The sequence below is a fragment of the Actinomycetota bacterium genome, from assembly GCA_030776625.1.
Taxonomy (GTDB): domain Bacteria; phylum Actinomycetota; class CADDZG01; order CADDZG01; family WHSQ01; genus MB1-2.
This window is the reverse complement of record JALYHL010000002.1, coordinates 248,979-364,321: the sequence shown is the minus strand read 5'-3', so window position 1 is coordinate 364,321 and position 115,343 is coordinate 248,979. Positions and strand designations below refer to the sequence as shown.

The 115,343-nt window shown below is 65.2% G+C and carries 95 protein-coding genes, 5 tRNA genes, 1 other RNA gene, 1 pseudogene and 1 riboswitch (1 of these 103 only partly in view); of the genes and pseudogenes, 41 read left to right on the top strand and 61 right to left on the bottom strand.

What is annotated here, in order from left to right; genetic code table 11:
* Positions 1 to 2,170, bottom strand: partial view of a hypothetical protein gene (locus M3N53_05915; GenBank protein ID MDP9067867.1) — the 5' portion only. 1,370 nt of this gene lie to the left of the window's left edge; only the first 2,170 of its 3,540 coding nucleotides appear in the window; it begins with the start codon at positions 2,168 to 2,170; its stop codon lies off the left edge, out of view.
* Positions 2,171 to 2,623: 453 nt separating this feature from the next.
* Here M3N53_05915 and sigH point away from each other — a divergent pair, with 453 nt between their 5' ends.
* The gene (sigH, locus tag M3N53_05910; protein ID MDP9067866.1) at positions 2,624 to 3,271 is read left to right on the top strand and encodes an RNA polymerase sporulation sigma factor SigH; all 648 of its coding nucleotides are present in this window, start codon (positions 2,624 to 2,626) and stop codon (positions 3,269 to 3,271) included.
* Between the two features lie 72 nt (positions 3,272 to 3,343).
* Here the strand turns inward: sigH and M3N53_05905 are convergent, their stop codons facing one another.
* From M3N53_05905 to M3N53_05810, 20 genes and pseudogenes are all read right to left on the bottom strand, one after another.
* Complete coding sequence (locus M3N53_05905) at positions 3,344 to 3,481, bottom strand: hypothetical protein (GenBank protein ID MDP9067865.1); 138 nt, start codon at positions 3,479 to 3,481, stop codon at positions 3,344 to 3,346.
* Positions 3,482 to 3,673: 192 nt separating this feature from the next.
* Positions 3,674 to 7,210, bottom strand: a complete 3,537-nt coding sequence (locus M3N53_05900; protein ID MDP9067864.1) for a S8 family serine peptidase — start codon at positions 7,208 to 7,210, stop codon at positions 3,674 to 3,676.
* 458 nt (positions 7,211 to 7,668) lie between these two features.
* Positions 7,669 to 9,873: a hypothetical protein gene (locus M3N53_05895; protein MDP9067863.1), complete on the bottom strand. Its 2,205-nt coding sequence runs from the start codon at positions 9,871 to 9,873 to the stop codon at positions 7,669 to 7,671.
* Positions 9,874 to 9,993: 120 nt separating this feature from the next.
* Complete coding sequence (locus tag M3N53_05890) at positions 9,994 to 10,272, bottom strand: WhiB family transcriptional regulator (GenBank protein MDP9067862.1); 279 nt, start codon at positions 10,270 to 10,272, stop codon at positions 9,994 to 9,996.
* Between the two features lie 217 nt (positions 10,273 to 10,489).
* Positions 10,490 to 10,723, bottom strand: a complete 234-nt coding sequence (locus M3N53_05885; GenBank protein MDP9067861.1) for a hypothetical protein — start codon at positions 10,721 to 10,723, stop codon at positions 10,490 to 10,492.
* A gap of 16 nt (positions 10,724 to 10,739) precedes the next feature.
* Positions 10,740 to 10,828: pseudogene (locus tag M3N53_05880) on the bottom strand (hypothetical protein).
* A complete protein-coding gene (locus M3N53_05875) occupies positions 10,809 to 11,567 on the bottom strand; it encodes a hypothetical protein (GenBank protein MDP9067860.1) in 759 nt (252 codons plus the stop codon). Before M3N53_05875 ends, M3N53_05880 begins: the two are co-directional and overlap by 20 nt.
* 34 nt (positions 11,568 to 11,601) lie before the next feature.
* Positions 11,602 to 13,107, bottom strand: coding sequence for a CRTAC1 family protein (locus tag M3N53_05870; protein ID MDP9067859.1), 1,506 nt, complete (start codon positions 13,105 to 13,107; stop codon positions 11,602 to 11,604).
* Positions 13,097 to 14,752 carry an alkaline phosphatase family protein gene (locus M3N53_05865; GenBank protein MDP9067858.1) on the bottom strand — a complete coding sequence of 552 codons (1,656 nt, stop codon included), beginning with the start codon at positions 14,750 to 14,752 and terminating at the stop codon, positions 13,097 to 13,099. Before M3N53_05865 ends, M3N53_05870 begins: the two co-directional genes overlap by 11 nt.
* A 9-nt stretch (positions 14,753 to 14,761) precedes the next feature.
* Positions 14,762 to 16,351 carry an Ig-like domain-containing protein gene (locus M3N53_05860; GenBank protein MDP9067857.1) on the bottom strand — a complete coding sequence of 530 codons (1,590 nt, stop codon included), beginning with the start codon at positions 16,349 to 16,351 and terminating at the stop codon, positions 14,762 to 14,764.
* A 58-nt stretch (positions 16,352 to 16,409) separates the two neighbouring features.
* Positions 16,410 to 17,756, bottom strand: a complete 1,347-nt coding sequence (locus tag M3N53_05855; GenBank protein MDP9067856.1) for a sulfatase — start codon at positions 17,754 to 17,756, stop codon at positions 16,410 to 16,412.
* Positions 17,756 to 19,411 carry an alkaline phosphatase family protein gene (locus M3N53_05850; protein MDP9067855.1) on the bottom strand — a complete coding sequence of 552 codons (1,656 nt, stop codon included), beginning with the start codon at positions 19,409 to 19,411 and terminating at the stop codon, positions 17,756 to 17,758. Before M3N53_05850 ends, M3N53_05855 begins: the two co-directional genes overlap by 1 nt.
* A 34-nt stretch (positions 19,412 to 19,445) precedes the next feature.
* Entirely contained in the window at positions 19,446 to 19,853 is a 408-nt protein-coding gene (locus M3N53_05845; protein ID MDP9067854.1) for a hypothetical protein, read from the bottom strand.
* 97 nt (positions 19,854 to 19,950) lie between these two features.
* Positions 19,951 to 21,801 (bottom strand): Ig-like domain-containing protein, encoded by a 1,851-nt coding sequence (locus M3N53_05840; GenBank protein ID MDP9067853.1) that lies wholly within the window; start codon positions 21,799 to 21,801, stop codon positions 19,951 to 19,953.
* Positions 21,802 to 22,022: 221 nt separating this feature from the next.
* On the bottom strand, positions 22,023 to 23,585 hold the full coding sequence (locus M3N53_05835) for a sigma-70 family RNA polymerase sigma factor (GenBank protein MDP9067852.1): 1,563 nt from the start codon (positions 23,583 to 23,585) through the stop codon (positions 22,023 to 22,025).
* Between the two features lie 328 nt (positions 23,586 to 23,913).
* Entirely contained in the window at positions 23,914 to 25,650 is a 1,737-nt protein-coding gene (locus tag M3N53_05830; GenBank protein MDP9067851.1) for an O-antigen ligase family protein, read from the bottom strand.
* A 221-nt stretch (positions 25,651 to 25,871) separates the two neighbouring features.
* Positions 25,872 to 27,005: a glycosyltransferase gene (locus tag M3N53_05825; protein ID MDP9067850.1), complete on the bottom strand. Its 1,134-nt coding sequence runs from the start codon at positions 27,003 to 27,005 to the stop codon at positions 25,872 to 25,874.
* 3 nt (positions 27,006 to 27,008) lie between these two features.
* Positions 27,009 to 27,842, bottom strand: a complete 834-nt coding sequence (locus M3N53_05820; GenBank protein ID MDP9067849.1) for a class I SAM-dependent methyltransferase — start codon at positions 27,840 to 27,842, stop codon at positions 27,009 to 27,011.
* Positions 27,823 to 29,733, bottom strand: a complete 1,911-nt coding sequence (gene asnB / locus M3N53_05815; protein ID MDP9067848.1) for an asparagine synthase (glutamine-hydrolyzing) — start codon at positions 29,731 to 29,733, stop codon at positions 27,823 to 27,825. The genes M3N53_05820 and asnB (M3N53_05815) overlap by 20 nt, the downstream gene beginning before the upstream one ends.
* A gap of 75 nt (positions 29,734 to 29,808) precedes the next feature.
* Positions 29,809 to 30,900, bottom strand: coding sequence for a glycosyltransferase (locus M3N53_05810; GenBank protein MDP9067847.1), 1,092 nt, complete (start codon positions 30,898 to 30,900; stop codon positions 29,809 to 29,811).
* 192 nt (positions 30,901 to 31,092) lie between these two features.
* Here M3N53_05810 and M3N53_05805 point away from each other — a divergent pair, with 192 nt between their 5' ends.
* On the top strand, positions 31,093 to 32,208 hold the full coding sequence (locus M3N53_05805) for a DegT/DnrJ/EryC1/StrS family aminotransferase (protein MDP9067846.1): 1,116 nt from the start codon (positions 31,093 to 31,095) through the stop codon (positions 32,206 to 32,208).
* Positions 32,205 to 32,972, top strand: coding sequence for a hypothetical protein (locus M3N53_05800; GenBank protein MDP9067845.1), 768 nt, complete (start codon positions 32,205 to 32,207; stop codon positions 32,970 to 32,972). Before M3N53_05805 ends, M3N53_05800 begins: the two co-directional genes overlap by 4 nt.
* Positions 32,973 to 32,993: 21 nt before the next feature.
* On the opposite strand, the gene M3N53_05795 is transcribed toward M3N53_05800, so the two are convergent.
* The 6 genes from M3N53_05795 to M3N53_05770 are packed head-to-tail and all read right to left on the bottom strand — an operon-like array spanning position 32,994 to position 38,343.
* On the bottom strand, positions 32,994 to 33,740 hold the full coding sequence (locus M3N53_05795) for a cephalosporin hydroxylase family protein (GenBank protein ID MDP9067844.1): 747 nt from the start codon (positions 33,738 to 33,740) through the stop codon (positions 32,994 to 32,996).
* Positions 33,741 to 33,791: 51 nt separating this feature from the next.
* Positions 33,792 to 34,322 carry a dTDP-4-dehydrorhamnose 3,5-epimerase gene (rfbC, locus tag M3N53_05790; GenBank protein ID MDP9067843.1) on the bottom strand — a complete coding sequence of 177 codons (531 nt, stop codon included), beginning with the start codon at positions 34,320 to 34,322 and terminating at the stop codon, positions 33,792 to 33,794.
* Positions 34,319 to 35,557: a class I SAM-dependent methyltransferase gene (locus tag M3N53_05785; GenBank protein MDP9067842.1), complete on the bottom strand. Its 1,239-nt coding sequence runs from the start codon at positions 35,555 to 35,557 to the stop codon at positions 34,319 to 34,321. The genes rfbC and M3N53_05785 overlap by 4 nt, the downstream gene beginning before the upstream one ends.
* Positions 35,547 to 36,644, bottom strand: a complete 1,098-nt coding sequence (rfbG, locus tag M3N53_05780; GenBank protein MDP9067841.1) for a CDP-glucose 4,6-dehydratase — start codon at positions 36,642 to 36,644, stop codon at positions 35,547 to 35,549. Before rfbG ends, M3N53_05785 begins: the two co-directional genes overlap by 11 nt.
* Positions 36,605 to 37,378: a glucose-1-phosphate cytidylyltransferase gene (gene rfbF / locus M3N53_05775; GenBank protein MDP9067840.1), complete on the bottom strand. Its 774-nt coding sequence runs from the start codon at positions 37,376 to 37,378 to the stop codon at positions 36,605 to 36,607. Before rfbF ends, rfbG begins: the two co-directional genes overlap by 40 nt.
* On the bottom strand, positions 37,375 to 38,343 hold the full coding sequence (locus M3N53_05770) for a GDP-mannose 4,6-dehydratase (protein MDP9067839.1): 969 nt from the start codon (positions 38,341 to 38,343) through the stop codon (positions 37,375 to 37,377). The genes rfbF and M3N53_05770 overlap by 4 nt, the downstream gene beginning before the upstream one ends.
* A gap of 200 nt (positions 38,344 to 38,543) precedes the next feature.
* Between M3N53_05770 and M3N53_05765 the strand changes: the two genes are divergently transcribed.
* Complete coding sequence (locus M3N53_05765; GenBank protein MDP9067838.1) at positions 38,544 to 40,007, top strand: hypothetical protein; 1,464 nt, start codon at positions 38,544 to 38,546, stop codon at positions 40,005 to 40,007.
* A 4-nt stretch (positions 40,008 to 40,011) separates the two neighbouring features.
* Positions 40,012 to 41,118, top strand: coding sequence for an undecaprenyl/decaprenyl-phosphate alpha-N-acetylglucosaminyl 1-phosphate transferase (locus M3N53_05760; GenBank protein MDP9067837.1), 1,107 nt, complete (start codon positions 40,012 to 40,014; stop codon positions 41,116 to 41,118).
* Positions 41,119 to 41,139: 21 nt separating this feature from the next.
* Here M3N53_05760 and M3N53_05755 read toward each other — a convergent pair whose 3' ends face one another.
* Entirely contained in the window at positions 41,140 to 42,003 is an 864-nt protein-coding gene (locus M3N53_05755) for an NAD(P)-dependent oxidoreductase (GenBank protein MDP9067836.1), read from the bottom strand.
* A gap of 172 nt (positions 42,004 to 42,175) precedes the next feature.
* On the opposite strand from M3N53_05755, the gene M3N53_05750 reads away from it, so the two are divergent.
* From M3N53_05750 to asnB (M3N53_05715), 8 genes are all read left to right on the top strand, one after another.
* Positions 42,176 to 43,456, top strand: a complete 1,281-nt coding sequence (locus M3N53_05750; GenBank protein ID MDP9067835.1) for a glycosyltransferase family 4 protein — start codon at positions 42,176 to 42,178, stop codon at positions 43,454 to 43,456.
* 59 nt (positions 43,457 to 43,515) lie between these two features.
* Positions 43,516 to 44,343, top strand: coding sequence for a glycosyltransferase (locus M3N53_05745; protein MDP9067834.1), 828 nt, complete (start codon positions 43,516 to 43,518; stop codon positions 44,341 to 44,343).
* Positions 44,344 to 44,441: 98 nt separating this feature from the next.
* On the top strand, positions 44,442 to 45,446 hold the full coding sequence (locus M3N53_05740) for a Gfo/Idh/MocA family oxidoreductase (GenBank protein ID MDP9067833.1): 1,005 nt from the start codon (positions 44,442 to 44,444) through the stop codon (positions 45,444 to 45,446).
* A 50-nt stretch (positions 45,447 to 45,496) separates the two neighbouring features.
* Entirely contained in the window at positions 45,497 to 46,054 is a 558-nt protein-coding gene (locus M3N53_05735) for an N-acetyltransferase (protein MDP9067832.1), read from the top strand.
* Positions 46,047 to 47,174, top strand: a complete 1,128-nt coding sequence (locus M3N53_05730; GenBank protein ID MDP9067831.1) for a DegT/DnrJ/EryC1/StrS family aminotransferase — start codon at positions 46,047 to 46,049, stop codon at positions 47,172 to 47,174. Before M3N53_05735 ends, M3N53_05730 begins: the two co-directional genes overlap by 8 nt.
* Positions 47,175 to 47,343: 169 nt before the next feature.
* The gene (locus M3N53_05725) at positions 47,344 to 48,339 is read left to right on the top strand and encodes an NAD-dependent epimerase/dehydratase family protein (protein MDP9067830.1); all 996 of its coding nucleotides are present in this window, start codon (positions 47,344 to 47,346) and stop codon (positions 48,337 to 48,339) included.
* Complete coding sequence (locus tag M3N53_05720; GenBank protein ID MDP9067829.1) at positions 48,332 to 49,483, top strand: DegT/DnrJ/EryC1/StrS family aminotransferase; 1,152 nt, start codon at positions 48,332 to 48,334, stop codon at positions 49,481 to 49,483. The genes M3N53_05725 and M3N53_05720 overlap by 8 nt, the downstream gene beginning before the upstream one ends.
* A gap of 3 nt (positions 49,484 to 49,486) precedes the next feature.
* The gene (gene asnB, locus M3N53_05715) at positions 49,487 to 51,448 is read left to right on the top strand and encodes an asparagine synthase (glutamine-hydrolyzing) (GenBank protein ID MDP9067828.1); all 1,962 of its coding nucleotides are present in this window, start codon (positions 49,487 to 49,489) and stop codon (positions 51,446 to 51,448) included.
* On the opposite strand, the gene M3N53_05710 is transcribed toward asnB (M3N53_05715), so the two are convergent.
* Positions 51,437 to 52,216: a hypothetical protein gene (locus M3N53_05710; protein MDP9067827.1), complete on the bottom strand. Its 780-nt coding sequence runs from the start codon at positions 52,214 to 52,216 to the stop codon at positions 51,437 to 51,439. The two genes, asnB (M3N53_05715) and M3N53_05710, sit on opposite strands and share 12 nt — an antisense overlap.
* A gap of 21 nt (positions 52,217 to 52,237) precedes the next feature.
* On the opposite strand from M3N53_05710, the gene M3N53_05705 reads away from it, so the two are divergent.
* From M3N53_05705 to M3N53_05675, 7 genes are all read left to right on the top strand, one after another.
* The gene (locus M3N53_05705; protein MDP9067826.1) at positions 52,238 to 53,263 is read left to right on the top strand and encodes a DegT/DnrJ/EryC1/StrS family aminotransferase; all 1,026 of its coding nucleotides are present in this window, start codon (positions 52,238 to 52,240) and stop codon (positions 53,261 to 53,263) included.
* A gap of 17 nt (positions 53,264 to 53,280) precedes the next feature.
* Entirely contained in the window at positions 53,281 to 54,183 is a 903-nt protein-coding gene (locus M3N53_05700; protein ID MDP9067825.1) for a hypothetical protein, read from the top strand.
* A gap of 52 nt (positions 54,184 to 54,235) precedes the next feature.
* Positions 54,236 to 56,344, top strand: a complete 2,109-nt coding sequence (locus M3N53_05695) for a hypothetical protein (GenBank protein ID MDP9067824.1) — start codon at positions 54,236 to 54,238, stop codon at positions 56,342 to 56,344.
* 327 nt (positions 56,345 to 56,671) lie between these two features.
* A complete protein-coding gene (locus tag M3N53_05690; GenBank protein MDP9067823.1) occupies positions 56,672 to 57,580 on the top strand; it encodes an ATP-grasp domain-containing protein in 909 nt (302 codons plus the stop codon).
* 13 nt (positions 57,581 to 57,593) lie between these two features.
* Complete coding sequence (locus M3N53_05685) at positions 57,594 to 58,700, top strand: hypothetical protein (GenBank protein ID MDP9067822.1); 1,107 nt, start codon at positions 57,594 to 57,596, stop codon at positions 58,698 to 58,700.
* Positions 58,691 to 59,263, top strand: a complete 573-nt coding sequence (locus M3N53_05680) for an acyltransferase (protein ID MDP9067821.1) — start codon at positions 58,691 to 58,693, stop codon at positions 59,261 to 59,263. The genes M3N53_05685 and M3N53_05680 overlap by 10 nt, the downstream gene beginning before the upstream one ends.
* A gap of 133 nt (positions 59,264 to 59,396) precedes the next feature.
* Positions 59,397 to 60,578 carry a glycosyltransferase gene (locus tag M3N53_05675; protein MDP9067820.1) on the top strand — a complete coding sequence of 394 codons (1,182 nt, stop codon included), beginning with the start codon at positions 59,397 to 59,399 and terminating at the stop codon, positions 60,576 to 60,578.
* Here the strand turns inward: M3N53_05675 and M3N53_05670 are convergent.
* Positions 60,571 to 62,409 carry an ABC transporter ATP-binding protein/permease gene (locus tag M3N53_05670; protein ID MDP9067819.1) on the bottom strand — a complete coding sequence of 613 codons (1,839 nt, stop codon included), beginning with the start codon at positions 62,407 to 62,409 and terminating at the stop codon, positions 60,571 to 60,573. The two genes, M3N53_05675 and M3N53_05670, sit on opposite strands and share 8 nt — an antisense overlap.
* A gap of 71 nt (positions 62,410 to 62,480) precedes the next feature.
* Between M3N53_05670 and M3N53_05665 the strand changes: the two genes are divergently transcribed.
* The 4 genes from M3N53_05665 (at position 62,481) to M3N53_05650 (ending at position 67,483) form a co-directional block, all read left to right on the top strand.
* Positions 62,481 to 63,533, top strand: a complete 1,053-nt coding sequence (locus M3N53_05665; protein MDP9067818.1) for an alpha-hydroxy-acid oxidizing protein — start codon at positions 62,481 to 62,483, stop codon at positions 63,531 to 63,533.
* A gap of 120 nt (positions 63,534 to 63,653) precedes the next feature.
* Complete coding sequence (locus tag M3N53_05660; protein ID MDP9067817.1) at positions 63,654 to 65,834, top strand: S8 family serine peptidase; 2,181 nt, start codon at positions 63,654 to 63,656, stop codon at positions 65,832 to 65,834.
* An 85-nt stretch (positions 65,835 to 65,919) separates the two neighbouring features.
* Positions 65,920 to 66,867, top strand: coding sequence for a M15 family metallopeptidase (locus M3N53_05655; GenBank protein MDP9067816.1), 948 nt, complete (start codon positions 65,920 to 65,922; stop codon positions 66,865 to 66,867).
* Positions 66,868 to 66,922: 55 nt separating this feature from the next.
* Complete coding sequence (locus tag M3N53_05650) at positions 66,923 to 67,483, top strand: hypothetical protein (protein MDP9067815.1); 561 nt, start codon at positions 66,923 to 66,925, stop codon at positions 67,481 to 67,483.
* Here M3N53_05650 and M3N53_05645 read toward each other — a convergent pair.
* Positions 67,480 to 67,737, bottom strand: a complete 258-nt coding sequence (locus M3N53_05645; protein MDP9067814.1) for a hypothetical protein — start codon at positions 67,735 to 67,737, stop codon at positions 67,480 to 67,482. The genes M3N53_05650 and M3N53_05645 overlap by 4 nt on opposite strands.
* A 44-nt stretch (positions 67,738 to 67,781) precedes the next feature.
* Between M3N53_05645 and M3N53_05640 the strand changes: the two genes are divergently transcribed.
* The 3 genes from M3N53_05640 to M3N53_05630 all read left to right on the top strand — a co-directional run bounded on the left by M3N53_05640 (position 67,782) and on the right by M3N53_05630 (position 71,562).
* Complete coding sequence (locus M3N53_05640) at positions 67,782 to 68,450, top strand: response regulator transcription factor (GenBank protein ID MDP9067813.1); 669 nt, start codon at positions 67,782 to 67,784, stop codon at positions 68,448 to 68,450.
* Positions 68,451 to 68,454: 4 nt separating this feature from the next.
* Positions 68,455 to 69,819, top strand: a complete 1,365-nt coding sequence (selA, locus tag M3N53_05635; protein ID MDP9067812.1) for an L-seryl-tRNA(Sec) selenium transferase — start codon at positions 68,455 to 68,457, stop codon at positions 69,817 to 69,819.
* A 63-nt stretch (positions 69,820 to 69,882) separates the two neighbouring features.
* A complete protein-coding gene (locus M3N53_05630; protein ID MDP9067811.1) occupies positions 69,883 to 71,562 on the top strand; it encodes a hypothetical protein in 1,680 nt (559 codons plus the stop codon).
* 8 nt (positions 71,563 to 71,570) lie between these two features.
* Here the strand turns inward: M3N53_05630 and M3N53_05625 are convergent, their stop codons facing one another.
* Together M3N53_05625 and M3N53_05620 are read right to left on the bottom strand one after the other, a co-directional pair.
* Entirely contained in the window at positions 71,571 to 73,853 is a 2,283-nt protein-coding gene (locus M3N53_05625) for a winged helix-turn-helix domain-containing protein (protein MDP9067810.1), read from the bottom strand.
* A gap of 2 nt (positions 73,854 to 73,855) precedes the next feature.
* Complete coding sequence (locus M3N53_05620) at positions 73,856 to 74,878, bottom strand: hypothetical protein (GenBank protein ID MDP9067809.1); 1,023 nt, start codon at positions 74,876 to 74,878, stop codon at positions 73,856 to 73,858.
* 135 nt (positions 74,879 to 75,013) lie between these two features.
* On the opposite strand from M3N53_05620, the gene M3N53_05615 reads away from it, so the two are divergent.
* Positions 75,014 to 75,562: a hypothetical protein gene (locus tag M3N53_05615; protein ID MDP9067808.1), complete on the top strand. Its 549-nt coding sequence runs from the start codon at positions 75,014 to 75,016 to the stop codon at positions 75,560 to 75,562.
* 216 nt (positions 75,563 to 75,778) lie between these two features.
* Complete coding sequence (locus M3N53_05610; protein MDP9067807.1) at positions 75,779 to 76,495, top strand: hypothetical protein; 717 nt, start codon at positions 75,779 to 75,781, stop codon at positions 76,493 to 76,495.
* 267 nt (positions 76,496 to 76,762) lie between these two features.
* Here M3N53_05610 and M3N53_05605 read toward each other — a convergent pair whose 3' ends face one another.
* The 5 genes from M3N53_05605 to M3N53_05585 all read right to left on the bottom strand — a co-directional run bounded on the left by M3N53_05605 (position 76,763) and on the right by M3N53_05585 (position 81,318).
* The gene (locus M3N53_05605; GenBank protein MDP9067806.1) at positions 76,763 to 77,572 is read right to left on the bottom strand and encodes a hypothetical protein; all 810 of its coding nucleotides are present in this window, start codon (positions 77,570 to 77,572) and stop codon (positions 76,763 to 76,765) included.
* A 14-nt stretch (positions 77,573 to 77,586) separates the two neighbouring features.
* A riboswitch (cyclic di-GMP riboswitch) is annotated at positions 77,587 to 77,667 on the bottom strand.
* A 68-nt stretch (positions 77,668 to 77,735) separates the two neighbouring features.
* Complete coding sequence (locus M3N53_05600; GenBank protein ID MDP9067805.1) at positions 77,736 to 77,894, bottom strand: hypothetical protein; 159 nt, start codon at positions 77,892 to 77,894, stop codon at positions 77,736 to 77,738.
* A 164-nt stretch (positions 77,895 to 78,058) separates the two neighbouring features.
* Positions 78,059 to 78,931, bottom strand: coding sequence for a ferritin-like domain-containing protein (locus M3N53_05595; protein ID MDP9067804.1), 873 nt, complete (start codon positions 78,929 to 78,931; stop codon positions 78,059 to 78,061).
* 176 nt (positions 78,932 to 79,107) lie between these two features.
* Positions 79,108 to 80,379 carry a hypothetical protein gene (locus M3N53_05590; GenBank protein ID MDP9067803.1) on the bottom strand — a complete coding sequence of 424 codons (1,272 nt, stop codon included), beginning with the start codon at positions 80,377 to 80,379 and terminating at the stop codon, positions 79,108 to 79,110.
* Between the two features lie 288 nt (positions 80,380 to 80,667).
* The gene (locus M3N53_05585) at positions 80,668 to 81,318 is read right to left on the bottom strand and encodes an HAD family hydrolase (GenBank protein ID MDP9067802.1); all 651 of its coding nucleotides are present in this window, start codon (positions 81,316 to 81,318) and stop codon (positions 80,668 to 80,670) included.
* On the opposite strand from M3N53_05585, the gene selB reads away from it, so the two are divergent.
* Positions 81,311 to 83,266, top strand: coding sequence for a selenocysteine-specific translation elongation factor (gene selB, locus M3N53_05580; protein ID MDP9067801.1), 1,956 nt, complete (start codon positions 81,311 to 81,313; stop codon positions 83,264 to 83,266). The genes M3N53_05585 and selB overlap by 8 nt on opposite strands.
* 55 nt (positions 83,267 to 83,321) lie before the next feature.
* Here the strand turns inward: selB and M3N53_05575 are convergent, their stop codons facing one another.
* Positions 83,322 to 84,506: a glutamate--cysteine ligase gene (locus M3N53_05575; GenBank protein ID MDP9067800.1), complete on the bottom strand. Its 1,185-nt coding sequence runs from the start codon at positions 84,504 to 84,506 to the stop codon at positions 83,322 to 83,324.
* Between the two features lie 270 nt (positions 84,507 to 84,776).
* Between M3N53_05575 and M3N53_05570 the strand changes: the two genes are divergently transcribed.
* Together M3N53_05570 and M3N53_05565 are read left to right on the top strand one after the other, a co-directional pair.
* Positions 84,777 to 86,567, top strand: a complete 1,791-nt coding sequence (locus tag M3N53_05570) for a CocE/NonD family hydrolase (protein MDP9067799.1) — start codon at positions 84,777 to 84,779, stop codon at positions 86,565 to 86,567.
* A 19-nt stretch (positions 86,568 to 86,586) separates the two neighbouring features.
* Complete coding sequence (locus tag M3N53_05565; GenBank protein MDP9067798.1) at positions 86,587 to 87,114, top strand: hypothetical protein; 528 nt, start codon at positions 86,587 to 86,589, stop codon at positions 87,112 to 87,114.
* 148 nt (positions 87,115 to 87,262) lie between these two features.
* Here M3N53_05565 and M3N53_05560 read toward each other — a convergent pair whose 3' ends face one another.
* The 3 genes from M3N53_05560 to M3N53_05550 form a co-directional block, all read right to left on the bottom strand.
* On the bottom strand, positions 87,263 to 88,039 hold the full coding sequence (locus M3N53_05560) for a slipin family protein (GenBank protein MDP9067797.1): 777 nt from the start codon (positions 88,037 to 88,039) through the stop codon (positions 87,263 to 87,265).
* A gap of 9 nt (positions 88,040 to 88,048) precedes the next feature.
* Positions 88,049 to 89,398, bottom strand: coding sequence for a nodulation protein NfeD (locus M3N53_05555; GenBank protein ID MDP9067796.1), 1,350 nt, complete (start codon positions 89,396 to 89,398; stop codon positions 88,049 to 88,051).
* A 129-nt stretch (positions 89,399 to 89,527) separates the two neighbouring features.
* Positions 89,528 to 90,172: a hypothetical protein gene (locus M3N53_05550; GenBank protein ID MDP9067795.1), complete on the bottom strand. Its 645-nt coding sequence runs from the start codon at positions 90,170 to 90,172 to the stop codon at positions 89,528 to 89,530.
* Between the two features lie 135 nt (positions 90,173 to 90,307).
* Between M3N53_05550 and M3N53_05545 the strand changes: the two genes are divergently transcribed.
* From M3N53_05545 to M3N53_05530, 4 genes are read left to right on the top strand one after another with little or no spacing between them, the layout of a single operon-like run.
* Positions 90,308 to 91,303: an ArsA family ATPase gene (locus M3N53_05545; GenBank protein MDP9067794.1), complete on the top strand. Its 996-nt coding sequence runs from the start codon at positions 90,308 to 90,310 to the stop codon at positions 91,301 to 91,303.
* A complete protein-coding gene (locus tag M3N53_05540) occupies positions 91,300 to 92,445 on the top strand; it encodes an AAA family ATPase (GenBank protein ID MDP9067793.1) in 1,146 nt (381 codons plus the stop codon). Before M3N53_05545 ends, M3N53_05540 begins: the two co-directional genes overlap by 4 nt.
* A gap of 10 nt (positions 92,446 to 92,455) precedes the next feature.
* Positions 92,456 to 92,959 (top strand): succinate dehydrogenase, cytochrome b556 subunit, encoded by a 504-nt coding sequence (gene sdhC / locus M3N53_05535; protein MDP9067792.1) that lies wholly within the window; start codon positions 92,456 to 92,458, stop codon positions 92,957 to 92,959.
* Between the two features lie 11 nt (positions 92,960 to 92,970).
* Entirely contained in the window at positions 92,971 to 93,852 is an 882-nt protein-coding gene (locus M3N53_05530) for a hypothetical protein (protein ID MDP9067791.1), read from the top strand.
* A gap of 64 nt (positions 93,853 to 93,916) precedes the next feature.
* Here the strand turns inward: M3N53_05530 and M3N53_05525 are convergent, their stop codons facing one another.
* A complete protein-coding gene (locus tag M3N53_05525) occupies positions 93,917 to 94,228 on the bottom strand; it encodes a WhiB family transcriptional regulator (GenBank protein ID MDP9067790.1) in 312 nt (103 codons plus the stop codon).
* 238 nt (positions 94,229 to 94,466) lie between these two features.
* Between M3N53_05525 and M3N53_05520 the strand changes: the two genes are divergently transcribed.
* Complete coding sequence (locus tag M3N53_05520; GenBank protein ID MDP9067789.1) at positions 94,467 to 95,348, top strand: copper resistance protein CopC; 882 nt, start codon at positions 94,467 to 94,469, stop codon at positions 95,346 to 95,348.
* Here M3N53_05520 and M3N53_05515 read toward each other — a convergent pair.
* The 3 genes from M3N53_05515 to M3N53_05505 all read right to left on the bottom strand — a co-directional run bounded on the left by M3N53_05515 (position 95,326) and on the right by M3N53_05505 (position 98,454).
* A complete protein-coding gene (locus tag M3N53_05515) occupies positions 95,326 to 96,378 on the bottom strand; it encodes a CopD family protein (protein MDP9067788.1) in 1,053 nt (350 codons plus the stop codon). The genes M3N53_05520 and M3N53_05515 overlap by 23 nt on opposite strands.
* A gap of 148 nt (positions 96,379 to 96,526) precedes the next feature.
* Positions 96,527 to 96,889, bottom strand: a complete 363-nt coding sequence (locus M3N53_05510; protein MDP9067787.1) for an STAS domain-containing protein — start codon at positions 96,887 to 96,889, stop codon at positions 96,527 to 96,529.
* Positions 96,871 to 98,454, bottom strand: coding sequence for a SpoIIE family protein phosphatase (locus M3N53_05505; GenBank protein ID MDP9067786.1), 1,584 nt, complete (start codon positions 98,452 to 98,454; stop codon positions 96,871 to 96,873). The genes M3N53_05510 and M3N53_05505 overlap by 19 nt, the downstream gene beginning before the upstream one ends.
* 22 nt (positions 98,455 to 98,476) lie before the next feature.
* Here M3N53_05505 and M3N53_05500 point away from each other — a divergent pair, with 22 nt between their 5' ends.
* Both M3N53_05500 and M3N53_05495 read left to right on the top strand, forming a co-directional pair.
* Positions 98,477 to 99,352 carry a metallophosphoesterase gene (locus tag M3N53_05500; protein MDP9067785.1) on the top strand — a complete coding sequence of 292 codons (876 nt, stop codon included), beginning with the start codon at positions 98,477 to 98,479 and terminating at the stop codon, positions 99,350 to 99,352.
* 13 nt (positions 99,353 to 99,365) lie between these two features.
* Positions 99,366 to 99,442 (top strand) — tRNA-Pro (locus M3N53_05495).
* A 57-nt stretch (positions 99,443 to 99,499) separates the two neighbouring features.
* Here the strand turns inward: M3N53_05495 and M3N53_05490 are convergent.
* Both M3N53_05490 and M3N53_05485 read right to left on the bottom strand, forming a co-directional pair.
* Positions 99,500 to 102,484 (bottom strand): M36 family metallopeptidase, encoded by a 2,985-nt coding sequence (locus M3N53_05490; GenBank protein ID MDP9067784.1) that lies wholly within the window; start codon positions 102,482 to 102,484, stop codon positions 99,500 to 99,502.
* 224 nt (positions 102,485 to 102,708) lie between these two features.
* On the bottom strand, positions 102,709 to 103,185 hold the full coding sequence (locus tag M3N53_05485) for a hypothetical protein (protein ID MDP9067783.1): 477 nt from the start codon (positions 103,183 to 103,185) through the stop codon (positions 102,709 to 102,711).
* A 140-nt stretch (positions 103,186 to 103,325) separates the two neighbouring features.
* Between M3N53_05485 and M3N53_05480 the strand changes: the two genes are divergently transcribed.
* Entirely contained in the window at positions 103,326 to 104,270 is a 945-nt protein-coding gene (locus tag M3N53_05480; protein ID MDP9067782.1) for an NAD(P)/FAD-dependent oxidoreductase, read from the top strand.
* A gap of 4 nt (positions 104,271 to 104,274) precedes the next feature.
* On the opposite strand, the gene M3N53_05475 is transcribed toward M3N53_05480, so the two are convergent.
* From M3N53_05475 to M3N53_05435, 9 genes are all read right to left on the bottom strand, one after another.
* Positions 104,275 to 105,303, bottom strand: a complete 1,029-nt coding sequence (locus M3N53_05475) for an aspartate-semialdehyde dehydrogenase (GenBank protein ID MDP9067781.1) — start codon at positions 105,301 to 105,303, stop codon at positions 104,275 to 104,277.
* Positions 105,300 to 106,583 (bottom strand): aspartate kinase, encoded by a 1,284-nt coding sequence (locus M3N53_05470; GenBank protein MDP9067780.1) that lies wholly within the window; start codon positions 106,581 to 106,583, stop codon positions 105,300 to 105,302. The genes M3N53_05475 and M3N53_05470 overlap by 4 nt, the downstream gene beginning before the upstream one ends.
* A gap of 49 nt (positions 106,584 to 106,632) precedes the next feature.
* Positions 106,633 to 108,141, bottom strand: a complete 1,509-nt coding sequence (locus M3N53_05465; GenBank protein ID MDP9067779.1) for an HD domain-containing protein — start codon at positions 108,139 to 108,141, stop codon at positions 106,633 to 106,635.
* 120 nt (positions 108,142 to 108,261) lie between these two features.
* The gene (gene recR, locus M3N53_05460) at positions 108,262 to 108,888 is read right to left on the bottom strand and encodes a recombination mediator RecR (protein ID MDP9067778.1); all 627 of its coding nucleotides are present in this window, start codon (positions 108,886 to 108,888) and stop codon (positions 108,262 to 108,264) included.
* 11 nt (positions 108,889 to 108,899) lie between these two features.
* Positions 108,900 to 109,232, bottom strand: a complete 333-nt coding sequence (locus tag M3N53_05455) for a YbaB/EbfC family nucleoid-associated protein (GenBank protein ID MDP9067777.1) — start codon at positions 109,230 to 109,232, stop codon at positions 108,900 to 108,902.
* Positions 109,229 to 111,070, bottom strand: coding sequence for a DNA polymerase III subunit gamma/tau (gene dnaX, locus M3N53_05450; protein MDP9067776.1), 1,842 nt, complete (start codon positions 111,068 to 111,070; stop codon positions 109,229 to 109,231). Before dnaX ends, M3N53_05455 begins: the two co-directional genes overlap by 4 nt.
* A gap of 73 nt (positions 111,071 to 111,143) precedes the next feature.
* An RNA gene (gene ffs / locus M3N53_05445) (signal recognition particle sRNA large type) lies at positions 111,144 to 111,410 on the bottom strand.
* Positions 111,411 to 111,429: 19 nt separating this feature from the next.
* Positions 111,430 to 111,517: transfer RNA gene (locus M3N53_05440), tRNA-Ser, on the bottom strand.
* Between the two features lie 76 nt (positions 111,518 to 111,593).
* Positions 111,594 to 111,681 (bottom strand) — tRNA-Ser (locus M3N53_05435).
* Positions 111,682 to 111,905: 224 nt separating this feature from the next.
* Here M3N53_05435 and ggt point away from each other — a divergent pair.
* Positions 111,906 to 113,681 carry a gamma-glutamyltransferase gene (gene ggt, locus M3N53_05430; GenBank protein MDP9067775.1) on the top strand — a complete coding sequence of 592 codons (1,776 nt, stop codon included), beginning with the start codon at positions 111,906 to 111,908 and terminating at the stop codon, positions 113,679 to 113,681.
* A gap of 72 nt (positions 113,682 to 113,753) precedes the next feature.
* Here the strand turns inward: ggt and tadA are convergent, their stop codons facing one another.
* From tadA to M3N53_05410, 4 genes are all read right to left on the bottom strand, one after another.
* Positions 113,754 to 114,203, bottom strand: a complete 450-nt coding sequence (gene tadA / locus M3N53_05425; GenBank protein ID MDP9067774.1) for a tRNA adenosine(34) deaminase TadA — start codon at positions 114,201 to 114,203, stop codon at positions 113,754 to 113,756.
* Positions 114,203 to 114,886, bottom strand: coding sequence for a PGPGW domain-containing protein (locus M3N53_05420; GenBank protein ID MDP9067773.1), 684 nt, complete (start codon positions 114,884 to 114,886; stop codon positions 114,203 to 114,205). Before M3N53_05420 ends, tadA begins: the two co-directional genes overlap by 1 nt.
* Positions 114,887 to 114,923: 37 nt before the next feature.
* A tRNA-Arg gene (locus tag M3N53_05415) sits at positions 114,924 to 114,997 on the bottom strand.
* 44 nt (positions 114,998 to 115,041) lie between these two features.
* Positions 115,042 to 115,133, bottom strand: a tRNA-Ser gene (locus tag M3N53_05410).
* Positions 115,134 to 115,343: the final 210 nt, after the last annotated feature.

Genomic DNA, 115,343 nt, shown 5'->3' with positions numbered 1-115,343 from the left:
TGACGACGTGATACCGACTATCCGCGTCTTGCTTGTTGGAGACGGTGTCACCGCTACCGCCGTAGCCGGACGGGTTGACGAACCGCACCTCTGCGTCTCCCGCGGACGACGCCCAGCTCTTAGTAGCTGCGGCAGAGGTCTCGTCGTCTCCCTGCACGTCATCGTCGAAGTCGGTCTCTCCGTCGATCCAGGCCTCGAGCGTGGTATCCCCAGGCACAGGCGACGTGATCCCGATGACGAAGTTGCCCTTGTCGTCGGTCTCACCTTCGGTGTGCTGCGTGCGAGGTGCAGCGCCCTTGTGCGAAGCCTCACCGGCGTCCTCAGGCTCGTGGCGATCCTCGTCCGCCGCGTCACGGTCGTCGGGCGCTCGCCGCGGAGTGGTCTCCACCGTGTCACAGAAGTCGAGCTCGTCGGTCGGACCGGTCGCGTGGACGTCGATGTTGATCCCGGGGATGACCGCGTTGCCGGCGCGGGCGCGCAGCACGTACTGGTTGCAGGTCCCCGCCGGAGCGGTGTCGCTCACCGGGTCGAACGTGAGACGAGGCTCCTTCGGATACCACTGCGCGCGGTAGGTATCGGTCGGCTCGCCCGCCTCCAGTTCGTCGGTGTCGGTGCCCCGCACCTCGGCCTCCTGGGTGATGCCCTCGTCGTCGATCCAGGCAGTCATGGTGCTGAAGCCTGGGTTCGGCGAGAAGATGTGGAAGAGGAACTCGCCGAAACTGCCGCTGCCACCACCCAGGCCCGTCCCGGAGCCGCTCTCGCGGTGCTTGATGTCGGCCTGCCCGGGGCGATTGTGGTCGCCCTCCTGGCCCTCGGTACTGGTCTCGGACCCACCCTCTTCGGGGCGCTCGCAGTCGTATCCCGCCTCGGAAGAGTGCTTGCTTGGGTCTGGGGTCTTGTAGTTGTCGCTCTCGTCGCCAGAGAGGAAGAAGACCGCGACTGAGTCCTCGTCGCCGAATCGAACCTGGTCGTCCGGCCCCTCGAGATGCACGTCGACGTTCGCCCCCTGCACCGGCCGGTCCAGCGGATCCGTCACCTTCGCGACGAACGCCAAACAGTCGGCGCCGGCGACCTCACGGCCCTGGTTCTCGTTGACGATGTCGTTGCGATTGACGTCGAAGCGCGGGAACGACTGGAGGTCGATCTTCATCAGCGCAGGGTCCTGGACGTAGGGAACCACCCTGTGCGCGTCCTGAGATTCCTCTTTACGAGCGGAAGTGAAGGGCGCGTTGCTCGTGTTCTGGTTCTCGATCGCGACCCCCGATATAGCGGTCACTTGAGACGGTAGGTCTTTCCCGGCAAGCGGACATGTCAGCCGGAACGGGCCTCTGCTGCGGCTGTTGCCGCTAGTCAGAGCGCACTGCTTCCACTCGGCTTCCGCGCCCGGAGGCGTGGTCGTGTAGTACAAGGCGACGCTGAAGTTGTTTCTGCTCGTGCTGCCATCGATCACGGTTCGCCACGTGCCACCCTTCGGCTTGTAGAACCCAAGTGGGCCACCGCTCGTAGGCCACGTGAGCTCGATCGTCTCGGCGGCCGGCTGTGTGTCCCCAGTGGGGGGGTCGCCGCCCTCGCGGTGACGCACCAACACCGACTCGGTGTCGGCGGCGCTCTCCTCGAAGCCTGCGCCTACCTGCTCGAACACCCGCACCGTCAGATCCGCTGACCCCTCGGGAACGGATTCTGGGATGTCCCAGTAGAACTCCCAGGCGTCGGTGGTGTTCGGCACCCGCTCGAGCTGGCCGATCGTGATCTCCTGAAGGGGGAGGCCGACGGTGGTCGGCGTGAGGTAGGCCTCGAGCACCGCGTTCGGACCGGCATCCCGGGTCAGGGCAACGATGTGGTACTGCTCGTCGACGCCGTCGCTCTTGTCGCTGATCTCGGGGACGTTGTCGTCGGGCCGGGGAAAGACGTCGTAGCCCGAGGTGGGGTTGATGATCTCGACGCCGGGCCCCGTCGGCTCGGGCTCCGTCGTTGGCTCCCCTGTAGGTGTCTCGGTGGGGGTCTCCGTCGGCTGGGCCAGCACCTTGACGCTGCCCATCCCGAAGGACGAGCCGCTGAAGCTCACCACTACGAGGAGCATCGCCACTACCAGGGCAAGCACCACCCGGGCCGCGATGCGCGGATCCCACACCTGGGCGTGACCGCTCTTGTTACCGGAGTGACGTTTCACTGGCACCTCCTGAAGGCACTGCGAGAAAAGGGTTGCGTTTGGATCGGTCGTGGAAATCTCCGCCCAAAGTATGGCTGAGGGGTCATCCGGCGTCACTACTCTCCGTAATGACCGTCTCACCCATATAAACGTAGGGTTAGGCGCCAAAGTTCCCAAACCTCCAGGAAAAGAGGCCCCCGGGGGCCGGTTTCGGCGCTGACCACCCGACGATGATCGCCCCGCTGGTGGTCTGCCGGACCTCCCGAGCTCGCGCGTGGGCGCCATACGGACGCCGATGTTGCAGCCCTCGCAAGAGACTGACCGTGGTCCGGTCGATCCCCCTCGCCTGGGTTGCCTGGGAATAAGTGCCAGAAGGCACTGGTCGACAGCAGGGTTGTAGGCGCGAGCGCGGGGAACGATTCGTGAGGCGACGTTCACGCACAATCGCTTCACGATCGACGCGAGGGGGAGCAGATGGCCACGACGTTCGAGGCGCGGCCCGGCAGTGATCTCGAGGACCGCGATCTTGTTCGCCACGCGCGTGAGGGTGACCAGAGATGTCTCGAGGTGCTACTGACTCGTCACCGCCCGCTAGTGCGTGCGGTAGCGCGGAGATACTTCCTGCGAGGCCACGACACCGACGACGTGATACAGGAAGGGACGATCGGCCTCTACAGAGCGGTCCGTGACTTCGATCCCGACCAGGAAACACCATTCCGCGCGTTCGCCGAATTGTGTATCTCGCGCCAGATCGTCACGGCCGTCAAGGGCGCGAACCGTTTCAAGCACACACCGCTCAACGCTTCCATCTCCATAGATCGCCCGACACGCACGAGTGAGGAGAGTCCACAGATAACGCTCGCCGACCGGCTCGCGGCGCATGTGTTCGACCCCGCGCTCTTGGTGATCGCCGCGGATGAGATCAAGGCTCTCAGGGACACGTTGCGTCGCGGCCTCACGAAACTCGAGAGTGACGTGCTGCATCTGTTCATGCACGGGAAGTCCTACGAGGAGATCGCGGCGAAGCTCGGAGCCGAGATCAAGCACGTGGACAATGCGCTGCAGCGGATCCGGATGAAGGTCCGCCGACACCTGCATCACCGCAAGGAACCGACGGCGTAACGCCCGTCCCACTCGACATGAAAGAGGGGCGGCTCTCGCCGCCCCTCTGAAGTCATGCCTCTACCTTGTTGCTCAGCTACCGCCCGGGTCGGCCGGCTGGACCCACTCGTGAACCGACGCGTTCGTCGGCTCGGCGATGAGCGTGCGGTTGCCGATGAGCGCCTCGGCGCGTCCTCGGTTCGCCTGCATCTTGGTGAACTCTGCGAACACGATGATGTCGACGATGTTCTGCCCATTGGCCGGGTCGTCCGGGGCTGGCTCGCACCGGCCCTCAGTCGCTTCCTTGCTAAGGGATAGCCGAATCCCTCCCCCATTCGGGTAAACGTCACAAAGAATTCGCCTCGTAGCCTCCTGTGGTTCCTCCGAGACGATCTTCCAGGACTCCCTGGAGCAGAACGTGGCTTACGTACTCACCGCAGAGGACGACGGTCGATACAGCGTGTCTCCCCCGAACGAGGCCTCGTAGTCGTGGTGGCCGTTGCGGAACCGTGGCGGAAGTGATTGCCGAGCTACGCCCGATGCGTCCGTGGTCACAGAACCTAGTGAGTGGCCATCCACGAAAAACTCGATCGTCCTGCCCTCGATGCCGGCTCCGGAGTCCGCATCCGTGAGACGAGCTTCGAGTGATCTCTCGGACGGTGTGCCGACGATCGAGAGCTCGAGGCCGGTGTCTTCCTTCTCGATCACGAACCCCGTCATGTTGGCAGACGACGCATATTCGCCCTCGGTCCCATCGAACCTAGCGATCAGGTCGTATGCACCAGGATCGTCCGTCAGCACGAGCGACGCGGTCGCGACGCCAGAGGCGTCGGTCGTCGCGGTCAAGAGCCTCGTCGCATTCGAACCCACGAGCTCGAATGTGATCGTCTTCCCGCCGACACCCGCGCCCGAGTCATCCATCAGCTGCGCCGCGAACGTGGCCTCGTCGGAATACTGTCCCGACTGCGCCGAGTCGGCGGTGAATGCCAGAGTGGTTGGGGTCGACGGCTGAGTAGGCGTCGGTCGTGGAACGACCGTCACCTTGTCGACCGCGCCCACGGCATCGACTCGGCCTGAGCCGAAGACCGGATCGTGTCCGGGGACGCCGAGGTCGTCCGCGGTCGCCACGATCGCTTCGACAACGTCCTGTCGGTTGAACGGGGAACGCTCGGCCGCCAGCCGGTCGTAAACGAGAGCAGCGACGCCAGAGACGTGCGCCGCGGCGAGCGAAGCGCCGTTCCGCGCGATGTAACCGCGCCGAGGCATGCATGGGCCCGATGCGCCCATGAGGTTGGTCGTCAGGATGTTCTCCTGGTAGTTGGTGCAGAAGAACAGCTGCTGGCCCCCGGGCGCCACTACCGAGGGACCTTCCTGCTTGATCGGCAGGTTCGTCGTCCAGGACTTCTCGTTGCGGACGTCGATCGACCCGACGCAGATGACGGCGGCGCGTCCGCCGGGCTCGTTGCAGTAGGCCTGCCAGAACTCGCCGGAAGGCGACACGAGCACCGCTCCCATGGATGCGGCGTACTCCACCGCAGCATCCCACTCCGGCTTCGAGCCACCACCGATCACGAACTCGCTCGCGTCAACATGGATCACGTGCGCGCCAGCGTCGGCCGCACGGCGGATGGCGTCGGGCACCAGGTCGGGCAGGGGAGTGACACTGCCGTCTCCGAGGTGGAACGGAAGAAGTGTGGCGTCGGGAGCGATCCCCGCGATCCCGGTTCCGTTATCTGTGCAGGCAGCGATCACGCCGCCGACGCGTGTGCCGGCGCCGTCGACATCCTGCACATCGCTAGAGTTCATTGCGAGGTTTGCTCCATCAACGATCTCCAGCTTGTTCGCGCAGGCGAAGTCCTCGTGTTGCAGATCGATCCCGGAGGAGATCACTGCCACCTTCACGTCGAGGCCCGTCGCGCTGTCGCGCTGCCATGCCTGCGGCGCGCCGATCCGCGACGGCCCCCACTGGTCAGCCCAGTAGGCGTCGTTCGGGGCGAGTGGGTATGTGCCGTGAGTCCCGCCGGAGACCGGGTCGGGGCTGGGCGAGGTCTCTTCAGTGGGTGTTGGTGATGGGTCCGATGTCTCGGTCGGAGTCGGCGACGGATCCGTAGTCGCCGTCGGGCTGGGCGAGGGCTCGGCGAGCTGCGTCGGACGAACCGTGTAGGCGCTCCCGTAGCGAGGCGCCACGATGAGCTCGCCGCCGATACCTCCGGGAGCAGTGTCGGCGAGGATGAAGTCGTACGATTGCACCTCGACGCTGTATGCCGGCGTGTTCTCGCCAGGGTTCCCGATGTTCTCGTAAGGCACCAGGAACGACACCGTATTGGCGGTGGGGTCAACGCTTATCTCTGTCGCACCCGTTCCGGTCGGGCCTGCCGTAGCGCCGTTCGCCGCGTTCTCAATCGAGGTCACGTAGGCGCGGCCGTCGATCTTCTGCCGCAAGTAATAGTCCACTGAGCCGAAGGTCAGCGGTCCCGCGCGCCTGTCGTCAACGTCGCGAACCGTCAACGTGTAGCGCAGCCCGGCGACGTCGTTGAAGACACGCAGAGCCTCGATATCTGCCGCCGGGACCGTCGGGTAATCACCGCCGTCGCCCGAGAAGATCGTGGTCTCCGCAGGTGCGAGGCCATTGCGGGGGACCGCGAGCGCGTCCAGAGCAGCGGCAGCATCGACCAGGCCCGCTCCCTTGTCGAAGGAGGTTGTGCCGCCGGAGTTCTGCGGGTCGTCCTCGTACGCGGCACCTGCTGTGAACTTGTGAGCCGTGTCCTGCAATACGTCTTCCACCCCAGCCGGCGTTAGGTCCGGACGCGCCTGATACAGAAGCGTTGCCACCGACGCGGCGTGCGGAGCCGCCATCGAGGTGCCGCTGATCGTCGAGTAGAACGGCGGGTAACCGAAGGTGGGGCCCGTCGTGCAAACCGGCTGAGTCTCATAGCACGCGGCGGTTATGAAGGTTCCCGGCGCCGACATGTCGGGGTAGGTCTCGGGCGAACCAGCGCGTCCGCGGCTCGACGAGTTGTTCAGCTCGTGGTTACGGTCGCCGGTGTCGTTATCGTTGTAGTTCGCCACCGAGATCACGCCTGGAGTCGGGTTCTTCGACGACGAGTTCGTCATGTCGACCGTCCCGTTGCCGCCGTTGTTGGCGGCAGCCCACACCACCGATGTCCCCTTCGCTACCAGGGCGTCGACGAGCTTCGATTGCACCGAGTTCGGGTCGTAGCGGCAATTGCCCGAGTTGCACGCGCCATACGAGTTCGTGATGACGCGGATGCGCGGGTTGAACGCGTCGTAGTTCCGCAGGATGTAGTCGAACGCGGAGGCATTAAAAGCGACGAAGAGCGCATCCCCGGCTCCGAACCCGTAGATCGAGGCGCCCGGGGCAACGCCGCGGAACGTGCCATGAGACATGGACCCGTCTCCGCCGACGATTCCAGCGATATGCGTGCCGTGCCCGCCATTCGCGTCGGTGTTGGGGCTCTCGACAAACGTAGCGCCGGCGAACTCGTAGTTCTTGACCACGGACTTCCGCAGGTCCGGATGCGTTGCATCGATCCCGGTGTCGATGATCGCGATGCCCACGCCGGACCCGTCGATCACCCGGCCTTCAGCGTCGTAGTAGGGGCCGCCGGCGACCTCTTCCTGGGCGACTCGGGCCCGGGTAGCCCACGACGCGGTGTCCCCGAGAAGATGCAGCCGCCGGTTCTTCTCGAGGTACGTGATGCCGGGCACGTCCGTCAGCGCGGCGAAAGTGGCCGCGGGGCCCTCCGCGAGGACCACATCGACCGTAGTGAACTCCATAACCACGCGAAGCCCGCGATCGCGAAGCAGCTCGTGCTGGGCATCGCGGCTGACGCCGCTGAAGTGGACAAACGCGGCATAGCTAGCCGACGCGTCCAGCCTCCCTAGATCACGAGCGACTCCGGGGTCGACTAGCGCTCCCGGAGCGGCGGCCGCAGGCACTGCGGCAAGCAGAGGAACGAGGAGCGCAAGGACCAACCCGGCCGCGAGGGACCGGACCCGACGACGAGCGTGAGACACCCTTGACCCCCCTGGCTTGAACCCCCGCGGAAAGAAACTCAGGAGGGGGTTGGCTGCCGGCGCCTCGACACCTGCGAGATCGAGCAACTTTCTGTTACGTCATCGTCACACCCTGCAGTTGTGATCCGAGAGGCGCGGTTGCTGCGGGGCGGCGGCACCGTCCGGTCGGCTACGAGCTCCGGGATTTAGCTGTGATCGGCGCAGATTGCGCACTCTGGGCAGGGATGGGTGTGATCCACGTCCGTGCAGGAAGCTTGCGCCCACGGCCGTGATTGCTGCGATCAGCAGAAGGGCCACGATCCACTGGAGGGGCGGTCACGGGACTCTAACGAGAAAAGGACCCGGCGCCGTCGGCGCCGGGTCCTTTTGTTCGTCTAGAGCTACCGGGTCCGGATCGTGACGGCCCGGCTCCTGTTGCTCTCGTGCTCGGCGTCCTGGCTCTTCCACTTGGTCCGGAAGGTGCGGCTGCCGAAGCTCGCCTGGACGAAGAAGTTGCCGATGGAGCGCTTGTTCAGCCGGTCTCGGTCGACGGTTACCCAGCGACGGCCCTTCTTGCGCTGCAAGAGAAGCGTGGACCCGTCGTGCTGCGGCCTGACCGACGACTTGAACCTGATCGTCTCCCCACGCTGCGGGTTCTTGTCGCTCGGGAGGATCTGGATCAGCACCTTCACGAGCACGGTGACCTCACCCGAGGTGTCCTCCCGGCAGTTGTCGTGCGCAGTGGCCACTGCGATGTAGTCGGCGCTCTTGCGGGCCCGCCTCTCGACGCTGAAGCGACCCTGTGCGTCGGTCGAGGTCGCGAACAGGTCGCGATACGTGGTCGTGCCGAGCACCCTGCGCCTGATCTGCACGAACTCGTTGTCCGTGCAGGACCGGTCGTTGCTCAGGATCTGCCCGGAGAACGTCACTTTGCGCCCCGCCGGCATCTTGCCCTTGTCGGCCGCGAGCGTCACGGTGCGGTCGGTCGTGGGGCCGCCGGTCGTGGTGCTGGTGCTCGTTGCCGTAGCAGTGGCTGTGGCCGTTGCAGTCGCGGTCGCGGTCGCGGTGTTCGTCGGCGTGGCGGTCTGGCCGGGCGTCGGCTTGGGGCAGGTCGTCTCCTCACTCGGAACGCCGGTAACGGTGGGAGGGCCTGTTGCCCAGCCGATCGCTGTGTTGCCCGCGGCCTCGGCGGAGCAGAAGCGGTCGTTGAAGTCCTCGTCCACCCACGCCGTGATCTGCGTGGTGCCGGTGTCCTGGCTGAGGAGCTGGAACTTGAAGGATCCGGCGTCGTCCGTCCCAGCCGCTCTGGTGGTCGCGGACGTACCGGCGGCCACCGTCGACTCGATGTGCTTGATATCTGCCGCGTCCAGCTGCTCGTGGTCACCCTGTACGTCCGCCACGAATGCCGGCTGGGTTCCGGCCTCACAGTTCACACCAGGCTCGCGCGCATGGCCCCCCTGATCCGGAGCCTGGTGTGTGCTGGAGTTGTCGCCGCTGTCGTCGAAGAAGAGGTTGTCGCTCGGCCCCTGAGCGTGAACGTCCAGGTTCGCCCCAGCGACCTTCCGGCCGTTCGTGTCCAACACGGTCGCTATAAAAGCAGGCGTGTTGCACTTGTTGGCCGTATCTTCGGTATCGCTCGTCGGGTTGAAAGTCACGCTGCTGGGGTCCTGCTCGTACCCGAACGCGCGGTGCCCATCCGAGGTGTCCTCGTCCTCGCTCTGGAGCTCGGCGACCGGCTGCTGCGTCCTATCGAATACGACTACTGCCACCCCGGTCACCTGAGCCGGGCGGTCGCCCGACGCGAGTGTGCAGCGGACGCCGTTCTCGGACTGGGCCGTGGTCTCGTCGCCGCACTCGACGAAGTTGGGGTCTGTTCCAGGAGGATCCACCGTGTAGAAAGCCTCCACCCTCGTCACGCTCGAAGTACCGGTGCTGGTCGTGATGTCGATGACGCCCGTGAACGTGCCGTCCTGAGAGCCGTAGAAGCCCATCCCCCCAGCGTTTGCGGGATAGGTGATTTCGACGGTCTCCGCTTGATCTTCGATCGAGAAGTCGTTCGCCTCGGCGGAGGTTCGGTCTCTATTGTTGATAGTGACCGTTTCCTCATCGCGGGCGGCCTCAGAGCCGTCCGAGTTGAACAGAATGGCTCGCAGGACGCCGGTCCCTTCTGCAACCTCGTTCGGGATGTCCCAGAAGAATTCCCACGTGTCCGGACTCACCTGGGTCGCCGTCCCGATCGTCAGCTCCGGCGTGGTGTCCCCAGCAGGGTCGTACTTGAAGAGGACGCCTGCACCAGATGGAGCAAGGTGCGTCCACGCGACCAGGTGGTAAGCCGTTTTGCTCGAGCCCGTGGAGCGATCGTCCTTGTCGGAGATCTCCAGGCTCGTGGTTTTCGACGGGTTCAGGAATTGGATCGCCGTGCCCGTAGGTGTCGGAGCCGGCGTGGTTGCCGCGAACGCCTCGACGCCGCCCGGCTTCACCGATGCCAGGCCCTGGAGCGCCAGGATCGTGACGAGCAGTCCGATCAGGATCGCCAGGACCCGCTGAGCGCTCGCCTTCTGTCTGATTGCCTCGGTCATGAAGCCGCCACCTCCTGCGGTCGCCATCTACGGCCGCGTGCTGTCGCTCGGATACGAAAAGACAATAAGCCCCTCACCTATACAAACGGCCGCGGATCGCCAAAGTTGCCGCCCGCGGGCCTCTTTGGAGAAAGCTGGATGAAGAAGCTACGAAGCTCGCCGGGAACGCGCCCGCCTCCGCTTCAGCGAGCCCCGCTCCTTGTCCGTGTAGCCGCCCCAGATCCCGTACTTCTGGTTCGTGTCCATCGCGAACTCGAGGCACGGCTCTTTCACGGGGCAGGTGCGACAGATCGATTTCGCGTGGCTCTCCCGAGTCTGGCGCTCCAGCTCCGACTCGCCGTCGTCTCCACCGAAGAAAAGGATGTTGTCGTATTCACGGCACGCAGCGTCTTCCTGCCACTCCAGCTGCTCTTCCGCTTCCGCCATGGCCACCGAAGGGCCTCCTTGCTTGCGCTTTCGTCACCGATAGGACCGGGCCGGGCTAGGTTCCTAACCGCTACCCGTAACGACTAAACGACCCCGTCGGGGGAGCTATTCCACCCCCTCATCCCTTATTACGTAACCGAGACAGAAAAAGTTGCCTCGGACGGGAAGAGGGCCGGAGGAACCTCCGACCCTCTTGGTCTCGACTACAGCTGAGCGATCAGCAGCTTCTGCTGATATCCCGCCCCCGGCCGCCTCGGCAGCGGTCTGCTCCGCGGCCGCCGTTCATCACGTCGTTGCCGGCCCCACCCCGCAGCAGGTCCGTCCCGGCACCGCCGCGCAGGATGTCGTCGCCACCGCCGCCGCCTAGGAAGTCATTGCCGCCGCCGCCGAGGAGGACGTCGCTCCCCCCGCCGCCCGCGAGGGTGTCGTTGCCGGCCCCTCCGGCGAGCACGTCGCTACCTCCTTGGCCCTTCAGGAAGTCGTTGCCGTCCCCGCCCGAGAGGGAGTCGTTGCCTCCCCCGCCGAGAAGGAGGTCGTCACCGCCAAGGCCCGAGATCGTGTCGTTGCCGTCGAGCCCGCAGATGATGTCGGTCCCTCGGTCCCGGTGAGGTTGTCGTCACCGGGGTGCCAACGATCTGGTTCCGCGGGTCGTCCTCGAACCCGGGGCAGACGGGGCCCTGCGGCGGCCCCCCGGCCGTCCACGTCTTCGTCACCACATCCGTCGCGTCCGGCTCTGCAGTGGCTCCGGGTGCGGTCTTCTCGTCCTGACCCTCTGTCGCGTCGGGCCCGCCGGTCGCGTTGTTGTTGTCGCCGTCCAGGAAGGCGCGGTAGGTAGTGGTGCCCGCTGCAGTACCGGTCTGCGTGAAGGTGCACGTGCCGTCGGCGCCCGTCGTGCAGGTGAAGTCGGGGCTCACCGGAGTGTCCCCGGCGTCGGGGTCGTTGGCGCCCGTGGCTTCTACGTCGACCTGAGCGCCGCTCACGGGCTGCCCGGAGTCACTCGTCGCCGTGCAGGTGACGACATAGGCCGTGCCCGTCGGGTTCGTCGCCGTCTCGTCCGCGCAGTCGAGGCGCGTCGCGGTCGGTGCGACCCACGTCTTGCTCACGGTGTCTCTGGGATCCGCCGTGTCGTTGATGCCGGCATCGGCGAAGAAGCCCGTGATCGAGTCCGTGCCTGGAGGAGAGGTGCGGGTGTAATCCACGGTGCAGGAGGTCTCGGTCGGGCTGATCGAACAGCCCAGGTCGGGAGCCGTCGGGGTGGAGGCAGCGCCACCCCCCTGGTAGATAGCCGTCCACACAGCTTCTAAAGGAACAAACGGAGAGGGGAAGCCTTTAGTTGCACGGTCGAGCGCCTTTATCGAGCTCCGCCACCTGCCCCGCCTGCACCCCCAGGCAGTCCCTTTGGCCCTCCGGCCACACGATCTCCACGTCCGCGATGGAGGCGGTGCCGAGGCCCAGGTGCAGGTAGCCCACCTCGGACTGGGAGCGGAAGTTGAGGCCGTCCGTCACCAGGCGCCAGTAGGTCCCGGCGTCGGTGGTGACCTTCACCTCGATCCACATCGCGAGGGGGTTGCCCGGCCCGCCGGAAAGATCTACCGCGGCCCAGTTCTGCACCGTCGACGTGTTCTCGAGCAACAGGAACGGCCCGGCCGAGCGCTTGTAGCCGTTGGTGACGAAGAGGTCGAGCGTGCCGTTGCGGTCGTGGTCCGACAACGCGATCGAGTCGCCGTTGCCGGTCTCGACCCCGCTCTCGCGCACGACCTGGCGCCGGAAGCTGTCACCGTCCCGGATCAGCAAGATGTCAGGCGAGTCGATGGCATCGGGATCGTCGCCGTTTCCCGGCGCTCCCTGCAGCACGAACAGGTCCTGGTCGGTGTCGTTGTCAACGTCGAGCCAGTGCCCGGTCCGCCCCTCCCGAACCGGCATCCGATGCACGACCTCGAACGAGCCGCGCCGGTTCACGAGAACGAGCGCGCCGGACTCACTGATCAGGTGCAGGTCGGGCCACCGATCCCCGTTGAACTCGCCGAAGCTCGCGCCCAGCCAATCACGGGTAGTGATCCGGGGGATGCGCACCTTGGCGAAGCGGCCGTTGCGGTTCTCGTAGGCGACGGTGTCCGATCCCTTGAGCGTCACCAGAAGGTCTACGTCCCGGTCGCGGTCCCAGTCGGCCCAGGCCGACGCCTCGGTCTCCAGCTCGTGTTCGAGCCCCACGCGGGCGCGCCGGAAGGTCCCGTCGTCGTTGCGGAACATGCGGTTCGGATACCCCTCGCGCAGCTGCGTCCCGTCGAACAGGTCGAAGTCACCGTCGGTGTCGTAGTCCACCCAATTGGCCGTCCGGCTGCGCCCGCGCGGGTAATCGACCCCGAGCTCTGCGGCGAGATCTTCGAAGCTCCCGTCTTCGTTCTGGATCAAGAGCTGGTTCGGCCCGATGCCCTTGCCGCGTTCGGCCCCCTGCGTGCAGAGAAGGTCCGGGAGCGCGTCCGCGTTCGGATCCCCCCACAGACACGCATGGCGGTCGAACTTCGGCGCGTCCAGCGCGCCTTCCCACGCCGCGTGCTTGTAGACGTCGCCGACGTGGTCGAAGAAGAACGGCGGGAAGAAGTGCCGGTTCGCGAGCAGGTCGGGATCGCCATCGGAGTCGTAGTCGACCCACGTCCCACCCCACGAGCGCCGCGGCTCCATCACGATGCCCGCTTCCGTGGAGACATCAACGAACGAGTAGCTCGGTTCAGCGGGCGCCGCAGAAGCGATTGGCGCGGGAGGCGGGTCCTGCTCTCCACTGCAACCGGCAGCAACGGCCAGCAGCGCCAAGAGAGCGGTGGCTCTAAGCCTCACGACAAGCGACCGCCGCCACCCTGTCCTTCGACAGCACCGCGTCGAACAGCAGCTCGTCTTCGCGCTGCGAGTAGCCCGCGGGCGGTTTCTCTCCCTCTTTGAGGTTCTCTCCGACGGTGTAGCCGGCCACCCAGCGCGCCATCTTCCACAGCCTCGCGTCGTTGGCTTCGAGTTGGTCGAGCTGGATGTAGATCCCCGCCGCGCCCACGCTCCTGATCAACGGGATGTCGTCATCGGTCTTGTCGAAGACCTCGTTCATGTCACGGGCGAGCTCTCCTCCGTAGATCGGCCACGCGCCCGACTCCTCTGGGTACGGCGTCTGGCCGTGGTCGGCGGTGAGGAAGAAGACCCACTGGTTCTTGCCGACGGTGCGATCGAGGAAGCCGACCAGCTTGCGCAGGTTCGCATCCTGTGCGCGGATGGCAGCGCCGACCTCCGGAGAGGTCATCCCGAACTTGTGGCCGGCGATATCGCTCGTCTTGAAGTTGACGTAGAGAAGATCCGGAACCTCGTCGGCGCCGAAACCTTCCGTCTCGATCAGACGCTGTAACAGCCAGCGGTCGTAGTCGACGGTGGCGGGGGTGTAGTGGATCTCGTCGGGCGTCGTGAGCGGATGTCCCTCCCACTGCTCGTCCCGCACGCCGTCGGCCGCGTCGAGCTCACTCGCGAACTCGAAGAGCTGATCGGGATCCGAGATGACGGGCTCCGTGTAGATGTCGGTGTTGGATTTCACGGTCGCGGTGAGCTTGTCGAGCAACGCGACCGGATCTTTGTCGGCGCCGGGCAAAGCCGAGCCGTGACCGATCATGCCCAGGTGCCACGAGACCGAGCCGAGCATGCCGGTTACCGGCTCGTTGCCGCGGGAGCGGTCGTATTCGTCGGCAAGCGTGGTGACCTTCATGTTGTCTGCGCGCAGCAGCGCGAACGGGTCGACCTGCTCGTAGTCGGGAGCGCGCATCTTCAGCGAGACGATGCCGTGGCGGGCGGGGAACGAGCCGGTTCCGAGGTTCGTATGGATCGGGGGCGTGACCGAGGGCGACGAGCCGATCTCGAAGTTCTCGTAGGACGCGGCCTTCTCTTCCATCAGCCGCTTCAGGTACGGCCAGTCGTTCGGATGCGCGTCGAGCGCGTTCCACCCACCGCCGTCCCACACGATGTTGACGACGAGCTTGGGCGGGCGCGGACTCTCCTCGAGCATCTCGTTCAGCACGCGGCCGTCGCGCTTCGGCCACTCGTCGAAGCCGATCATCTCCGCGGCCGTCGGGGCGAGGTCAGCGACGGTTCCCGGTTCGTCGTAGGTGCCGGGGCGGATGTGGCCGGGGCCGTATGCCACCAGCGGGACGTGTGCGAGGTAGTCCCACGGCCCCGAGTGCACCGGCATGGCGGCGCTGCCGACGTAGTTGGGCTCCCTCGGGATGAAGATGATGTCGGGGGAGCGGAAGGGGAAGTAACCCCGCTGCACCCGCGTCACGAGCTGATCGAGACCTCGGCATTCCGGCCGGTCGTCGTCGCTCTCGATCTGCTTGAGCCCCGCCTCGGTCCGCTCGGGCTCGGCCGCAGCCTGCGGCTCGCCGTCGTCGCACGCGCCCACGAGCATCGCCACCGCGATGAAGAAAGGGATCAAACAGGAGCGCCGTCCGGGCATCACGGCAGGCTACCGGGTGGTGAACCTCCACTGGTGCGGCGTGCCGCGGTTGCCGAGCAGGTCGTTCAGCGCGTACACCACCGCCCGGTACTCCTTCTTCTTCCCGAGCGGCAAGCAGGGATCGAAGACGAGGACGTGAGGCCTCTCCTGGACGGTCCGCCCGCACACGCTCCGTCCGCTGCGGAAGAGGTTGATGGTGCGCGTCGACACCGACGCTGGATCTAAGGGCTCGTTGAACCTGACGATGACGTCGGTGCGACGCTCCGCGGCGCGGGCGTTGAAGCGCGGCGTGGTGCTCTTTACCCGAGGCCCGATCGCATCGGCTCGTGCCGTCGCCGGCTGGGACTCGATGCCTTGCGCTCCGGCGGCGTCGACCGCGGCGAGCGCGTACCGGTAGCGGTTCCCGTGCTCGGTCGCGGAGTCGTCGAAGGTGAGGGTCTCGGGCGTCAGACGGGTCAGGAGGCTGTAGGGGTTGTCTCCGATCGCCCGGTAGAGGAGCCATTCCGAGATGGGAGCCTCGGCCGCGGCCCAGCTCACGTGGATGATCCCGCCGGCATCTGGAACGACGGTCGGAGGCGCTGGGGTCGCGGGTCCGGTCAACGAAAGACGTGCCGCGATGAAGCGATGGTCTGAGTAGCGCGCATTCGTGGGGTGGCGGGTGCCGGGCTCCTCTCCGGCGAACCCGGGATGATCCGTGTGGACGCTCGCGATCTCGACCCCCGACGTGAACATGTAGTCGATGCGGTTGCGGCGGAACCTGGTGCTCGCATCGCAGGTGACGCTGGCGGTCTTCTGCTCGTGCGTCCACTCCTCCGCGAGCGACAGACTTTGTGCCCGGTGCCACGTCACGATCGCGTCGTCGTAGACGCGCCCGTCGGCCGGCGCCGTCATCTCGCTCCACCATTGCAACGGTGGCGATTGCTCTTCGGGGTCACACTCGTGCGTCTGTTCCACGGCGCGCTTGTTGAAGTCGCCCGCGATGATCGTGGGGTGGGGGGTCTGGTCAAGCTGACTGCGCAGCACCGGGATGTTGCGCTCGAGGCAGTTCGATTGCCCGGTGTTCTCCTGGTAGGCCGGTGAGAAGTGGATGCCGGCGACCGCGAACGGAGAGCCGGTCTCGGACTCGGTGAACTCCGCCCACTGATATGTGCGCGACTGCTGGGTGGCTTCGTAACAGACGTCGTTCCACTCGCGCTCCGCGCCGTTCATCGCGATCCGATCGGCGTTGATGACGAACTTGCCGAACGCGGTCTCCGATCCCACCGCGCGGTAGTCGAAGTCGGAGCGCTGCCGCAGCAGGTTGACGAAGATGTCGAGGTTGTTGGCCGGCATCTCCTGGAGCACGATCACGTCGGGGGCCGCGGCAACACCCTCACTGCCGCCGTCGAACGCGGGCGGGCGCTTGAGCAGCGCGCGCGTGAGCTCGAGCATCATCTCGAAGCGCTTGACGCCGATGACCTTGCGCTGCCACGTGTTGACGCTGACGACGTAGATCTGACCCGGAGGCGAGGGGATCTGGGGGAAGGCGGCGCGAGCCGGGGGCACGGCCGCGACGCTCGTAGCAACGAGGCACAGCGCAACCAGGAGACGTCTCTTCATGTGCGTAGTTTCGGCCATAGAAACGGACGATTGAGACAAGCCAAGCACGTTCGAGCGCTCAGGGGCAGGATTCTCCGGCGCAGCTCTTGAGCTCGTTCAGCTGGCGAGACAGCCGCCGCGTGGGCGGATCGTTGGCTTCGTTCGCGTCGCCGAGCAGGTTGCGGAGCTGCCACGGGTCCTGGACCAGGTCGTAGTACTCCGTGGTCCGTAGCTTTCCTGAATCCCGGTAGTACTCGACGTACTCGTACGTGTCCGTGAGCAGCGCGGCCCAGTCCGGCACCTCCGACTCGTCGTCTGCCCAGTGCTCGAGCAAGAGACGATCGCGCGGCTGCTCCGCGAACAGCGACCTCCCGTCCGGCGGGTTGGTGGCTGCCGCGTTCGCCACCTCGAGCACGGTCGGTGCGATGTCGATGTTCGCCACGAGGCGCTGGTCGCGAGCGCCCGCGCCGACGTGACCGGGCCAGCGCACGAAGAACGGGATCTGGATGGAAGGGATGTACGGGTAGCGCTTCGCGGTGAGGCCGTGCTCGCCCCACATCTGGCCGTTGTCGCCGACGAAGAAGGCGATGGTGTCTTCGTCCTCACCCAGCGCTTGCACCTTGCTCATCACGCGCTGAACGAGATCATCCGCCGAGTAGAGGGTACGCAGCTGCTTGCGCCGGACCTTGAGGAAGTTGGAGCGCTTGCTCGGGCCGAAGTCCGGCTTGTCCGAGAGGTTCTGCTCCTTGACCGCGGGGCTGCGGCGGTAGGGCGGCGTGTCCGTGCCCTCGTACTTGCCCTCCGCCTTGTAGGGCGCGTGCGCCGGAGTGGCGCCGACGTAGAGGAACCAAGGTTGTTCGTCTGTCGACTCGAACCGCTCGAGGAAGTCCACCGAGCTCTTCGTGACGAAGTCGTTGGTGTAGCCGTCGATGTTCTTGCGCGTGCCGTCGACGTTGAAGAGCGCGTCGTAGTAGTAGCCCTGCAACATGATCGCCCAGTCGTCGAAGTGCGGCGGATCGACCTCTTCCGGCCACCGGTTCAGATACTTGCCGGTGATAGCGGTGCGGTAGCCGCTCTGTTGCAGGTGCGCCTGCATCGTGTTGTCGTGGTCCAGCTTCTCCGCGAGATCGTTGGTGCGCACGCCGTGCGTGTGCGCGTAGCGGCCCGAGAAGATCGAGGCGCGGCTCGGACAACAAAGCGGCGTGGTCGCGAACGCTTGCGTGAAGCGGGTGCCCTCTTGCCCGAACAGACGCAGCGTGTCCGGCATCGCCTGTCTCATGGTTCCCGTCGCGCGATGGTCGTCGGTGACGAAGATCAAGACGTTCGGACGCTGCGCCACCTCCGGCACTTGTTGCTCCGGCGTGGCGGTGGACGAACAGGCGCCGAGCAAGCTCAGACAGAGCAAGAGGGCCGGGCCCCGATGCATCACTCCTCGCCCGGAGGCGTGGCGGATCCGAAAGCGCACTGCATCACCTCGTCCAGATGCTCGGAAGGGAAGGCGGCTTCGAAGACGGGCTCGGCACCTCGGTCTTCGTAGCCTGGCGGCAGATCTGGCTTGGGCCAGTTGTCCTGAATCGTATAGCCGTTCATGAAGGTCGCGACTTCATCCGTGGTCGTCCCGGTTGCCTCCAGGACCTCTGCGTCGAGGAACGGCCCGACCGCGGTGATGGCCTGCGTGAGGGTGTCGCCCTCGGCAACACCGAACCGCTCGTTGAGGTCCGACTCCAGCTCGTTCTGGCTGATCGGCCACGCTCCCGATCGCTCTGGTGAAGGTGTGTGGCCGTGGTCGGCGCTTAGGAGCAGCGCGTAGTCCCGAACGTTCTCGTCGAGGTAGTCGACGAGGCGACCGAGCGCCCGATCCTGCGCCTCCAGCACGTCACCCATCTCCTCGGAGTCCATCGAGTACTGGTGTCCGACGATGTCCGTCATCTTGTAGTTGGTGAAGAAGAGGTCGGTCGTCGCGTCCGCGCCGTACCCTTCGCGTTCCAGCATCTCCAGGATCATGTCGGTCTGGTAGTCGGCCCACGCGGGGTTGTCATGCTCTTCCGCGATCGGGTGCTCCAACCACTCGCCGTCCTTCAGCCCGTCTTTCTGATCGAGGCGGTCCACGTGCTCCTGGAACCCGGGGAACGCCTCCAGGTACGACGGCCGCTCGTAGAACCTGTAGTTGGCGTGGATCTTCCCGTCGAAGCCGATGATCGCCAGGTGGTCCCTGTCTCCGCCTCGAGTGGCCGCCCCGTGACCCATCATCGGGATGTGCCAGATACGATAGGCGACGGTACCGACCAGGGGCTGGTTGTCCAGCGCCCGATCGAAGTCATCCGCGAAGGTCGAGAGCTCTAGGTCTCGCACGTCCCTGCCCGCCTGCGCGACCGCGATCTTGTCGTTCTCGTCGCGGTACTGGATCCCGGTGACGCCGTGCTCGTTGGGGAACGCTCCGGTGCCGAGCGTGGCGTGCGTCGAGGGCGTGATGCTGGGGCTGCTGCCGACGGTCGCGTTCGCGTAGCTCGTGCCCTCTCGTTCGAGCCGGGCGAGGTTGGGCCACCGGTTCGGCCACCGCTCGAGCACGTTTCGCCCCACACCGTCCCACATGACGAAGACGAGGAGCTTCGGAGGCTTCCGTTTTGCATTGACCGTCTCCGTGAGACCGCGACCGGCGCGGTCTTCGAGCTCGACCTGCGTCCAGTCCTCCGCGGTGGCATACACGTCGGCAAGCGTGGCCTCTGTCTCGACCTGGCCATTCGGCGGGACGCGGCCGGGGCCGTACGCCACGAGAGGCACGCGCTGGAGGTAGTCCCAAGGTCCGGAGTGGCTGGTAACCGCGAAGGAGCCGAGGTAGTTCGGCTCGGCCGGGACTGCGGTGATGTCTTCCGAGCGCCCGCTCTGGTGGCCACGCCAGATCCTGACGAGGAGGTCGGGCTCGAGACCACACGCCTGCTGCACCGGCGTCTTCGGCTCCGGCATCCGTAGAGCCGGCTGCGCCGCTCGATCACGACGGGTCCGCAGCATGGCGGGAGCGGCCACCGCCACTCCGGCGAGCAGCATTACGGCGAGGAAAAAGACCAGGAGACGTCGGAGCATGAGGAACTCAGGCTAAACGTCGGGAAGGACGACGCTAGTGGATCTCGCCGCCGATAGCAGCCTGGATCTCCTTAGCCGTCTCCTCTGAGTAGGTATCGACGACCCACGTGTCACCTGCGACGAGAAAGTCGAAGTAGTTGGGGTTGTTCAACGAGCGCGCCGAGACATTGCCCTCGATGTGCTCCTCCACCGAATCGCTGCTCTTGTACACGTGCAGATTGACGGTCTGACCGTCGACCTGACACGAACCGAAATCGACGATCTCCGGTGTCGGGTCGGGAATGCTCACGTTGAGGTTCTCGCACTCGATCCCCGCACCCTGCATGGCTTCAACCAGTGCCCGGACATCGCTGAACTCGCGACCGTCGGGGCGGAAGATCAAAACCGCTGCTACCGCTGCAAGGACAACAACCCCCGCAGCAAGTACCACCACCCGACGCATCCGCATCTCCCATGGCTGCACAAAGATGACAAAAAGAAGCCGGCCCCCGAAGGGGCCGGCTCTTTACTGCTTCTCGCTTAGAGCAGCGAGCTACTACTTAACGACGGCGGAGCTTGATCGTCACCGAACGGTCACGCAGACAGTTCAGCTCCGCACCCCTACGACCGGTTGTCTGCTTCCGTAGCACGACGGCGTAGAAGCGGCCGCGTGCACGAGCCTTGTTGATCCGCCAGTTGCCGAAGCGGTTCGACGCGTCCCGACCGATGACTCGGTTAGGACCAGGCGTGACCTTCTTCAGGATGATGGTGCGTCCGGTCTGGCACGCCTTCCGATCCGAACCGATGGCGCCCTTGAAGGCCCTGGCGTCACGGTCGTACCGGATCGTCAGGTTCGTCGCAACTCTCCTGCGCTCGCCGGTGCCATCGTCCGGGTTCGGAGCCTCGGTCTGGTCAGAGGCGCTCGTGCAACCCGGGTCGTTCCCGAAGTCGATGAGGCCGTCAGCATCGTTGTCGACGCCGTCGTTGCAGTCCGCCTGCGGCCCCTGGTCCGGCTCCTGCGTCACTGTGACGGTAGCCGTGTCGGAGCACTGGGCGTTGGTACCCGTCTCCGCCTGGCCCTGCACGGTGCAGTTCGACCCGAAGCCCTGCGTGTTGCCCTCGGCGGCGGTAGCAGCGCCCCTGATCGTCCCGGTGACGGTGATGGTGCCTTCTTCGGTCTCCGCAGTCTGCACCTCGATGCTGCACTGACCATTTTGATCAGTCACGCACGTGGTGTCCTGGCCGGTACGGAAGGCGCCGGCACCGGTCTCGGTGAAGGTGACGTTGATGCCCGGAACGGGCTGACCGGCCTCATCGGTAACGGTGCAGGTGATCGTGACGATGTTACCCGAGGTGGCGGTGGCGCCATCCGGCTCGCACTCGATGTTGTTGGCGTCACCAACGAAGGTCTTGGTGATCTGGTCCTGCGGCTCGAATGCGTCCGCACCACCCGTGCCGGTCTGACCCGCGGGCGGCGTCTGGCTCACGAACGCCACGATCGTGTCGGTGCCCGGGGGAGACGTGTCGGCCGTGGTCTGGTTATCCGCCGTCTCGACATCCGTGTAGGTACAGGTCGCCTGGCCATTCGCCGCAGTCTGGTTGTTGGCCGGCTGGTTGATCGTGGTCTCGCCCTGCTGGTTGGTGGTCGAAGCCTGACAGTTCTGGACGCCTTGCTCTTCCGCGTTCGGACCAGCGGTCACGTCGAACTGGATAGTGGCCCCCGACACCGGGTTGCCGTTCACATCCCTGGCGACACAGTTGAAGCTATGCGCGGTGCCCTCGGGGTTCGTGTCGCTCTCCGGCTCACAGTCGACGGTCTCAACGCCCTCGTTTCCGGTTGCCGGTGCCGCGGTGAACGTCTTCGTGACCGTCTCTGCGATGTCTCCAGCCGGGTTGTCGTCGTCCTCGTCGTCGAAGAACGCAGTGACGGCGAAGTTGCCCTCCTCGTTGGAAAGGATGCCGAAGGTCAGCTGCCCGTTTTCATTCGTGCAGCAGAACTCGCCCTGGCGCTGGCTGGCGTTGTTGACATTCGCTGTCGCCCCCTCCTGGCCGGGAGCAGGCCCAACGGGATTCGGACCGGTTTCTGCACCGGTCGGATCGTTACCTGCCGGGGGAGTACAGAACGTGATGTCGCTCTGAGCCTCGTTGCCCGCCGTGGCCGTGTTGTTGGCATCCGTGTCCCGGACGAGGACATCTACTGTCTCTCCGGGAACACCGGGGTTGTTGTCCCCAGTTGGCTGGGTCCCCTGCAGCGTTACGGTGAAAGCGTTACACGTCTGCGCCGGGGCGCTGTCGGTGTCTGGTGTCACGTCCAGGGTTTGCACCGTCTGACCCTGGTGGTTCGCAAGCGCCGTTCCTACAAAGGGAACGACCAACGCGAAGACGACCATCAACGCCGTGATGAACGCCACTGGTCTCCTGCTGCTTCTACGTCCTACTGACAATCCGCACCTCCTCATGGTGTCGGTACTGCTAACTGGCACCTACTACAACCTACGTACAACCTGCCTCACTAAGTGAAACGAGCCTGTGGTGCAAAAGTTGCGCCTTGAGTTGCGAAGAATGACAGACCTCAAAGATGGGCCTCCCAGTCCCGTGCGGAATATAACCACAGAACGTGATGCGGCTGCTACTAACTGCTGAAAGTCACGCTCTCGGATACCAGCTCGGACAACCCGCAGTCGATCCCCAGAGAGGCGACGAAACTTCCAGATCCTGGCAACCCGAGGGAGTCTTGCGCTTCTTGATCCCCGGTCCGGTAGGTGCCGGTGAACTGGAGCGTGAGGTCTGAGCCCTCGCGCGACCCGCCAGACAGAGAGCCGGAACCCGTGTAGTAGATCTCGCGGCCGTCCTTCCAGATGCTGAGTGCGATCGTGGCGGAGGAGCTGTCAGCGCTCAAGGAGAAGACGGCCGGGTAGGACTTTTCTCCATCGCTGAACACGCTTTCTAACCGCTGCTTCATCACGACGGGGTCGCAGTCGACCCACGTCCGGTTGCTACTAGGAACTACGGCGGGCGGGGTGCCGTATCTGTCGAATCCCAAAGACGCGGCGAACGGCTCTCGCACCGGCTTCTCAGTCTTGGAGGGCTCGGTTGGGGGGTCAGAGGGCTGCGGTGTGGGTGAGGCAACCGGAGCAGCGGTAGGGGAGGCAGAAGGCGTGGGTTGAGGCGCAGGGGGGGCCGCCGGCGCCGGTTGGGGTTCCTGCGAAAGGAGTTCTGCGCTGTCGTCCTTCGCCTGCTCGGCCTTCTCCAGGGAAGCGGGGTCCGCAACCTTCCTACCCACACGGGTGCCGAGAACGGCGCTTGCCCCGGCCTCCTGTGAGGCGGCCTCGGCCGAGGCGATCTCCGCGCGCGGAGCCGCAGGCGTTCCAGTGCCTGCGACCGCAGCACCGCCCGCGGCGGCTCCAATGACGGCAGCGGTGAATATGGGTGCTACCCGCTCCGCCACGTACTGCCCGCATTGCTGCAGAGCACTGGTGCAGGACGGCGCTACCTGAGCCGTCGTCGTCACGGCTTGGGCCACGTGGTCTCTCGCGGTCCCGTCGACCTCTCTGAAGCGCGTCACCAGTCGCCACGGCATGAAGAGCGACACCGGCGTCCACGTCCGCTTGAAGTTCTGCCGGGCTCGGTGGATCAGGGCCTTCACCTGACACTCCGACAGCTGCAGCGCCACCGCCACCTCACCGTAGGAGAGCCCTTCGAAGTCGCGCAGCACGATGGCAGCGCGGTGCAGAGGGGGCAGCTGGGCCAAGACCTTGCGGACCCTGCGGCCCTCAGCGTTCCGTATCACGAGGAACTCGGGGTCGTCGTTCGTCAGATGGCGTTCGTCGTCGAGATCCACGACCTCCAGGGGAGCAACATCCTGCGGGCGGCGGGCCCGGGAGCGAAGGTGGTCGAGGCACACGTTCGTGGCGATCCTGGTGATCCAGGCGCCGAGCTGATAGCGGCCGTTGAACCGCCCGAGGGCCTGGTAGACGCGAAGGAAGCTCTCCTGAGCGGCCTCCTGGGCGTCCTGAGGATTCGCCAGCATCCGCCGGCAGACCCGGTGGACGCGATCGGAGTAGCGGTCGTAGATCGCCTGGTAGGCGCCCTTGTCGCCCTGTTGGAAGGCGAGGGTCAGCTCCTTGTCCTCGAGCGACCCCGCGGGGACGCCGAGTACCTGCGGGTCCTCCATGCGCTGAGCCATCTCTGTCATGCCCTTCTTAGTTCCTGCTCCCCGGGGCAGTCTGTGGCGGCGCCGGAGAAACAGGAATAGCTCAAAAGAACCAAATCGGACGGGACCGAACCGACCTTGAGCGTGAACCTAGAAGCTTTCCGTCGAACGATGTAACGCCAGCCGAGGCGATTGGTTACCTGATGCGCAGGAGATCCACGAAGAATGGTGCGTTCACAGGGGGGCGGGATTGGGAAGCCTCACGCGGCGCTCCGATCCAGCCCTTGCGTAGGCGGGTGATCAGCCGCGGGAACACCACAGCCACAGCTGGAGTCCCAATACAGCTGGAGTCCCAATGTTGACGCGCGGCTCATGTTTCCTCGTCGCCTGGTGCGGGTGCTGCCCGGACTGTTTCTACCTCTGAAGCGAGCGCAGGATTTTGCGGGTCGATGGAGAGCGCTCGCTCGTATAGAGCAAGCGCCTCGTCTCTGGCATCGGGATCGAACTCTGCCCAGGCGTTGAGGAAGCGCGCGTAACCAACCAGCCCGCGCGCGTCCGGAAGATCATCCGTATAGGCGAAGCCCTGGCGAGCCTGCTCGAGGAAGGCACGTGCCGGTTCCGAGTGGCCTTCGGCCGCCAGTGCCAGAGCAACCTCGCCCAAGCGCACTGCGTACGTCCTCCGATAAGCAATCTCCTCCCTGAACCCGAGAGCTGAGTCGTACGTCTCTTGAAACCCCTGCACGTCACCCTGATCCCAGAGAAGGTTTCCTTGCTGCACACGGGCATCGGCTAAAACGAAGTTGAGTCCCCACCAGGCGCCGGCAACACCTAACAGCGCGAATGTCACCACCCCAAGTGGAAGCTTGAGAGGAGGTTGAACAACTCGTTTGCTGCGGCGCTTCTGCGTTCCGCGGCTGAGGCCGGTCGCGGTCGCCACAGCGGGCACAGCGGTTGCGGCTAACCCACCCGCCACGGTCCAGAATGTCATCCGCAAAGCCACGGTGTCGATGCTGATAGAGGCCTGAACCACGTAGGCGACGACCGCGCCGAAGAAACCGGCGCCGACCAGCTCCTCCCCCGGAAGACGAAGGCCTTGCCGGATCAACCATCCGACCGCGACAAGTAATCCCCCGACTCCGATGACACCTGCCGAGGTCAAGAACGCCATGAACAACGAGTGCGGGTCGTCGGTGAAATCGAAACCAACCTCGAGACCATCATCGATAGTCCGGTACTGAGTTCCCTCGAGGGCGAAAGTTGCAGGACCCCGGCCGGCGATGCGCGCATCCGCGGCCATGTTGAGAGCGCCCTCCCACCAATCACCTCGTCGATCGATCGTCTTCGGGATGTGCTGGTTCTGGGAGACAATGCTTGCGCCGACGGCCCCAACGGCTGTGACCCCTATGAGACCCGCCGCTGCGAGAGTTAGTGGCCGCGCTCGCTGCCACCGCGGTGCAGCCATGAAGCCGATCACCACGAGCAGCCCCGCGATTCCTGCTGCCCAACCGCCCTCGCTGAAGGCGACGATCCAGCCGCCAGTGATAAGCAGTACGAAAAGCCACAACCACCGAGACGACCGGTCGGTGAACAAGAGGGAGACCGTAACGGGAAGCACGATCCCCAAGAAAGCGCCGACAAAGTTCGTATTTCCGAGACTCGACACCGCGAGGCGGTGCGCTGCGTCTTCGCCGACAGCCCAGGTGAACGGGTCGAGCCCGGCATACTGGACCAACGCGTAGCCTCCAACCAGCCCCCCCGCGCTAGCCAAAGCGAAGGCAAGCTGACGCGTATGCCGCCCAAAGGCGTCGGCAACCAAGACACCGAACATCACCGCGGCGAGATACGGGATGAGGCCGGAAAACCGTGAATAGTTGCCGAACAGACTCCATCCCTTGTACGGCGAGAACAGCCAAGCGACGACAAGGGGAATGGATACGGCCAGCGCCGGGATCGCCAGGCGCCGAAGTCCCTCACGGTCAGCGCCCTGCAGCAACTCCGCGCCCCGCAGCGCGATGACGAGAGGCAGGATCACCAGCAAGAGCCCGAGTTTGGGCACGTTGATGGGGTCGTTGAGGATCCGCAGGAACAAGATGGGAACACCGACCACGAGGACGAGGAGAAGGTTCCGCCGGACAGCAGAAGCTTTAGTCAGTAACCAGACCCTCATATCAGCACTCGCAGCTGCCACGGCTGCAAACCTAACGACTGGCAAGGTCTAAGCGAGCACAGGGCACCAACTTTCCGGGCGGACAACACTGCAGATGGACGTCGCTCGCTGTAGGCACGACACACCCGCTCATCGGGCAACCCAGCGAGCCGCCGCCCAGCTCAGCTGAGCAGGTCGTTATAGAGGGATCGCACGTCTTTCACCAGCCGCTCATGAGTGAACGTTGGCCGCACGAACTGTCTGCCAGCCGCGCCGAACCGCCGCCGTAGCTCAGGGTCCTGAAGCAGTGACCGCAACGCTCTGCGCACCGCGTCGGGGCTCCCGGGAGGTACGACGAATCCGCTGATCCCATCCTCCACAACCGATCTGACGCCGCCGACGTCGGTGGCGACAACAGGCACGCCTGCGGCGAGGGCCTCTATCAGCGCGACGGGACTCCCCTCGTTTCGGCTGGTGAGGGCGACAACGTCGAGATCGCTCATGGCTGAGGGCATGTCGCCCCACCAGCCAACGAAGTGAACACGCTCGCTCATACCGAGCTCTTTGACCAGTGTCCGCAGATCCTGCCGAAGCTCCCCGTCGCCGAGAACGACGACGTGGACCTCTGCGAGTCCCGCGACAGCTCGAAAGAGCGTCTCGTGATCCTTGATCGGAACGAGACGACCGACCACGCCGACCAGGGGCGTTGAGCGAGCGACATTGATGGCCCGCCGCAGATCTCCGCTTCGCTCAGCGATCGCGAAGAATGCTTCGAGGTCGAACCCCAGAGGGATGACGTGCCAGCGACTTGGACGGCCGATCCCGAGATCAAGTAGCTGATCCCGGATTTGCGGGCTCACGGCGACAAGCGCGTCTGTGACCCGCGCGAGCCCCTGTTCCATGCGGATGAAGGCTGCGGCGACGGCCGGATGGAAGTACCCGTCGAGGACGTGGCCGTGGAAGGTATGGACGAGACGCGGACGGTTGGGCACCGACCACGCTGCGGACCTCCCAATCGTCCCCGCCTTGGCCATGTGCGTGTGCACGAGCTCGATCGCGCCACGTCTGATCAATCGACGAGTGGCTCGGAAAGCACGAGCGTCGACAGCCGGTCGGACCTCCCGCACGAGCGGTAGGCGATGAACGTGCACGACCGGATCGGTTAGCTCTCCCTCGAACGATCCCGGTTCGCCTGCGGCGAGCATCGTGGGGTACTCGGGCGCAAGGGCTTTCGTCAGCGATAAGGCCTGACGCGCGGGGCCCCCGATGTTGAGGCGCGTGATCAAGCGCAGCACGCGGACGTTCGGGGTCGACAACTCCTAGCTCTCGTCCTTCAACCCGACGGCACACCAGAACGGCGGTGCTTCGGAGAAAGCGATGTGTCTGAGGCCGGCGCTCTCCATCATCTGCTGGATCTCGGCGCGGCTGAAGCGCTGCTCAAGAATCGTCCCGAACCTATCGAGCGCGTCCGTGCGCATCGTGTAGAAGCTCCGGTCCTTGTAGAAGGAGAGAGGTATGTGCTTGGTTCCCACACCGAAGTGCGACAGGAGCCAAGACACCCGCGCCAGCGGCAGGTAGACAACCGCGGCGATGACGTCGGTAAGCAGGCGTTTGCGTTTCGCGGACAGTCGGGAGATCCGGCGGCGCATCCAGTCGCTCACCTTCCAAACACCGCGGAACCAGCGCGGCCGGTCCTCGAAGTCGTAGTACAGGTAGAGGAGCAAGGGCGCCCGTGGCTTGAGCTTCATGACGCAGGAGCGGATCGCGGCAGCAGTGTCGGGCACGTGATGTAGGACCCCCAGCGAGTAACCGAAATCCATTGCCGCGTCCGGCAAGGGCATCTGATCGACGCTGGCGAGATGGAACTCGCAGTTCTCGAAAGAAGACAGGTTCATCTTCGCGACCCGAAGGGCATCTGGACTTGCATCTATGCAGTGCAGCTTCCGGACGCGCGGGGCGACGAAGAGCGCCCACCGCCCGCTCCCGCAGCCGAGATCGAACCCCTCGGGATCAGGGGGAAGTGATTCCCAGGGAAAGACGGCGAAGTATTGGTCGAACAGAACTGCCGCCTCGGACTGACGGAGGAGGGTCTGGTCGAAGCTCGTCCATTCCTCGCCAAACCCGCGAACGGTCTCAGGGTGAAGGTTGGACAACACTGCTCCTCGGTGCCTCGACGACCTCCCGGTGCCACATCTCCAACATCATCAGGGCCCACAGCTGCGCCCCATGATCGGCACCACCGGCCAGGTGTTGGTCGACGACACGGCGCAGAACGACCGGGTCAAAGTACCCGCGCTCAAGGCTTCGCTCCGATAGCAGGGACTCTCGCAGGACATCCCTCAGGGGACCTCGGAACCAGCGGCCGACGGGCACCCCGAAACCCATCTTCCGTCGGTTCATGTTCGACGCGGGAACGAGGTCCGAGAAGGCAGTTTTAAGAAGATGCTTCGCGTGCCGACCGCGCAACTTCATCGTCCGCGGCAGGCGCGCAGCGAACTCCATCACCTCAACGTCAAGGAAGGGGGACCTGACCTCAAGGGAGTGCGCCATGGAGGCGATGTCGACCTTCACGAGGAGGTCGAAGGGCAGGTATGACCTCACGTCCACCGACATCGCCGCCTCCACCGGGTCCAGTCCCTCCGCCTCTCCGAACAGGCCGGCGAACCATCTCGCCAGAGCATGATCGCGGTTGCGGAAGTCGTTGCTGTAAAGAGCCGCCTTCTCGGTCGCGGTGAAGATGCTCTGCCACCGCTCATACCGCGCCGGCTGTGGTTGCAAGGCGCCGTCGAGGAAACGGTGGAGGCGACCGAGCGATGTCCGCTCGTCGGCGGGATCGGGAACTGCGCGGGCAAGCCCGCCGATCAGAAGCCTGTTGCCTGGAATGAGGGCCGCGGTCCCCGCGAGGGCATTTGCCCGATAACGGTCGTAGCCGGCGAAGCTCTCGTCTCCGCCGTCACCACTGAGCGCCACCGTCACGCTCGGGCGAGTGATCTGTGCCACATAGAAGGTCGGGACGGCAGAGGAGTCCGCGTACGGCTCACCGTAGTGGCGCACCAACGTCGGCAAGATCTCGGTTGCCTCCGGACGAACCACGTGCTCGTGATGGTCTGTTCGCCACCGCTCCGCAACACGCCTCGCGTGTCCCAGCTCGTCGAAGTCAGCATCATCAAAGCCGATCGAGAAGGTCTTCACCGGCTGCGGCGACAGCTGCGCCATGAGGGCCACGACGATGCTCGAGTCCACTCCGCCTGAAAGGAACGCCCCAAGGGGAACGTCGCTGATCAGCCGGAGACGGACGGCTTCGCGAAGCCGCTCGCGGAGCCCCTCTGCCGCCTCTTGCTCTGAGATATCGAGCTTGGGCAGGTAAGAGAGCGACCAGAACCGCCTGAGCTGTGCGTTGTGGCCGCGAGGTCCGACATCGAGGGTGAGCGTGTACGCCGGCGGGAGCTTCTTGATCCCTCGGAAGCCCGTCCACGGCGGCGGGATGTACCCCCACGAGAGGTAGGCATCGATGGCATCGAGATCGACCTCTCGTGGGCCCTCGGGCGACGCGAGCAGGGCTTGTAGCTCGGAGGCAAACAGAAAGCGTCCGCTCTGCTCCGTGTAGAAGAGTGGCTTCTTGCCGACGGGGTCGCGGGACAGGAACAATCGCGAGCGGCGTGAATCCCACAACCCGAAGGCCCACATGCCTCGGAAGCGGCTGACGCAGTCCGTCCCCCACTCCTCGTAGGCGTGGACGATCACCTCCGTGTCCGTCGCGCTGCGGAAGCGGTGGCCCAGCGCCTCCAGCTCTCGACGGAGGGCGAGGAAATTGTAGATCTCCCCGTTGTGCGTTACCCACACGGAACCGTCTTCGTTGGCGATGGGAGCCTGGCCCGCCTCCGACAGGTCGATGATCGCGAGCCTCCGTTGCCCGAGTGTGCACCGACCATCCGACCAGACGCCCTCACCATCGGGACCGCGATGTTGCTGAGCTGCGAGGGCAGCACTCAGAGCGTCAGGCGGCAAACCATCGACGGCGACGGCGCCCGCGATGCCACACATCAGAGAAGGCCGTCGACTGTCGGATCCGGCGAAGGAGCAAGATTCGGCACGAGATCAGTTTACGGAAGCGATCCCTCAGCGAGATGCTCGCGCGGTTCGGTCATACAGCGCCAGGTACGAGTCCGTCATCTTCTCCATCGAGAAAAGCTTCGCCCGTTCTCGACCAGCTTCACCCATTCGCCCTCGCCTCGCTGGGGAAGCCAGCAAGTCGGAGATCGCGACTGCGAGAGAGGCGGGGTTGCCGGGGTCGAAGAGAAGACCTGTCTCCCCGTGGAGAACAACTTCCGGAAGACCCCCGACGCGCGCAGCAACAACCGGGAGACCTGCAGCCATTGCCTCCAACGCTGCCAGACCTAAAGCCTCATAGAGCGACGGCACCACGACCATCGCCGCCTTCGCGTACCAGCTCCAGACATCCGCAACAGGACCAACAAGTGTGACGACGTCATCGAGCTCCAACGTCCTGATCGTGCTCTGTAGGTGTGATTGAAGCGGGCCCCCGCCGAGGAGGGCAAGTCGAACGTCAGGAACCTTGCGCCGGACGCGAACCAATGCCTCTAGTAGTACTTCGTGCCCCTTCTCAGGCCGAAGATGAGCAGGGCACACAACGAGGTGAGGCACTCGCACGGCGGATTCCGCCGCCGCGGCTGCGCCTCGCTCCCACCCATTCTGGATGACGACGACGTGGTCACGGCTGTAGCCGTATGCCTCAAGAAGGAATCGTTCAACGGATCGCGACACAGCAACGATCTTGTCGAAACGCGCCCCCGACCGCTTGTCGATCTCACTCGCAATGGGTCTGCGAAGGTACCGGAGAGCCGCACCATGATGGTGGCTGAGAACACGAGGAGCAGTGGGCCGTGTCGACGCCACTAACGCAGCAGCATGGAAGAGATGCGCGTGAACGATGTCCGGCCGGAACCCTGTGATCTCCTGCTGAAGCCAGCTACGAAGGCTAGGCAGGTCACGGATGCGACTGCCGGGCCGCCCCCTGTAGAGATCTCCCACCTCGCGCCTCAGGATCGAACCATCAGGATCGCGAGCAAACGGGTTCAGTAGGAGCACGTCATCGCCGCGGCGCGACGCGGCGCGTACGAGGGCCGACGCGATGCGTTCCGCTCCCGCCAAACCCTCTACCGTGCTTATCACGTGCGCGACTCGCAACATCTTCTGCAGTTTTCCAGACTCGAGTCGTGAATCGACGGCAGCGGGAACCCTTGGTCCTGAAGGCACGTGTCGCTGAACGCGGAAATACGTTGATCGCCGTTGACATAGTGTCCTGCCGCCGCCTACAACTTCCACGCCATCAGTCGAGTACGCGACCTAAGGGCACGACATACAACCTTGGAACGGATACCCGTGGCAGGTCCCTGGATAACTGAGAAGGAAGTTCACTACGCCACGGAAGCGGCGGCGTCAGCCTGGTACCAGAACGCAAACTCGTTCAATAACCGTTTCGAAACTGCGTTCGCGGCGTATGTCGAACGACAGCATGCGGTCTCGCTGCCGTCTTGCACATCCGCCATACACCTCAGCCTCGTCGCCCTCGGTGTCGGCCCCGGCGACGAGGTCATCGTCCCCGACGCAACATGGATCGCTTCTGCCGCGCCCGTCAACTACGTCGGTGCAACCCCCGTCTTCGTCGACATCGATGATGAAACGTGGTGCATCTCACCGGAAGCAGTACAGGCTGCAATTACGACAAAGACAAAGGCAGTCATCGCGGTGGACCTCTACGGCGGCATGCCTCATATGAACCGACTGCTGGAGGTTCTGGACGGGAGTGGCATCCAGGTGATCGAAGACGCTGCCGAAGCGATCGGTTCCGAGTATTACGGCCGCAAAGCAGGTGCCTTCGGGGCAGCGTCGGTCTTCAGCTTCCATGGCTCGAAGACGTTGACGACCGGTGAGGGTGGCATGGTTGTCTGCGACGACGACCTCCTCTACCAGCGGATGCTGGTTCTCCGCGATCATGGCCGGCAACCCGGTGACTTTTGGTTTTTCAACGGCGAGGTCGCGTTCAAGTACAAGATGAGCGCGGTGCAGGCTGCCCTAGGACTCGGGCAGCTCGAACGTATCCACGAGCTCGTAGAGAAAAAGCGGCAGATCTTCGAGTGGTATCGCGCCAGGTTGGAGCCGGATCAACGTTTGACGCTGAACCCAGAACCAGCGGAGACGGTGAACTCCTACTGGATGCCGACGATCCTTCTCGACCCGGCAATCTCGGTGTCCAAACGGGCCCTCTTCGAGACCCTGCGGGAAAAAGGCGTCGATACGCGGCCGTTCTTCCACCCGCTTAGCTCGATACCTGCCTACTCCGCCACGATGCAGGCGGAGAAGGCACGGAGAATCAACACCTCTAGCTACGAGATCAGCAGCCGCGGACTGAATCTGCCGTCCCCTCTGAAGATGACAGAAGCCGACGTGGATTACGTCTCCGAGATGCTTCTCTCGATCCTCGACAGGGTGTCTTGAAGCCGACCAGGATCGCTCTATTCGCCGCAGACCGCGTCGGTCTCGAGATCGCGGGCTTCATCGGCGGCCGCTCGGAACTCACGATGCTGATCCTCGACACCGCGGACCGCCAAGGATTGAACCAGCAGATCATCGAGATCTCGCGGCTCCCGAAGTCACGAATCCTGTACGGCGGCGAACTGAACACAGCAGACACGATCGAACAACTCCGACGCGCCGATCTAGATCTCGGGGTGCTCGCCTGGTGGCCGCACATCATCAGAAGCGAGATCATCCAGATCCCGAGGATAGGCATCCTTAATTTCCATCCCAGCTTCCTCCCGTACGGCCGCGGAAAGGACCCCAACTTCTGGTCGATCGTCGAGGAAACACCCTTTGGCGTGACGCTCCACTTCATCGATCCGGGCGTCGATACGGGGCCGATCGCGTTTCAACGAGAGATCCCAGTCACCTGGGAGGACACGGGTGGCTCCCTCTACCAGAAGGCGCTGCGCGAGATGATCCTGCTGTTCAAGGAGAGTTACGCGGCGATACTCGAAGGTCGCATCCCACGCGTCCCACAAGATGACCGGCGTGCGACATCGCACAAGCGAGCAGAGCTGCACGACGCATCAAGAATCCATCTGGATGCGAGCTACAGCGGGCGCGAAGTCTTGAATCTCATCAGGGCCCGGACCTTCCCGCCACATCCGGCCGCATGGTTCGTAGACGGCGAGGAGATGTTCGAGGTGAGAGTTGAGATCAGGAGGATGAGCGGCAGCTAACGCTTTCCACTTGTAGTCGCGTCAGGCAGGCTGCACACGCCGCAGATACCCGCCCGGTGAGTTGCTGATGAGGAGCTTCCCATTGATCCATGGGTCGATCTCGAACGAGTCGCAGTCCGCCAGGAACTCGGTCAGCGCTGTCTTCGGGTTGTTCCCGGGACCCCATTCCCGCGGCCTGTGAGCTTGCTCCGGGATGTGTTCCACAACGGTGTCGGCGACGACTAGGAACTGACCAGTCGTCACGAGCGGCGCGTAGAGGCGGAGCTCCTGCAGGACGTGGGCATGAGTGTGATTCGAATCGAGGACGACCATGACCTCGTCATCCGCCGTCAGCTCTGATCTCACCCTGCGCACTACATCCGCGTCGATCGATGATCCCTCGATCATGGTCACCCTTCCGCTGAGCGGGTGTGCCTCGATAGCACGACGGTTGTGCTCGCGGATGTCGATGTCAACGCCGATGACGCGGCCGCGCCCGATCAGCTGCAGGATCGAGCTGTAGAAGATCAAAGAGCCGCCGCGGGCGATCCCGAGCTCGACTATCACGTCCGGTCGCGTGTTCCAGACGATCTCCTGGAGCGTGACGATGTCGGCGGGCGTCTGGATGATCGGCATCCCGAGCCAGTCCCAGAGATACGAGTAGTTGTGCCGGTCAGAGGCAGCGAAAAGCTGATGAGCGAGGCGCTGCGCGGCTTCATCGTTAGCTAGAGCGGCGGCATGCTCACGTCGAGAACGTTCGAACTCAGCGCGATCGTCTGGCACGACCAGTCCTCTCCCGCTGGTGCCATCGTGGAGGTCTGGCGGCGGGCGCGGTCGGTATCACCGACCGAAGCCCGGAAGATCTGCGTCTCTCTTCGAGACGAGAACCGGTGGAGCGGGCCAGTTGATGGCAAGCGTCGGATCGTCCCACCTGATCCCGCGCGCCGCGGCGGGGTTGTACCCGCTCGAGATCATGTAGAGCACCTCGGATCCATCCTCGAGCGACTCGAACCCATGGGCGAATCCCTCCGGCGCGTACAGAGCACGGTGGTTCGCGTCCGTAAGCTCTGCGGAGACCCATCGACCAAACGTCGGCGATGCCTCACGTAGGTCCACGATGACGTCGAAGATCCTTCCCCTGGTGCAGCGAACGAGCTTGGCTTCCGAGTGCGGTGGTGCCTGGTAGTGCAACCCGCGCAACGTTCCAGCGCGGGCGTTGTACGAGATGCTGCATTGAAGCGGCCGGAACTCGATGCCCTCCCGAGCGAACTCATCCTCCGCGAATATGCGCGCGAAGAAACCGCGAGCGTCTGGGGCGGGTTCGATGTCGATCACGTACGCGCCCGCTAACGGCGTCTCGTGGAAGATCAATCGAGCACCTGTGTCACCGGGATAGGAACCACGAAACGCCCGCCCCACCCGCGGATGAAGCTCATCTGCTCGATGATCTCGTCCTTGAGGTTCCACGGCAGCAACAAGAGGTGGTCGGGCCGAGTTTCCCGCACCTTCTCAGGCGCGTGGATCGGCAGGTGCGAACCCGGTAGTAACCGACCCTGTTTGTGCGGGCTCCGATCCACGACGTAGGCGATGTCATCTGTCCCTACGCCACAGTGGTTCAAGAGGGTGTTTCCCTTCGCCGCCGCGCCGTAGGCAACAACAGAGCTGCCACCTGCACGCGCGGATGCAAGGAAGTCACGCAGGGATCGGCAACATGTCTCCACCCGGTTCTTGAAGGCGTCATAGGTCCGGAGCTCGTGCAAGCGAGCGTCAGCCTCGGCGTTCCGGACACCGACAAGGCGCGGCGACACGGCGCGGCCGCCTCCGCTACGAGAAACCAGGACTCGCAGGCTTCCCCCGTGCGTCGGCAGCTCGACGACGTCAAAGACCTCGAGTCCATGGCGTCTCAGCACCGACTCGAGTGACAGGAGCGAGAAGTAGCAGAAGTGCTCGTGGTAGATGGTGTCGAACTGCACCTGGTCGACGAGACGCAGTAGGTGAGGGAACTCCAGCGAGACCACACCCCGGTCCCCGAGCAATATCGCCAGACCGGCAACGAAGTCGTTGAGGTCGGGGACGTGCGCGATGACGTTGTTACCGACCAGAAGATCTGCGCGGTAGCCCTTGCCGACGAGATCCTCAGCGACCGAACGGCCGAAGAACCTGATATCGGTCGGCACACCCGCGTCTATCGCCGCGGCCGCGACGTTCGCCGCCGGCTCGATTCCGAGAACGGGGATGCCCAACGCGACGAAGTGCTTCAGTAGGTAGCCGTCGTTGCTCGCGACCTCGATCACGGAGCTCTCGTGCGTCAACCCAAACGTCCCGACGGCCCAGTCTGCGAACCTCCTCGAGTGCTCTAGCCAGGTCTCGGAATATGAAGAGAAGTAGGCGTAGTCCTCGAAGAGCACGCTCGGCGAGACGACCTGATCGAGCTGGACCAGGAAGCACCTGTCACAGATCCGCACGTGGAGGGGATATCGCTTCTCCTCCCGTGCGTCAGCCTCCGATCGGGGATACGCGTTCGCGAGCGGCATCTGCCCCAGGTCCAGGAAGGTCAGCGTCAGGACAGCTCCACACCCGCGGCAATGCGGCTGCTCACGATCCACGTGGAGCCTCTTCCTGGAAACGATCGACCTGCCGCATCGAGAAGGACCGCATGTCCGCTTCGTCCACCTGGTTCCGTCTCCAGTCGATCGTCCAGTCCAGCGCGGTCGGAAGATCCAACCGTTCGCGCCATTGCAGCTCCCGCTGCGCCAGCGAGGAGTCAAGGCGCAGCTCCGAGGTTTCGCGCGGCGCTGGACGCTCGTCCTGCACCCATGAGCCGCTTCCCCAGGCATCGAGAACGTAGTCCACGATCTCCGCGACCGGCCTCCACGATTCCTCAGAAGGCCCGAAGTTGGTCGCGCTGGGGCATTTACCGTCCTGCAGCAGACGCTGCGCTAGAAGCAGGTATCCGAGCAGTGGCTCGAGGACGAATTGCCATGGTCTCACCGCCCGAGGGTGCCGCAGCCGAACGGGCTCTCCCGCCGCCAATGCACGAAAAACGTCGGGCACGAGCCGATCGGGCGCCTGATCACCGCCACCGATCACGTTTCCTGCTCGCGCCGTCACGACCCGACATTGACCTTCACCGAGGAAGCTATGACGCCACGCCTCGACGATGAGCTCAACGCACACCTTCGAGTTGCTATAAGGATCCGCTCCTCCCAGAGGGTCACCCTCGCGGAAGGGCGCGGTGGCGTCATCCCCCCGGTACACCTTGTCGGTCGTTACGACCACCACCCCTCGGGCGCCTGGCGCTCGCGGGATCGCGTCCAGCAGGTTCACCGTCCCCAGAACGTTCGTCTGGTATGTCGAGACCGGGTCGGAGTATCCGCGCCGTACAAGTGATTGCGCTGCGAGGTGAAATACGATCTCCGGCTCCGCCTCCTCCATCACGGTAGCGACGATCTCTGCGTCGCGGATGTCCTCGACGTACGAGTGGAGCGATGTCCACGGAGCCAAGGCTTCGAACGCGCCCTCAGGGTTCTCTGGAGCAAGCGATAGACCGGTCACGTTTGCGCCCAGCATCTCGAGCCAGAGTGAGAGCCAGGCTCCCTTGAACCCTGTGTGACCCGTTACTAGAACCCGCTTCCCCCGCCACGCCGCAGCGTCTAGTCCCAGGTCTTCCACGGCGCGCGGCCCGCCCTCCATAGTTCCTCCAGCAGCTCCTTCTCCCGGAGGGTGTCCATCGGCTGCCAGAAGCCGGCGTGCTCCCACGCCGACAGCTGGTCCATGGCCACCAACTTCTGAAGCGGCGTACTTTCCCATGGCGTCTCGTCACCCTCGATGAGATCCAGCGCCGCAGGGGACAACACGAAGAAGCCGCCATTGATTAGTCCGCCTGCTGCCTGCGGCTTCTCCTCGAACGCCACGACACGTCCGCCGTCGACGACCGATCTACCGAATCGCGCTGGAGGACGCACGACGGTCATCGTCACGAGCCGCTGCTGTTGCTGGTGGAAGCGGATCTGAGCTGCGACGTCGATATCGGCCAGGCCGTCGCCGTACGTCAGACAGAAGTCTTCGTCATCATCGAGATACCGCCGGACACGGAGAACCCGCCCGCCCGTCATCGTCGCCTCACCTGTGTCTACCAAGGTCACGTTCCAGGGCTCGCTGCGTACGTCGTGGTATTGGATCTGGTTCGTACGCATGTCAACGGTGACGTCGGAACCGTGAAGGAAGTAGTTCGCGAAATATTCCTTGATCATGTAGCCGCGGTACCCGAGACAGATGACGAAGTCGACGAGTCCGTGCTGGGCGTAGCCCTTCATGATGTGCCAGAGGATCGGTTTGCCACCGATCTCGATCATGGGCTTCGGCCGCAGGTGAGACTCCTCTGAGATCCGGGTCCCGCGTCCTCCCGCGAGGATGACCACCTTCATCGCGGAGCTTGGGCCCCCTTCGTTTCTGCCACGACCTCTTTGATGATCTGGTCGAGGTCCTTCTGCGGACGCCAGCCGATCAACCGCTCGATCTTCGAGATATCCGGGACGCGACGGCGCATGTCCTCGAACCCTTGCTCGTAAGCGTCCTCGTACGGGATCAGCTCCACGGGAGATGCCGAAGCCGCCTCCGCGATCACTCGGTCCGCCAGCTCAATCATCGACACTTCCTCGGTAGAGCCGACGTTGAAGACGTCGCCCTCTGCATCGTCGGCCTCCAACAGCCGCAGAAGGGCGGCGACGACGTCCTCGACATGACAGAAGCATCTGGTCTGACGGCCGTCGCCGTACACCGTCACCGCGTCGCCCGCCACGGCCTGCTCCGCGAACCGTGGCAGCACCATGCCGTAAGCGCCCGTCTGGCGTGGTCCGACCGTGTTGAACAGCCTCACTACGACGGTTGGTAGCCCTCGCTCGCGGTGGTAGGCGAAGGCGAGGATCTCGTCGACGGACTTAGACGTCGAGTAGCCCCACCGGGAAACCTTGTTGCTCCCGAGGAGCCGGTCATCGTCTTCTTTGAAAGGATCCCCGAGACTCTTCCCGTAGACCTCCGAGGTAGACGCCAGGAGCACCTTCCGACGGTATCTATGCGCGGCTTCGAGAACGTTCTCGGTTCCCTTGATGTTCGTTATGAAGCTGCGGAGCGGTTTGTCGACGATGAGCCGAACGCCCACCGCCGCGGCGAGATGGACCACGGCGGCGACCTCTTCCACAAGCTCGTCGACGAGGAGCGGATCGAGGACGCTCCCTTGGACCATGGTGGCGCGCCCTTCGAGATGCGCGACATTGCCAAGGGTGCCGGTCGACAGGTTGTCGAGCAGTACCACCTCGTGACCTTGCGCGACGAGCGCATCGGCTAGGTGAGAACCTATGAAACCGGCACCGCCGGTGATCAGATATCGCATGACGCCGCCGTTTCGTCTAGCTCCGGGTGCATCTGAGCGCCTTTGAGTTTGGGCGCACGGAGACTACTCAGTCGCCGCTAAGCTGACCCCTTGAGGCTATCCGACATGAAATACGCGGTCGCCTGGTGATCGACCAGGAAACAACGCGCGCAACGCCCGCCCCGGAAAGAGAGCGGGCAGTTGCGCGTGGAGCGCTCACGGTGATCGAGCGGCGGCCGGTCTTGTTTACCTTCCTGATCGCGCTCGCGGTGCGGCTCGGCGCTCTCGCGATCTTCGAGTTCGTGATGAACACGGAATCGTTTGCCCTTGACGACTCGACGTACTCGGCGATGGCCACCGCGGTGGTCGAAGGGCGGACCGAAGTGTGGGACGCCGGGACACGTGGCCTGTTCGTCTCCGTGTTCGCCTTCACCGGGCCACTCTCGGTCCTCTACTCGATCTTCGGGACTAGCGACATCGTCGGCCAGCTCTACGTGGCGCTCCTAGGCGCAGGGACCGCAGCGCTCGTCACTGCGCTAGGCCGCGAGATCTTTCCTGACCGCATCGCGCTCATCGGCGGCGTCGCGCTGGCATTCCTCCCTTCGCAGGTGGTCTGGTCTGCCTTGCTCTTGAAGGACACCTCCGTCTGGATCGTCCTCGCGGCCCTGGCTGTTGTAGTTGCCGTCGCTGGCCGGAAGAACGGCGCTTCGCTGGTGGCGTGGGGGGTTGGAGCAGCGGTGCTGCTATTCATCCTCGGCCACCTGCGGGGGCACACGACGGTGGTTGCCGCCTGGGCCATCGCAGCAGCCGCGTTCGCAGGTACTCGAGAGAGCCGGTGGCGCAGGGGCTTCGGAGGCCTGGTCATCGCCGTGGCAACACCGTGGCTCATTGGCTTAGGCCCCGCCGGACTGGACCTCGTACAGAACGCAGGGTCGCTGGAGTATCGGCGTGCCGCGAATGCGATCGATGCCAATTCAGCGTTCGTCAAAGCGTTGGGAGCTGAAGAGAGAGGCCTCGTTGAAGACCCGGCGTCACTCGTGGCGGAACTGACGACAAAAGAACAGCTCGTCCGAAGTCGCGTGGTGGAGGTTGCTGCCACGCTGGGAACGATCAAACGAGAAATCAGTTCCCCCAAGACATCGCCTGATGAAGAGCAACGACTCCAGCAACGCGCTACGGAACTAGAGCGAAGGGCAAGTCGGCTTCGACAGAGGGCGGCCCAGGCTCGCGAAGAGCGAGAGCGACTCGCAGCCGTAATCACCACCCAATCGCATGCCGACGATACCGCCGACGCCGAGCAGTTGGCCCCCGACCTGATCCATCTTCCCAAAGGCATCTTGGTCATGTTGTTCGAGCCGGTGCCGTGGGAGACCAGCGGTAGCCAGACGATGCGGCTCGCGCGGACCGATGCGGTTCTCTGGTACCCACTGCTGGCCCTCGCGCTGCCGGGGCTGTGGGCTGCTCGCCGATACCTGCGCGTGCTGGCATTCCCGATCCTCGTAGGAGGAGGAATGCTGCTCACTTACGCGCTCACCGAGGGGAACATCGGTACCGCTTTTCGACATCGGGGTGAGTTCGTCTGGGTCGTCGCGCTGCTCGCTACGCTGGGTCTAGTACAGGTACGTGCCTGGTGGCAGAGGCGGAGCGAGGGGACGTTCAGTCCCGCGGAGTCAGGACGGAGCTAGAGAGATGTCCACCCAATTCACCGTCGGCGCCTTCATCGTCGCCTACGCGGCTGCCTTCGCAATCACTCCGGTAACCAGCAAGCTGGCACGGCGCCTGGGAATCCTCGACCACCCGCAAGACGACCCCGGTGGTCACAAGAGACACTCCGCCGCCGTCCCCTACCTCGGGGGTGTGGCGATCTTCGTTGGGACCGTAGCGGGATCGATCTTCATGGGCTTTCGTCCGGAGCTGCCGCTTCCACAACCTGTAGCACAGTTCGCTCTGGGCCTTGCTATAGCGGTCGTGCTGGGACTCGTCGGCCTCGCCGACGACATCCGACCCCTTCCTCGATCGGGACGCTTCATCGTCCAGGTCGCCGCCGCACTCGCTGCGTGGCAGGTCGGGTTCAGGGTTCAGGCAACGCCGTCGGACGCAGTCAACGTCTTCATCACCGTCCTCTGGATCGTAGGGATCACGAATGCCTTCAACCTCCTCGACAACATGGACGGGCTGTCTGCCGGTCTCGCGGGCGTCGGTGCGCTCTCATTCGCGGTCATGGGCGCGCTGGGTGATCTCCCCGAGCTCGCAGTGATCGCGGCGGCCCTGGGCGGTGCGTCGCTCGGGTTTCTCGGGCACAACCGGCATCCGGCGCGGGTGTTCATGGGTGACGCCGGATCTCTCTTCCTCGGATTCCTCCTCGCCATCATCGGCATCGAATTGCGCTTCGAGAACCTCGTTCGGGTCACGTTCCTGATCCCGGTGATCGTGCTCGGTCTGCCGATCTTGGACACCACGCTCGTCACGCTGAGCCGTGCCCGCCACGGGCGCAAGCTCTTCTTGGGGCACCGCGACCATGTCTCGCACCGCCTCGTGCAGGTCGGCCTCCCAGTGAAGACCACGGTCCGCCTGCTCTACTGGACGGGCTTGTGCCTCGGCTGGCTGGGTCTCGTCATCTCCCGGGCCACCCCTCAGGTCGCCTACATGCTCCTCGGCTTCGTCGTGGCGCTAGGCGTCTTCTTCGGTTGGCTCCTGTTCAGAGTCCCGGTCTACGAAGAAGACCGCGCCGCCCTAGAGGAGCTCGAACAGACACAAGAAGAGGACAAGGTGACGTACCTCGAGTCGAGCAAGTAGGGGAGCTCGCGGGCCAGCAACTCACGGCGCGCACAGATCCCGAACGCCCTCAGCAAGCGGCGTCTTCGGCCGCGTCAGCAGTGCGCTCATCCGCGAGATATCCGCGACGAGGTTGCCTGTCGATCCGCCGTCGAGTCTTTCGAACGTCGGGACCCTGCCGAGCGCCGTCGCGATCGCGCACGCGAGCTCTCGTATAGAGACTGTCTCTGACCCAGCCACGTTCATGAGGTGATCGCCGGTGAGATCAAGCGCGCCGACGACTGCCGCGGCGGCATCGGAGACGTGTATGGGGTTGAGCCGGATCCCGTCGTCGCCTTGCAACAGCACCGGACGACCCTCGCTGACCATGGACACCAGTCGTGGGAGCAACATGTCCTCCCGCTGCTTCCGCCCGTAGACGAAGAAGAACCTGAGGATCGTCGTCGGGATCAACGCGCTGTACGTCCCCACTAGAAGCTCGGCAGCCCTCTTCGCCGCCACGTAGTACGACGACGGGGGATCTTCGAGCTCATCTTCTTCCCGCAAAGGATTGTCGCTCGGACGGTACACCGCTCCCGTTGACGCAAAGACGAACCGGCGAACACCTGCTCGCGAGGAGGCGTCTAGTAGTTGCGCGGTGCTTCGTAAGTTCACGTCGAACATGTCTTGGGCACCCTCTGGGAACTCCCGAAACCGGGTCGACTGCGCTAGATGGACGACCGCATCCGTGTCCGGTGGAAGCTCTAGGGGCTGCTCGCTGCGAAAATCGTGCTGGACCCAGGAAACACCCCCTGCCGCTGTCCCGGCGTGCCGAGCAGCCGCGTAGACGCGACGAGATCCAAGGCGAGAGATGACCTCGCTGCCGAGGAGACCGGTCGCGCCCGTGACGAGCACGCTGGAGATCACCGCGCAGCCGTCACAACCTGACGCCGCGGTCGTACGGCGTCTGTCACGACAGTCGTCACCAGCTTTGTCATGTCTCCTCCTGTAGCACAAGCGGGGAGTGGCCGTCTGCAAGTCATACATCGACATCGTTATGCCCGAACGCTATGGCGCACGTGGCCTACGATCCTGCGCGATGAGGTGGGACATCCCGTTCGTCCGGCGTCGGCGTCACGAACACGATGCCGGACGTCGGCTGCTCACGATAGAGGGCGACTACTCGCTTCACGTCATCCAGTCGCGCAGGCTCCACCACGAGTTGATCTCTAGCGATGTCCAGGGGTGGTTCGAGCACGTGTGGCACGTGAATCCCCTCACGGGCGCAGATCCCGACGAACCTGAACCATCGTCGATAGGTCCCCCGCGGACAGTCGAGGTCGCGCCGGGCCACACGTTCGTCGAGGGGCACGTGGGTTTGACCACCGTCCTTCGGTCGCTCCCAGCTCTGAACCTGCTGTTGGCGCAGGGCGCCTTGTTGTTGCGCCTGACCCGCATCATCAGGAAGGACCGCATCAGCATGATCCGCGTCGGCGACCCCTACTACCTCGGCATCCTTGGACTTCTGTTAGCGCGGCTGCACCACCGGCCCCTGGTCGTCAAGATTGCCGCTAACTACGACGCGATACACCACGTGACCGGGAAGCCGGCATACCCACGGTTACTGCGAAGCCGCCGTATCGAGAAGACGATCGAATGCGCCGTTCTCCGGCGGGCTGATCTAGTCACCGCTGCCAACGAGAACAACCTCGCGTACGCGCTGGGCAACGGAGCGCGCCGAAACCGCGCAACTGTCTTCCGCTACGGTTCTTGGGTGGATCCATCCCATTTCGCGCCTCCGGACCACGAGCCTGACTTCCTGCCTTCCCTCGGCTTGAGCGGGCGCACGGTCGCGGTGATGGTCGGGAGGTTAGAACCGGTCAAGCATCCTGAGGATGCGCTGACGGCGGTGGCGGTGGCGCGGCGCGCCGGCGAAGACGTTTGTCTGCTCGCGGTCGGTGACGGGTCGATGCGATCGCAGCTCGAACGCGCGGCCGCCGATCATGGGATCGCAGACGCGGTCGTGTTCGCGGGCGCGCGGAACCAGGATGAGGTACGTGCGGCGATGCGTGGAGCGAGTGTGATACTGGCGCCGCTTGCCGGTCGTGCGCTCGTTGAGGCGGCACTCAGCGGTCGCCCTATAGTGGCGTACGACGTGGAATGGCACGGCGAGCTCATCGAAAGCGGTGAGACGGGGATCCTCGTCCCGTACAGAGACGCCGACGCCATGGGGGCCGCGCTTGCCGAGCTTGCCCGGGACCCCGACCGGGCAGATCGTCTTGGCGCGGCCGCTCGTCTGCGATGCCTCGAGATGATGTCGCCGGACGTGCTCGCGGCCCATGAACGTGCCGTCTACGCGCGGGTGCTTGAACGACGTTGACCACGCAGCCCCTCGTCAGCATCGGCATCCCGACACGGAACAGAGCGCGGACACTCCCGTTGGCGATCGACTCTGCTCGGCGCCAGACCTACCCGAACCTCGAGATCGTGATCTCGGACAACGCTTCGGAGGACGCAACCGCCAACATCGTGTCCTCAGTAGCTGCCCAGGACGAACGTGTTCGCTACGTCCGCCAGCCCCGCCCACTGACGTCACTCGAGAACCATCGCGCGGTCTGGGAACTTGCTACGGGTGAGTATTTCGCCTGGTTAGCGGACGACGATCTCCTCGATGTCGAGTTCGTTCCGAAACTCGTCGCTGCGCTCGAGGCTACTCCTGAGGCCGTCCTCGCCTTCGGCGACATCGTCGCGTTTACCGACTACGACGGGTTGAGCGACGCGGTCCCGTTCCCGTACTACGACTTCGGGACGTACGGCCGATCTGCCTGGCGGCGACTGTGGAAGAACCGCCACGGAGGCTACGAGATGAAGGGACTCTTCCGGCGCGGGATCCTCGAGGGCTTCGGATGGTACGACCACACCGTTAGTCCCGACTGGCCGCTGGTCACGTATCTGATGCTGTCCGGCGAAATCATCAAAGTCCCAGGGGCAACGATGTACAACGGGAGCAGCGAACCGAAGTCAGGATCCGATCGCGCACAGGCGCAGTCGTTCTCGAAGATCGAGCGGTTCCCTACGGCGACAGTTAGCTGGCGCTGCGGGCTCGCTGCGCGGGATGCTGCGGTGCGCCTCGGCCGACGCCGATCGGTCCTCCTCGACGCCGCCATCACATTCGCGAGCCTCCTGTGGTTCAACCGCCACGAGCTGCTGCCGAACGCGGTCGAACCGATGAGACAACGAGCGCGTTCCTTCCGACAGAACATCTGACAACGTTGGCGTCTGGGGTCGTGCGAGAGCGGCGGCGAGATTAGGCTGGAACCGAGTTCGAGACGCGGCGCACACGACGCGGCGGTGGAGGGACCGAGATGATTGCAGACCCGCGACGCGGGCCACAGGACACGCCGCGCGTGGCGGTCGTGGGCTGCGGCTACTGGGGGGCGAACCTCGTCCGTAACTTCGCCGCCCTCGGCGCGCTCGGCGCCGTGCACGACGAGGAACGGGGCGCCGCGGAGCTGGCGGCAGCCTCTACGGGCGCCGAGGCGAAGTCGTGGGATGCAATCCTCACTGATACAACGATCGATGCCGTTGCAATCTCGACCCCGCCTGCCACCCATGCGGAGCTTGCAGTTGCGGCTCTGGAGGCGGGGAAGGACGTGTTCGTCGAGAAGCCACTCGCCCTGCACGTCGGAGACGCCGAACAGGTCACGAAGACCGCTGCCGCAGCCGATCGGGTCCTGATGGTGGGACACCTGCTCCGCTATCACCCAGCGTTCATCGAGCTCGAGTCGCTCGTGAGGCGTGGCGCGCTGGGGGAGCTTCGCTACATCTACTCCAACCGCCTCAACTTCGGCCGGTTTCGGCGCGTCGAGAACATCCTGTGGAGCTTCGCCCCGCACGACATCTCCATGATCCTCACCCTCGTAGGCGCGGAACCCGACGTCGTTACGGCAATCAGCGCCTCGTACCTGCAGCAGGAGATCGCGGACGTGACTACGACGCACCTATCGTTTCAGGGGGGGCAGGCGGCACACGTGTTCGTCTCATGGCTCCACCCCTTCAAGGAGCAGAAGCTCGTCGTAATCGGTGCTCAGGCGATGGCCGTCTTCGATGATGGCGAACCTTGGACGTCAAAGCTGCGGGTGTACGAACACGAGGTCGCTTGGCGCGAAGGTGTGCCTGAAGCGCGGAAAACCGACGGGCGCGATATCGATATTCCGCAACGGGAGCCGTTGCTTCAAGAGTGCGCTCACTTCATCGACTGCGTCGTCACGCGGACGCCGCCACTGACGGACGGACACGAGGGCACACGAGTTCTACGCGTGCTCGAGGCTGCGGAGCGGTCGATGCGATCCGCGGAGCAACGGGAGTGACCGGCGCACGGTCGAGAGGCGGCGAGCTCGTCGAGCAGCCGGGTGGCGCGCTGGTCCATCCGACCAGCATCGTGGACGAAGGGGTGGTGGTCGGCGGGGACACGAGGATCTGGCATTTCAGCCACATCCTCACCGGTACCAGCATCGGGTCCGGATGCACTATCGGCCAGAACGTGATGATTGGGCCGGACGTCTCGATCGGCAACGGGTGCAAGATCCAGAACAACGTCAGCCTCTACAAGGGGGTGACCCTGGAGGACGACGTTTTCTGCGGCCCCTCGGCCGTCTTCACGAACGTCATGTCACCACGCGCGGAGATCGAACGGAAGGACGAGTTCCTCCCTACCGTGGTTCGCCGCGGCGCCACCATCGGTGCGAATGCGACGATCGTCTGCGGCAACGAGATCGGCGCATACAGCTTCGTCGGAGCTGGCGCCGTGGTCGTGCATCCGGTGCAGCCGCACGCGCTCGTGGTCGGGAACCCCGCGCGCCGTATCGCATGGGTCGGTCACCATGGTGAGCGCCTGGGACCCGACCTCGTGTGTCCCGCCACCGCCCGTCGTTATGAGGAACGTGACGGTGAATTGATCGAGATCATCGATGCCTGAGACCACGAGCGCGCTCCCATTCGTCGACCTGGAAGCGCAGCGACGCCGTCTCGGCAACGGCTTGATCGATGCGATCGCGGCCGTGATCGAGCACGGCCAGTTCATCATGGGGCCAGACGTCTTCGAGCTCGAGCGCCAGCTCGTTGACTTCTCCGGGGCGGCAGAGGTGGTGACTTGCGCGAGCGGGACCGACGCGTTGCTTCTCGCTCTCCTCGCGCAGGAGATCGGACCCGGTGATGCCGTCTACGTCCCGTCGTTCACCTTCGCGGCGACGGCCGAGATGATCCCACTCGTCGGGGCGACGCCCGTCTTCGTGGATGTCCTCCCGGACACGTTCAACCTCGACCCGGCAAGCCTGAAGGAGGCGCTAGGTGCGTCCGCGGGACTGCGGCCGCGTGCAGTGATCCCCGTCGACCTGTTCGGATTGCCCGCCGACTACGCCGAAATCGTCGAGATCGCAACCGCTCACGACCTCGTGGTGATCGCGGACGCGGCGCAATCGTTCGGTGCAACCCTCGGCGAGCGCGCCGTCGGAACCCTCGCGCCGGTCTCCACCACGAGCTTCTTCCCCGCGAAGCCTCTCGGCTGCTACGGCGACGGCGGTGCCATCTTCACGAATGATCCTGACATCGCGGCTCGCCTACGATCACTGCGCGTGCACGGACAGGGATCGCACAAGTACGAGAACGTGCTCCTCGGGATAAACGGTCGCCTCGACACGATCCAGGCGGCCGTCCTACTCGAGAAGCTACGCATCTTCCCCGACGAGCTGCTGGCGCGAGCGAAGGTCGCGGAGCGATACACGAGGGTCCTCAGCCAGCGAATCCAGACGCCGACGGTGCCGGAAGGCGTGACGTCGGCATGGGCGCAATACACGGTGCGGGTCCCGCGCCGGGACCACGTCGCCGTGGCTCTGCGGGAAGCGGGTGTTCCCACGGCCGTTTATTACCCAGTGCCACTTCACCGGCAGCCTGCTTACCGCTCATTCCCGACGGCGCCGGGAGAGTTGGCGGTGTCAGAGCGGCTCGCGACCGAGGTCCTCAGCCTGCCGATGCACCCGTACCTAGACGAGCCCACGCACGAACGCATCTGCAACGCGGTCCTGGGCGCAGCCACCTAGCGCACGAGATAACGCGTCTGGTGGTGCGCAAGGCGTGCCTCGGCGCGCAGGACAACTCCGCGGGTGCGAAACTCGTTCAGAATCGACGGAGTGCTTGTGAACGCTCGCGGCGCGCTTGGGCGCAGGACGAGGCGCGGTGCAGAGGGATACACGATGAAAGGTTGGACGTTTGGACATCCGGGGGAAGAAGCTCGTCGTGATCGGCGGAGCCGGTTTGATCGGCTCGCATACCGTCGACGCTCTCGTCTCTGAAGACGTCGAAGAAGTCGTCATCTTCGACAACTTCGTCCGCGGCACGCTGGAGAACATCGAGGACGCGCTACACGACCCACGCGTGCGGGTGTTCGAAGCGGGCGGCGACATCACGCAGAGCGACATCCTCGAAAGTGCCCTGCGTGGCGCTGACGGCGTGTTCCACTTCTCGGCCCTCTGGCTGTTGCAGTGTTACGACTACCCACGAGCCGCGTTCGACGTCAACATCCGGGGCACCTTCAACGTCCTCGAAGCGTGCATCGCCGCAGGCGTCGATCGCCTCGTCTACTCGTCTTCCGCGTCCGTCTACGGAGATGCCGTCGAGGAACCGATGACCGAGGACCACCCATTCAACAACACCAACTTCTACGGGGCCACGAAGATCGCCGGCGAGGCGATGGCGCGTGCGATGCACCACCGCTATGGCCTCCCCTACGTCGGCTTGCGTTACATGAACGTCTACGGACCTCGCCAGGACTATCGCGGTGCCTACATAGCGGTGATCATGAAGATGTTGGACGCGATCGACCGCGGGGAGCCGATCAAGATGTACGGCGACGGAAGTCAAGCCTACGACTTCGTCTATGTCGGTGACTGCGCAACGGCGAACGTGAACGCTATGAAGGCAGACACAAGCGACGAGTTCTACAACGTCGGAACCGGGCGGCGCACGACGATCAGAGAGCTTGCCGAGATGATCGTGCGGCTGACCGAAACTGACGTGCCGATCGTGACCGAGCCTGGCGGCATGACGTTCGTCAAGAACCGCATCGGCAGCCCCGACAAGGCGATCGCCGAGATCGGCTTCAAAGCGGAGGTCGATCTAGACGAAGGACTTCGCGCCTTGATCGACTGGCGGGCCTCTCACAAGTCGCAGGTGGAAGCGCGTCGCCGAGCATCCCGCGATGACTAACGACCGACGGATCCAGATCGCTTCACCGAGCGTTGGCGAGGAGGAATGGCGCGCTGCGCGCGAACCTCTCGAGTCGGGGTGGCTGACGCAGGGGCCAAAGGTAGCGGCGTTCGAGGAGGCGTTCGCGGCGCGTCACGGAGTCACACACGCCATCGCGGTCACCTCTTGCACCGCAGCGCTACACCTCGCGGTCGAGGCACTAGGAATCGGACCCGGAGACGAGGTGATGGTGCCGTCTTTCACGTGGATAGCGACCGCGAACGTGGTCGTTCACGCAGGAGCAACGCCGGTTCTGGTCGACGTGGATCGGGAGACGTACAACATCGACCCGAAAGAGGCGGAGCAGCGAGTGACGCCGCGGACCCGCGCCGTCATGGCGGTTCACATGTTCGGCTTGTGCGCCGACGTCCCGGGGCTACGGCAGGTTCTTCCGACCGACGTGGCCATCATCGAGGACGCCGCCTGCGCGGTCGGCGCCGCCCTCGGTGATCGGTCCGCAGGCGCGTTGGGCGAGGTCGCCTGCTTCTCGTTCCACCCGCGCAAGACGATCACCACAGGGGAAGGCGGCATGGTCACGACCAACGACACATCGTTGGCGGATCGTGCGAGCGTCCTTCGCAACCACGGCGCTTCGATCTCGGAGGAGGCGAGGCACGTCGGGCCGAAGCCCTACCTGTTGCCGAGCTTCGACTTCGCCGGCTTCAACTACAGGATGACCGACATCCAAGCCGCAATCGGCCTTGTTCAGCTCGGCAAGCTCGACCGGCTGCTCGACGAACGAGACGCGTGGGCTCAGTACTACCGGCGCGAGCTCGCGGACATTTCGTGGCTGCGCACGCCACCCGTACCGGAGACGGGACGGCACGGATGGCAGGCGTTCGTCTGCTATATCGATCCGGATGAAGCTCCAATGTCACGTAACGAGATCATGGAAGTCCTCCAGTCGAAGGGCATCTCGACGCGCGCTGGCACCCATGCGGTGCATACGCTGAGCTTCTATCAGGACCGCTTCGGCCTCGAGGACGATGACCTCCCGGTAGCACGTGACTGTGCTGAGAACACTCTCGCGATCCCGCTCCACAACCGGATGAGCGAGCGCGACTACGAGTATGTCGTCGCGACCTTGCGCACGCTGGGAGCCTGAGAGATGTGCGGGATAGCAGGCATCTTGAACCTCGACCGCGAGCCTGCGTCCGCCGTGATCTTGCGAAAGATGACGAACGCGATCACTCATCGCGGGCCCGACGGCGAGGGCTTCTTCACCGACGGGGAACTCGGCTTCGGGCACCGTCGGCTGGCCATCATCGACCTCTCCGACGGCGGGCATCAGCCGATGGTCACGCGTGACGGCAGGTTCGTCATCAACTACAACGGCGAGCTGTACAACTACCGGGAGCTGCGCATCGAGCTCCAAGCACTGGGACGCAGGTTCCACTCCGATTCCGACACCGAAGTCGTCCTCAATGCCCTCGCACAGTGGGGGATCGGGGCGCTCGACCGCTTCAACGGCATGTTCGCCTTCGCCCTGTGGGACCGGCGAGAAAGATCACTAACCCTGGCTCGCGATCGTTACGGCGTGAAGCCCCTCTATTACACGACTCGCGGAGACACGTTCTTATTCGGGTCAGAGATCAAAGCACTTCTTGCTCATCCTGGTTGCCCCGTCGACCTCGACCGCGAAGCCCTTCTCGAATACTTCACGTTCCAGAATCTGTTCACCGACAAGACGCTCTTCGAGGGGATCCGTCTCCTCCCGGCCGGGTGCCACCTGACGATCGACTCGCAACGCAGCACTGAGCCGCGCGTGGAGCGTTACTGGGACTTTGACTTCCGCGACCCCGAAGATTCGCAGGACCCCAGGGAGTACCTGGAGGAGCTCGACCGCTTGTTCCGACAAGCCGTTACGAGACAGCTCGTCGCCGACGTTCCGGTATCCGCCTATCTCAGCGGTGGGATGGACTCGGGTTCCATCACCGCGGTCGCTGCCCAACAGATCCGAGATTTGCGCACGTTCACCGTCGGCTTCGACATGCACTCGATCTCCGGAATCGAGATCACCTTCGACGAACGCGAGCGCGCGGAATACATGTCGTACCTGTTCAAGACCGAGCACTACGAGATGGTGTTGAAGGCGGGCGACCTAGAGCGGGTAATGCCGCGGTTGACGTGGCATCTAGAAGACCCGCGCGTGGGGCAGAGCTATCCAAACTTCTACGCTGCACAGCTGGCAAGCAAGTTCGGGAAGGTTGTCCTCTCCGGATCCGGCGGCGACGAGCTCTTCGGCGGCTACCCCTGGCGCTACTACCGCGCCGTCGTGAACGACGACTTCGAGCATTACATCGACAAGTACTACGTCTTCTGGCAGCGACTCATGGGGAACGCCATGCTGCAGAAGCTCTTCCAGCCGATCGAGAGCGACGTGAAGGCGGTGTGGACCCGAGACATCCTTCGCGACGTTTTCACCACGCACGCCGCTGAGCTAACCCGCCCGGAGGACTACATAAACCATTCCCTTTACTTCGAGGCGAAGACTTTCTTGCACGGCCTCCTCCTGGTCGACGACAAGCTGTCGATGGCGCACAGCCTGGAGACCCGCGTCCCCTTCTTGGACAACGACCTCGTCGATTTCGCGCAGCGGGTTCCCGTGCACCTCAAGCTCGGCAACCTCGGCGAGATCATCCGTCTTAATGAGAACGAACCCGGGCCGAAGACGCAACGATTCTTCGAGAAGACGCAGGACGGAAAGCTACTCCTGAGGAAGGCGATGACCCGCTACATACCGGATGAGGTAAGCGCCCGCGCCAAGCAGGGATTCTCGGCTCCAGACGCGAGCTGGTTCCGAGGCGAGAGCATCAACTACGTACGCCGGACATTGTTCGAGCGATCCGCGGTCATCTATGAGTTCCTCGACCGCCGGGTCGTGCAGGAGCTCGTGGAGGATCACTTCGGCGGACGCCAGAACCGGCGACTTCTGATCTGGTCGCTGATGTCGTTCGAGCAGTGGTGCCGCACGTTTCTGATGGGAGATCAACGGAGCCCTGGTCACGACGACGCAAGCGTGCTACAGGAGGAAGCTGGCGCCCGTGCCGCGCGTGAGTCACAGGCGTAGCACGGTGTCGCGGTGTCTGCGCGTGATCTCGGAGATACGGGCGAAAGTGGACGGAGCTAGGGACTCGAGAAGCGCCTCCAAAAACGTCCGAACACCTTCACCTTCGGAGACATAGGGTCTGAAATCTTCTTCGGATGCTTCGGACATCGGTCTGTCCGCGAGACTCGCTTTTAGCTCCCAGTAGTTCCGAAGCGTAACGATATTGAGGCAGACGAGGCTCGGATGAAACGCGTAGATGCGCAAGCCTGGCGAGGACTGCGGCGCCGATCCCCAGGTCGCCCCTGGCCGCACCGCGTACTCGTCATCTTCCCAGTAATACGGGCAGCGGGTAAGACGGCGGCGTGAGGGTCCGTAGTACAGATCGACGGGGCGAAGGTTCGGGTGCCCGGGGAGGAGTAGGGAGACGTCCGTTTGGATCTGCGGGTAGGCCTGGGTTATGAAGGCGAATAGCGGGCTCGACTGGACAAGCGAGTGGGTCCTCATCGAGCTCGCCTCTGGGACCAGCGCGAGACAGTGCTCCATGACCTCCTCTGGAGTATCACCGTGGGACGAGCCGCTTAGGAAGTTTGGATGGATCCCAAGCTCGAACAATGGATGGTCCCGAAGAGCGTTCAGCGTGTCCGACGGATGGGTGACAAAAAACGTCGCCTCCACACCGTACCGCTCACAGATCTCGCCACACCGGATGACTGCCCAGTCCGGCGCCCAGTCGATGTCGAACGTGATCGCCGCAAGATCAAGGCGCGACCTCTCCTCGATAGTGCTCATGGCGCAATTATCATTCGGCCGGTGATCAGTCACTCGAAGGCTTGCATAACCGAAGACGACAACGCGGCGGTCACGGCAGCGCTGGAATCAGGTTTGCTGGCGGCCGGAACCAAACGAACCGCTTTCGAGACCGCGCTCCGTGAGTCACTCGGGATGACGACTGCGACCGCAACGGACTCGGGTACAAGTGCCCTGTTCCTCCTCCTGAAGGCATTGAAGATCGGCCGCGGAGACGAAGTGATCGTGCCAACGTACGTTTGCCATGCGGTCCGCGACGCCATCGTTTCCACAGGCGCGTGCGCTGTTCTTTGCGACGTGTCGTCAGACTGGTGCCTCAACGTTGAATCCGTGCGTGGTCGACTGTCGTCTGCCACGAAAGCGGTCGTCGCGGTTCACATGTTCGGAATCAGCGCTGGGCTTGACGAACTCATCCGCTTGGGCGTCCCAGTCATCGAAGATCTAGCGCAGGCGTTGGGGGGACGTGACGACGGAGTGATGCTGGGTAGACGCGGCATCGCCGCATTCTGTTCCTTCAACGCAACAAAGCTCCTGTGCACCGGCGAAGGGGGAATGGCTGTAACGAGCGACCGTTCGGTAGGCGAACAGCTTCGGAATGCTCCTACAGGCGCCGGTTCGTCGCTCTGCAAGATGTCGGATCTACAGGCGGTACTCGGATTGGCACAGCTATCGCGATATCCAGAGTTCCTCGCGAGACGGCAGCAGCTGGCAGAGTTCTATTTCGAGGAGCTGGCTGGCCTACCGCTGGACCTGCCACACCATGTCAGACATCGGAGCATCTTCTTCCGGTTTCCGGTGCAAGTCGACGGGAAGTTCGAAGCCTTGCGGAGGGAATTCGAGCGGCGGGGAGTGCACGTTCGGCGAGGGGTCGACGCTCTGCTTCATCGCGAATTCCCGGATGCCACCTATTTCGAAGGAGCGGAGCAATGTTTTTCGAGGACGCTTTCCCTCCCGCTGTACCCCGCGCTAAGTGACAACGAAGCGGAACGCGTAGTGGAAGCATGCAAACAGATCTTCAACCCGAATTAAACAGCAGGCCGACATCAATGACTACCGAGGAGCGCGAACTTTTGGTCTGCGTCACGATCGACGTCGACCTCATCAGCGCCACCAGCTCATCAGTTGCATCGGAGATGCCCGCCTGGCGCAGGCAGCTAGAGCGACTCCGGGTGGCTATCCCAGATTTCCGGGCCACCGTCTTCGTGCGCGCTGATCACCAGCTCGAGCAACTGTTTGGCAGAGCCGACCACATCTTCGTCGAGTACGAACAGGAATTACGTCAGGTGGCATCCAACGGCCACGAGCTTGGATGGCATCCACACTCGTACTCGCGGATCGACGGCCGGTGGATCCAGAACACCAACGAAGAACTGATGGTGAGCGAACTAGAGCAAGTCGCCGCCCAGCTCGACGGCTTCGAACTGGAGGCGTGTCGTATGGGATGGGGCTTCCACACGAACAAGACGATGGAGGTCGTCGACAGGTTGGGGTTCAGCGTGGACTCGAGCGCGATTCCCCGCCCGGTTTACCGGTGGGAAGACAGCATCAAAGACTGGACCTCTACTCCAGATCATCCTTACCATCCATCCCACCGCGACTATCGCGTCCCTGGAGGTCCAGCATTCCGCATCCTAGAAGTTCCAATGTCCGTTGTGCCTGTGCCGGCCCCGCATGACACCGAGCCAGGCGTAAAGCGCTACCTGAACCTCGTTTACTGGCCCGAGATCTTCAAGACAGCAGTGAGAAGATGGATTCCACACCACAACCACCTCGTGACGATCACCCACGCTCATGAGCTCTTGGGCCAGCAAACGCACCCGCTGTTCTCCCCAGACCAACACGTGTTGGAAGCGAACCTGCAAACGCTAAACCGCATAGTTGCTGATGCTGGAAAGCAGCTGCGCTACATCACACTGTCAGAATTCGCAGGGTCAGCTTCGGCAATATGAGACCGCGCAGTATCGTGCAGACGAATCTAAGAACAGAACTGAGGGCGCCACTTTGACAAAACCAGCCGTTCAGTTGCTGGACACGACCATTCGGGATGGTAGCTACGTCGTCGACTTCCAGTTCACAGCGCGAGATACCGCTGTGATCGCTGCTGCCCTCGACGATGCCGGCGTAGAGCTGATCGAAGTCGGGCACGGCCTAGGCTTGAACGCGTCAGAAGCGACGGAGCACCGGGCCGCTGACTCAGACGCTGCCTACATAGAAGCGGCACTGGCCGTTGTTAAGGCAGCGAGCTGTGGCGTCTTCTTCATACCCGGGATCGGCAGACAATCAGACATCGAGATGGCCGCGCGAGCGGGAATCGGCTTTTTGCGAGTAGGGACCAACGTTACAGAAGCGGAGGACGCCCTCCCGTATATAGAGTTCGCTAAGTCGCTCGGGCTCGTGGTCTCGGCCAACTTCATGAAGTCGTACGCAGTCTCGGCAACCGAGTTGGGAGAGCGCGCGGCGCAGGCCCAAAAGGCCGGGGCGGACATCGTATCTGTCGTTGATTCGTCGGGCGGGATGCTTCCTGCGGACGTGCGAGATTACTCGGCCGCCGTATTGGACCGATGCGCCGAGATCAGGCTCGGGTTCCACGGCCATGACAACCTAGGCCTCGCCATAGCGAACACGCTCGCCGCGGTCCAGTCGGGAGCAACGGTTGTTGATGCCTCACTCGCTGGGATGGGTCGAAGCGCCGGCAACGCAATCACGGAGATCCTCGTTCTCGTCCTCAGGCGAGCAGGTATCGACCTAGGGCTCAATGCGAATGCACTCATGGATGCGGCTGCTTCTGTGGTCCGCCCGATGGTCGATCATCACAAGCACGACCCACTCAGCATCACATCAGGGTTCGCACACTTCCACTCAAGTTTCCTCGGAAAGGTCCTCCGGTACGCGGATGAATATCAGGTCGACCCTCGGGAGCTGATCGTCGACCTTTGCGCTCATGATCGGGTGCACGCACCAGACGACCTGATTCAAGACCTCGCGAAGCAACTGACCGAGGCGCGGATGAGCCAAAGGATTAATCAGACCGTGGTTGTCCCGCGGGATTGGTCAGGTATCAGTGCAAAACCTGCAACCGCTGCGATCGGTGAAGTGGTTGGACGGCTCGTCGCTCTCTCGAAAAAGTCTGGTAAGCCTTCCGTCTTCAACATCGTCGCACCCATCTCGCCCTCCGCCAAAACTTCCATCTCGCGGGTCATCCAGTCGAATTTTGCTTATGTCATCGCAAGCGCCGAGGTTTGTGACGAGGCCGCTCTGCGAGAGATCCTGCGGGCGATCGACGGGCGCGTCGACATCGTCCTCGTCGATACGGAACGTAATGATGCTCAGGATCCCGACTTTAGATCGGTCTCTACGTCACTCATCACCGAATCCGAACTGCTCTTTTACAAAGACACTGACGTGTGGGCGCGGGCGGCATGTATCCAGGTCGAGGAACTCGTCGGTGATCCCCGCTACGCGAGGATCGCATTATTCGGGTGGAACTCCATCGCGATGAAGATATGCACGCGGCTGGCGGAACTCGGCGCGGATCTCGTGCTAACTGGTGCTTCTCACGAGACGTTGACAGGTGCCCGCTCCGCGCTGCTAGGCCTTCCCCTCGTTGAGCGAGAAATCACACGTATCACTACTGAACCAGAGCCGGCCCGCGCGGCGGCAGGAGTGACGGGGCTCATCGGATGTGCGTTCGAGAACGGCAGAATCACCGAGCAGATGGTGGAGCAGGTCGATCGAGGAGGGTTCGTCCTCGACAGCGCTCTAGGTTCCGTGAGTGGACGAGCGATCATCGCTGGTGACGAACGCGGGCTGCTGATGTTGCGAGTCGATATGCGGGGTGCTCTCGCCGCGGAGGTCGCATCACTGATAGCGGGTCGGACCTTAGTGCGAGAAATGATGGGTCGAACCGCACTCGGCGGTCATCCAGTTGTGTCTAGTGGACAGCTTGGTCAGGCGGGAGATGTAGTAGTCGATTCGATCGGTGATCCCAAACGTGTTCTGGGTGTAGCGGATGGTTCCGGAGGAATGCTGCATGAGCTCGATGACGCAACCCGCGACCGGGTTCGAGCGGTCGAGCTTGAGATCCTGAAGACGCAGAAGAGCGTCGTTTGAGCAGCTAACGCGGTGGGTCACCCAATCCTCATCCTGGGCGCGTCGCGGTATTACCTACGATCGATGCGTGCGGCCAAGGAGTTCGGGTGCCGAGTCATAGCCGTTGATCGTGACCCTCAAGCCGCTGGCCTAGTGGAGGCAGACGTGTTTGAGCCTGCTGATATCACAGATATCGCTGCTTGCGTCGACGTCGCGCGGCGGCACAGGATCAGGGGGGTCCTCCCCCTCAATGATTTCGGTGTTCCAACGGCCGCCCATATCTCGCAGGAGCTTCGGCTGCCAGGGATCGCGCCTGCCGTCGCGGCGGTTGCTTGTAGCAAGCGATCGATGCGGGAAGCCTTTGAGCACCACAGGGTCCCCTCTGCGCGTTTCAGAGCCGTGCGCACCAAGGAGGACGCCTCCCGTGCCGTGGCTGAGCTGGACACTTGGCCGCTAATCGTGAAACCGAGTAACAGCCGAGGTGGGGGAAGCCGAGGCGTGATGCGGATCTCGTCGGAGCGTGACCTCGAACCTGCACTCCACTTCGCGCAAAGCTTCTACGACCAGTCCGAGGTGATCATCGAAGAATGCTTCGAAGGCTCAGAGCACAGCGTCGAGACGATCACGTACGAGGGAACAACAGCGGTCATCGCCGTTTCCGACAAGGTGAAGTCTCCTCCGCCCTACCGCGTCGACAAAGCTGTCATCTATCCAACAAGGCTGCCGCCCGACAAGCTGTCGGTCCTCGAACAGGTAGTAACGGCCGCCGTGAGAGCGGTGGGCGTTACCTGGGGACCTGTTCACGTCGAGCTCTCCTACGAACCGGATGGTCCCAGAGTGATAGAGCTGGGCGCACGCTGCGGAGGCGGAGGTACTCCCGACCCCATCGTGCCTTTTGTGACCGGCGTCGAGATGCTGCAGGAAGTGATTCGGATGTCGCTCGGGGAGAGACCTGGGTCACTGACGCCTGAGCGGCAGTGGGGCTGTGTCTACCACTTCCTCACCCCTGCACCCGGAATCCTCCACCGCGTTGAGGGACTCGACCGCGTACGTGAATGGCGCGGCATCCTCGACTGTGACGTCTCGATCCTGCCTGGTCAGGAGATCCGCCCTGTTCGGATTGGTGCCGACCGCGCCGGCTTCGTCATCGCTGGGGACGAGAAACGTGAAGTCGCCATTGGATTGGCGGAGAAGGCAGAACAGACGATCAAGTTCCACGTAGAGGATCGCGGCGCGCGGGCGCATGCCGGCCGGTAGACGCTAGATAGACATGGACAAGGATGACGATGCAGGGCGTGACGAGCTCCGGATGCGCCGGCTCGTAGAGACAATAACGGCCGACCTTGCTCTAGATCTACAAGGCCTGACGGTTTATACGGAAGCGGCGTCGGGACCGTACCTCTTCACTCCGCTTATGGCTGCGTATGCAGGTGCTCGTGTCATCGCTCTCGCTCGAGATTCGACCTACGCACCTGCTTCCCTGGTCGAAACCCGAACACATGAAGCAGCAAAGAGGCTCGGCTTGAGCGACCAGATCAAGGTGGTGAAACAGAAGCTAGAAGAAGACGTTTCGTCTGCGGACATCATCACTAATTCCGGATTCGTCCGACCGATAGATGCATCGATGGTGGAGTGGATGAAGGAAACCGCCGTGATACCGCTCATGTGGGAATCGTGGGAGTTTCGCCAAGAGGACCTCGACCTCGACGCGTGCAAGAGGAAAGGAGTTCTCGTCCTAGGGACTGTGGAATCCAAACCCCCCGTTGACATGCGTCCGTACGCTGGGCTCCTCGCGATGAAGCTCCTCTTCGAGCTCGGTCTAGAAGGCCACAAGACGAAAGTAGCCGTGTTAGGTGGTCAGCCGGGACTCGGTCTGTCGATCGTTGAGCACCTTGGAAGGGCAGGCTGTGTAGTGGGTTGGTTTGCGTCGGTGGCTTCGCCAGGAATCACTGCCGCCTACTCAGAGTTGGCTCGTCATTGGCACGAAGATGGAGATCTGTACGACGCGATCCTGGTGGCGGAGCATGAAGATGACACGTTGCTCCTCGGGGAGGGGGGGTACCTGACGTTCGAGATGCTGGCGCAAGCAAATCCGGCTGTACGCGTCGGTGTCATCGCGGGAAACGTCGATGAGCCGCAACTCGCGACATCACAGCTTCGGTACGAGCCGAAGCTCATCCGTCCGTTTGGCTACATGAGCTATCAACCGCACGAACTCGGTCCGCGTCCAGTCCTGGAGCTGTATGGAGGAGGTTTGAAGGTGGGCGAAGCGATGGCCAGAGCCCGGCTGAATGGCAAAGGACCGAGAGAAGCTGCTGTGGAGGCGCTGTCACTTTCGCCCGCTATGGACCTGGTAGGAGACGACGCGTGGACCTAAACGCCCGCCAGCAGCAGCTCCTAGAGGATCTGCGGGAGGTGGGTCGACACCTGCGCGGTGAGACCCTCGATCGCTACCAGCGAATGAACCCATTCGCAGAGGACCTCAGCGACTGGAAGGAACGCGGGCGAGCTTGGACCTCCGACGATCGCGACGTCACGATCTACGACTCGACAACTGTCGTCGGTGACGTGAGCATCGGCAGAGGCACGTGGGTCGGTCCCTTCTGCTCGCTCGACGGGACGGGCGGACTCACTATCGGCGAATATTGCTCCGTGTCGTCCGGATGTCAGCTACTTAGTCACGACACCGCCCGATGGGCGCTCTCAGGCGGCCGAGAAGTGTACGAGTACGCGCCGACAGCGATCGGGAATCACTGTTTCCTCGGAACCCACGTTGTCGTCACGCGAGGCGTGACCGTCGGCGACCGTTGCCTGGTCGCGGCAGGAGCCGTTGTCACGGCTGACGCCGCTGAGGGCAGCATCCTCGCTGGTATCCCGGCACGAAGGATCGGAACCGTGGATCTAAGGGGCGACGGGAGTGTGGACTTGCGTTACTCATGACGCACCGGCCCCAATGAACCCTACGTCCGCACGCGCGCTTGCACGGCGATGGCTTCGGACATCGGCAGGGTGGTTCATCTCTCTCATGTTCTTCCCGATAGTTGTCGTTGCAGTCGCAGTTGAACGAATCTCGATGTCACGAAAGGACCGATTGCGCCTCCCCCGCGTGATTTGGGGGTTGACGCCGATCATCAACATCAAGTACTGGTCCGCCGCCGTTCGGATGCTTGGGTACGAAAGCACGACGATCGTCTGGGGCTGGTTTGACATAAACCGCCGGGAAGACTTCGACCTTTGGCTGGGGGACTTTTTGTCACCGTGGCGCACGAAGATCCTCGACCCCGTGCGAGAGCAACTGATGTTTCTGTGGGCGCTGCGTCACGCCGATATCTTCGTGTTCTTCTTCGATGGCGGGTTCCTCTCGCGAACGCCTCTGCGTCGCCTGGAATCGCGCCTGCTGCACTTCGCCAGAAAGAAGATCATCGTGACGCCGTATGGCAGCGATATCGCTGTTGTCGGATACCTCGGGGCCGCCGAAGAGGCGATACTGACGGACTACCCCCAAACACTGACACGCTCTCGCCGGGTTGCGTCACTGGTCCGACACTTCTGCGAAGAGGCGGACCTCGTCATTCGGAACCTGCAGGTGGGCTACCTGCCCCGCTACGACGTCGTTTGGCCGTGCCAACTCGCGGTCGACACAGACCTCTGGCGGCCAGTGGAAATACGTCGGGACACATCGGCAACCGTCAACGTCGTCCATGCCTCGAACCACCGCGCGATCAAAGGGACCCGCCACGTGATCGAAGCAGTCGCGGAGTTGGGGGCCGAGGGCCTACCCGTGCGCTTGCACCTGCTCGAGGCGCGTCCGAACGAAGAGGTACGGGAGGTGGTTCTCGCGGGAGACATAGTCGTTGAGCAACTTATAGGGGGTTTCGGGCTCTTCGGGATCGAAGCAATGAGCGCCGGAAAGCCGGTGCTGTCAAACCTGCGGTGGATGCCACCAGAGATGAAGGCTCACCCAAGCATCCAGGAGTGTCCGATCGTGGACTGCGACGCGAGCGACATCAAGGCGAAGCTTCGAGACTTGGCCGAGAACCCCGAGGCCAGAGTGGCGGCCGGCGCAGCGAGCCGTCGCTTCGCGCTGAAGTATCATTCCTACGATGCCGTAGGGCGTGCGTGGTCTGTACTGCTGCGCAGCGTATGGGACGAGGTCCCTCTAGAAGAGATCCAAGCTGCTGAGCGAGACCTTCCCTGGCAACTCGCCACGTCACCGATGCACCGCGTGGCCCGAGCGGATCGAGCTGTTACGTAGGGCGCGCGTAGAGCGTCGGGTCTTGTTGCGCCATCGCGCGGAAGTCGTCGCTTTGTTTCACAAGGTCATCGAAGCTGCCGACGGCAGCGATCTGACCGTCCGTTACGAACACGACCCGGTCGTGATTCCTGATCGTGCTCAGGCGGTGGGCAACGCTGATGAGGGTGAGATCCGGTCGCATCCGCGGTAGGGCGTTGATCACATCGGCCTCCGTCCTGCTATCGAGCGCGGAAGTACCCTCATCGAAGATCAGCACTTCAGGTTGCCTGTACATAGCGCGGGCGATGGCAAGGCGTTGACGCTGCCCTCCCGATAGCTTCACCCCGCGCTCACCGACGATCGTGTCAAGCCCCGACGGCAGCGCCTCGACGAACGACTCTAGCTGCGCGATCTTCACCGCTTCTTCGACGCGCACCTCATCGATCTCTCCGTCGACAAGACCAAAGGCTATGTTTCGCCTGATCGTGTCGTCCAACAGGAAGATCATCTGAGGGACGACACCGACGCATCTCTGCCACGTCCTTACCTCCTGATGCAGCGGCTGCCCGTCGATGTAGATCTCTCCAGCAGTCGGCTCCAGCAAGCCCAGGATCAGGTCGAGTAACGTGCTCTTGCCGCTGCCGGTCGGGCCCGCGATCCCGATCGACTCGCCGCGCCGGATCGTCAGCTGGATCCCAGCTACCGCATCCCGATCCGCTCCCGGGTAACGAAAACCGACGTCCTTCATCTCGATGGTGTCGTGGAACGAGTCGTCCCGAGGCGCGTTCACCTCTGCCAGTGCCGCGTCGGCAGCGACCACGTCCTCATGGAGGAAGTCGATCAGTGGCCCGGCGAACTTCAGACTCTGGACGTTGTTCACGATCCGATTAACCGAAGGAAGAATGCGGAACGCGGCATAGCCGAAGAGGCCCAACGCGGTGACACTTTCTGCCACCGAGCCGGTTCGGATCGCCTGAGCGCCGAGAAAGAGAAGGACGACGAGCAGCACGCTGGTCTCCAAGGTGACCCGCGGGATATCGATCAGCAGACCCCGAGCGGCGTACGCGTCTGCAAGGCTCTGACGCGTTGCCGCGAAACTCTCCTCGAAGAAACCCTCTCTCCCGAGGACTCTGATGTCGCGAAGGCCGTGCAGCGTCTGCTGCAACGACTTCAAGCTCTCCGTCGAGAAGTCTTGGACGCGCCGACCGAGTCTGAGGAGACGCGGCTGGACAAGTCTCAACATGAGCAGCACGACACACCCTAGGAGGAGGAAGGCAGCAAGTGCTGCCAGGGGAGACGTCAAGACGAGCATCGCGCACAGCGTGAGAGTGACGAAGATCTCGGCCCCCAGCACTATCCCCGGGAACAGCACCAACTGGGCGAAGCCGACGGTGGACTCGTGCGCGTTCCGGATCATCTCGGCCGAGTTACGGCGCAGGTACTGCGAGTACGGCATCGCGAGGTACCCACGCACAAGACGCCGGGCCAAAGACGCAGCAGTTCCATACGCCAGCCGGTTCTGAAGGTAGCTCTGGAGGAGGTAGACGAGAGCTCTCACGAGGAAGAAGCCCGCGGTGATCAAGGCCGCCGCTAGCAGCGTCCGCGGCTCGGTCAGCCGCGGGAACCTCTGATGCAGGTCGCCCAGGAGAGGGACCATTATCGGCCCCTGTGGGTTCGTCACGAGTGCGAGCAGAACGAACACGAACACCGCGGCCAGTGCTTCCAGTGCGCTGACGAAGACAGCAAGACCAACGAGCGTCAGCCACTTCCCTCTCGCGCGCGGTCCCAGAAGGACCAAGCACTTGCGGAAAGCGGTGGTCGAACGAGACACGAAGTCAGGGATGTTGGCCATGCGGCTCCGAAGAAGGATAGGCGGAACCGCAGGATATCGCTGTGTTTTCTGTCCGACATAGTCTCGGAACCATGGAGCTAGAGCAGATATACGGAACGGAGGAGTTCGAGTCGATCGCGAAAGAACGGATGGATCCAGGAGCGTTCGCCTACTACGCGGGCGGCGCCGGACTCGAGTTGACCCTGCGCGAGAACGTCGCCGCCTTCAGGCGTTACCGGTTCCGACCTCGCGTGTTGCGCGGGCACATCGTTGCTCAAACCTCTACAACGTTGCTCGGGACCCAGGTCGCTCTGCCGATCGCGCTCGCTCCCGCCGCGTTGCAGCGTTTGGCGCATCCAGACGGAGAAGTCGCCGTAGCGCGGGCGGCCGGCGACGCGGGGATACTCATGTGCCTTGCAACAGAGTCCTCCTGCTCGCTCGAGGACGTGGCTGCAGCCGCAGACGGTCCGAAGTGGTTCCAGTGTTACGTCCACCGGGACAGAGGCCTGACCGAAGAGATCCTTCGGCGTGCGGAGGCAACCGGGTATTCGGCGATCGTGCTGACGGTCGACCTTCCGGTTCCGGGATACCGGGAGCGCGAGTACCGGCACGCATACGTAGTACCTCCGCACGCCGTGCCGGGCAACTTCGCCGCCGCGACCGACAAACCAATCGCTGAACGTGTCACGGAGCAATACAGCAGAGGTTTGCGGTGGGATGACATCGCGTGGCTGCGTGACACAGTGAAGCTTCCCATTGTCCTAAAGGGCATTCTGAGTAGTGACGACGCTGAACTCGCGGTTGAACATGGAGCGGACGCGATCTTCGTCTCAAATCACGGCGCCCGGCAGCTCGACCAATCCGTCGCCCCGATCGACGTGCTCGAAGAGGTCACTGAGGCCATCCAGGGGAGAGCGGAGGTCTACCTTGACGGCGGGGTAAGGCGCGGAACGGACGTATTGATCGCCCTTGCGCTGGGCGCTCGGGCTGTGTTCATCGGACGCCCATATCTGTGGGGTTTAGCCGCTGGTGGTCAAGAGGGAGTAGCTCGGGTTCTGGCAGTCCTTCGGTTGCAGCTTGAGAACGGAATGGTGCAGCTGGGCGCAGGAACGCTGGAGGACATCACCAGAGAACACGTTTTCTGAGGACTCTGCGCGGTCACTCTTGCCGCAATACGACCCGGGATTGTTGAATGGGCAACTGAAGTTCGGCGGGCGCCTGCCGATACATAGAGGACATTTCGAACCTCTACTGGGAGATCTTCGTTGCGCCCTCGCTTCGTCTTGTTCAGCGCCGTCCTCGCCAGCGCCCTCGTCGCATCGGCCGTACCGGCCGTCGCCGCTCGGCCCGCCCGCGCTCGGGGAACGGGCGTCGCCGCGAAGAGCGATGGCATCCTGGTCAAGTACCGCAACCTGTCTCGGGCGGCCGAGGTTCGCCAGGACGTAGACGCTCGGCTCCTGGAGCGCCTTCCGGAGCAGAGGATCGAGGTCGTTGATCCCGAGGCGCCGTCCGCAGAGGCCATCGCGGCCCTCGAGGCCGACCCGAACGTGGTGTACGCCGAGCCCAACTACCTCTACCGCTCGACCTCGGTCATCCCGAACGACCCCAAGTACAGCTCGCTGTGGGCTCTGCCCAAGATCGGGATGCCCGACGCCTGGACCGTCACCAGCGGAGCTCCTCAGGTAACGGTCGCGGTCGTCGACAGCGGCATTGCCCTGTCGCACCCGGACCTCGCCCCCAACATCTGGACCAACGGCGCTGAGAGCGGCAGCAAGGGCAGCAACGGCAGCGACGACGACGGCAACGGCTACGCCGACGACTGGCGGGGCTGGGACTGGATCGATGACGACAACAAGCCCGCGGACGCCCACGGCCACGGCACCCACGTGGCCGGAACCATCGGCTCCCGCGGCAACGACGGCTACGGCATCGCCGGCGTCAACTGGTCGACCTCGCTGGTGCCGCTGCGGGCGCTCGATTCCTCCGGGATCGGGACCGCCGCGGATGTGGCCGCCGCCTTCCGCTACGCGGGAGACATGGGGATCGACGTCGTCAACGCGAGCTTCGGTGGGACCGGCCAGTCGACCGCCATCCTGGAAGCGATCAATGCCGCCCCCCAGACCCTGTTCGTCGTGGCGGCCGGCAACGAGGGCTCTAACAACGACCTCACGCCGCAGTATCCGTGCAGCTACCCCGCCGCGAACCTCATCTGCGTGGCCGCCAGCGACAAGATCGACAACCTGGCGAGCTTCTCGAACTACGGAACGACCTCAGTCGATCTCGCGGCTCCCGGCGTCGGCATCTTGAGCGCCGGCACGGCCATGACCACCGCCTTCGCCGAGAGCTTCGAGTCCGACCTCACCGGACGCTGGAGCACCGGCGGCGCCAACAACCTCTGGACCCGCTCGGTCGACAGCGTCGGCGGCTTCCTCACCGACAGCCCCGGCATCGACTACCTGAACGACACCGACTCGTGGGCGATGACAACCAACTCCTTCTCGCTCGGCGGCCTCAGCGACTGCAAGCTCGCCTACTCGCTGCGGCTAGCGATCGAACGCAGCAACGACATCTTGTTCGTGGAGGCTTCGCGGGACGGCTCGAGCTGGAGCAGGATCTCGGCGTGGTCGGGCAGCTCGGACGGTGCCTGGCAGCGGATCAGCGACGATCTCAGCGCCTTCGATGGAGCGTCTTCGGTGTATCTGCGCTACCGGCTGCGCACGAACGCGACCGTCACAGCGCAGGGAGCCGACCTCGACGACGTGGCAGTGCGGTGCCAGTCCGAGACCTTCACCGGCAACGAGTTCTTCAGCGCCAGCGGGACCTCCATGGCGGCGCCGCACGTCGCCGGCGTGGCAGCTCTTTTGAAAGCCGCGGTTCCGAGCGCCACCGTCGGTCAGATCGTGGGCGCGGTTCTGGCCGGCGTAGATCCCGTCGGCGGGCTGACCGGCAAGGTCGCCACCTCGGGACGCCTGGACGCGGTCGGCTCACTCGAGCACCTCACCGGAACCCAGGTCGTAAACGACGACCCTCAACCCCAACCGTCGCCCACCGCGGAGCCCGAGCCCAGCACGTCTCCGGGGCCGGAGCCGACGACGTCTCCGTCGCCCGAGCCTGAGCCCACGAGCGACCCCGTTCCGGATCCCGCGGAGCAGGTCGCGCCCGAGCACAAGCGCAGCATCACGATGAAGCTCGGCGGGTCGCTGTATGCAGCGGGTCGCGTCAAGGTCGCCGACGGCTACGCCGCCTGCGCCGACAAGGTCGTTGTCAAGATCAAGCGCAATGGCAAGGTCGTCGGCAAGACGACGACGAATCGCTACGGCTCCTACCGCGTGCCTGTGAGCGACCGAGCCGGCCGCTACGTCGCCATCGCCACCGAGGTGCAGACGGCGGACATCCCGGCGCACACCTGCTCGAGCGCCTCGTCGTCGATCAAGAGGAACCGCTAGCCGGGCCTGAGCTTCACCCGTTTGGGGGGTCGCAGAGGCGAAATTGTCATTTAGGGCTACATCCGCCAAGGCCGACAAACAGGTCATGACCCTCAAGAAACTCGTTTTCGCTCTCCTCGGCGCGCTCGTGGCTCAGGTCCTCATGGCCGCTCCCGCCCTCGCCTACAACTGGACCCGGGATCTCTCCTATGGAGCCACCGGGAAGGACGTGAAAGCGCTCCAGGTCCGGGTCGCCGGCTGGTATCCCGCGAACGACCAGAGCCTGTTCGAGATCGACGGGACCTTCGACGACGACACCAAGGTCGCAGTAGAGGCGTTCCAGCAGCACTACGGGCTCACCCCCGACGGCGTCGCCGGCGCCGACACCTTCAAGGCGCTGAACGCGCTGGAGGACGAGGACCACACGACCGTCAACTTCGACTTCTCCGAGTTCTGGCAGAACCGGAACTCGAGTTGTTCCGCGGAGGCGAACCAGTACGCGAGCAGCTTCCGCGGCGGGATGGTCTCGGAGAAAGAGGTCAAGAAAAACGTGCGGCGTCTGATGTGGAGGCTCGAGGCGCTGCGGGCGAAGGTCGGCGACAAGCCGATCGCGATCAACTCCGGCTTCCGCAGCGTCGCCTACAACCGCTGCATCCGCGGCGCCACCTACTCGCAGCACATGTACGGGACCGCGGCGGACATGCGGATCGTCGGCGTGTCCAACCGCAAGGGCCGCGACACCGCGAAGGGCTCGCAGGTCCACGGCATCGGCTGCTACTCGTCCATGTCGCACAACCACATGGATCTGCGGATGCAGAACGAGGCACTGGGCGGCGCGCAGTACTGGTGGTGGCCGGAGCGTGACGAATACGACCGTGACCTGGCATCGGATGACCTCCCCTGCTACGGCGAGATCAAGCGGGACTCGTCGGTCTCGGCCGCGGGGGCCGCTGTCGAGTCCGCCAGCTACGAGATGGCCGAGCGCTGGACGCAGGCCGAGCTGAACGAGTGGAAGGCCGAGGGCGAGGCGGACAACCTCCACGGCCTCGACTGACCCAGTCCCGAAGTCCGCGGCTCGTCTATGCGGCGGCGGCCTCTAGCATGCCCCGGTGTCGAAGACCGCCATAGGCATCGCCGCGCTGTTCTTGGGACTCGCCCTGTTCCAGGCTGCCAGCGGGTTGTTCGCATCCGATCCCGCTCCGCCACCGCCTCCGCCACAGGCGGCCACTCCGAGCCCTTCGCCGGAGCCAAGCCTTAGCCCCAAGCCCGCGAAACCGCCGAAGCTGAAGCCGTTCCCCACCTTCGCCGGCCCCGCGCCCGAGCCCAAGACGTACGAGGACACCGAGGCTCTGGCCGCAGCGCTGGCAGACCGGGGCATCGAGTGCACGACGTTGGACTTCCTGGATCAACCCGACCCCACGCTGAGCGAGTTCTCGCTGTGCGACCCCGGCACCCCGAACCGCCGCTTCAACATCTACTTCTACGAGACCGAGGAGAACCGTGCGCTGTGGCTCGGGCTGATGAAGGAGCAGAAGCTCCCGTTGCCTCTGGTGTACGGGCCGAACTGGATCGTCGTCGCCGCGGGTGAGCCGTCAACCGCGATGAAGAGGATCGAGGCGATCCGCGGCGCCATCGGCGGCGAGATAAAGGACTTCTCGCCGAAGTCTTAGTCCCTCGCCCTCCGGTGCGCCAGCGCGGTGGCGATCAGCCACGCGAACACGGCTCCTCCGCACGCGAGCCCGAAGCCCAGCACGACCTGGACCCACGTCGGCGGTGACAGCGCGATCGCGATCAGCGCGACCAGGATCAGGATCCCAACCATGGCGAGTGACGCGACCAGGCACCCGACGGTCCAGCGCACGTGGGGCGACAAGGGCGCGTCGACGGGACGGATCTTCGTGACGCGGCCCTGCTCTACGTTCACTTTCCCCTCTGTATCCCGCGACGCTTGGCCCATATCATCGGCCTGTGTCCCAACAAGAGGGCGTGAAAGTCCTGCTCGTAGACGACCACGACCTGCTGCGGCGTGGCATCAAGACGATGCTCGAGACCGAAGGGGTCGAAGTCGTGGGTGAGGCGTCCGACGGAACGAAGGTTCTACGTATGGTCGAAGAGCTCCTGCCCGATGTCGTGCTGATCGACGTGATCATGCCCAACAAAGATGGGATCGAAGCAACCCGAGAGATAAAGGACTCCTTTCCGAACGTCGGCGTGGTCGTTCTGTCGGGACATGACGATCAACAGTTCGTTTTCGATGCCTTGAAAGCGGGAGCTTCCGGATATCTCTTGAAGACCGCGGAGCTGGACGAGGTCGTGGCGACGGTTCGTTCGGTGGCCGCGGGTGGGGGACGCCTCGACCCCGCGCTCGCGAGCAAGGTGCTGACCGAGTTCCAGGGCTACCAGAAGGCCGACGTGTCCGACGTCTACCAGCCGCTCACGCCGCGAGAGCGCGAGATCCTGCAGCTCATGAACGAGGGCCTCCCGAACAAGGCGATCGCGAGCCGGCTCTCGATCTCGGAGCGCACGGTCACGACGCACATCGCGAACATCTACTCCAAGCTGCACGTGAACAACCGTGTATCCGCGATCCAAGAGGCGATGCGGCGCCGGATCCTGACCTTCAACCAGCCCGCCTAGCTCCATGGGAGACGACTCTGTCCAGGTCGGGCTGCGCGCTCTGCCCGCGGTCGACCGGCTCGTAGACGCGGTCGGTGGACGCGGCGTCGGCGTAACGGCAGCCGCTCGCAGAGCGATAGACGAGGCGAGGGCGGCCATCCGCGGCGGAGGTCCGGCCCCCACGCTCGAAGACCTGGCAGAGCGAGTTCGACACCTGTTGCGAGACGATGCTCGCTCGCTCCTGCAGCCCGTGATCAACGCGACCGGCGTGCTGATCCATACGAACCTCGGCCGGGCCCCTCTGGGCGAAGAGCAACTCGCCGCGGTGCTCGAAGTGGCCTCAGGTTACTCGAACCTCGAATACGACGTCGCCGGAGGCCGTCGCGGCACCCGCTACGCGCATGCGACCGCGTTGATCTCCGCGCTCACCGGTGCCGAGGAGGCGCTGGTGGTGAACAACAACGCGGCCGCCGTCCTGGTGACGCTGGCGAGCCTGTGCGCGGGCAGAGAGGTCATCATCAGCCGCGGCGAGCTGATCGAGATCGGCGGCGAGTTCCGCATCCCCGACGTCATGGCCGCGTCCGGAGCCAAGCTGGTCGAGGTCGGCACCACCAACCGCACCCACATCGGCGACTACGAGAAGGCGATCACGCCCGACACCGCCGCGATCCTGAAGGTCCACCCGTCCAACTACCGCGTCGTGGGCTTCACAGCCGAGGTCGCGCCCCGTGATCTGGGGCGGCTCGCGGTGAGCCGCGGCCTCAGCTTCATCCACGACCTCGGCTCGGGCCTGGTGATGGAGGACGCGAGCCTGCCGGAGCCTCTAGTCAGAGACGCGCTGGAAGACGGCGCCGACGTCGTCACGTTCTCCGGGGACAAGCTCCTCGGCGGGCCACAGGCGGGCGTGATCGCGGGGCGGGCTCGAGCTATCGGGACGATCTCGCACCACCCCCTGCTGCGGACGCTACGCCCGGACAAGATGACCCTCGCCGCGCTGGAGGCAACCTTGCGCATGTATCTCGAGGGGCGAGGCGGCGAGCTCCCCCTGTGGCAGATGGCGTCGGTGCCGCTCGAGCGCCTGGAGGAGCGGGCCCGAAAGATGTCGGTCTCGGTGGCGATCCGCGTCTCGGCCGACGTGAAGGTCGAGCCGCTCCCACTCAGCTCGGTCGCAGGCGGCGGCTCTCTCCCCGGCGTCGAGCTGTCTTCGTTCGGCCTGTCGATCCTGAGCGGGGAGCGCAGCGCCGCCGAGCTGCAGAGAGGCCTTCGCTACGGCGACGTGCCGGTGATCGCCCGGGTCGAAGACGACCGGTTGATCCTCGACCTCCGCACCGTCCCTGCGTCCGAGGACGACCGCCTGCTCGCACTGCTGCTGGCGGCCCTCTCTGGCTGAGTGTCACCGAACGACCGCGAGGCGCCGTAACCTTCTTCGACGAAGCCACAGCAGGGGGGTCACTTGTCTCGTCGAATCGTCAGCGCGCTGCTCATCGGGAACCTCGTGGCCGCCTTTGCAACGCCCGTCGCCGCGGGAGCGTCCGCAACGCAGTACGAGCCCGTGCGCGTCCGGCACATCGGCCCCGACTACAACGGCGGCCGCCCGCTCCCGCTGGCGGTTCCGCAGCTGGAGTCGTGGTCGCTCGACGCAGGCCGTTCCAAGGTCGGTGACACCAAGACCTGGTTCGCGCTCGACGACGAGAAGCGCGAGATCTACACCAAGCCCTTCGAGCTCCGGGCGCGCGGGTCGAACGTCGAGGTGTGGGTGACGCCGGACCTGAGCTTCCCCGCCGACGACTGCCGCAACGACGAGCGGATCCAGGTCACGGAGCGACAGGTGAACTACCTCGTGAAGCAGTTCGACGGCAACATCTATCCGAAGGAGTCGCGCGCCTTCAGCCGGCCGCCCGACCGCAACGGACAAAAGGCGGAGGGAACGAACATCGTCGGCGGCGGTCCCGATCACTTCCGCGGCGACGGCGACGACATCGTCGTGTTGGTCGACAACGTGCGCGATCGCAACTACTACGACCCGAACAACCAGAGCAACCTGCCCTACATCATCGGGTTCTTCTATTCCGAGTTCAACAGGCTCACCGATCGCAACGTGATGACGATCGACGGCTACGACTGGATCCACCGGACCGGCGAGAACCCGCCGCACGAGCCCGACCCGACCGACCTGTGCAAGAGCCAGCCGGCGCGGCCCAACCTGATCGAACAGACGCTCGCGCACGAGTACCAGCACCTGCTCGAGCACTACGAAGACCCGAACGAGGCGGTGTGGCTGAACGAGGGTCTCTCGGACTGGGCGCAGACGCTGACCGGCTACGCGCACCCCGAGCGCAGCATCCACGAAGCCGGCTTCGACCGCCACGTCCAGTGCTTCCTCGGCTACTGCGGCCAGCAGACCGCTTACAACCCGAACCCAACCGACATGGGTCCCGAGAACTCACTCACGGTGTGGGAGGACCAGGAGGGAGAGATCCTGGCCGAGTACGGCGCCACCTACACGTTCATGGAGCTGCTCTCGTCGCGCTACGGCCGTCCCTTCATGAAGATGCTGCACCGGATCGATGCGAACGGGCTCGGCTCGGTGCGGCGTGCGTTGCGGAAGATCGAGGCACGCGCGACGGTGAAGAGCTTGATCCGGGACTGGGCCGCGGCCATGACACTCGACGGGGTAATCGATGACGGCGCCACCTTGAACAGTTCCCGGAAGCCGTCGAAGGTGACCGTGCGGCGGTTGGACGCGACGGTGAACTGGTCGACCGAGCACGCTTACTCGACTCCCGGCGCTCCGCCGAACGGATCGGACTTCGTGCGTCTCCGGGATTCCACTGGGCTGTTCTTCACCGCGGCCGAGATCGAGTCGCTCACGTTCGACAGCACGACCGACGCCGACTTCACGCTCCAGCTCGTGGCCTACGACGCCGCCCACACCCAAGCATGGCTGGCGCAGGTTCCGCTGGGGCCCGACAACAGCGCCAGCGTCTCGGGCGCGGAGCTGGACGAGATGATCGGCACCACGGCAGACACGGTGGCCGCGATCGTCACCGTGCACGATCCGCGCGAATCGAGCGAGGCCTACCCGAACTACAGACTCACCGTCAACGGAACGCTGCAACCCGGCGGCTCCTAGACAACGCGCTAGGCGCGGGCCGGCGTCGCCCCGGGGAATGCGGCGGGCTCGACCCCGATCTCGTCCATCTCGCCGGAGTAGATGAGGTAACGACGTCTGGCCTCTCCGTGACGACGTGCCTTCAGGAGCGCGGTGACGAGCAATAAGTGGGCCTGCTCGTCGTATGGGTCGCGTTCGAGAAGGCGCAGGCAGTACCGCGACGTCGCTTCGTGATCGCCCTCGGTGGATGCCGCCTCCGCGAGGGCGCGCACGACCGCCACGTAAGCGGCTCGGGCCTCTTCCCTCAGGGGGACCGACCAGTCCTCATAGGCATCTTCTTCTAAGAAGTCGCCCGCATACAGAGCCTCGGCCTCTCGTAGCGTGGCGTTCGCCTCCTGCAACCACCCCTCGGATCGAAGATCCAACGCCGACGACGCCTCCTGGAGGAAGTCGAGAACGTCGACCCGCAGGTTCTCGAGCTGCAGTCCGACGGTGGATTTGCCTCCACACACGAAATGCTCCAGCTCATATCTCCGTTCAGGATCCAGCACGGTGCGAAGCGTCGTGAGCGCGACCGACAACCGGTTCCCGAGCTTGTCCGACTCCTCCTCAGGCCACAGCGCCTCCATCAGGACCTCCCGCGGCACCGGGCGCCCCCTTCGTGCCACGAGCATCTTGAGGAGGTCCCTGGCTTTCTTCGAACGCCACTCCGTCGTCGGGATCGGCTCTCCATGACGCAGAACCCTGAAGCCACCGAGCGATCTGATCTCGACCGGGAACGCCGTGTCACCTTTGGGAGGTGCGATCCAGTTCGTTGCGAACGCAAGCACGCCACGGGCTCCAAGAGTGAGGAGCCGATCGGTCGCGTCTCTCGCAAGAGCCCGGCCCTCCGCGCCACCGACCAGAGCCGCAACCCACAGCTCGGCCCGCGCCTGCCCGATCGGATGGCCGATGTCCTTCCACGCGGCGACCGCCTCTTGGAATCGCTCCAGTTGGAGAGACGGAACCTCGGCAGCGAGCGCCCTGAGCTCGAGTGCTTCGGCCATCCCCGCGCGATGTCGGCGCGCACGCGCTTCGGCTTCCGATCGTGCTGCCAGATCCGCGGCCGTGGGAGCGTCCCCTCCGACCAGCGCAACCCATGCCCCGGCGTTGAGCGCTTCGACGTAGCCCATCCCCCGGCCGTACCCGACGGCGCGCTCCACGTGAGCTCGTGCCATCTCTGGTTCGTCTTTCGCAAGCACCCGCGCGAGCCCCGCGAGAGAGGGAACGAGCGCCTGCAGGTTATGAGCCCTCTCTCCCACACGGATCGCCTCTTCGTAGCAGGATCGGGCCAAGGTCAGGTCCCCCCGAACCCGATAGACATCTCCGAGGTTCCTGAGCGGATACGCGACCCCCAGCGATTCGATCCGCTGATAGATAGAGCGCGCCATCTCGAGGTCTGCGAGCGCCTCGTCCAACCGGCCAAGCTGAAAGAGGACCTCGCCTCGGTTGGTCAATGCGAGTGCGTGGTACGCGGCATACCCCGCAAGCTCCGCTGATTGGATCGCGCTCGCAAGCTCTTCCAGCGCCCGCTGATAGGAGCCTGCTTCAAGGAACTGCGAGCCGCGGTTGGTCCGGATCCGGATGATCTGCAACAGGTCGTGAGCACCGCCTGCTGCTTCCAGCCCGTGCAAGTAGTGCGCTTCGCTCGTCCTGCGGTCGCCCGCCAAAGCCGCTACAAGCGCGTTGGCGGTGTGCGCTGCGGCCAACGCGCCACCGTCCTGCGCGGCGGTCGCAGCCGCCAACGAAGACTCTGCGGCAGCTCGACACGCGTCCGCTTCACCCAAGAGCCAGTGCGCGCCGGCCTTCCACGCGCTGAGCAGAGCTTCTGAGGCGAGATCGCTCCCATCGATGCGGCCTCGCTGGTACGCGACAAGAGCGGAACGTAGATCACCCTTCAGGTGATGGATCATCCCGATGCGCCAGGCGAGTCGGGCGTCGAGATCACCCCGCTCACCCGCCACCTGCTCGAAGCACGCGAGGGCGCTCTCCCAGTCCCCTCGGAAGTGGCGCGTCGCTCCGGACAGCTGATGGATCCCGGGATCCCGTAGCTCCTCGGGGAGATGATCGATCGCTTCCTTGAGTGCTTGAAGATTTCCGGAACGCAATATCGCTTCACCCCGCCTAGCGAGGAACGAGGCGATGCGGTCGGGTTCTCCCATCTCGACGAGCGTGCTCAGCACGTCCGCGAAATGACCATTGGACTCGAACCAATCGGCTGCACGCTCGAGCAGAGCCGTTCGGTCGGCGGGAGGAAGCGGCCATCTCCGCACGATCAGGTCGCGTACGAGGCTGCTGACCCGTACCACCCCCACTCGCCCGTCAGCGGTTCGAGGAACAAACCCCGCCTCTCGAGCGACCCGACCATGTCGGCGGCATCCGGCACGCCCAGCCATTCGAGAAGCTCGGGCGTGAACCGCTCGACGCACGCCGCTTTGCTCAGCAGCTCCCTGACCTCGGGCGGCTCGGCATCCAAAACTTCCTCGGTGAGAAACGTGAGCAGAGGCTTCTTCCCGCGGCGGAGCGCCTCGAACCGCCCTGTTAGCTCGTGTTCGTCGGCGCCGCGCAGGAACTCCATCGCGAGGCGCACCGCTCCCGGCCAGCCGCCGGTCAGCTCGTGCAACGAATCGCTCAGAGTGCGATCCGCGATGCCGAAGGACATGTTCAGCAGATCGGCGACTTCTTCTCGGCTGAAGGAGAGGTCGGACGCATCCAGTTCCAGAACCTGTCCGCGGCCCCGCATCCTTTCGATCCCGAATGGCAGCTCGCGCCGCGACGCAAGGATGAGGTGCAACCGCGCGGGAGCCTCTCGACAAAGCTCACCCAGTAGAGCGAGAGCAGCCTCCGCGCCTTCGAGCTCGTGGACGTCGTCCAGGACCAGGACGAGATCACGCCGCAGATGTTCTTGTAGCGCTCCACTCAAGAGCGCTCCCCAGGCGCGTCCTCGCATGATGTCGGACTCATCGAGCTTCGGTCCCCGCCCCGATCCCGCCGCCGCGGCGGTGTCTGGGGGAAGACTAGGAACTCGGACCCGTAGAGCTTCCACTAGCCCGTTCGCGAGGACTCCTACCTCTCGGTCCTCCGAGCCCAGCGTGTACCAGGAACAACGGCGACCCGCGGCCCAACTGCTCAGGGCAGTGGTCTTACCGAAGCCCGCGCCCGCGACGACGGTGGTCAGCCGGGCGCCGAGGGATCCATCGAGGCGTGAAGCGAGCGCGGGGCGCTCGAGCAACCAGGGGGACGCTGGGGGTGGAGTCAGCCGCGTCGGGCTCACCGTCACGTAGTCGTTGCCGGTCATGTCGCTCCTGCGGGTTCGCCCAGCGCTGGAACCGAGTTCTTTGGAGCTTTCATCTGAGTTTAAGCCGGTTCGAACCCCCCTTCCCTAGCGTCGGTTTTCGACGGGGGACGTCCCCGAAGGAGAAGGGAGAGGTGGATGAAGCAACGTAGACGTGGAACCAGCGTCGTCGCTGCCGCAGTGGTGATGGTCGTGGGCGCGATCGTCGTACCCAACCTGGGTGGCATCGCGAGCGGCAATACATCCGGGGACCGGCTCGCCCGGCAGATGGAGCGCCTGCGTCAGGTGACCGGGGCGTATCACAACGAGGCACTGGCGATCGCGGGAGGGTTCGAGCGGGACGACCACTGCGTCGCATCGCCCGAAGGCGGGATGGGATACCACTACGTCGACCCAGACCGGATCGACTCCGTGGTGCTCAAGGACCAGCCGGAGGGGCTGCTGTACGCGCCAGGTCTCAACGGCACGCGCGTGCTCACAGGCGTGGAGTACTTCAAGGTGGACGAGGATCAGGACCTCGCCACCGCCGACGACCGTCCGACTCTGTTCGGACGCCCCTTCGACGGTCCGATGCCCGGCCACGGCCCAGGCATGCCCGTGCACTACGACCTGCACGTGTGGGTCTGGCGCTCGAACCCGAACGGGATCTTCGAGCAATGGAACCCGCGCGTGACCTGCCCGGAATAGCGCGTAACCCAGCCGCATCGTAAGCAGCCGGACCCCCCGCGGGCATGCGTTGACTCAACACGCACGACGGCAGAGCGCGACGAGCGACTTTGCCCTGACAGACGCTCGCCAGACCAGCGAGTCGAGGAGGTTGCGATCGAAAGGAGTTAGTGAGGATCTCGAGGCGACACAGCAACAAGATAGATACGGCGAGTCAATCCCACAAAGGAGTAACACATGATCGGTAGCAGGAAAGGAACGATTACGGAGGCGCCACCCGCCGAGCGGGGCGCAAAGGTTCGACGGGCTTCGGGATCCTCGCGACGCCGAGGATTGCACCTGATCGCCTGGGTCGTGGCGATCGTCGGCCTGATCGGAGGTGGGATCGCGTCTGCGACGATCCCGAGCAACAACGTCATCGACGCGTGCTATTCGAAGAGCGGTGGATCGCTTCGCGTGATCGACTCCTCCGTGACCAATTGCAAGAGTGGAGAGACGTCACTCGCCTGGAACGTGCAGGGCGTGAAGGGTGATCAGGGTCCTATCGGTCCGGTCGGGCCCGCGGGAGCCGACGGAGCTGACGGAGCTGCCGGACCCGAGGGTCCCGTGGGGCCTGCCGGGCCTGCCGGGCCTGCCGGGCCTGCCGGACCTGCAGGGCCTGCGGGCCCGAGCGGATCGCCTCCGGGCCTTTACGTGAGAACCGCGAACGCCGATGCCGACGAGTTCTCTGGTGGCTCCTCCACCACAGCCCATTGCGACAACAACGACCTGGCAACCGGTGGTGGCGGTACAGCTGGCGACATGTTCGTTGAAGGTTTTGAGGGCGGTGGATCGCACGCTCTTCGTGTATCGGTCCCGGTGGGGAACCCCGCAACCGGCTGGTTCGTAGTAGCCGATGACCTCGAGGATGCCGTAGGCGTAGAAGCGTACGTGATCTGCATGATGGTTCCATAGGCGACGGTTGCTTCTGTAGACAACCAGGATTGGCCGGTGGATCGAAGCGGCTCCTCACACGAGGAGCCGCTTCATTTCTATGTGGTGGCGGAGAGGCGTCGAAGAGACCGAGAACCGACTTTGACATCCGGGCGACCGCTCACCCGTCGGCGATGCTAGGGCCGATTGGGTTGGCCTCATCCGAACGCGAAGAACGGCCGGGGGGCAATCCGGCCGTTCTTCTTTCTTCAGAACCGGAGCAGGTACCCGGTCCTTAGATCTGTGGTGTTAGGGAAGCGGGAGCTCCTCGACGATCTCCTCGACGGGGTTCTGCTCCTCTTCCTCCTCCTCGGACTCCTCCTCGGACTCGTCATCGGACTCGTCGGACTCGTCGTCGGACTCGTCAGACTCCTCGTCGGAGTCCTCCGAGTCGGCGGCCTCATCGGACTCGTCACAGTCGTCGGTCTCTTCGACCTCGGTGTCACCCTCGGTCTCGGTGTCGTCCTCGGGGCCTTCTTCGGCCTCGGTCGCGCCCTCGGCCTGGCCCTCTTCGGCCTCGGTCTCACCTTCGGTCTCGGTGTCGTCCTCGGCGCCCTCTTCGGCCTCGGCCTCGCCCTCGGTCTGGCCCTCTTCGGCCTCGGCCTCGCCCTCGGTCTGGCCCTCTTCGGCCTCGGTCTCTTCGCCGGCTTCCGCGTCGGACTCGTCGGCGTCATCGACGCAGGTTGTGGTGGGGACAGGCTCGGTGGCGCCACGGCGGATCCGGACCTTCTCGAGCTCGCCATCGTCGGTCTTCATGCGGAGAACGAGCGCTCCGGCAACGAGGTCCTCGAGCGAACCACGCGTCGGGTTGCCCTTGGCAGCCGGACGACCACGGTGGTCGATCTTGACCTTGGTGTCCTCCGCGACCGTTGCGGTGCGCGAGGAGCCGTCCTTCAGAGTGACTTCCAGAGTGGTTCCGTCGAAGCTGGCAACGGTGCCGATGGGCTTCTTGCCGCCGTTGCGGGAACCATCGCGGCGGTTGCTCGCCAGAGCGGCGGGCGCCGCGGCTGCAGCGAGAACGAGTGCTGTCGTGAGGATTGCGGTGGTGCGTCGAAGCATGTATCCCTCCTCCATTCGGTAGCTGGGCGGTCTCGGCTCTTGCGAGACCCCTGGCTTTGCGTCCCCGCCTCGCGGTGGGTTTGCCTTTGTCGTGGAGGCGGTTGCCTCCCCGTCCTACAGAGCCTGTATCGGCTACGGGTCCGTAGCCTTTAGTGACTAGTTCTCAATATCGCGGCAGCTCGTAGTCGAAAGAGTCGCCGCCCCAGCCGAAAAGCTCGGTGATGAGGGATCTCAGCGCCTGCACCAGCTGGCTGGCGTCGTCGGCGCCGAGCCAATCCTCGTCCAACCGGTGCGAGAAGGCCGAAAACTCCTGCACCCGCATGACTCCTCCATTCCTCGTCGCCACATGCGATATCGACTGCGGCCGACTAGTCCTTTAGGTGTCCTCGTCCGTCCGGAGGCGTGAGAGGTGTGGGACAAGAAGAGAGCCGGCCCTCTTGGTGGACCGGCTCTCTGTTCCTCTAGGTGCTTCGACGTGCTCGGCTTTTACGCGTTCTCGAGCTCTCGGTCGGTGCTCTTCAGGACCGACGAACGGTTCTTGTGGCTGCGCTCGTAGTCGCGGACCTGCTGGACGATCTCGTTCGGTGCATCGGTCAGCGCCTTGTTGATCTCACCGACGGTCTGGTCGTCGTAGCCGGGCCACGGCTCGTCGCCCTCGAGGCTCTCGATGCGATCCAGGATCGTCTTGCGGTTCTCCTTGGTCGACTCGTATGCCGCGACCTGCGCGAGCTCGTCCTGGCTGAGGCCCTTCAAACGCTTGGTTATCTCGTCCGCGTTCAGGTTGTCGTAGTTGGCGATCGGAAGGTCCTCGATCGTGAGGACCGGGCGCGACTGGATCGGGACCTGCGCGCGCACCACCGCGTCGGTGAGGTTCGGGATCTCGTTGCGGAGGTTCTCGAGCATGCGCTCTTCATCCGCACGGATGTCGGCCGCGAGCTGCGCGGTCGTCTCGTCGCCCACGTTGCGGGCCATGCGCTCGATCGCGTCGTAGGTCGCGATCTCGATCGCCTCGCTCATGATCTCGTCGCGCGCGTTCTTGAGCATCTTCTCCTTGCGGTCGCCGCCGCGGACGAGGTCGATCGGGGCCTTCGCCATCGACAGGGTGTTGGTGATCAGGTTCTGCGCGAGACCGAAGCCGGCCGCCAACACGTTGCGGTGCGCGCCGAGCTCGCGCAGCCTCTGCTGGACGCGCTGCGCGTGAGCGGTCGTCTCGCGGAGATGCGCCTCGAGGCCGGAGCGGTAGGGGCCGGGCTCTGCGATCTGGATGTGCGCCGCCAGCGTCTGTGCGATCGCGGTCTCGCGCGAGTGCGCCTCGAGCAGGTACTGGACGATCTTCTCTTTGCCTTGGGCTTGCGCCATGGGAGCCTCCTCAGGTGGTGCGGTTGGGGGGTCTGAGCGCGTTACTACCCGCGCTTGCTAGTAGCTAACCGCCAACTAAAGCTGCCGCTTTTCGTACCTGGCCACACCCGGGCGAGCGAAATCCGGCGAAGCTGGGTGAGGTCATCTAGACGAGGCTGCGGGATCCCGGCGGACGCTCATACTGCACTTCGCTCGACTCCCGATCGGGTTGCAGCTTTCTCTTGTGGCGGGGCGGGAGGACGCAGCCACAACGAGGCGGTCGTCGGCTGCATCGTCTGCTCGATCACGGCCAGCAGCTCGGCGGCGAGGCTGTTGAGGTCGATCTCCTGACGTAGTCGGCCGGTGAACGCCTGGATGGTCTGCGCCGCGTCGTAGCGGCGGCGGTTGAAGCGCCGGTCGATCACCTCTTGGACGCGGCGGCGGGCGGGCTGGAACATGGCGGCCACCGCGAGGGTCCCCGCCGCGACCACCAGGTCCGACTGCCTGCCGGCCAGCTGGCCGAGACCGAGCACCACTACGACGTAGCCGCCGCCGAGCAGGACGGTGAGCAGCGCGTAGGCGACCGTGCGGCTGATGATGCGGTCCAGGTCGTACAGCCGGTAGCGGAGGGTTGCCGCGCTGATCCCCAGGGTCAACAACACCAGAGCGATCGGGCCCACGATCGCGGGGTCGGGCAGCGCCGGGGCGCCGATCGCTATGGCGGCCAGGATGGCGAGGAACAGCAGCGCGGCCAGTGCGGCGCCCAGCGCAACCCAGCGCAATTGCTCGCGTTCGGCGCCGCGTGCTCGGCGGAACCGCATCATCAGGGAGGCCGCGCCGACCGCGACTGCGCCGAAACTGACGGCGAAGGCGACCTCGTAGGCCGACAGCAGGACACCGTCGTACCCGCGGAGGTCGAACGGGTCCGTGGGCCGGTGGTAGGGCCGAGTGTCTGGTCGGGGCACCAGCGCCACGGCCAGCAGCAGAGCGATCGGAGTGGCTGCGGTGACGGTGGCGAACCAGCGCCAGCCGGCCGAGCGCGAGGGCAGCGACCCGGTGGGCGTCAGCAGGAGGACGAAGGCCAGACACGCGAAAGCCGCGGCGCCGATGGCGTGAAAGGACCGAGCCGCGAGCCAGGCGCCCGGCAGGGCTCCGGGGCGGACCAGCAGCCCGTAGTCGGCGTACGTTGCGACCGCGAAGCCCGCCTGCCCGAGCACGCCGAAGGCGAGCAACAGCAGCCAGCCCACCGGGTGGCGGGGCCGGCGGCTGGCGATCACAGCCCCGACCGTCGCCAGCCCCAGGTGCGGCGCGGCGACCGAGAGGAGCGCGGCGTCGACGACGGCCAGGTCGGGGCGGCCGGCCTGGCGTAGCAGGTGGTCGAGCCAGGCAGTGGCCACCAGGGCGAGCATGGCGAGTCCCCACAGCGCCCACGCCAGCAGCGCGGGCCGCCACCACCGCCACTGGCTCACCGCGTTCGGCCGCCTGATGGCACTGCCGTCAAGCCCCTGCCGAGGGCCGCGCCGCGGCTATCTCGGCTCCACCCGCCGACATCTCGACATCCGCCCTATCCACTCGACCGCCACAAGGTGTCATTGTCTCCGCTGGCCGTTACGGGAGCGTTACGGACGTCGCCCTACAGCCGGGCGGCCGTGTGTGTGCTGGTCAACCTGGACCCCTTGCGGCAGTACGGCACCGAGCATCCGGGCGCACGGTGCCAGATCGGCGATGAACCCGATAAGCGCGGTCGAGCGAAAGGTTTAGGCGAGCGGGGTGTCGTCCAGCTTCTGGCGCAGGTCGGGGAGCGACTCGAAGACCGCGATGGCGCCGACGTCTCGAAGCTCGGATTCGGAAAAGCCTCCGGTCAGCAGCCCGATCGTCTTCAGGCCCGCGTTCTTCGCGGCCTCGCAGTCCCAGGTGGAGTCACCGACCATCACGGCGTCATCCGCGCCCGACTTCTTCAGGGCGACCTGGATCAGGTCGGGCTCGGGCTTGGTCGCGTCGACATCGTCGGACATCGTCCAGCCGTCGATCAGGTCGCGCATGTCCAGCAGGTCGAGGTAGTGGTCGACCTCGTTGCCCTTGGCAGAGCTTGAGAGGACGACGGGATGGCCGCGCTCTTTGAGGTCGCGGATCAGTTCAACGGCCCCTTCGAACGGCTCGACCTCCTCGATGAAGGTGAGATACAGCGCCTTCTCGGCCGCTCGGATGTCGTCGCCCAGCTTCTCTTCGACCTCTTCGCCGCAGAGCGTCTTCACCAGGTGGTCGCCGCCCATGCCGACGTGACGGTGGATCTTCCACGCGGGGACGATCTGGCCGTTCTGGCGGAAGGCGCGGTGCCACGCCACGACGTGCTGGTAGTTGGTGTCGACGAGGGTGCCGTCGACGTCTAAGAGGGCCGCAATGGTCATCGCCCCCCTCTACCCACTTCTCCTAGTTTTCTACGCAACGCGCCCGCAGCGCGCTTTCGCGGCGCAGAAGGCGATGCAGCTCGCGCGTCAGGCGCTGCTGAGTATCTATCGTTGCGACATGCACGTTCTCGGGACCGCGGGGCATGTCGACCACGGGAAGTCCACGCTGGTCGAGCGGCTGACGGGGATCGATCCGGATCGTTTCGCGGAAGAGAAACGGCGCGGGATGACGATCGACCTCGGCTTCGCCTGGGTTCCGCTGCCGTCCGGGCGAGAGGTTGGCCTCATCGACGTGCCGGGTCACGAGCGGTTCATCAAGAACATGCTGTCGGGGGCCGGGGGCGTCTCGGTGTGCCTCTTTGTGGTCGCCGCCAACGAGGGCTGGAAGCCGCAGTCCGCCGAGCATCTGGCGATCATCGACGTGCTGGGGGTGTCGCACGGGGTGGTGGCGCTCACAAAGAGCGATCTCGTGGATGCGGACACGCTCGAGCTGGCGCGGGCCGAGGTGGAGGAGAAGCTCGCGCCGTCGTCTCTGGCGGGGGCGCCGGTAGTGGCGTGCTCGGCGGTCACGGGCGACGGAATCGGCGAGTTGCTGGTTGAAGTCGACCGTGCGCTGGCCGCGGCCCCCGCTGCGGTTGACGAGGGACGGCCGCGGCTGTGGGTGGATCGCGTCTTCACGATCGCCGGCTCCGGCACCGTGGTGACGGGGACGTTGATGGGCGGCGGTCTGGCGGCGGGCGACGAGGTGGAGATCGCGCCCGAGGGCCGGCGGGCGCGGGTGCGCACGATCCAGAGCCACAAGCGGGAGGTCCCGGAGATCGGGCCGGGCAACCGCGTGGCTCTCAACCTGGCGGGGCTCGAGCGCGAGGGGGCCGAGCGCGGCGACGCGGTGGTGAGGCCGCGTTCGTGGCGGGTGACGGCTCGGGTGGACGCGCTGGTGCGCGTGTCTCCGGCGGCCGTGTCCGGGCGCCAGCACGAGCTCACGGAGAAGGGCGCCCACCTGCTGTACGTGGGCTCGGCCGAGACGCCGGTGCGGCTCAAGTTGCTGGGGGGGTCGCGGCTGTCGTCTGGCGAAGAGGGGTTCGCGCAGCTGTACCTGAGGGAGCCGTTGCCGCTGGGTCGTGGGGACCGGTTCGTGCTGCGGGACGCGGGACGGGTGCTGACCCTCGGGGGCGGCGTGGTGCTGGACCCGCTGCCGGAGGCGGCGCGGCGCGGCGACGAGCGGCGCCTGTCTCTGCTGGGCGAGCTGCGTCGCGGCGAGGCGACCGGTGCCTTGCGGGCGCTGGTGAGGTCGACCGGCGCGCTGGCCGCGTCAGAGGCGCTGGCGCGCTCGGGAGCCGCCGCAGTGCCGGCAGAGGTGGCGGCGCTGGGGCCGCTCCTCGTCTCGGATGAGCGGCTGGGGGAGCTGGAGGCTTCCGCCCGCCAGGCGCTAGATCGGCATCACGTGGCGCATCCATTGGAACGGGCGATGGCCCGCCAGGCGCTGCGAGCCGAGCTCGGCCTCGAGCTCGATGTGTTCGACGCATTGATCGCGCGCACGGAAGGCATCGTCGAAGAGGGGGCCGGCGTGCGGCTGGCGTGTCATCAGGTCGGGCTGACGCCACAGCAGCAGGAGGTGCGGGACCGGGTGCTGGCCGCGATCTCGTCTGCCGGGTTCCAGCCCCCCTTTGTGGCGGAGCTGAACGCGGAGCCGCGGCTGCTGCGGTCGCTGACGGAGTCGGGCGAGCTCGTCAGGATCGAGGGGTTCTATCTGACGGCCGAGCAGGCCGCGCAGGCCCGGAGACTGGTCCGCCAACGGATAGAGCAAGAGGGCCCGGTCACCGTCGCGCAGATCCGGGACCTGCTGGGAACCACGAGGAAGTACGCGGTCCCGCTGTGCGAATGGCTCGATAGCACGGGCGCGACCCGGCGCCAGGGCGACCTACGCGCGCTCGGCCCGAAGCCCTAACGCAGCTCTTTGTGCATCTATGGTCGCTAAGCGACCACGGTTGCACAAAGACGCGTTACTCGCCGGCTATCGGGGTGCCGTGGTCGACCGTGCCTCCCGGCAGCGAGCGGCCCACCAGCGGCGCCGGCTTCCCGGTCTTCATCTCGTTCACCAGCGAGTCCACGACCGCTGAGAGGTCCTTGGTGGCGTGATAGACCTCGCGCTGCCTCGTGGCGGAGGTGCCGCGCTCGAGCATCTGGTTGATCCCCATCAGGTCCTCCAGACACCCCAGCTTCTCGGCCACCGGCTCCAGGCGCTCGATGAGGTCGCCGATCGAGCGACGCAGCGACATGAGGTTGCCCTCCTCGTCGCGGATGATCTCCGCGTCGAGCCCGTACCGCGCGGCCCGCCACTTGTTCTCGCGGATGGTCCAGGACTGGTGCTGGAACAGGTCGAGACCCGAGTTGTACCGATCCCCCAGCCACACGACAAGCGACTGCGACAGGGCGACGAGCGAGCACAGCTCCTCCATCGTCGGCGTCCCGTCGCAGATCCGTAGCTCGAGCGTGCCGAAGCCGGGGTGCGGGCGGATGTCCCACCACACCTCCCGGATGCTGCGGATCGTGCCGGCGCCGATCAGCGTCCGCATGAAGCGCTGGAACTCGCCCCAGTTGTCGAGCTGGTACGGCAACCCCGCGGTGGGCAGCGACTCGAACACCTTCGAACGCACCGACGCCAGGCCGGTGTCGCGGCCCTGCCAGAACGGCGACGACGACGACAGCGCCAGGAAGTGCGGGATGAAGGTCGAGAGGCTGTTGGAGATCGCGATCGCCTCTTCGCCGGAGCCGACGCCGACGTGCGTGTGCACGCCGAAGATCAGCAGGCGCCGCGCGGTCCACTGGCAGTTCTCGATCAGACGGTGGTAGCGGGGGTCCGGTGAGACGGTCTGGTCGCGCCAGGACGAGAAGGGGTGGGTGCCGGTGCAGATAACGCGATAGCCGAGGCCCTCCGAGACGTCGATCAACCGCTCGAGCTTGTCACCCAGGTCTCGCCTCACGGCGCCGACCGTGGGACAGATGTCGGTGATGACCTCGATGCAGCACTCGAGGAGCTCGTGCTTGTACCAGCGGTCGTCGCCGAGCTCGGACAGGATCTTGGTCGCGGCCGTGTCGGTGGCGAGCGCCCCGGATTCGTCGACCAGCTGGACCTCGATCTCGGCCCCCAGCGTGGGCCGCTCGGACCTATTGAAAGAGATGTTCATGAGCCTCCCCCTGTGAGCCTCCGGGTCCCGGTCGCGGCGATGTTAGACCCACCCGATCTGCCGCTCCATCTGCTTACCCTCAAGTCCCGGCTCGAACCCCCTGCCGGAAGCGGCCTCAAAACGCGAATAAGCAGGTCACCAGGCGGTGAAGGACTCCGCTGCGAGGGGGAGAACCTTCGCTTCGAGGGACCGAATCAGGGAACATCCGGGGGCCCTCTGACGTTCGAATAAATACGAACGAAACGGACATCTTTGGAAGGGGACCGCTGGATGCGACGCCACTGGACCGTAGCGATGGCCCTGGCAGCGACGTTGCTGGCCGGCCTGTTCGCGGCCCCCGCAGCACCCGCCGCCGAGCCCTTCGGCATGGAGCGCAAGAGCTACATCGTGAAGACCCGCGTGGGCAAGATCTACGTCGAGGTCGTCCACCCCACCCGCGACGGCAAGATCGTGAAGGCTCCCGGCCTCTTCACCTACTCCCCTTACTGGATGCTCGGCGCAAACCCCGACGAGCCCAGCAGCTTCCGGCGCGGCCGAGACGCAGCCGAGTGGGTTCCAGAGGGCTATGCCCGCATCTGGGCCGACGTCGTCGGAACCGGTAACTCGGGTGGCTGCTACGACTACGGCGGCGACCGCGAGAAGAAGAGCGCCTACGACCTGGTCGAGTGGATCGCCAAGCAGAAGTGGTCGACCGGCAAGGTCGGCATGTTCGGAGCCTCCTACGAGGGCACCACGGCGACCGCCGCCGCCGTCATGAACCCGCCGCATCTGACCACGATCGTCCCCGAGGCGGCCATCTCCCGCTGGTACGGCTACGCCTACTCGGGCGGCATGCGCTACTTCCTGAACAGCGAGCACCCGACCGACGAGGGCTTCGACACGCCGCTCGCTTTCGACTTCGGCCTCGCGGTGCCTCCCCCGATCGACGTACAGAACGAGGACTTCGCCGGGCGCTTCTCCGACAACGTGAGGCCGTGCGAAGAGATCCAGCACACCGAGAAGGGCTACGACGAGACGCCGGACTACGACAAGTTCTGGATCGAGCGCGACTACCTGCGCGACGCCGACAAGATCGACATCCCCGTGATGGTCGCCCACAACTGGGGCGACTGGAACGTCAAGCAGGAAGAGGCCTGGAACCTCTTCCACGCCCTCAAGAACGCTCCGAAGAAGACGCTCTACATGGGCGACCGCTACATGGGTCACGGCACGCCGGACGGGCAGTACGACAAGGTCCTCCACCAGTGGATGGACCACTACCTGAAGGGCGTCGACAACGGTATCGAGAACCTGTCGCGCATCGTCAGCGAGACCGCCGACTACGACGGACCGCTCGACTACCTGTCTGCGCCGAGCGCGTTCAAGACCCGCAACGTCGAGCTGATCGCGCAGGAGACCGCCAAGACGAGTCCGACCGACTACCAGTGGAAGCTGCTTCCGACCAAGCCGATCGTGACGCCGAACTCGACGCCCGCAGAGTTCACCTCCGCCGGCATCAACACCGAAACCCACGCCAACCACCATGCCCGCAGCAACCACGACTGGTTCTGGTTCGAGACGCCGCACCTGAAGAGGGACACGAGGATCTTCGGCGAGATCAAGGTTAAGGTCTGGTCGAGCTCGGATCGCGAGTGGATCACGATGACGCCGTCGATCGTCGACATCGACCCGGCGTGTCACACGCAGGTGGCCAACCAGCACAACACGGACCCGACGTGTCTGCCGCGCTCCACTCAGGCGATCACCCGCGGCTTCCTAGACTCCCGCTACCGCAACGGGCTCGACAAGCAGGTCCCGATCAAGCCGGGCGTCCCCTTCGGCATGACGGTGGTGGAGAAGCCGACCGACTACGTCTTCAAGAAGGGCCACTACATCGGTCTGCAGATCCAGACCGAGATCAACGAGTGGGCGCTTCCGAAGCCGTACCCCTGCACCAGCGTCGCTTGCACGAAGGTCCGGGTCCACTGGGAGCAGGGTAAGACCCGCCTCGTCCTCCCGATCGTGAACGCCCCGCACAACCCGATGGACCTGTTCGAATTCGGCGGACACGACGAGCACTGAAACGGGGATACTGAACGTCATGCGTAGACGGACGAGCCTGATCGCAGCAACGGCCCTCGTGGCCGGTGCGCTCGCGCTCGCTCCGGTTTCGCCCGCCGGCGCCTGCTCTTCCGGCGATGTCCGGGCCAAGATGCGCAGCGGCAATCTGGAGGTCGTCGGGCTGCGCACCTACCACCTGGAGGTCAGGGCGGACAAGCCGAGCTACAGGATCGGCGACGTCGCGAAGGTCAACGTGCTAGTGACGCGGCCGGCGCACGAGGATCCCGTGGGTGGGGGCATCGAGCAAGAGCCTCCGCAGTCGTTCCCCGCCGAGGGCGCCAATGTCGGCATCGGGCTCCGGATCGGCGACGTCTTCCTGTTCGGTCACGCCGTGACGAACGCCGAGGGCAAAGCCCAGGTCAAGATCAAGATCAAGGACTACACGCCGCCGGGCAAGGCCATGGCCGACGCCTACGCGTGGAAGGTGGCCGCGGACACCACCTGCGCCCGGGTCGAAGAGAACGGCTACACGCAGAAGACGAACCTCTTCACCCTGCGCCGCGCCTAGCCCCTCAAACCACCACCTCGCCGCGCCCACGATCCTCGCCTTCTTTGGGATGTAAGTCGCGGCTACCGCATGCCGCTCATCGGGAGCCACGTCCAACACAAACAACGCGCGACCACCGAGCGAGCGTGGCCGAAGCCACAGCGGCGGGTTAGGTGGGCGTGGTGAAGGTGCTCGCGTCTTCGCCGAAGGCTGCTTTGAAGGGGGCCAGCAGCTCGATCGGGATCGGGATCACGAGCGTCGAGTTCTTCTCGGCCGAGACATCGGTGACGGTCTGCAGGTATCTCAGCTGGTAGGCGATCGGGTGGCGAGAGATGACCTCTGCGGCCTGCGCCAACTTCTCAGAGGCTTGGAACTCACCCTCAGCGGCGATGATCTTCGAGCGTCGCTCCCGCTCGGCCTCGGCCTGCTTGGCCATCGCGCGCTGCATCTCCTGCGGTAGGTCGACGTCTTTGATCTCGACGCGCTCGACCTTGATTCCCCACGGATCCGACACGTCGTCGATGATGCGCTGGATCTCGATGTTGAGCTCGTCCCGCTCGGTCAGGATCTGGTCGAGATCGACCTTGGAAAGCACCGCGCGCAAGGTCGTCTGCGCGATCTGCGACGTCGCGTACAGATAGTTCTGCACCTCGACGACCGCTTTGACCGCGTCGAAGACCCTGAAGTAGCACACCGCGTTAACGCGCACGGTGACGTTGTCCTTCGTGATGACGTCTTGGGGCGGGATGTCCAGTGTCACCGTCTGCAGGTTCGCTTTCACCATCCGGTCGATGATCGGGATCACGAAGAACAGGCCCGGCCCCTTTGCACCGATGACGCGACCGATGCGGAAGATGACGCCCTTCTCGTACTCCTGAACGATGCGGATCGAAGAGGCCAACACGATGATCACGAACACGATCCCGATCAGAACCAGCAGCTCCATCTCTTCCTCCTAGTCAGACGACTGTGCGTGTTCGTGAAGCGGCTCAACCAGTAACACGAGTCCCTCCGTCGCTTTCACCTCGACCTTGGAGCCCGCGGCGATCCCGGTCTCCATCGTGCGCGCCCGCCACAGCGTGCCGTTGGTGAACACCGTGCCCTCCGGCGCGATGTCGGTTCGAGCTTCGGCGATCTGGCCGATGATGCCCTCCTGGCCCGTGATCGGGCGCCGCAAGCGCACGCGCAGCGCCGCCGTCATGACGGAGATGAAGAAGACCAGCGTTCCGAAAAGCGCGGCCCCGATGACCCAGAGGTCGAGCCTCAGCGCCGGGGCCGCGTCCGAGAACAGCAACAGGGCGCCCGTGATGAGCGCGGCGACGCCTCCCACCGTCCACACGCCGAGTCCCGCGGTGTGCACGTCGACCAAGAAGAAGACGACGGCGAGCACGACGAGCAGGACGCCGACCCAGTTCGTCGGCAGCACGCTGAGCGCGTAGAACCCCAACAGGAGGCAGACCGCGCCGATGATCCCGGCGAGGCCGATGCCGGGGTTGTAGAGCTCGAAGATCAGGCCGAACATCCCCACCAACAAGAGCAGGAACGCGACGTCGGGCCGGGTCACCGCGTGGAGGAGGCGCTGCACCAGGTTCATCTCCTGGAAGCGGATCGTCACGGTCGGGGTGCCCGCGGCCTCGTCCCACGTCTCGAGCGTGACGGTTCCTGCGTCCGCGGCTTCGACCTCCTCCCCGTCCAGGATCCGGAGGAGATCGCCCAGCGACGACGCGGATCCATTGACCACCCCGATGTCCACGGCTTCATCCGCGCTGAGCGAAGCCGCTTCGGTTACCGCTTGCTCGGCCCACTCCGCGTTGCGCTCGTTGGCCTGGGCGAGGGCTCTGATGTAGGCAGCCGCGTCGCTCGTCACCTTCGAGTCGAGGGTGTCTCCGCCTCCGAGGTTGACCGGCGTTGCGGCGCCGATCTCCGTGGCCTCGGCCATGTAGGCGAGGTGGGCGGCGTAGGCGATGAAGGTTCCGGCCGATGCCGCCCTAGCGCCGCGCGGCGCGACCCACACGATCACCGGGACGCTGGAGTTCAGCATCTCCTCGGTGATCTCGCGCATCGCCACGTCGAGGCCGCCGGGGGTGTCGAGCTGGATGACGATGGCCTGCACGCCATCGTCCTGAGCGCCCTGCAGGCGCGCCTGGAGGTAGTCGGCGGTGGGCTGGTCTATGACGCCCGTGACCTCGACGAGATCGATGGTGGCGGCGGGGTCGTTCTGTGCGAGACCGTTCGAGGCCAGCGGTCCCAGCAGGGCCGCTACGACGACGGCGACGATCCCGAAGCGAACGAAGCGAGCGGCCATGCATCAATGGTCGCACCTGAGCAGCAGAACGCGAAGCTGCACCGTGAACGCTGGCAGCAGACGCACGACTTTCGGACACAAACGCGGTCGGGCACACGCTTCGGTACAAAGGTGGCCCGCTGGGTGGCGCTAAGGCTTGTGCGAGTTCCCGGCGTCGGCGGGCGGGCCCTGGTCTTCGGGGGGTCCCTGGTCTTCGGGGGGTCCCTGGTCTTCGGGGGGTCCCTGGCCTGCGGGCGGCGCTTCCTCGGTCTGGGTGGCCGGGGCCGGTGCGGGCTTGGGAGCCTTCTCCGGCTTGGCGGGCTTCGGTGCCCTGGAGGCGGCCGAAGCGGGTTTGCCGGCGCCGGAACCTGCCGTAGCAGGCTTGCCGTGCGTCTCGCTGGCGGCTGCGGCGGCGGCCTTGGCTGCCTCGCAGGCGGCCTCGGCGTCGGCGGCGGTCGCGCCCTTGTCCTGAGCGATCGAGCGAACGGCCTCGCCGTGGAAGCGACCCTTCACGTCGCACTTGGCGACGACCGACACGACCGCTCCGTGGTTGTCCCCGGCCTTTTCGGCCTCGGACTTGTCGGCGCCGGAGTCATCCTCTTCGGCGAGCGTCTCCCGGTCGCCGTAGTCCTCGACGTGATCCTTCGGCGCTTTCGACCTGTCCGTCTTGGCGGGCTCGACCTCTTCCGTCGTGGTCTTGTCGGAGACCGACATCGCTCCGGGCATGGCCGCGGCGAAACCGACGGCAACGGCCGCCATGACGATGCCGAGGAACACACCTCTCAGCTTCATCATGTCTCCGCTCCTGTCCCTTGGCGTCTTCCCGTTCCTAATCGGCGGCGGACTAGTCATTCTTGAGTAGTCCTCGAGCCGGTGGAGGCGCGGCGCGCGGGACGCAGTGCAAAACAGAGCGATGGGTACGCTGCGGGGATGCTCCTGGATCAGTTCCTCGACCCGAAGATCCTGATCGTGTCGGGCAAGGGCGGCGTCGGTAAGACCACGGTGTCCGCGGCCCTCGCGCTGGTCGCGGCGCGCCAGGGCCGCCGCGTCTGCATCGCCGAGGTCGACCGCAAGGGAACGCTGCCGAGGTTGTTCGGCGGCAGCGATCTCGGCTACGACCCGTCAGAGATCGCGCCGGGCGTGTGGGGCATGAACATCGTGCCGGAGCAGGCGCTGGCGGAGTACCTCGACGTCCAGTACCACATGAAGCGCGTCTCGAAGGTGTTCACAAGCACGCACTTCGTCGACTACATCACCACGGCGGCCCCCGGGCTCAAGGACATCCTCGTGCTCGGGAAGATCTGGTTCCTCGAGCAAGGGCGGCAGGGCGGCCGGGCGCCGCGGGATTTCGACACGATCGTGGTCGACGCTCCCGCGGCGGGGCACATGCTCACGTTCCTGTCCGCGCCCATGGGTCTCTCGGATGCGTTGCGGGTCGGCCCGGTGCGGCGGCAGTCGGACTGGCTGGTGCAGATGCTGCGGGACCCGAAACGGTCGCGCGTCCACCTCGTGACCCTCCCGGAGGAGATGCCGGTCAGCGAGACGCTGGAGACCTCCGAAGCGATCACCAACAGGATCGGCCTCAACCCGGGCGCCGTGTTCGCGAACGCCGTCTACCAGGAGCTCTTAACAGACGAGGAGCAGGCGACGTTGGAGGACGTGATGGCGGACGACAACCCGCGCGAGCTGAAGATGGCCGCCGCCGAGGTGGGGCTGCGTCTGGACAAAGAGGACCTGAACTCGCTCGTCGGTTACGCCCGCTTCCTGGAGGCGCGGCGGTCGATCCAGGCGAAGCACCTGCGCGCGCTGCGAAAGGGGATCGAGGACCCGGTGGTGGAGCTCCCGTTCCTGTTCTCCGCGGGGCTCGCGTTGCCTGACATCGAGACGCTCGCCGACGTGGTCGAAGACAAGGTGGCGGACCTATGACCGCCAGGCCGAAGATGAACATCATCCGAGAGATCATCCAGAACAAAGAGGTGATCGTGTGCGCCGGCTCCGGCGGCGTCGGCAAGACGACGACCGCGGCGGCCATCGCGCTGCAGGCCGCACTTGAGGGCAAGAAGACCGCGGTGCTCACGATCGACCCCGCGAAGAGGCTCGCGTCGTCACTCGGGCTGAAGGAGCTGTCCGACGAGCCGTCGAAGGTGAACCCGCGCAAGTTCGCCGCGGCGGGCCTCGAGCCCGAGGGCGAGCTGTACGCAATGATGCTCGACACGAAGTCGACCTTCGATCGCGTCGTGATGCAGTACGCGCCGACGCCGGAGCAAGCGCAACGCATCATCGCCAACCGCTTCTACCGGAATATCTCGGGAACGCTGTCGGGGACACAGGAATACATGGCGATGGAGAAGCTCTACGAGCTGCACGCCGACGGTGGCTACGACCTGATCGTCATCGACACGCCGCCTACACGCAACGCTCTCGACTTCTTGGACGCGCCGAGGCGGATGACGGACTTCTTCGAGAGCCGCGTGCTGCGCTGGTTCCTGCTCCCGTACATGAAGGGCGCGGGAGGTTTCATGAAGGTGGCGAACGTTGCAGCCACCACGTTCCTGCGCGTGGTCAAGAAGATCGTGGGGGCCGAGGTGCTGGAAGACACCGCGGAGTTCTTCGGCAACCTGGATGGGATGTACGAGGGGTTCAAGCAGCGCGCGACGGACGTCGCGGCCCTCTTGCGCTCGGACGCCACCTCGTTCGTCGTCGTCACGTCTCCGGCTCTGGACTCTGTCGCGGAGGCAACGTTCTTCGCGACGAGGCTGAACGAATCCGGGCTCCCGTTCGGTGCGCTCGTCGTGAACCGGGTCCATCCACATTTCGGCGACGACATCGACGTGAAGCCGCGGCAGATCACGAAGCTGGAGAAGGGCGAGCCCGACGCCCGCGTGCTCGCGAAGTTGCTCGACAACCACGAAGCCTTCATGCGCGTTGTGCGACTGGAAGAGCGGAACCTCGAGGCGCTCGCCCGGAAGGTGCCGAGACACCGCTGGGCGCGGGTTCCGTATCTGGAACAAGAGGCGGTCGATTTTTCTGGACTGGTCGCCATCTCCGACGAACTGTTCGCCGGATAGGATTCGAGCCATGTTCGGACTCACCGGCACGGAGCTCGCCGCTCGTGGCATCGAGGGCCTCGTGTTCCTGCTCACTGCAGGCTCCGGGCTGTTCGTCGTCTACATGCTGGTCGGCCTCTTCCGGCTGCGGAAGGACCAGAAAGGCCCCGCCTACAGAGGCGGCATGGGCCAGTGGTCGTGGGCCGCGCACCGCATCACCGGCGTGCTCGTGATGGCGTTCCTGTTCGGTCACATCGTCGACACGTTCGCGGTCGGCTTCGGGCCCGAGCTATACGACGAGACGATCGCTCTCTACAAGCAGTGGTGGTTCATGCCGTTCGAGGTCGCGCTGATCGCGGCGACGCTGTACCACGCACTGAACGGGCTGCGGATCATCCTCTTCGACTTCTGGCCCGGCCTCGTCGTCCGCCAGCGGATCTTCGGTTACGCGCAGCTGGTGCTCTTCCTCGCAGGGTTCACGCCGGCGGCGATCTTCATGCTCCGGCACGCGTTCGAGAAGTCGCCCTTCTCGTAGTGGGGCACTGAATGGCGATCTCCGAAGCCCGCCCCGTCGACACGCGCCTCGCGCCCGTCCTCGCCGAGGTCGCGCGTGAGATCGGCCGGCACGGCCTCAAGAGCGGCGATCCGGAAGGTGCGCCCGCAGTGCTCCGCGTGACGGTCGAAGAGCACGTACGTCGGATGATCCAGGCTTACTGGACGCCGTTCCAGGCCGAGATCCCCGGGCGCTCGATCGCGCTCCACCTCGAGATCCCGGAGCCGCGCGTGCACTGGGGCGAGTGCTACCTCTCGCCGGATTACGTCAGTTGGTTCTTCTTCTTCGCGGAGCGCGATGACGGCGAGGTCCAGCTCAACTACTACGAACAGCACAAGAGCGTGCGCGACGCGGTGCACAACTTCTTCGCGCACGCGAACTGGTACCTCATGACGGCGACCGACCAAGCCTGGGACACCGTCGTCTACTCGATCGCGGACGAGCTGAAGTGGGGCGAGGAGTACGAGATCCGCGAGGCGACCTCGATCAGCCCCGCGGTGCAGGAGTCACTGAAGAAGTCGACCATCATGTGGCTGCGCTGGCGGACCCCTGAGGGCGAACACACGATGCCGGTCTGGTACCTCTACGACGCGAAGGCAGGAAAGATCTACGTCCTATCGGGCGAGAGGCAGCAGGTGCTCCCGGGGGCCGAACGGATCCGGGAGTGCGACGTGATCCTGCGCTGGAAGGGCAAGAGCGCGAACGTCGCCGAGCTGGGGGCGGACGTCCGGGTCATCAGGGGCACCGACGAAGACTGGACCGAGATCGCCGACAAGGTCGCCGAGAAGCGTCTCAACATCCCGGGCACACCGGAGGACACCGCCCGCCGCTGGCGCGACGAGTGCGTCATCCTGGAGCTCACGCTGCGGAGCTAGCCCTCTCGCACGTTTGACCGACGTTCTGTCTAAAAGCGGCGGACGGGTGGCGGGGCTCGGGCGGCTAGCTGGCTAGCGGGTCGGCGAGGCGCCGCTGGCGGCGGCGCTCCCTCTCGGTGAGGCCGCCCCAGACCCCGTGATCGACGGGAGCCTCGAGCGCGTAGGAGAGGCAATGCTTCCGGACCGGGCACGCACGGCAGATCTTTTTGGCCTCTCGGTGCTCGACCGCTCCGGGTGAGAACCAGAGATCGGGGTCCGTCTGCGCACAGACAGCCTGCGACCTCCAGTCTTGATCCAACAACAATTCCACCCCGAAACCTCCTGTCGCCGGCGCCGGCGCCCTCGAGCGCCGTCTGCGCTCCCGCCCGACGAACATAGATGGGGCCCACGCGAAAACCGATAGCCCAGATGGACCATTCCGCACCCCCCTGCTGGGCTATATGTGAAGTAGTCACTTTGGGTCACCCATACGCATGGTCGCCAGAAAACGAATGCTGGTTGACGCCCAGCCCCCTTCGGCCACCCCCCGTAGCACAGGAACCGCAGGGGCCGCGGCGAACCCGAAACGCAGGGGCCGCAACGTAGGCCCCACGAAGCGCGACCCTAGGAGGGTCATGAAAGCCTGGAGGACCACGAGCCTCATCGCAGCTGCGTTCGTCGCCTTGCTCGCGGCGCCGGTTGCCGCGGCCGGGACGATGGCGCCCACCTACGTCAGCTCGGAGCCGGAGGACGGCGAGATGATGGAGCGGGCCCCGGATCGGGTCGAGGTGACCTTCGACGAGCCTCTGGACGCGAGCTCGGACCTGTCGGTGAAAGACCAGTGCGGGCGCGCGATCGACGACGGAGACGTCCGGGTCGAGGCCAACACGATGACGGTCGGGATCGCCTTGAAGCCGGTCGGGACCTACGAGGTCACCTACTTCGCCAAGGGCGTCGGAGGCCTCACCGGACAGGAGACGGGGACCTTCGACTTCATGGTCCACAAGGGGCCCTCATGCGGCGACGGTGGCGAGGTCCACACCGACCACGGCGGCGGCAAGCACAGCGACGGCAAGCACGGCGGTGGCGGGGGCAAGTACGACGGCCACGCCGGGCGACAAGACCATGGCGGTCGCCATGACGGCTCGGGCGGCAGCCACCCGTCACGCAACCACGGCGGTGGCACCGACCACAGCTCGATGAACCACGGCGGCGGCGGGACCAACCACTCCTCTTCCGGACACCAGAGGCGGGACGGCGCCCGCCACGGCGGGAAGCACGGCGGGAAGCACGGCGGGAAACAGGGTGGGAAGCACGGGGGGAAGCACGGGGCCGCGGGAGCTCACGGTCTCTTGGACATCCTCGAGAAGAACGAGCGCGAGGCGCAACCTCCGGTGGCTGCCGGTGAATCTGCCGCTACAGCGCCCGATGGTCAGGCCGTGATGCTGGCCCTCGGCCTCTCGCTCGTGATGGGCGTCCTCGGCGGCTGGTTCCTCAGGGTGTCGGGCCAGCAGTAACGCCGCGGCTCGATCCGGTCGGCGCCACCTCTTTGGTACGCGCCTCACCCGTCAGGAAACCCGTTAGGCCGATGATCCCGAGGGCGAGCACCAGCTCGATGGCGATCGTCTTCCTGAACAAGCCGCGCACCGCGTCATCGCGACCCGAAGCCACGGCGACGTTCAGCTTCCGGCGAACGTAGAAGTGGTTGACGCCACCTACCGCAAGAACTCCGAGGTAGAGCCCGATCTTGACGAACAAGGTCGCGCCGTAGGTCGTGTCGACGAGATCGTTCAGCTCACCCACATGAAGCAGCGAGTTCACGGTGCCGGTGATCCCAAGGATCGTGATCGTGACGAGAGCGACCAGAGAGAACCGCAGCACGACCGGGGCGAGCAACCGGACCCGCTCCTCGGGCCTGCGGCCGCGCCACCCGTCCGGAACGACCAGCGCGAGCACGATGATCCCCGTGAACCAGGTAGCACCGCACACCAGATGCAAGAGGTCGTTCGAGATCGAGAGCAATACGGGAGATCCCACGGCCGCGTGCCCCGAGAGCGTGGTGGTGGCGAGGAGACCGAAGGAGAGCGCACCCCAACCTATCCACCAGGCCCTGCTCGCCGGGGGGCCTCCGTCTCCGGCGCCCGACAAGCTCCACTGACGGACCTTTCCGGTCAAGAGAACGGCGAGTCCGGCCAGTAGAGGGAACCGCAAGAGGTAGAGCTGCCCGAAGCGAGTCTCCAGCACGGAGAACACCGGCTCGGAGGTGATCTCTCCCCCGGTCACCTCGGACACGAGAGCGAACTGGAGGACCAGCGCGACCGCGGTCGCGACCGCGGTCGCGGTCATCGCAGACTGAACCATCCCCTCGAGGCGATCCGAAACGCGGGCCCGTGACTTCATCCAGGGCTCCCCTTCGAGACCGATGAAGGAAGGGCGCAAGACCAGCCACAACAGCGGGATCAACCCGAAGAGGAACGCGTGCGACGCGAAGGAGATGGTGCGGGCGAGGGTCAGTCCGACGGAGCGGAAGGTCTCCTCGAAGCCCATGTACTGCGTGATACTAGTCTCGGATGACTTCTGCTCAGCTGATCCTCGTGTCGGTCACATCGGCGATCGTGGCCGTGTTCACGATGCTGGTCGTGGCCACCATCCTCCGGGCGCGCGGCCGAGATAAAAGCGACGACGAGTAGCGGCTCTACGAGCCGTTGTTGCGAAAGCCTTTTGCGGCTTCCTCGACCGTCGGGGCGATGGAGACACCTTCGCCGAACCCCGTGATCGTGAACAACTTCAGGTGTTGCTCCCTCGTGCATGCGATGGCCAAGTCGCCACCGGCCTCTCGGAGCCGGCGAACACCGCCCATCAGCGCGCCGAGTCCCGAGGAATCCATGAAAGGGACGTTGTCGAGATCGACCACCACGCGCGGCCTCTCGGATTCGATCAACGAGCCGATCGCGTCCCGCAGCGAGCCGACGGTATAGACGTCCAGGTCACCCTCGGGCCGGAGGACGCGGTACCCCTCCGCCTCGGTGACATCGATGTCTATCTTCTGCTGCGCCACGTCTCTTCTCCTGATCGTTCTTCGGCTTCGCCGCCGGCAGTGCTGGCGCCCCGGTACTCGATCACCAGCATCGTGAGGTCGTCATCGAGCTTACCGGCTGCAAACCGCTCGACGTCCGCGACGAGCTCGTGTCCCAACAGCTCCGGATCGAGCGAACCAAGCCGGATGAGAGCCTCCGCCAGCCGATGGTCGCCGAAGACCTCACCGTCGGGTGACTTCGCCTCGAGGAACCCGTCTGTGAACAGCACCAGGCGGTCTCCGGGCGTCAGATGGATCACGGTTTCGGCCAAGCCCGGATCGTTGAACCACCCGAGGGCGCGGTTGCGCGGCCCCTCCAGGTAGTAACCCCTCGGAGCGGTATCGGGCGACGGCGCGCGCAAGAGGAACGGCGGGTGGTGGCCCATGTTCATCCATCTCACCTCGCCGCTCCTGAGATCGAGCCGCGTGTAGATCAGCGTCGTGAAGGACTCTGGATCGGTCACATCCAGCAACGCCTGGTTCGCCGACGCGATCACCCGCTTCGGGGTGCCGCCACGGCTGCGCTCGCTGCGCAGAGCCGACAGCGCGACCGTTGCCATGAGGGCCGCCGCGATCCCCTTGCCCGAGGCATCTCCGACCACGACCGTCAGAGCGTCGGCTTGCACGTCGACGTCGTACCAGTCGCCCCCGACCAGGTTCGCCTGGCGCTGGAGCGGGACAAGCCGAGCCGCCGGGACGTCGGGCAGCGCCCGCTGCAGGAGGTTGCGCTGGATCGAGGCCGCGATCTCGAGCTCGCGGTCGTGCAGGGCGAGCTGCTGTAAGCGCTTCAGCCCTTGCTGCATCTCGCCCATCCGTGCAGCGAGCTCCCCTACCTCGTCGCTGGAGCGGACGTCGATCTTCTGGTCGAAGTCACCACGACCGATCGCGCGCGCGGCCTCGACCAACTGGAGCAGGTTTCCCACCAACCGGCGCGGCAGATAGACGGTCAAGAAGACGGCCAGGCCGAGCGCGCCGACGAGGACGACGATCAGCGTGACGATCGTTCGCTCGGTGTTCGATCGGACGTCGATCTCGCTCTGGATGACGACGTCGCGTTGCGCCTCACGCAGCACGGCGCCGACCCGCTCGATCTCGGAGATCAACGTCGTCCCCTCTTGCCCGAGGACCTGGAAGGCGCGGCTGCGTTGCCCGCTCTCGGACAGCGGGATCACCTGCTCCTCGACGAGCTCCTGGAACGACGCACCGGCGGCGACCAGGTCCGCCAACAACGCTCGCTCGTCAGGTGAGGTGAACAGCCGCTCGGCGCGCTCCTGCCAGAAGCGAGCGGTCTCGGCCTCGCTCCGATACTGAGCGAGCAGCACCGGCGGATTTCCGATCAGCGCACCGCGTACCGCCGCGGACTGTGCTGTGTAGGCGCGCACAATCTCGTCGACCGCGACCAGGCCGGGGACGGCATCGTCGAAGACCTTCTCTTGAACCGTGCGGGCAGACGTGGTGAGCGACAGCGTTACCCACCCCAGGAGGGTCATCAGCACGAGCATCAAGCCGAACCCGCCGACGATCTTGAGCCTTAAAGGCACCCTCACCCCGCCAGTATCCTCCACGGCGATGGCGAGACTCCTCCGGTGGGCCTTGGGTGCCGGGGCCGGAGCAGCGGCCTACAGCCTCTACGAACCGCTCCGATTCCGCCTGGAATCACGGGAGGTGCCCGTGCGGTGGGCCGGCCCGCCGCTGGACGTCCTCCACCTCGCCGACACGCACCTGGCCCCCCAGGACCGAAAGCTCCAGAGCTTCCTACGGTCCCTGCCCGACCGCCTCGACAGGGTGCCGGACCTGGTCGTGGCCACCGGAGACATGATCGAGGGCAGCGACGGCATCCAGCCGCTGCTGGACGCGATCGCGGGCGTGAAGGCCCGGTTCGGGCGCTTCTACGTGCTCGGCTCGCACGACTACTACGAGCCCGCGGGCCCGTCCTACACGAAGTACTTCTCCGGCAAGAAACCGAAGAGGCAGCCGCGGCCCGCCGACTCGGCTCGCCTGGAGCGGGGCCTGCAGGACGCCGGTTGGATCGCGCTGACCAACAGGAGCGAGATCATCGAGGTCCACGATCGGCGGGTCCGCCTCGCCGGTGTCGACGACCCGTATCTCAACCGCCACGACGTATCTCACATCGCGCGGGCCGAGACAGACCAGCTCGCATTGGCGCTCGTGCACGCGCCGGACGTCGTGTCGCAGTGGGCGCTGAACGGGTTCGACGTGATCTTCGCCGGACACACGCACGCCGGTCAGGTCCGGATCCCGCTCCTCGGCGCGGCCGTGACGAACTCCTCACTCCCGGCCGCGCTGGCCGGCGGCCTCAACCGCATCGGCGACACGTGGCTCCACGTGAGCCCGGGGCTGGGAACCGGCAGGTTCACGCCGATACGGTTCCTCACGCCTCCGGAGACGACGCTGCTGAGGCTGGTGCCGACCGCGTTAGGCTGACACCGGCTCAAATCGGGAAGTGGCGCAGTTTGGCAGCGCGCTGCGTTCGGGACGCAGAGGTCGGGGGTTCAAGTCCCCCCTTCCCGACCAACATCCGTCGGCCGCACGGGGCGTCTTAGAAGACGACCCCGCGCGACGACGGTCGTTCTAGCGGGCGAATACCTGCAGCTCGGCGGCCCTCACGATGTTTCCCTGACCCGGGATCGCGGGCGGGTACCCAACCAGACAGCTGCTCTTCTTGGTGCTGTCGTTGTCGCCCTCTTTCTTGAACTCCTTGACGCCCGTGCACTGGTTGGTCAGCACGACGAGACGGACATGCGTCGCCCTCGTGTCGGGCACGTCGAACGAGCGCAGGATGAGGTGGGGCGCCTTCGGCCGGGGAGGCACCGACGGGAACGCGTTCTCGCGGCTCGTGTAGATGCGACGGAAGTCGTCGCCCGACGCGCACTTCCCACTGCAGACCTCGATCGCGAACTGGCGAAGGGCCGAGAAGCGGTTCTGGCCGCCCGAGTCGTTCAACATCGCGCTCACGTTCACCGAGTCGATCACGTGTTCCGCCCCCGCGAGGTCAACCGTCACCTGCTTGCCCTTCACGGTGGCGCCTTCATCGGAGACCCAGTTGGTCGTCTCGGTGTCGTCGATCAGAGCGCTGAGCGTCTCGCCGTCCCCGGAAGCCTTCGCGCCGTTGTTCGTCGAGGCCAGGTTCTTGGGCATACGAACCTCGACCGTTTGCGGGCCGGATCCGACGGAGACGCGGAAACGCTTCATCCCGAATCCGGCGGCCTGAGCCACGAAGTCATAGGTGCCGACCGCCATCGTCTCGGAATCGTCGCCTCCGGCGACGATCGGCGTGACCCGCGCCTCGTAATCGCCGACAAAGATCTGCGCGTCGATCGCCTTCCCGTCGCCGACGACGCGGAAGGTGACGTTGCCGTTGTTCCCGCGCGGGTCCTCGAAGCTGGGCCGCGGCTGTGCGTCGGTGTTCGTATCGCTCTTCGCGGCCTTACCAAAGCCCCGCGCCGCGAACTCACGCCAGAGAAGGTCTTGGTTGGCGCCGTCGAACCGCATCTTGTCCGCCCCGAGGTACGCATCGCGCGCGTCGAGCATCGAGACGCGCGACTCCATCAACAAGAAGGCGTCGAACACGATCTGCATCCAGCGATGGTTGCCGGGACACTGGTCTGGAGCACGTGTGTCGTCGGCACAATCGCGCTGGAGACCAAGGTTGCTCGCGGGGAAGCGGTCGTTGTACCTGCGGTTGAAGGCTTCACGTATGTCGAAGTTCGTAGCGCTCCAGATCTCCCCGTCTGCATGGACCTGCTGGCCGACGAAGTCGTAGGCGATGTCCGAGTAGTTCAGAGGTGACCGGTTCATCGCGTAGTTGCGGATCGCGGTTTCGGGATCATCGGTCACGTAGGCGCCGACGGCGAAGGGGTTCTCCTTGCCGACGGGTGCGAAGCCGTATTCGTTCAGGTACTCCACGGCCACGAGGTCCGACCACGACTCTCCCATCGCCCCCGACTGCGGTCCGCTGAGTCCCGAGTCCGGGCCGGCGACCATGCGGTTCGAGATGGCGTGCGTGTACTCGTGCCCGATGACCGCCATGTCGTAATCACCGTCGACACATGGCGGATAGAACGCCGCGCCGAACGGCTGCCACAGGTACATGTTCGTGATCGGCGCGACGCCGTCCTGGGGCGTGATCTGGTTGGCGTTGTCGCGACCCACCAGTGGTGATCCCGTGCCGGTGAGCGCGCCGGCCTGCGAGTTGCCGACCTCGGGGTCCCCTCCCTCGGCGTTGCTCTGGCCGTCGTCGCGGTTGACCACCTGCATGTTGTACGCGTCCTCGGTGAAACCGAGGCCATAGGACCAGTCATGCATCCGGTTGTGCATAGCGAAGAGGTTCGTGGTCGCCGCATCGACGTCGGCCCGCTGCGGCGTTGCAAACGCCGCCGGGCTACAGCCGGACTCGTACCACTGGTTCGTGAACGGGAAGTTGTACCGGCGGTCGGGGCTGACCGGCTGGTACTGCTCGCCCGGAGTGAACGGGCTGATCCAAGACTGGGCCGCGCGGGCGGCGTTGCCCGAGGTGCTGAAGGTAGGCCCGGAGCCCGGGATGGTGTCCCACTGCCCAAAGGCGCCTTTGTGCTTGATCCCACGATCGCAAGCCGCTGCGCTCTTCCAGCACCACGTGACGCGCTTGCCCTTGTCCTCGTACCTCAGCGGAGGCGTGTTCGGGTAGACCGACCACAGCGGCGGTTCGGGCTCGCTCTCGAACTGGATACGGCTCTCGCGTGTCCAGACCTGACCGGTCAGCGCGTCGACCATGTGGACCCACGCCTCGGGGTGCCCGTGTTCGTGATCCGTGTCTATCAAGAGCGTCTCGTAGACCAGCCGCGTCCCTTGGGTCGGCGTGGGCAGAGCACGGAGGCGGGCGCGAGCGGGCTCGGAGACCCCGGCCACCTCGAAGACCGACCAGTCGTCATCGCTGCCGAGCCCCGACATGTCAGCCCCCGAGAAACCGAAGGCGACATCGCGCCCTGCCTGCAGCAGCGCGTCCGCAGGTTCCAGTGCGGCCTCGGTGCTGAAGGTGGAGCCCGGAGCCGCGGACGACGACACGTAAGCGAGGCGGCCGCGGGTGATGCCGAGGGTGATGCGTCCGTCGACGACCGCCGGGACGCCCGAATAGGTCTGGCGGAACTGCACCGCCCATGCGTCCTGTCCCAGCGGGAGAACGTGCTGGAGACGGAGCCCGGCTAGGTCGTCGGTCGAGAGCCGGAACAGGTCCCGGTGCGCCGTCACCCAACCGAGCGCGGCCTTCGCAGGATCACCGGTCAATCCACGATCGAGGTAGCCGCGGTAGGCGATCAGCGAGATCGGGGTGCCGAACGCGTTCCAGCGCGCGGTCCCCTTCAACGAACGCACGATCTGTCGCTGTGCGCCGGTCGGAGCGATGCGACCCATACGGTGATCAGCGTCGCTCAGGACCCCGGTCTCGTCCTGGAAGAAGATCTGACGGTCGCGGCGCTGGGTCTCAGCGGGCCGGGCGACGGGGGCGAGGCCGGCGACCACCGCGACCACGACTAGAACGGCGGCGGCGCGGCGCGCCATCTTGTCCACAACTGAAGTCATCTTCGTGATCCCTCCACAGGGTGGCGACGTACGTCCGATACGTCCAGGTTCGTCGCCGAGGCCCCACTCCCTCCCGCTCGGAGTGCTCGCGGGCGCAGCAAAATCGGTGCGTCACCGGGGAGCAGCGCTACGTGGTGGCGCGAAGGGTCTGTGGTCACAGGGGGCGCATAGCTTCATGTGCCGGGCTCGGTTTCGGGTGAGCGAGGCGGTCGCGGGGGACGCCGCTAGCGGTCGAAGAAACCGCGGGCGCTGTAGCTGCCGCTGGGAAGATCGAAGAGGAAAGTCAACCGCGCCCGCCGCTCGCCCGGCTTGGGACGCAGAACGATCAGTCTGTTCGCCTCATCGCTGTACACCACCGTGCCCGCGCCGTCCGTGATCTCGAAAGAGAAGGTGCCGTTGTAGCGGACGACCTTCTTCTTGTTCAAGCCCAGTAACAGCTGCGCTTTGAGGCGTTCGCCGACCTCGGCGTCCTCGTTCTCGCGGATGTAGATCACGAAGGCGACGGGGTCGTCGCGGCGGATCCGGAGCGCGGATGCAGCGTCGCCGATCTCGCCCGAAGCCGCGTCGTAGCTGAACGAGTAGGAATTGTCGCTGCGATCGTGGGACATCACGAGCGGCGCGGCCACTCCAGCACCCGAGAGGCTGACCGACAGCAGCGCCCCTACGAGCGCCACGAGAGGCGAGCGGTATGGCAGCTTCATCCAACTAACCTACCTGGGCGGGGCGCAGGGAACCAGAGGCGTGGACCACACTGCGGCCGCCGGCTTCGCCGAGGTTTAGCGGCGTCGTCACCTCGGAAACCTAGGCGGGACTACCAGATCAGCTACGAGTGGAGGTCGCGGTGGAGGATGTCGTTGTCGTCGGCGGAGGGCCCGCCGGGCTGGCCGCCGCGCTCTGGTTAGGCCGCTACCGGCGCCGAACCGTCGTCATAGACGTCGCACAACCTCGTAACCGCTTCGTCAGCGCGACCCACGGCTACCTCGGAAGCGACGGGTGGAGCCCCGAGCAGGTCCGGGCTGCGGCGGAGGGTGACGTAGATCGGTACGACACCGTCAGGCGCGTCCACACGAACGTCCAGAAGATCGTCCGAAGCAACGGCGAGTTCCACGTCGCGACGGACGAAGGAGAGCTGGTTGCGCGGCGGATCTTGCTCGCGTGTGGTGTCAAGGACGTCACGCCGGACATCCCAGGCTTCATGGAGCTCTACGGAGAGCACATCTTCCATTGCTCTTGTTGCGATGGCTACGAAAGCTCTGATCTCGACGTCCTTGCGATCGGCTGGGGCGAGCACACCGCGGGCTACGCCCTCGACTTGTTGGAGTGGGGCGCGCGCGTCACGCTGGTCACGAACGGCGAGGAATTCGAAGGCGACCGCGGTTGCGAGGCGGCCCTGAACCGCCACAACGTCGAGATCGTCGAAGAGAAGGTGACCGGCTTCGACGTCGAAGACGGAAGGATGACGGCAGCAACCGTCGAGTCCGGCCGCACCATCCCGGCGCAGCGCGCTTTCTTCTCGATCAAGCACGAGCCCCGTAACCAGCTCGCCAAAGAGCTCGGCTGCAAGGTCGACGACATGGGCTACGTACAGGTGGGCGCGCACGGCGAAACATCGGTCGAGGCGGTTTACGCCGCGGGGGACATGACGCCGGGCGAGCAGCTGATCCAGGCGGCCGCATCGGAGGGAGCCATCGCGGGGATCGCGTGCGCGATGTCACTGCGAGGTGCACCGCCGGCACCGGGGGTCCCCGAGCCCGGTCCCGATCCCGAAGCCGAGCTCGGCTCGTAGCGCCCTACGAGATCAGCAGCTCTGCCACCTGCACGGTGTTGAGCGCGGCCCCCTTGCGCAGATTGTCGGCAACGCAGAAGAACTCCAGCGCGCGCGGGTCGAACAGGTCCTGCCGGATGCGGCCCACGTAGCAGGGATCCTCCCCCGCCGCGATCAGCGGCGTGGGATAGATGCCGTCGGCCGGGTAGTCGAGGACCTCGACCCCGGCGGCGGCAGCAAGGATGTCGCGCGCTTCGTCCGGAGTGATCGGCTCGTCGAACTCCGCATGCACCGCGACACCGTGTCCCACGACCACCGGAACCCGCACGCACGTCGCGGTCGCGCGCAGCTCGGGCAGGCCCATGATCTTGCGCGTCTCGTGACACAGCTTCAACTCTTCACTGGTGTAGCCGTCGTGCTTCAGCGAGCCACACTGCGGGATCACGTTCAACGCGATCGGGTGCTTGAACGTGTCGCCGGGATCAAGGAAGTCGCGCGCCAGGCCCTCGCGCACCTTCTCCTGCTCCTTGGCCGCGCGCTGCGTCTGGTCCCACAGCTCGTCGATGCCGCCCACGCCCGAACCCGAAGCAGCTTGGTACGACGCCAGGATCAGACGGTTCACCCTCGCCCGCTCGTTCAGAGCCCCCAGAGGCACGACCATCGCAAGCGTCGTGCAGTTGGGGCTCGCGATGATGTTCAACGGCCGGTCACCGACGGCTGCCGGGTTCACCTCCGGGACCACCAACGGGACCTGGTCGTGCATCCGCCAGGCCGCGGAGTTGTCCACCACGACCGCGCCACGCGCGGTCGCCACCGGCGCCCATTCCGTAGCCAACTCGTCCGGCACGTCGAACAGCGCGATCTCCACGTCGTCGAAGACCTCCGGCGCGAGCGCGACCACCTCGATCGAGCCATCGCGGAACGGAAGCCTGCGCCCGGCGCTGCGGGGCGACGCGATCGGTACGAGCTCATCGAGCGGGAATTCGCGCTGCTCGAGGATGCGGAGGATCTCGGTTCCCACCGCACCGGTAGCACCTACCAGCGCAACCCTCACGGCGCGTCCTTCAGCGCTTCGAACTCGCCGGTCGCGGTGACCGGGTGCATCTCGCGCCGAATCGCCGCGGTGGAGAGCTCGAACTTGTCGTGGATGACCTGCACCGCCTTCGCTACCTCTGACGCTCGCACCACACACGAGACGCGGATCGAAGAGGTCGAGATGATCTCGATGTTGATACCGGCATCGGCGAGAGCGTCGAACATGCTGGCCGCAACTCCCGGGTGCGTCTTCATCCCGGCCCCGACGAGCGACACCTTGGCGATGTCGGGATCCGTCGATACCCCCTCGGCCCCGACCTCGGAAGCAACCTTCTGGAGGATCGGCTCGGCGCGCCGCAGGTCTTCCTTCGGAAGCGTGAAGAAGATGTCGGTGCGGCCGTCGGAGGACGCGTTCTGGACGATCATGTCGACGTTCACGCCCTCGTCGGCCAGCGGCCTGAACACGCGAGCCGCGACCCCCGGTCGGTCGGGCACCCCGAGAACGGTCACCTTTGCTTCCGAGGTGTCGTGAGCGATCCCGGAGATGATCGCTTGCTCCATGCGCTCATCCTCCTTCTTGATCCACGTGCCCTTCTCGTCGCTGAACGACGAGCGGACGTGGATCGTTACGCCGTAGTTCCGAGCGTATTCGACGCTGCGAAGCATCAGCACCTTCGCGCCGGATGCGGACAGCTCCAACATCTCCTCGTACGTCACCGCGTGCAACTTCGTGGCCTCCGGAACGATGCGCGGGTCGGCGGTGTAGACGCCGCTGACGTCGGTGTAGATCTCGCACGCGTCGGCCTTCAGCGCCGCGGCCAGCGCCACCGCCGTCGTGTCGGAGCCTCCGCGCCCAAGCGTCGTGACGTCGAGCGCGGTCGAGACGCCCTGGAACCCGGCGACGATCACGATCTTGCCTGTCTCCAGCGCTTCGATAACGCGGCGCGCCCGGACCTCGACGATGCGCGCCTTGCCGTGGGTGGTGTCGGTGACGATCCCCGCCTGGGATCCGGTGAAGGAGATCGCCTCGCGGCCCAGCTCGATGATCGCCATCGACAACAGCGCCATCGATATCCGCTCGCCCGCCGACAGCAGCATGTCCAGCTCGCGGGCGTACGGCGCGGGAGAGATCTGCGCGGCCATGTCGACCAGCTGGTCTGTCGTGTGCCCCATCGCCGAGACCACCACGCACACCTGTTGGCCCGCCTCCGCGGCCGCGACTATGCGCGCCGCGACGCTCTTGATGCGTTCGGGATCTCCGACGGAGGTACCGCCGTACTTCTGCACGATCAGGGCCATGGAATCAGCCTAAGGGGGTGGTGGAGAAAGCTGCGGACAGCTGAAGCGTTTAGCCGCAGTTCGAGTCGTCGTGCTTCTGGTGACCCTTGCCTTTGGCTTGCGCGTGCCCCGGGGCGCACCCCTCGTGCGGGCTCGGAGGCGGAGATTGCTCCTGCTTGACGGGCTCGGGCTTCGGTTGCGACTCCGGCTTCGGTTGCGACTCGGGCTTCGGTTGCGACTCGGGCTTCGGTTGATCCGGAGCGGGGACGATCGCGTCGGCGGCAGCCTCGACGGCGACCTCTCGATCTGTCTGATCCCGCTGGGAAGCAGGGGCCGCTGGCACGCGCTCGACGTTCTCTGCGCGCGGATTGCGTGCCTGCAGAGCGGGAGCCGAGACGGTTTGGACCTGCTTCGTCTTCGCGGAGCGCTTCACTCGAGTGCCGAGGACCACCTCGCGCTCGGCCTCTTCGGCTGCCGCCACCCGTGGAGGGGCTTCGCGCTGCTGCTGCGGGAGGCTGGGCGTGAACACCGACGCGCCCAGCACGACTGCTGCACCGGCGGCGCCTACCGCGGGGCTGAGGCTCCCGGCGCCGAAGCGGCGGAACCAGGCGAAGAGCTCGCGCAGCAAGCGGTGCGGCCCGGCGAGCGCAACCAGCAATCCTGCCGCAACCGGAAGGCGCGTCGGGAGGGCGGAGAGGAAGGACTCGACCACCTGAGGGTCGAACTGCCGGCCTGATTCCGCCTGCAGGATCTGAACCGCCTGGTCGCGTCCACAGCTGGCGCGGTAGGGACGCGTAGAGTTGATCGCATCGTAGGCGTCGGCGACCGCGATGATCCGGGCGAAAAGCGGGATGTCGGTTCCCGCTACGCCATCCGGATAACCGCTCCCGTCCCAGTGCTCGTGATGATGACGCACCGCGGCGATCACATCGGCGTTGCCGACGCTTGACACCATCCACGCGCCGACGACGGCATGCTCCTCGATCATCTTGCGCTCGTCCTGGGTGAGCGGTCCCTCCTTGCGCAGGATGCGATCCGAGACGCGGATCTTGCCAACGTCGTGGAGCGCGGCGGCTTTACGAACGTCTTCGATGTCCGCGTCCGAAAGGTGCATAGCCGCGGCTGTGCGGTAGGCATGACGCTCCACGCGCTGCGAGTGTCCATGCGTGTACGGGTCCTTCGCTTCGAGCGCGGCGGTGAGGTCCTTCAGGACCTGCAGCTGCTCCTCGGGGCTCACCTTGGCCTGGTCGACCGGCTGTCCCGCGGGATCGAGGCCGAGCAAGCGCGTGCCTTCGACGAGTTGGTTCTCGGCGCGCCGGCGCTGCAGCCAGCGCGTGATCATGAGGTCGCTGAAGCTGATGAAGGCGGTGTCCGGTCGCCGCATCCACAGGGCGGTGCCGATCACGATCACCGTCAGCGCCGTGAGGACGCCGACGGCGGCGACGACGAGCACGTTCGGGTCGGCGACCGCCATCAGCGCGAGCACGACCAACACCGGGATCAGGATGACGGCCGCGGTCGCGGCCAGAGACTGGCCGAGGTACGGCCTGACGCTCGGGTACCTCTCGCGCTCGCTCATCCCCGTGCGTACCTTCCGCCTGTAAGTAACTGGGTGTGTCTGTCTGACTACCCTATGCGACGACACTTAGACACTCGACCCGCAAATCCTCCTACAGGCCGCGATTTTCTGATAAGGGGTTCAGCCCCCCAAGCGGCGCCGGCCCTCCAGCGCCCGCCCCAGCGTCACCTCGTCGGCGAACTCGAGGTCTCCGCCGATGGGCAAACCGCTCGCCAGCCGCGTGACCTGGACCGGCAGCGGCGCCAAGAGGCGTAGCAGCTCCATCGCCGTGGCCTCACCCTCCACGTTCGGGTTGGTCGCGAGGATGACCTCTTCCACACGCACGCCCTGGTTCCCGTCGAACGAGGCCTGGCCCCGGATCCGCTCGAGCAGCTCGGTCACCCTGAGGTCTTCGATCCGCACACCCTCCAGCGGATGGACCGCCCCCTGGAGCACGTGGTACAGCCCGCGGTACTCACGCGTCCGCTCGATCGCGACGATGTCGGGGGCCTCTTGAACGACGCAGATGACGGAGGGGTCGCGCCTCGGATCGCTGCAGTACCCGCAGAGCTCCGAATCGGAGAAGTTGAAGCAAACGCGGCACAACGTGACCTTGTCCTTCGCCTCGACGATCGACTGCGCCAACCGGTGTGCCTCGGCCGGCGCCGACTTCAAGAGGTAGACCGCCACGCGCTGTGCGCTCTTCGGGCCGATCCCGGGAAGCCGCGCAAGCTCGTCGATGAGGTCCTGGATGGGCCCTGCGAACACGAGTCGGAGCTCTAGCCGAGCCCGGGGATCCCGAGGTTCCCCATGCCGCCGGCGAGCGGGCCCATCGCCTGCTCCTGAGCCTCCCGCCCCTTGTTCAGAGCGTCGTTGACCGCGGCCGTGATGGTGTCGCCGATCATCTCGACGTCGTCTTCCTCGACGTCGGTCAGAAGCTCCGGGTCCAGCTCGACCGACAGCACGTGACCGTCGGCCGTCGCCCGAACCTTTACCGCGCCGCCACCCGCGCTGCCCTCGACCTCGGTCTCCGCGAGGCTCTCCTGCGCCCTCTGCATCTGCGCGGCCATCTTCTGCGCCTCTTTCATCATGCGCTGAAGGTCCTTGCTCATCCGGCTCCCCTCTCTTCCACGACCTCTGCGCCGAGCCCCTTCTTCACGAGCTCCAGCGGATCATGTTCACCGCCCTCGATCGGCTGCGCGTCGGCGTAGTCCTCGATCTCGTCGGATCCGTCCGCCGCAGGATCTGCCGGCGCCACGGCGGGGTCCTTGCCCCGCTCGACGAAGCGAAGCTGCGGTCTGATCCCGAGGGCCGCGTAGACGGCAGACGCGAGCACCTCTTTGTTCTTCTGCTCGCTCATCGCCTGAGCGTGGAACCCGGACTGCACCTCAACCACCAGATCGTCGCCCTCCATCGAGAACGGCCGCGAGGAGTGCAAGTAGGCCCCGATCCGCTTCGAGACCTTGTTGCTTTCCTTCATGACCGCCCCCCACGCGTCGCGCACGTGGCCGAAGCCGACGACGCCGACACCCGCAGGACGCGACGGCTGCGGCGTCGGCGCCGCGGCTGGAATCTGCGCGCCGACCGCGTCCTCGGCGGGAGCTTCGGTGACCTGCTCTGGTGAGGGCTGGCCCGGCTGCTGCTGCGGGGCGTTCGACTGGGGTGGCTGGTCGCTGCGTCCGGGGCGTTCCGCAGGAGGCGAAGCAGGCGGCGCCTCGACCTTAGGTGCTGCCGGTGCGGCGGCGGCCGGAGCGAGAGCCGCAACGGGGCCAGGGGCGACAGGCTCCGGGGACGCGGGGTCGGCGATGCCGATACGGCGCTCGAGCCGCTCGATCCGCCCGAGCAAGCCGTTGGGCGACGGGTCGGTCTCGGGGGCCGCGGCCCGCACCAGCGCGACCTCCAGCAGGAGACGGTGGTTCGGAGCGTTTCGCATCTCGATGATCGCCTTGCCCAGAAGATCGAGCGTCCGGAGAAGGTCGCCTCCCGACAAGGAGTCTGCTTGAGCCAGCAGCCGGGGACGGTCCTCGGCCCCCACATCCAAGAGAGCCTCCGCATCGGGAGCCGCCTTCAGCAACAGCAGCGACCGAGTGTGCTCGAGCGCGTCGAACGCCAGCTGGCGCAGGTCCTTGCCCTCAGCGACGAAGGACTGGATACACCGGAACACGGCCCCTACGTCCGCGGCCGCTATCGCGTCGAAGATCTCGATGAAGGCGTCCTCGGCCCTCTTGCCCAGCAAGCCTTCGGCATCGAGCAGAGTTATCGCGCCGCCGAAGCTGGAGAGCTGGTCCAGCGCCGACAGCGCATCACGAGCGCTCCCGTCCGCGTGGCGCGCGATCAGCGCCAGGGCCTCTTGCTCGATCTCGATGTTCTCGAGCTTCGCCACGTTGGAGAGATGCTGTTCGAGCACATCGGCGCTCAAGCGGCGGAAGTCGAAGCGCTGCGTGCGAGAGACGATCGTGGGCAGCACCTTGTGCGACTCGGTCGTCGCCAGCACGAACAAGACGTGGTCCGGCGGCTCCTCCAGCGTCTTCAACAGCGCGTTGAACGACTGCGTCGTCAGCATGTGGACCTCGTCGATCACGTAGACCTTCTTGCGGCTGCCGGCGGTCCCGAGCGCAACCCCCGCCAGGATCTCGCGGGTGTCGTCGACGCCCGAATGAGAGGCCGCGTCCATCTCGAACACGTCGAGCGACGATCCCTCTGTGATCGCGACGCAGGAGCGGCATACCTGACACGGATCGGAGGTGGGACCGCGCTCGCAGTTCAAGGCCTTCGCGAGGATCCTCGCGGTGCTGGTCTTGCCCGTTCCGCGGGGGCCGGTGAAGAGGTAGGCGTGGGCGATACGCCCCTCGTTCACGGCGTTCGAAAGCGTCGCGGAGACGTGATCTTGACCGAGGATCTCGGCGAAGCTCTGGGGCCGGTGCTTGCGATAGAGAGACAGGTACGCCATCGAGCTCATCCTAGATGCGGTGTCTGACGAGACCCCGCGGTGCGCGAAGAGAAACGCTAAGAGAAGGTGACGGCCGTGCCCCCGCCGTGGACCGACGAACGGCCGCCGCTATCCCCGGCAGCCGGCTCCGGCCCGGTTACCCCGCGGCACTCCCGGTACACCGCTTACGGCTGCTCCCTTCCGGGCCTGACCGGGTTCACGGCTCCGGGTCGCGCGGGACCCGACCATCAACGCTGCTTACCGAGGGCTGCACGGTCCCTCGTCGGCCGCCGACGGTTGATCAGCCCGGCGTATCGAGGATTTCCGGTGTAGGGGACCCCGACCCCCCCGCCTAGCACGGCCGGTTACGAGAGTACCCGTGGCGGAGACGAAGGGATTTGAACCCTTGGATCCTCTCGGATCACACGATTTCCAGTCGTGCCGTTTCGGCCGCTCACGCACGTCTCCGCCGAAGAGGATATCGGCCGAGATTTTGAGCGCGCGAATGGTCGTATAGCCACGATTCGCGCGCTCAAAACGTGGGCGGTGGGGGTGGGATTTGAACCCACGGTGGGCTTGCACCCACACTCGCTTTCGAGGCGAGCCCGTTATGGCCGCTTCGGTACCCCACCAAAGCTGTGCAGCCACCGAGTATAGGAACGTAGCGACCGCTGCTCCGGCGCCGCTGAAGACCTTCTTTGGGATAGCGATGGCGGTTTAGCCGTAGGGCTATCCGCAAGCACGGATCCGCGAGCGACCGCTCCAACCTCCTACTTCCGGGTCGCCCGGGTAGCCGACCGGAGTTACAGTCGCAGGTGGGCGAGCCGCTTCGGGCGGCGCGGAGCAAGGGGGGGTCATGCGGCGCATATCGCGTTCGGTTTTGGCAGGTCTGCTTCTACTCGTCACTGCGGTCGGCGGCTTGGCCGTCCCTGGGGTCGGAGCTGCCGAGAAGCAGCCGGTCGCGACGGGAACAGGCGGCGCGGTCGCGACGGTGGAGCTGCTCGCATCGCGGCCCGCGATCCGCATCCTGAAGCGTGGCGGCAACGCGGTCGACGCTACGGTCGCGGCAGCTGCCGTGCTCGGTGTCACCGAACCGTTCTCGGCGGGGATCGGCGGCGGCGGCTTCATGGTCATCTACAACGCGGCCAGCGGGAAGGTCACGACGATCGACCACCGCGAGAGAGCACCGTTCGCGATGCATCCGGAGTCGTTCTTCGAGAACGGCGAGCCTCTGCCCTTCAACGACGCACGCTTCAGCGGCCTGTCCGCGGGTGTCCCCGGGACCGTGCGCGGCTGGGCGCAGGCGCTGCGCCGCTACGGGACGAGACCTCTTTCGAAACTGCTGCGGCCCGCGATCCGGAGGGCGCGCGAAGGTTTCGTCGTCGACCAGGTCTTCTTCGACCAGGTCAACGGGAACGTGCCGTACTTCGACGACATCTCGACGACTCGCTCGGTTTTCCTGGACCCGGATGGGACGCCTCCAGACGTGGGGACGGTCTTCCGCAACGAGGACCTCGCCCGGACCTACGAGCGCATCGCGAGGCGGGGGCCGCGCGTCTTCTATAAGGGCGGCATAGCGCGCGCGATGGTGCAGGCGGTACAGCAGCCGCCGCTTACGCCCGAAGCGGATCACACCTGGCGCCCCGGCGTCATGACGCTGCGCGACCTAGAGGCGTACAGGTCGCTGGAGCGCAAGCCAACGCGGGTCAACTACCGCGGCGTCGACGTGTTTGGCATGGGTCCGCCGTCGAGCGGCGGTTCCACGATCGGCGAAGCCCTGAACATCCTCGAGGGCTACGACCTCCGTAACCTGCCGCGCGAGCAGGTTCTCCACTACATGCTGGAGGCGGCGCGCCTCGCCTTCGCCGACCGCAACGCGTATGTGGCGGACCCCGCCTACTTCGCGGTGCCGCTGCGGGGTCTCCTGTCTGAGGGATTCGCGGCGGAGCGGCGGGAGCTGATCACCGAGGAGGCCGCGACCAGCCCAGTCGCGCCCGGTGACCCGTACCCCTACAACGGTTCCTCGTCGAGCTCACGCGGCGAAGCAGCGGTGACGGTGGAGCGTTCGGGATCGACGACGCACCTGACGGTCGCCGACGGCCGCGGCAACGTCGTCTCGTACACGTTCACGATCGAGTCCATCGGCGGCAACGGCATCGTCGTGCCGGGAACGGGCTTCCTACTGAACAACGAGCTCACCGACTTCGACTACGGCTCGACGACGCACCCGAACCGCGTCCAGGGCGGCAAGCGCCCGCGCAGCTCGATGAGCCCCACGATCGTGCTGCAGAACGGCAGGCCGCTGCTGGCGGTCGGCTCGCCGGGCGGATCGACGATCATCACCACGGTCCTGCAGATACTCATCAACCGCCTCGACCTCGGCATGACCCTGCCGGAGGCGATCGCGGAGGTGCGGCTGTCGCAACGCAACACGCCCACGACGCTGGCGGAACCGGCGTTCCTCGATTCGCCCGAGGCCGAAGCGCTGAGAGCCCGAGGTCACGAGTTCACCAGCATCCCCGAGATCGGAGCCGCGACCGGCATCGAGTACTTGACGAGAAGGTTGCTCCGGGCGGCGGCCGAACCGACGCGCCGCGGCGGCGGGAGCGCGCTGGTGGTCAACCCGCAATAGCCGGCGCCGCTTTCGTAAAAAACGTGCGTTTAACGCAAGTTTTGTCGCAAAGCGGCGTCGGCCCGGGAAGACTCAGCGCCGGCGGGTTCCGAAGAAGGTCTGCAGTAGCTGCAAGGACCGCTCCGAGAGCATGTCGGGCGTCACCTGCATCGAGTGGTTGAGGCGCGGGTCCTGAACGATGTTGTAGAGCGAGTAGGCGGCTCCTGCGCGGTCGTCTTGGACGCCGTAAACCAGTCGATCGACACGCGCGAGGACGAGCGCGCCCGCGCACATCGGGCACGGCTCCAGCGTGACGTAGACGGTGGTGCCGCTGAGACGCCAGGACCCGACCTCCTCGGCTGCCGCACGTAACGCCAGTACCTCTGCATGCGCAGTGGGGTCGCCGCGTAGCTCACGCTCGTTGCGAGCCGATGCGATGACCTCGCCGTCGCGAACGACGACGGCGCCTACGGGGACGTCTTCATGCTGCAGCGCCGCCTCCGCTTCGTCGAGTGCGAGGCGCATGAAATGCTCGTCATCCATCACGCCGACTGGCGGCGCGCCTTTATCTTCCCGGCGACTGCGTTGTACCGCTGTTTGGTCCAATCCAGCGCGTCCCGTGCCCAGTCATACTCACGCGCCAAGATCGCGAGCCCGGCGATGGTCACCACGAACGAGAACGGTCCCGGTAGCGGGATGATCGCGATCGCACCGACGATCAAAGCGACGCCTGCAAGCGTGACGGCGATCCTTCGGGTGTGATCCCTCACCGTCATCTTCTGCTGCGTCACCTCTGGTGCGGACGTGGGTTCGAAAGAGCCGAGGTGCCCGGGGGCCGAAACCTCCTCGTGAGGTCGTGGAGCGTGCTCGGCGAATTCCTTCAGAAAGGCCGCCACGTCGTCGGCCATCGCTGCCGTTGTCACCCGCAGCCTGACGAAGCAATGCTCATCTGCCGTCTCCACCGCGAGGGTCGGCCCGAGCTCAGGGTCGGAAGACACGCCCCAACTGGTGATGTCTTCCCACCGGAAGTCACCGGGCACGCCATCCTGGCGGCCCGTCCAGTGGACGATGAATCGCCGAGGCGTGATGTACGCGAAGCCTTCGCGGCGGCCATCGACCTGTGAAGCCCGGGCCCAGCGCAAGACCCGCTCGTCGTCGTCCAGGTAGCGATCGGCCTTGCCGAGGATCAAGCGCTCGCGTTGCTCGGCGATGCGTCGGAGCGGCACTTCTGAACCTCCAGGCGTTCGTCGAAGCGGGCCCCCGTACGCCCGGAGGGATTCGAACCCCCGACCTTCCGGTCCGTAGCCGGACGCTCTAATCCACTGAGCTACGGGCGCATGGCCCACAGGTTACCTGCTGGGCGGAATCCAACGATGACAGTTGGCGGAGGCGCGGGGATTTGAACCCCGGAAGGAGCGTGAGCCCCTTAACGCATTAGCAGTGCGCTCCCTTCGGCCGCTCGGGCACACCTCCGCTCAGAATGATGCCATCTGCTCTGTCCGCCCGCAGGAGGCGCCGCCGCATCCCCTACCGGCGCGGCATGCCTCGCCTTCGGCTCGGGATGATGCGCCGCACGGGGACGACGGACGCCGCCCCCTGCTCCAGAGCTGATCCGACGGCACGCATTTCTTTCGCTCCGGTTGGTCAAAACCCATATTGCGGCTCCGCAGCGTGGTGTGGCCG

Bases quoted from the DNA above. Each gene is read 5' to 3' on its own strand.
- M3N53_05810 (MDP9067847.1), bottom strand. From the start codon at position 30,900: ATGTTGCGAGTCGCGCACGTGATAAGCACGGTAGAGGGTTTGGCGGGA.
- M3N53_05500 (MDP9067785.1), top strand. From the start codon at position 98,477: ATGGCGAGACTCCTCCGGTGGGCCTTGGGTGCCGGGGCCGGAGCAGCG.
- M3N53_05615 (MDP9067808.1), top strand. From the start codon at position 75,014: ATGAAGCAACGTAGACGTGGAACCAGCGTCGTCGCTGCCGCAGTGGTG.
- M3N53_05740 (MDP9067833.1), top strand. From the start codon at position 44,442: ATGATTGCAGACCCGCGACGCGGGCCACAGGACACGCCGCGCGTGGCG.
- M3N53_05850 (MDP9067855.1), bottom strand. From the start codon at position 19,411: ATGCTCCGACGTCTCCTGGTCTTTTTCCTCGCCGTAATGCTGCTCGCC.
- M3N53_05610 (MDP9067807.1), top strand. From the start codon at position 75,779: ATGATCGGTAGCAGGAAAGGAACGATTACGGAGGCGCCACCCGCCGAG.
- M3N53_05835 (MDP9067852.1), bottom strand. From the start codon at position 23,585: ATGACAGAGATGGCTCAGCGCATGGAGGACCCGCAGGTACTCGGCGTC.
- M3N53_05520 (MDP9067789.1), top strand. From the start codon at position 94,467: ATGAAAGCCTGGAGGACCACGAGCCTCATCGCAGCTGCGTTCGTCGCC.
- M3N53_05655 (MDP9067816.1), top strand. From the start codon at position 65,920: ATGACCCTCAAGAAACTCGTTTTCGCTCTCCTCGGCGCGCTCGTGGCT.
- M3N53_05555 (MDP9067796.1), bottom strand. From the start codon at position 89,398: ATGGCCGCTCGCTTCGTTCGCTTCGGGATCGTCGCCGTCGTCGTAGCG.
- M3N53_05675 (MDP9067820.1), top strand. From the start codon at position 59,397: ATGTCACGAAAGGACCGATTGCGCCTCCCCCGCGTGATTTGGGGGTTG.
- M3N53_05565 (MDP9067798.1), top strand. From the start codon at position 86,587: ATGCGTAGACGGACGAGCCTGATCGCAGCAACGGCCCTCGTGGCCGGT.
- M3N53_05560 (MDP9067797.1), bottom strand. From the start codon at position 88,039: ATGGAGCTGCTGGTTCTGATCGGGATCGTGTTCGTGATCATCGTGTTG.
- rfbF (MDP9067840.1), bottom strand. From the start codon at position 37,378: ATGAAGGTGGTCATCCTCGCGGGAGGACGCGGGACCCGGATCTCAGAG.
- asnB (MDP9067848.1), bottom strand. From the start codon at position 29,733: ATGTGTGGCATCGCGGGCGCCGTCGCCGTCGATGGTTTGCCGCCTGAC.
- M3N53_05545 (MDP9067794.1), top strand. From the start codon at position 90,308: ATGCTCCTGGATCAGTTCCTCGACCCGAAGATCCTGATCGTGTCGGGC.
- M3N53_05770 (MDP9067839.1), bottom strand. From the start codon at position 38,343: ATGCGATATCTGATCACCGGCGGTGCCGGTTTCATAGGTTCTCACCTA.
- rfbG (MDP9067841.1), bottom strand. From the start codon at position 36,644: ATGGAGGGCGGGCCGCGCGCCGTGGAAGACCTGGGACTAGACGCTGCG.
- M3N53_05670 (MDP9067819.1), bottom strand. From the start codon at position 62,409: ATGGCCAACATCCCTGACTTCGTGTCTCGTTCGACCACCGCTTTCCGC.
- M3N53_05860 (MDP9067857.1), bottom strand. From the start codon at position 16,351: ATGAAGAGACGTCTCCTGGTTGCGCTGTGCCTCGTTGCTACGAGCGTC.
- M3N53_05600 (MDP9067805.1), bottom strand. From the start codon at position 77,894: ATGCGGGTGCAGGAGTTTTCGGCCTTCTCGCACCGGTTGGACGAGGAT.
- M3N53_05895 (MDP9067863.1), bottom strand. From the start codon at position 9,873: ATGGCGACCGCAGGAGGTGGCGGCTTCATGACCGAGGCAATCAGACAG.
- selB (MDP9067801.1), top strand. From the start codon at position 81,311: ATGGTCATCGCCCCCCTCTACCCACTTCTCCTAGTTTTCTACGCAACG.
- M3N53_05550 (MDP9067795.1), bottom strand. From the start codon at position 90,172: ATGATGAAGCTGAGAGGTGTGTTCCTCGGCATCGTCATGGCGGCCGTT.
- sdhC (MDP9067792.1), top strand. From the start codon at position 92,456: ATGTTCGGACTCACCGGCACGGAGCTCGCCGCTCGTGGCATCGAGGGC.
- M3N53_05525 (MDP9067790.1), bottom strand. From the start codon at position 94,228: ATGTTCGTCGGGCGGGAGCGCAGACGGCGCTCGAGGGCGCCGGCGCCG.
- M3N53_05530 (MDP9067791.1), top strand. From the start codon at position 92,971: ATGGCGATCTCCGAAGCCCGCCCCGTCGACACGCGCCTCGCGCCCGTC.
- M3N53_05455 (MDP9067777.1), bottom strand. From the start codon at position 109,232: ATGAGCAAGGACCTTCAGCGCATGATGAAAGAGGCGCAGAAGATGGCC.
- M3N53_05665 (MDP9067818.1), top strand. From the start codon at position 62,481: ATGGAGCTAGAGCAGATATACGGAACGGAGGAGTTCGAGTCGATCGCG.
- M3N53_05730 (MDP9067831.1), top strand. From the start codon at position 46,047: ATGCCTGAGACCACGAGCGCGCTCCCATTCGTCGACCTGGAAGCGCAG.
- M3N53_05570 (MDP9067799.1), top strand. From the start codon at position 84,777: ATGCGACGCCACTGGACCGTAGCGATGGCCCTGGCAGCGACGTTGCTG.
- M3N53_05750 (MDP9067835.1), top strand. From the start codon at position 42,176: ATGAGGTGGGACATCCCGTTCGTCCGGCGTCGGCGTCACGAACACGAT.
- M3N53_05605 (MDP9067806.1), bottom strand. From the start codon at position 77,572: ATGCTTCGACGCACCACCGCAATCCTCACGACAGCACTCGTTCTCGCT.
- dnaX (MDP9067776.1), bottom strand. From the start codon at position 111,070: ATGGCGTACCTGTCTCTCTATCGCAAGCACCGGCCCCAGAGCTTCGCC.
- sigH (MDP9067866.1), top strand. From the start codon at position 2,624: ATGGCCACGACGTTCGAGGCGCGGCCCGGCAGTGATCTCGAGGACCGC.
- M3N53_05595 (MDP9067804.1), bottom strand. From the start codon at position 78,931: ATGGCGCAAGCCCAAGGCAAAGAGAAGATCGTCCAGTACCTGCTCGAG.
- M3N53_05685 (MDP9067822.1), top strand. From the start codon at position 57,594: ATGGACAAGGATGACGATGCAGGGCGTGACGAGCTCCGGATGCGCCGG.
- M3N53_05720 (MDP9067829.1), top strand. From the start codon at position 48,332: ATGACTAACGACCGACGGATCCAGATCGCTTCACCGAGCGTTGGCGAG.
- M3N53_05575 (MDP9067800.1), bottom strand. From the start codon at position 84,506: ATGAACATCTCTTTCAATAGGTCCGAGCGGCCCACGCTGGGGGCCGAG.
- M3N53_05465 (MDP9067779.1), bottom strand. From the start codon at position 108,141: ATGAGCGAGCGCGAGAGGTACCCGAGCGTCAGGCCGTACCTCGGCCAG.
- M3N53_05485 (MDP9067783.1), bottom strand. From the start codon at position 103,185: ATGAAGCTGCCATACCGCTCGCCTCTCGTGGCGCTCGTAGGGGCGCTG.
- M3N53_05865 (MDP9067858.1), bottom strand. From the start codon at position 14,752: ATGCCCGGACGGCGCTCCTGTTTGATCCCTTTCTTCATCGCGGTGGCG.
- M3N53_05620 (MDP9067809.1), bottom strand. From the start codon at position 74,878: ATGACCGGCAACGACTACGTGACGGTGAGCCCGACGCGGCTGACTCCA.
- ggt (MDP9067775.1), top strand. From the start codon at position 111,906: ATGCGGCGCATATCGCGTTCGGTTTTGGCAGGTCTGCTTCTACTCGTC.
- asnB (MDP9067828.1), top strand. From the start codon at position 49,487: ATGTGCGGGATAGCAGGCATCTTGAACCTCGACCGCGAGCCTGCGTCC.
- M3N53_05690 (MDP9067823.1), top strand. From the start codon at position 56,672: ATGCGGGAAGCCTTTGAGCACCACAGGGTCCCCTCTGCGCGTTTCAGA.
- M3N53_05845 (MDP9067854.1), bottom strand. From the start codon at position 19,853: ATGCGTCGGGTGGTGGTACTTGCTGCGGGGGTTGTTGTCCTTGCAGCG.
- M3N53_05890 (MDP9067862.1), bottom strand. From the start codon at position 10,272: ATGGCGGAAGCGGAAGAGCAGCTGGAGTGGCAGGAAGACGCTGCGTGC.
- tadA (MDP9067774.1), bottom strand. From the start codon at position 114,203: ATGGATGACGAGCATTTCATGCGCCTCGCACTCGACGAAGCGGAGGCG.
- M3N53_05700 (MDP9067825.1), top strand. From the start codon at position 53,281: ATGACTACCGAGGAGCGCGAACTTTTGGTCTGCGTCACGATCGACGTC.
- M3N53_05760 (MDP9067837.1), top strand. From the start codon at position 40,012: ATGTCCACCCAATTCACCGTCGGCGCCTTCATCGTCGCCTACGCGGCT.
- M3N53_05490 (MDP9067784.1), bottom strand. From the start codon at position 102,484: ATGACTTCAGTTGTGGACAAGATGGCGCGCCGCGCCGCCGCCGTTCTA.
- M3N53_05470 (MDP9067780.1), bottom strand. From the start codon at position 106,583: ATGGCCCTGATCGTGCAGAAGTACGGCGGTACCTCCGTCGGAGATCCC.
- M3N53_05515 (MDP9067788.1), bottom strand. From the start codon at position 96,378: ATGGGCTTCGAGGAGACCTTCCGCTCCGTCGGACTGACCCTCGCCCGC.
- selA (MDP9067812.1), top strand. From the start codon at position 68,455: ATGGGAGACGACTCTGTCCAGGTCGGGCTGCGCGCTCTGCCCGCGGTC.
- M3N53_05540 (MDP9067793.1), top strand. From the start codon at position 91,300: ATGACCGCCAGGCCGAAGATGAACATCATCCGAGAGATCATCCAGAAC.
- M3N53_05710 (MDP9067827.1), bottom strand. From the start codon at position 52,216: ATGAGCACTATCGAGGAGAGGTCGCGCCTTGATCTTGCGGCGATCACG.
- M3N53_05585 (MDP9067802.1), bottom strand. From the start codon at position 81,318: ATGACCATTGCGGCCCTCTTAGACGTCGACGGCACCCTCGTCGACACC.
- M3N53_05855 (MDP9067856.1), bottom strand. From the start codon at position 17,756: ATGCATCGGGGCCCGGCCCTCTTGCTCTGTCTGAGCTTGCTCGGCGCC.